Annotated in this window: 92 protein-coding genes (1 of these 92 running past the window's edge); 52 read left to right on the top strand and 40 right to left on the bottom strand. The window is 69.4% G+C overall.

Annotation, left to right across the window (positions count from 1 at the left end):
• Both N788_RS09595 and N788_RS09600 read right to left on the bottom strand, forming a co-directional pair.
• Positions 1 to 133, bottom strand: partial view of a hypothetical protein gene (locus N788_RS09595; RefSeq protein WP_152560446.1) — the 5' end (the start) only. 644 nt of this gene lie to the left of the window's left edge; only the first 133 of its 777 coding nucleotides appear in the window; the start codon lies at positions 131 to 133; its stop codon lies beyond the left edge, outside the window.
• Complete coding sequence (locus tag N788_RS09600) at positions 130 to 837, bottom strand: SDR family oxidoreductase (protein WP_244444117.1); 708 nt, start codon at positions 835 to 837, stop codon at positions 130 to 132. Before N788_RS09600 ends, N788_RS09595 begins: the two co-directional genes overlap by 4 nt.
• Before the next feature lie 107 nt (positions 838 to 944).
• Between N788_RS09600 and N788_RS09605 the strand changes: the two genes are divergently transcribed.
• From N788_RS09605 to N788_RS09620, 4 genes are all read left to right on the top strand, one after another.
• The gene (locus N788_RS09605) at positions 945 to 3,803 is read left to right on the top strand and encodes a M16 family metallopeptidase (protein WP_034224270.1); all 2,859 of its coding nucleotides are present in this window, start codon (positions 945 to 947) and stop codon (positions 3,801 to 3,803) included.
• A 94-nt stretch (positions 3,804 to 3,897) separates the two neighbouring features.
• Positions 3,898 to 4,287, top strand: a complete 390-nt coding sequence (locus tag N788_RS09610) for a DUF4156 domain-containing protein (protein WP_084695983.1) — start codon at positions 3,898 to 3,900, stop codon at positions 4,285 to 4,287.
• Positions 4,288 to 4,386: 99 nt separating this feature from the next.
• The gene (locus N788_RS09615) at positions 4,387 to 5,403 is read left to right on the top strand and encodes a 3-oxoacyl-ACP synthase III (RefSeq protein ID WP_034224273.1); all 1,017 of its coding nucleotides are present in this window, start codon (positions 4,387 to 4,389) and stop codon (positions 5,401 to 5,403) included.
• Between the two features lie 130 nt (positions 5,404 to 5,533).
• Positions 5,534 to 8,059 (top strand): TonB-dependent receptor domain-containing protein, encoded by a 2,526-nt coding sequence (locus N788_RS09620; protein ID WP_034224275.1) that lies wholly within the window; start codon positions 5,534 to 5,536, stop codon positions 8,057 to 8,059.
• Positions 8,060 to 8,126: 67 nt separating this feature from the next.
• On the opposite strand, the gene N788_RS09625 is transcribed toward N788_RS09620, so the two are convergent.
• Complete coding sequence (locus N788_RS09625) at positions 8,127 to 9,179, bottom strand: ornithine cyclodeaminase (RefSeq protein ID WP_244444118.1); 1,053 nt, start codon at positions 9,177 to 9,179, stop codon at positions 8,127 to 8,129.
• A gap of 133 nt (positions 9,180 to 9,312) precedes the next feature.
• Between N788_RS09625 and N788_RS09630 the strand changes: the two genes are divergently transcribed.
• From N788_RS09630 to N788_RS09645, 4 genes are read left to right on the top strand one after another with little or no spacing between them, the layout of a single operon-like run.
• On the top strand, positions 9,313 to 9,732 hold the full coding sequence (locus N788_RS09630; protein ID WP_034224277.1) for an Lrp/AsnC family transcriptional regulator: 420 nt from the start codon (positions 9,313 to 9,315) through the stop codon (positions 9,730 to 9,732).
• 10 nt (positions 9,733 to 9,742) lie between these two features.
• On the top strand, positions 9,743 to 10,072 hold the full coding sequence (locus N788_RS09635) for a hypothetical protein (RefSeq protein ID WP_211250704.1): 330 nt from the start codon (positions 9,743 to 9,745) through the stop codon (positions 10,070 to 10,072).
• An 11-nt stretch (positions 10,073 to 10,083) separates the two neighbouring features.
• A complete protein-coding gene (locus N788_RS09640; protein WP_034224280.1) occupies positions 10,084 to 11,076 on the top strand; it encodes an LLM class flavin-dependent oxidoreductase in 993 nt (330 codons plus the stop codon).
• Positions 11,073 to 12,197 (top strand): NADH:flavin oxidoreductase/NADH oxidase, encoded by a 1,125-nt coding sequence (locus tag N788_RS09645; RefSeq protein WP_034224282.1) that lies wholly within the window; start codon positions 11,073 to 11,075, stop codon positions 12,195 to 12,197. Before N788_RS09640 ends, N788_RS09645 begins: the two co-directional genes overlap by 4 nt.
• A gap of 39 nt (positions 12,198 to 12,236) precedes the next feature.
• On the opposite strand, the gene N788_RS09650 is transcribed toward N788_RS09645, so the two are convergent.
• Both N788_RS09650 and gntA read right to left on the bottom strand, forming a co-directional pair.
• Positions 12,237 to 12,866 carry a DUF1989 domain-containing protein gene (locus N788_RS09650; protein WP_034224285.1) on the bottom strand — a complete coding sequence of 210 codons (630 nt, stop codon included), beginning with the start codon at positions 12,864 to 12,866 and terminating at the stop codon, positions 12,237 to 12,239.
• A 10-nt stretch (positions 12,867 to 12,876) separates the two neighbouring features.
• Positions 12,877 to 13,611: a guanitoxin biosynthesis heme-dependent pre-guanitoxin N-hydroxylase GntA gene (gene gntA, locus N788_RS09655; RefSeq protein ID WP_084695995.1), complete on the bottom strand. Its 735-nt coding sequence runs from the start codon at positions 13,609 to 13,611 to the stop codon at positions 12,877 to 12,879.
• Between the two features lie 143 nt (positions 13,612 to 13,754).
• Between gntA and N788_RS09660 the strand changes: the two genes are divergently transcribed.
• The 9 genes from N788_RS09660 to N788_RS09700 all read left to right on the top strand — a co-directional run bounded on the left by N788_RS09660 (position 13,755) and on the right by N788_RS09700 (position 22,192).
• Positions 13,755 to 14,678, top strand: a complete 924-nt coding sequence (locus N788_RS09660) for an alpha/beta fold hydrolase (protein ID WP_051924539.1) — start codon at positions 13,755 to 13,757, stop codon at positions 14,676 to 14,678.
• Between the two features lies 1 nt (position 14,679).
• Positions 14,680 to 16,350, top strand: a complete 1,671-nt coding sequence (gene oleC, locus N788_RS09665) for an olefin beta-lactone synthetase (RefSeq protein WP_034224287.1) — start codon at positions 14,680 to 14,682, stop codon at positions 16,348 to 16,350.
• Positions 16,347 to 17,345 carry a 2-alkyl-3-oxoalkanoate reductase gene (gene oleD / locus N788_RS09670; protein ID WP_034224537.1) on the top strand — a complete coding sequence of 333 codons (999 nt, stop codon included), beginning with the start codon at positions 16,347 to 16,349 and terminating at the stop codon, positions 17,343 to 17,345. Before oleC ends, oleD begins: the two co-directional genes overlap by 4 nt.
• Before the next feature lie 94 nt (positions 17,346 to 17,439).
• Positions 17,440 to 17,595, top strand: coding sequence for a DUF1328 domain-containing protein (locus N788_RS14410; protein ID WP_034224290.1), 156 nt, complete (start codon positions 17,440 to 17,442; stop codon positions 17,593 to 17,595).
• Positions 17,596 to 17,644: 49 nt separating this feature from the next.
• On the top strand, positions 17,645 to 18,283 hold the full coding sequence (locus N788_RS09680) for a ubiquinone biosynthesis accessory factor UbiJ (protein WP_034224293.1): 639 nt from the start codon (positions 17,645 to 17,647) through the stop codon (positions 18,281 to 18,283).
• The gene (gene ubiB / locus N788_RS09685) at positions 18,280 to 19,950 is read left to right on the top strand and encodes a ubiquinone biosynthesis regulatory protein kinase UbiB (RefSeq protein WP_034224295.1); all 1,671 of its coding nucleotides are present in this window, start codon (positions 18,280 to 18,282) and stop codon (positions 19,948 to 19,950) included. The genes N788_RS09680 and ubiB overlap by 4 nt, the downstream gene beginning before the upstream one ends.
• 80 nt (positions 19,951 to 20,030) lie before the next feature.
• Positions 20,031 to 20,720, top strand: coding sequence for a pseudouridine synthase (locus N788_RS09690; protein ID WP_034224547.1), 690 nt, complete (start codon positions 20,031 to 20,033; stop codon positions 20,718 to 20,720).
• A 76-nt stretch (positions 20,721 to 20,796) separates the two neighbouring features.
• A complete protein-coding gene (locus N788_RS09695) occupies positions 20,797 to 21,522 on the top strand; it encodes a tetratricopeptide repeat protein (protein ID WP_034224298.1) in 726 nt (241 codons plus the stop codon).
• Positions 21,523 to 21,559: 37 nt separating this feature from the next.
• Complete coding sequence (locus N788_RS09700) at positions 21,560 to 22,192, top strand: thymidine kinase (RefSeq protein ID WP_034224300.1); 633 nt, start codon at positions 21,560 to 21,562, stop codon at positions 22,190 to 22,192.
• Here the strand turns inward: N788_RS09700 and N788_RS14000 are convergent, their stop codons facing one another.
• Genes N788_RS14000 through mutM form a run of 3 tightly spaced genes read right to left on the bottom strand, consistent with a single transcriptional unit; the run spans position 22,193 to position 26,436 of the window.
• Positions 22,193 to 24,988 (bottom strand): serine/threonine-protein kinase, encoded by a 2,796-nt coding sequence (locus N788_RS14000; protein WP_051924540.1) that lies wholly within the window; start codon positions 24,986 to 24,988, stop codon positions 22,193 to 22,195.
• 16 nt (positions 24,989 to 25,004) lie between these two features.
• On the bottom strand, positions 25,005 to 25,568 hold the full coding sequence (locus tag N788_RS09710) for an ECF-type sigma factor (protein ID WP_034224553.1): 564 nt from the start codon (positions 25,566 to 25,568) through the stop codon (positions 25,005 to 25,007).
• 55 nt (positions 25,569 to 25,623) lie between these two features.
• Positions 25,624 to 26,436, bottom strand: coding sequence for a bifunctional DNA-formamidopyrimidine glycosylase/DNA-(apurinic or apyrimidinic site) lyase (gene mutM / locus N788_RS09715; RefSeq protein ID WP_034224303.1), 813 nt, complete (start codon positions 26,434 to 26,436; stop codon positions 25,624 to 25,626).
• 74 nt (positions 26,437 to 26,510) lie between these two features.
• Between mutM and N788_RS09720 the strand changes: the two genes are divergently transcribed.
• From N788_RS09720 to N788_RS09755, 8 genes are all read left to right on the top strand, one after another.
• A complete protein-coding gene (locus N788_RS09720; protein ID WP_051924541.1) occupies positions 26,511 to 29,873 on the top strand; it encodes a mechanosensitive ion channel domain-containing protein in 3,363 nt (1,120 codons plus the stop codon).
• A gap of 135 nt (positions 29,874 to 30,008) precedes the next feature.
• On the top strand, positions 30,009 to 31,193 hold the full coding sequence (locus tag N788_RS09725; protein WP_034224306.1) for a DesA family fatty acid desaturase: 1,185 nt from the start codon (positions 30,009 to 30,011) through the stop codon (positions 31,191 to 31,193).
• A gap of 77 nt (positions 31,194 to 31,270) precedes the next feature.
• The gene (locus N788_RS09730; protein ID WP_211250705.1) at positions 31,271 to 31,591 is read left to right on the top strand and encodes a MoaD/ThiS family protein; all 321 of its coding nucleotides are present in this window, start codon (positions 31,271 to 31,273) and stop codon (positions 31,589 to 31,591) included.
• Position 31,592: 1 nt separating this feature from the next.
• On the top strand, positions 31,593 to 32,693 hold the full coding sequence (locus N788_RS09735; RefSeq protein WP_034224310.1) for a WD40/YVTN/BNR-like repeat-containing protein: 1,101 nt from the start codon (positions 31,593 to 31,595) through the stop codon (positions 32,691 to 32,693).
• Between the two features lie 84 nt (positions 32,694 to 32,777).
• Positions 32,778 to 34,322, top strand: coding sequence for an SDR family NAD(P)-dependent oxidoreductase (locus N788_RS09740; protein ID WP_034224312.1), 1,545 nt, complete (start codon positions 32,778 to 32,780; stop codon positions 34,320 to 34,322).
• Positions 34,323 to 34,486: 164 nt separating this feature from the next.
• A complete protein-coding gene (gene acs / locus N788_RS09745; RefSeq protein WP_034224315.1) occupies positions 34,487 to 36,448 on the top strand; it encodes an acetate--CoA ligase in 1,962 nt (653 codons plus the stop codon).
• Between the two features lie 8 nt (positions 36,449 to 36,456).
• Positions 36,457 to 37,323 carry a CPBP family intramembrane glutamic endopeptidase gene (locus tag N788_RS09750; RefSeq protein ID WP_034224558.1) on the top strand — a complete coding sequence of 289 codons (867 nt, stop codon included), beginning with the start codon at positions 36,457 to 36,459 and terminating at the stop codon, positions 37,321 to 37,323.
• A 69-nt stretch (positions 37,324 to 37,392) separates the two neighbouring features.
• Positions 37,393 to 37,923: a hypothetical protein gene (locus N788_RS09755; protein ID WP_034224323.1), complete on the top strand. Its 531-nt coding sequence runs from the start codon at positions 37,393 to 37,395 to the stop codon at positions 37,921 to 37,923.
• A 63-nt stretch (positions 37,924 to 37,986) separates the two neighbouring features.
• Here the strand turns inward: N788_RS09755 and N788_RS09760 are convergent, their stop codons facing one another.
• On the bottom strand, positions 37,987 to 42,315 hold the full coding sequence (locus N788_RS09760; protein WP_160171922.1) for an FG-GAP-like repeat-containing protein: 4,329 nt from the start codon (positions 42,313 to 42,315) through the stop codon (positions 37,987 to 37,989).
• 159 nt (positions 42,316 to 42,474) lie between these two features.
• Between N788_RS09760 and N788_RS09770 the strand changes: the two genes are divergently transcribed.
• The 3 genes from N788_RS09770 to N788_RS09780 all read left to right on the top strand — a co-directional run bounded on the left by N788_RS09770 (position 42,475) and on the right by N788_RS09780 (position 45,578).
• Positions 42,475 to 43,104, top strand: a complete 630-nt coding sequence (locus N788_RS09770) for a trimeric intracellular cation channel family protein (protein WP_034224332.1) — start codon at positions 42,475 to 42,477, stop codon at positions 43,102 to 43,104.
• A gap of 85 nt (positions 43,105 to 43,189) precedes the next feature.
• Complete coding sequence (locus N788_RS09775; RefSeq protein ID WP_051924543.1) at positions 43,190 to 44,635, top strand: sensor domain-containing diguanylate cyclase; 1,446 nt, start codon at positions 43,190 to 43,192, stop codon at positions 44,633 to 44,635.
• Between the two features lie 37 nt (positions 44,636 to 44,672).
• Complete coding sequence (locus tag N788_RS09780; protein ID WP_051924544.1) at positions 44,673 to 45,578, top strand: RluA family pseudouridine synthase; 906 nt, start codon at positions 44,673 to 44,675, stop codon at positions 45,576 to 45,578.
• Positions 45,579 to 45,640: 62 nt separating this feature from the next.
• Here the strand turns inward: N788_RS09780 and N788_RS09785 are convergent, their stop codons facing one another.
• A complete protein-coding gene (locus tag N788_RS09785; RefSeq protein ID WP_034224334.1) occupies positions 45,641 to 46,099 on the bottom strand; it encodes a hemerythrin domain-containing protein in 459 nt (152 codons plus the stop codon).
• Between the two features lie 161 nt (positions 46,100 to 46,260).
• Between N788_RS09785 and N788_RS09790 the strand changes: the two genes are divergently transcribed.
• From N788_RS09790 to N788_RS09805, 4 genes are all read left to right on the top strand, one after another.
• Positions 46,261 to 46,743, top strand: coding sequence for an SRPBCC family protein (locus N788_RS09790; RefSeq protein ID WP_034224337.1), 483 nt, complete (start codon positions 46,261 to 46,263; stop codon positions 46,741 to 46,743).
• Entirely contained in the window at positions 46,743 to 47,591 is an 849-nt protein-coding gene (locus N788_RS09795) for a sterol desaturase family protein (RefSeq protein WP_034224341.1), read from the top strand. Before N788_RS09790 ends, N788_RS09795 begins: the two co-directional genes overlap by 1 nt.
• Positions 47,592 to 47,745: 154 nt before the next feature.
• Complete coding sequence (locus N788_RS09800; protein ID WP_034224343.1) at positions 47,746 to 49,032, top strand: phospholipase D-like domain-containing protein; 1,287 nt, start codon at positions 47,746 to 47,748, stop codon at positions 49,030 to 49,032.
• A complete protein-coding gene (locus N788_RS09805) occupies positions 49,029 to 51,152 on the top strand; it encodes a TonB-dependent receptor family protein (RefSeq protein WP_051924545.1) in 2,124 nt (707 codons plus the stop codon). The genes N788_RS09800 and N788_RS09805 overlap by 4 nt, the downstream gene beginning before the upstream one ends.
• A 168-nt stretch (positions 51,153 to 51,320) precedes the next feature.
• Here the strand turns inward: N788_RS09805 and rpmG are convergent, their stop codons facing one another.
• The 10 genes from rpmG to N788_RS09855 all read right to left on the bottom strand — a co-directional run bounded on the left by rpmG (position 51,321) and on the right by N788_RS09855 (position 57,372).
• Positions 51,321 to 51,485 carry a 50S ribosomal protein L33 gene (rpmG, locus tag N788_RS09810; RefSeq protein WP_034224346.1) on the bottom strand — a complete coding sequence of 55 codons (165 nt, stop codon included), beginning with the start codon at positions 51,483 to 51,485 and terminating at the stop codon, positions 51,321 to 51,323.
• 13 nt (positions 51,486 to 51,498) lie between these two features.
• Positions 51,499 to 51,735 carry a 50S ribosomal protein L28 gene (rpmB, locus tag N788_RS09815; protein ID WP_034224351.1) on the bottom strand — a complete coding sequence of 79 codons (237 nt, stop codon included), beginning with the start codon at positions 51,733 to 51,735 and terminating at the stop codon, positions 51,499 to 51,501.
• Positions 51,736 to 51,954: 219 nt separating this feature from the next.
• Positions 51,955 to 52,281 (bottom strand): lipid-A-disaccharide synthase N-terminal domain-containing protein, encoded by a 327-nt coding sequence (locus tag N788_RS09820; protein WP_034224354.1) that lies wholly within the window; start codon positions 52,279 to 52,281, stop codon positions 51,955 to 51,957.
• Complete coding sequence (locus N788_RS09825) at positions 52,278 to 53,012, bottom strand: glycosyltransferase family 2 protein (protein WP_034224357.1); 735 nt, start codon at positions 53,010 to 53,012, stop codon at positions 52,278 to 52,280. Before N788_RS09825 ends, N788_RS09820 begins: the two co-directional genes overlap by 4 nt.
• A 77-nt stretch (positions 53,013 to 53,089) precedes the next feature.
• Positions 53,090 to 53,995, bottom strand: coding sequence for a ParB/RepB/Spo0J family partition protein (locus N788_RS09830; RefSeq protein ID WP_034224360.1), 906 nt, complete (start codon positions 53,993 to 53,995; stop codon positions 53,090 to 53,092).
• Complete coding sequence (locus tag N788_RS09835; RefSeq protein ID WP_034224363.1) at positions 53,992 to 54,774, bottom strand: ParA family protein; 783 nt, start codon at positions 54,772 to 54,774, stop codon at positions 53,992 to 53,994. The genes N788_RS09830 and N788_RS09835 overlap by 4 nt, the downstream gene beginning before the upstream one ends.
• Before the next feature lie 30 nt (positions 54,775 to 54,804).
• A complete protein-coding gene (rsmG, locus tag N788_RS09840) occupies positions 54,805 to 55,452 on the bottom strand; it encodes a 16S rRNA (guanine(527)-N(7))-methyltransferase RsmG (RefSeq protein ID WP_034224366.1) in 648 nt (215 codons plus the stop codon).
• Positions 55,453 to 55,526: 74 nt separating this feature from the next.
• Complete coding sequence (locus N788_RS09845; RefSeq protein WP_051924546.1) at positions 55,527 to 56,387, bottom strand: ATP-grasp domain-containing protein; 861 nt, start codon at positions 56,385 to 56,387, stop codon at positions 55,527 to 55,529.
• 30 nt (positions 56,388 to 56,417) lie between these two features.
• Positions 56,418 to 57,074 carry an RBBP9/YdeN family alpha/beta hydrolase gene (locus N788_RS14005; RefSeq protein ID WP_084695987.1) on the bottom strand — a complete coding sequence of 219 codons (657 nt, stop codon included), beginning with the start codon at positions 57,072 to 57,074 and terminating at the stop codon, positions 56,418 to 56,420.
• Complete coding sequence (locus tag N788_RS09855) at positions 57,061 to 57,372, bottom strand: cupin domain-containing protein (protein ID WP_034224370.1); 312 nt, start codon at positions 57,370 to 57,372, stop codon at positions 57,061 to 57,063. The genes N788_RS14005 and N788_RS09855 overlap by 14 nt, the downstream gene beginning before the upstream one ends.
• A gap of 101 nt (positions 57,373 to 57,473) precedes the next feature.
• Here N788_RS09855 and N788_RS09860 point away from each other — a divergent pair, with 101 nt between their 5' ends.
• Positions 57,474 to 57,908, top strand: coding sequence for an Lrp/AsnC family transcriptional regulator (locus tag N788_RS09860; RefSeq protein WP_034224372.1), 435 nt, complete (start codon positions 57,474 to 57,476; stop codon positions 57,906 to 57,908).
• A gap of 25 nt (positions 57,909 to 57,933) precedes the next feature.
• Here N788_RS09860 and N788_RS09865 read toward each other — a convergent pair whose 3' ends face one another.
• Positions 57,934 to 58,356, bottom strand: coding sequence for an SPFH domain-containing protein (locus N788_RS09865; RefSeq protein ID WP_034224375.1), 423 nt, complete (start codon positions 58,354 to 58,356; stop codon positions 57,934 to 57,936).
• Between the two features lie 123 nt (positions 58,357 to 58,479).
• Between N788_RS09865 and N788_RS09870 the strand changes: the two genes are divergently transcribed.
• Positions 58,480 to 59,472 carry an NAD-dependent epimerase/dehydratase family protein gene (locus tag N788_RS09870; protein ID WP_034224379.1) on the top strand — a complete coding sequence of 331 codons (993 nt, stop codon included), beginning with the start codon at positions 58,480 to 58,482 and terminating at the stop codon, positions 59,470 to 59,472.
• On the opposite strand, the gene N788_RS09875 is transcribed toward N788_RS09870, so the two are convergent.
• Genes N788_RS09875 through N788_RS09885 form a run of 3 tightly spaced genes read right to left on the bottom strand, consistent with a single transcriptional unit; the run spans position 59,451 to position 64,463 of the window.
• Positions 59,451 to 62,084 (bottom strand): bifunctional diguanylate cyclase/phosphodiesterase, encoded by a 2,634-nt coding sequence (locus tag N788_RS09875; RefSeq protein ID WP_051924548.1) that lies wholly within the window; start codon positions 62,082 to 62,084, stop codon positions 59,451 to 59,453. The two genes, N788_RS09870 and N788_RS09875, sit on opposite strands and share 22 nt — an antisense overlap.
• A gap of 37 nt (positions 62,085 to 62,121) precedes the next feature.
• Positions 62,122 to 63,633 carry an ATP-binding cassette domain-containing protein gene (locus N788_RS09880; RefSeq protein WP_034224579.1) on the bottom strand — a complete coding sequence of 504 codons (1,512 nt, stop codon included), beginning with the start codon at positions 63,631 to 63,633 and terminating at the stop codon, positions 62,122 to 62,124.
• Entirely contained in the window at positions 63,630 to 64,463 is an 834-nt protein-coding gene (locus N788_RS09885; protein WP_034224381.1) for an ABC transporter permease, read from the bottom strand. Before N788_RS09885 ends, N788_RS09880 begins: the two co-directional genes overlap by 4 nt.
• A gap of 65 nt (positions 64,464 to 64,528) precedes the next feature.
• Between N788_RS09885 and hemB the strand changes: the two genes are divergently transcribed.
• Positions 64,529 to 65,518: a porphobilinogen synthase gene (hemB, locus tag N788_RS09890; RefSeq protein WP_034224384.1), complete on the top strand. Its 990-nt coding sequence runs from the start codon at positions 64,529 to 64,531 to the stop codon at positions 65,516 to 65,518.
• Between the two features lies 1 nt (position 65,519).
• Complete coding sequence (gene aroE / locus N788_RS09895; RefSeq protein ID WP_034224387.1) at positions 65,520 to 66,359, top strand: shikimate dehydrogenase; 840 nt, start codon at positions 65,520 to 65,522, stop codon at positions 66,357 to 66,359.
• Between the two features lie 15 nt (positions 66,360 to 66,374).
• Here the strand turns inward: aroE and N788_RS09900 are convergent, their stop codons facing one another.
• The 3 genes from N788_RS09900 to N788_RS09910 are packed head-to-tail and all read right to left on the bottom strand — an operon-like array spanning position 66,375 to position 67,730.
• Positions 66,375 to 66,908 (bottom strand): gamma carbonic anhydrase family protein, encoded by a 534-nt coding sequence (locus tag N788_RS09900; protein ID WP_034224390.1) that lies wholly within the window; start codon positions 66,906 to 66,908, stop codon positions 66,375 to 66,377.
• A gap of 44 nt (positions 66,909 to 66,952) precedes the next feature.
• The gene (locus N788_RS09905) at positions 66,953 to 67,183 is read right to left on the bottom strand and encodes a DUF2798 domain-containing protein (RefSeq protein ID WP_034224392.1); all 231 of its coding nucleotides are present in this window, start codon (positions 67,181 to 67,183) and stop codon (positions 66,953 to 66,955) included.
• A gap of 52 nt (positions 67,184 to 67,235) precedes the next feature.
• Positions 67,236 to 67,730: a DUF2938 domain-containing protein gene (locus N788_RS09910; protein WP_034224395.1), complete on the bottom strand. Its 495-nt coding sequence runs from the start codon at positions 67,728 to 67,730 to the stop codon at positions 67,236 to 67,238.
• An 82-nt stretch (positions 67,731 to 67,812) separates the two neighbouring features.
• Here N788_RS09910 and N788_RS09915 point away from each other — a divergent pair, with 82 nt between their 5' ends.
• The 3 genes from N788_RS09915 (at position 67,813) to N788_RS09925 (ending at position 71,852) form a co-directional block, all read left to right on the top strand.
• Positions 67,813 to 68,235 carry a helix-turn-helix domain-containing protein gene (locus N788_RS09915; RefSeq protein WP_034224397.1) on the top strand — a complete coding sequence of 141 codons (423 nt, stop codon included), beginning with the start codon at positions 67,813 to 67,815 and terminating at the stop codon, positions 68,233 to 68,235.
• Between the two features lie 42 nt (positions 68,236 to 68,277).
• Positions 68,278 to 69,696, top strand: a complete 1,419-nt coding sequence (locus N788_RS09920) for a coniferyl aldehyde dehydrogenase (protein ID WP_034224400.1) — start codon at positions 68,278 to 68,280, stop codon at positions 69,694 to 69,696.
• A gap of 110 nt (positions 69,697 to 69,806) precedes the next feature.
• Positions 69,807 to 71,852, top strand: a complete 2,046-nt coding sequence (locus N788_RS09925; protein WP_034224402.1) for a M3 family metallopeptidase — start codon at positions 69,807 to 69,809, stop codon at positions 71,850 to 71,852.
• Positions 71,853 to 71,859: 7 nt separating this feature from the next.
• Here N788_RS09925 and N788_RS09930 read toward each other — a convergent pair whose 3' ends face one another.
• Positions 71,860 to 72,816, bottom strand: a complete 957-nt coding sequence (locus N788_RS09930) for a bifunctional helix-turn-helix transcriptional regulator/GNAT family N-acetyltransferase (RefSeq protein WP_034224405.1) — start codon at positions 72,814 to 72,816, stop codon at positions 71,860 to 71,862.
• A gap of 158 nt (positions 72,817 to 72,974) precedes the next feature.
• Between N788_RS09930 and N788_RS09935 the strand changes: the two genes are divergently transcribed.
• A complete protein-coding gene (locus N788_RS09935) occupies positions 72,975 to 74,405 on the top strand; it encodes an MFS transporter (protein ID WP_034224408.1) in 1,431 nt (476 codons plus the stop codon).
• Positions 74,406 to 74,502: 97 nt separating this feature from the next.
• On the opposite strand, the gene ltaE is transcribed toward N788_RS09935, so the two are convergent.
• Both ltaE and N788_RS09945 read right to left on the bottom strand, forming a co-directional pair.
• A complete protein-coding gene (gene ltaE / locus N788_RS09940; RefSeq protein ID WP_034224411.1) occupies positions 74,503 to 75,516 on the bottom strand; it encodes a low-specificity L-threonine aldolase in 1,014 nt (337 codons plus the stop codon).
• A gap of 17 nt (positions 75,517 to 75,533) precedes the next feature.
• Entirely contained in the window at positions 75,534 to 76,070 is a 537-nt protein-coding gene (locus N788_RS09945) for a cytochrome b (RefSeq protein ID WP_034224414.1), read from the bottom strand.
• Between the two features lie 110 nt (positions 76,071 to 76,180).
• On the opposite strand from N788_RS09945, the gene xth reads away from it, so the two are divergent.
• Positions 76,181 to 76,966, top strand: a complete 786-nt coding sequence (gene xth, locus N788_RS09950) for an exodeoxyribonuclease III (protein WP_034224417.1) — start codon at positions 76,181 to 76,183, stop codon at positions 76,964 to 76,966.
• Between the two features lie 67 nt (positions 76,967 to 77,033).
• On the opposite strand, the gene N788_RS09955 is transcribed toward xth, so the two are convergent.
• Genes N788_RS09955 through N788_RS09965 form a run of 3 tightly spaced genes read right to left on the bottom strand, consistent with a single transcriptional unit; the run spans position 77,034 to position 80,753 of the window.
• Positions 77,034 to 79,286 (bottom strand): S9 family peptidase, encoded by a 2,253-nt coding sequence (locus N788_RS09955; protein WP_034224421.1) that lies wholly within the window; start codon positions 79,284 to 79,286, stop codon positions 77,034 to 77,036.
• Positions 79,287 to 79,294: 8 nt separating this feature from the next.
• On the bottom strand, positions 79,295 to 79,981 hold the full coding sequence (locus tag N788_RS09960) for a glutathione binding-like protein (protein ID WP_034224423.1): 687 nt from the start codon (positions 79,979 to 79,981) through the stop codon (positions 79,295 to 79,297).
• Between the two features lie 10 nt (positions 79,982 to 79,991).
• Positions 79,992 to 80,753 carry a glucose 1-dehydrogenase gene (locus tag N788_RS09965; RefSeq protein ID WP_034224426.1) on the bottom strand — a complete coding sequence of 254 codons (762 nt, stop codon included), beginning with the start codon at positions 80,751 to 80,753 and terminating at the stop codon, positions 79,992 to 79,994.
• Between the two features lie 111 nt (positions 80,754 to 80,864).
• On the opposite strand from N788_RS09965, the gene N788_RS09970 reads away from it, so the two are divergent.
• The 7 genes from N788_RS09970 to N788_RS10000 all read left to right on the top strand — a co-directional run bounded on the left by N788_RS09970 (position 80,865) and on the right by N788_RS10000 (position 88,176).
• Positions 80,865 to 81,662: an SDR family NAD(P)-dependent oxidoreductase gene (locus tag N788_RS09970; protein ID WP_051924549.1), complete on the top strand. Its 798-nt coding sequence runs from the start codon at positions 80,865 to 80,867 to the stop codon at positions 81,660 to 81,662.
• Between the two features lies 1 nt (position 81,663).
• Positions 81,664 to 82,707 carry a saccharopine dehydrogenase family protein gene (locus tag N788_RS09975; RefSeq protein WP_051924550.1) on the top strand — a complete coding sequence of 348 codons (1,044 nt, stop codon included), beginning with the start codon at positions 81,664 to 81,666 and terminating at the stop codon, positions 82,705 to 82,707.
• 70 nt (positions 82,708 to 82,777) lie between these two features.
• Complete coding sequence (locus tag N788_RS09980) at positions 82,778 to 82,993, top strand: hypothetical protein (protein ID WP_034224435.1); 216 nt, start codon at positions 82,778 to 82,780, stop codon at positions 82,991 to 82,993.
• 13 nt (positions 82,994 to 83,006) lie between these two features.
• A complete protein-coding gene (locus N788_RS09985; RefSeq protein WP_034224438.1) occupies positions 83,007 to 83,642 on the top strand; it encodes a TIGR00645 family protein in 636 nt (211 codons plus the stop codon).
• A gap of 108 nt (positions 83,643 to 83,750) precedes the next feature.
• Positions 83,751 to 85,931: a DNA helicase II gene (uvrD, locus tag N788_RS09990; RefSeq protein ID WP_034224442.1), complete on the top strand. Its 2,181-nt coding sequence runs from the start codon at positions 83,751 to 83,753 to the stop codon at positions 85,929 to 85,931.
• A gap of 112 nt (positions 85,932 to 86,043) precedes the next feature.
• On the top strand, positions 86,044 to 87,147 hold the full coding sequence (locus N788_RS09995) for a TRAP transporter substrate-binding protein (RefSeq protein ID WP_034224445.1): 1,104 nt from the start codon (positions 86,044 to 86,046) through the stop codon (positions 87,145 to 87,147).
• Positions 87,148 to 87,267: 120 nt separating this feature from the next.
• Entirely contained in the window at positions 87,268 to 88,176 is a 909-nt protein-coding gene (locus N788_RS10000; RefSeq protein WP_034224447.1) for a c-type cytochrome, read from the top strand.
• On the opposite strand, the gene N788_RS10005 is transcribed toward N788_RS10000, so the two are convergent.
• From N788_RS10005 to N788_RS10020, 4 genes are read right to left on the bottom strand one after another with little or no spacing between them, the layout of a single operon-like run.
• Complete coding sequence (locus N788_RS10005) at positions 88,161 to 88,610, bottom strand: GNAT family N-acetyltransferase (protein WP_211250706.1); 450 nt, start codon at positions 88,608 to 88,610, stop codon at positions 88,161 to 88,163. The two genes, N788_RS10000 and N788_RS10005, sit on opposite strands and share 16 nt — an antisense overlap.
• Positions 88,607 to 89,983, bottom strand: coding sequence for a TRAP transporter large permease (locus N788_RS10010; protein WP_034224451.1), 1,377 nt, complete (start codon positions 89,981 to 89,983; stop codon positions 88,607 to 88,609). Before N788_RS10010 ends, N788_RS10005 begins: the two co-directional genes overlap by 4 nt.
• Before the next feature lie 2 nt (positions 89,984 to 89,985).
• On the bottom strand, positions 89,986 to 90,501 hold the full coding sequence (locus N788_RS10015) for a TRAP transporter small permease subunit (RefSeq protein WP_034224453.1): 516 nt from the start codon (positions 90,499 to 90,501) through the stop codon (positions 89,986 to 89,988).
• A complete protein-coding gene (locus N788_RS10020; protein WP_084695991.1) occupies positions 90,492 to 90,848 on the bottom strand; it encodes a DUF2782 domain-containing protein in 357 nt (118 codons plus the stop codon). Before N788_RS10020 ends, N788_RS10015 begins: the two co-directional genes overlap by 10 nt.
• Before the next feature lie 108 nt (positions 90,849 to 90,956).
• On the opposite strand from N788_RS10020, the gene polA reads away from it, so the two are divergent.
• Entirely contained in the window at positions 90,957 to 93,707 is a 2,751-nt protein-coding gene (polA, locus tag N788_RS10025) for a DNA polymerase I (RefSeq protein ID WP_034224455.1), read from the top strand.
• 246 nt (positions 93,708 to 93,953) lie between these two features.
• On the opposite strand, the gene hemF is transcribed toward polA, so the two are convergent.
• Entirely contained in the window at positions 93,954 to 94,892 is a 939-nt protein-coding gene (gene hemF, locus N788_RS10030) for an oxygen-dependent coproporphyrinogen oxidase (protein WP_034224458.1), read from the bottom strand.
• 68 nt (positions 94,893 to 94,960) lie between these two features.
• On the opposite strand from hemF, the gene N788_RS10035 reads away from it, so the two are divergent.
• Entirely contained in the window at positions 94,961 to 95,857 is an 897-nt protein-coding gene (locus tag N788_RS10035) for a chorismate transformation FkbO/Hyg5 family protein (RefSeq protein WP_051924552.1), read from the top strand.
• A 5-nt stretch (positions 95,858 to 95,862) separates the two neighbouring features.
• Here the strand turns inward: N788_RS10035 and N788_RS10040 are convergent, their stop codons facing one another.
• Complete coding sequence (locus N788_RS10040; RefSeq protein ID WP_034224460.1) at positions 95,863 to 98,208, bottom strand: S9 family peptidase; 2,346 nt, start codon at positions 98,206 to 98,208, stop codon at positions 95,863 to 95,865.
• Between the two features lie 120 nt (positions 98,209 to 98,328).
• Between N788_RS10040 and N788_RS10045 the strand changes: the two genes are divergently transcribed.
• Both N788_RS10045 and N788_RS10050 read left to right on the top strand, forming a co-directional pair.
• Complete coding sequence (locus N788_RS10045; protein WP_034224462.1) at positions 98,329 to 98,583, top strand: YcgL domain-containing protein; 255 nt, start codon at positions 98,329 to 98,331, stop codon at positions 98,581 to 98,583.
• Positions 98,576 to 101,869 carry an ankyrin repeat domain-containing protein gene (locus N788_RS10050; protein WP_034224464.1) on the top strand — a complete coding sequence of 1,098 codons (3,294 nt, stop codon included), beginning with the start codon at positions 98,576 to 98,578 and terminating at the stop codon, positions 101,867 to 101,869. Before N788_RS10045 ends, N788_RS10050 begins: the two co-directional genes overlap by 8 nt.
• 23 nt (positions 101,870 to 101,892) lie before the next feature.
• Here the strand turns inward: N788_RS10050 and N788_RS10055 are convergent.
• Positions 101,893 to 103,585, bottom strand: a 1,693-nt coding sequence (locus N788_RS10055) for a cation:proton antiporter domain-containing protein (RefSeq protein WP_034224466.1), incomplete at its 5' end; no start/stop codon positions are given.

Below are 103,585 nucleotides of genomic sequence, written 5' to 3' on the forward strand. Positions count from 1 at the left end.
GCAGGTGCTGTTCGGTGTAGAGCAGGTCGCCCGACTCGGGGTCGCGCGCGCTGGCCTCCTGGAAGCCCAGCCCGGCCTGCGCCGGCAGCGATGCGGCCAGCAGGGCCAGCACCAGCGCGGTACGTGCGCTCACCATGGCAGCACCTCGCCATCGCGGCCGACGAATTCACCGGCGCCCAGGTCCTCGCGCCGGTCCAGCATGTCCAGCAGGTCGCGCACCGATTCGGACGCGGTCACCGGCGCGTTGCTGCCGCCCATCTCGGTGCGCACCCAGCCGGGGCTGGCGGCCAGCACGCCGATGCCCATCGGCTTGAGCGCATGGGCCATCTGCACCGTCGCCATGTTCAATGCCGCCTTGCTGATCGCGTAGCTGGGTGTCCCGAAGGATTGCGCCAGTGCGATCGCCCCGAGCCGCGACGACAGGTTGAACACCCGCGGTTTGCGTCCTTTCGCCAGCAGCGGTGCCAGCGCCTGGGCCAGCATCAGCGGCGCGACGGTGTTCACGCGCAGGGTGTGCTCGAGCACGTCGGCGTCGAGCGCACCGAACTTCTCGCCCGCCGGCAGCACGCCGGCGTTGTTGACCAGCAGGTCCACGGCCTCGTGGCTGGCGGCGACTTCGGCCACGAAAGCCTGGCGCGAGCGCGCATCGGCGACGTCCAGCGGCGCGACGTGCAGGTGGCCGGGGTGGGCGCCGGCGAGTTCGGTCAGCGCATCGGCGTGGCCCGGTTGGCGGCAGCCCGCCACCACGCGCTCGCCACGCGCCAGCAGCTGGCGCGTGAACTCCAGGCCCAGGCCGCGATTGGCCCCGGTGACGACGATGGTTCGCGCTGATTTCACGTCCATGGCTCCGACTATGGCCTACGGCCTAGTGTATGGCCCGTCAAGGCAGGCTAGGATTCACGGTCCGCCGGGACGTCCCGACCCGCTTGAACAGGAATCCACGCATGACCCAGACCCGACACCCGCGCCTGCGCGCCCTGGTCCTGGCCCTCGGCTTCGCCGTGGCCGCCGTCTCCGCGCCGCTGCACGCCAGTGGGCAAGCCGCCGCCGAGAGCGCGGTGAAGGCCGACATTCCCTACGAGCAGTTCACCCTGCCCAACGGCCTGCGGGTGGTGGTGCACACCGACCGCAAGGCGCCGGTCGTGGCGGTGAACGTCTGGTACCACGTGGGCGCCAAGAACGAACTGCCGGGCCGCACCGGTTTCGCGCACCTGTTCGAGCACCTGATGTTCCAGTCCAGCGAGAACCACGAAGGCGAGTTCTTCACGCCGTTCGAACTGGTCGGCGCCACGAACCAGAACGGCACCACCAACTCCGACCGCACCAATTATTTCCAGAACGTGCCGACCACGGCCCTGGACATGGCGCTGTGGATGGAATCGGACCGCATGGGCCATTTCCTCGGTGCTGTCAGCCAGGACGTGCTCGACGAACAGCGCGGCGTGGTCCAGAACGAAAAGCGCCAGGGCGAGAACCAGCCCTACGGCCAGGTCTTCGAGCGCCTGCTCAAGGCCAGCTACCCGGAAGGCCATCCCTACAGCTGGACCGTCATCGGCTCGATGAGCGACCTCAATGCCGCCTCGCTCGAGGACGTGCAGCGCTTCTTCAAGACCTGGTACGGCCCGAACAACGCCGTGCTGGTGCTGGCCGGCGACATCGACCTGGCGACCGCCAAGGAAAAGGTCGCCAAGTACTTCGGCGCCATCCCGGCCGGCCCGACCATGGCCCAGCCGGCGGTCAACCCGGCGCCGCGTACCGAGTCGACCCGCGACGAATTCACCGACCGCGTGCCGCAGGCCCGCGTGTACCGCGCCTGGAACACCGCCGAATACGGCCAGGCCGACGTCGAGCGCCTGCAGCTGCTGTCGCAGGTGCTGGGCGGCTCGCGCGCCTCGCGCCTGGACAAGCGCCTGGTGCACGGCGACAAGATCGCCGACCGCGTGTCCACCGCCGCCTGGGGCAACCAGCTGGGCGGCATGTTCTTCATCCAGGCCGACGTCAAGCAGGGCGTTGACCCGGACGTGGTCGAGCAGGCCATCGAAGAGGAAGTCGCGCGCCTGCTCGCCGAGGGCCCGACCGAGCGCGAGCTCGAACAGGCCCGCACCACCTTCAAGGCCGGCTTCATCCGCGGCATCGAACGCATCGGCGGTTTCGGCGGCAAGGCCGACGCGCTGGCCGAGTGCACCGTCTACATGCAGGACCCGGGCTGCTTCCGTGAAGGCCTGGCCACCATCGAAACCGCCACCGCGGCCGAGGTGCAGGCCGCCGGCCAGCGCTGGCTGGCACAGGGCGACCACACCATCGTGGTGACCCCGGGTGACCGGGTCGCCACCGTCGAGGAAGAAAGCGCCTCGCACCCGGACATGGCGGACGTGCCGCCGGCCGACCCGAAGTACGACGTGCTTGAAACCGACGTCGACCGCAGCCAGGGCCCGCCGGTGACCACCGAGTTCCCGGACCTGGTGTTCCCGCAGCTGCAGCGCACCGAGCTGTCCAACGGCATCAGCGTGATCCTGGCCGAACGCCCGGGCCTGCCGGTGGTGCAGATGAGCCTGCAGCTGCCGGGCGGCTACGTCGCCGACGCCGGCCGCAAGCTCGGCACCGCCAGCTTCACCATGGGCATGCTCGACGAAGGCGCGGGCAAGTACGACGCGCTTGGTTTTGGCAACGAAGCCGAACGCCTGGGCGCCAACCTGGGCTCGAGCGCCGCGCTCGACGGGGCCAGCGCCTACCTCTCCGCGCTGAAGGAGAACCTGGGTGAATCGGTCGCCCTGTTCGCCACCATGCTGCGCACCCCGCGCTTCGACGCGCAGGAAATCGAGCGCGTGCGCCAGGGCTGGATCTCCACGATCAAGCAGGAAAAGGCCCGCCCGAACTCGTCCGCGCTGCGCCTGCTGCCGCCGCTGCTCTACGGCGAAGGCCATCCCTACGCGATCCCGTTCTCCGGCACCGGCGACGAGGCCTCCATTGCCTCGCTGACCCGCGACGACCTGCTGGCCTACCACCGCGATTTCGTGCGCCCCGAGGGCGCCACCCTGATCGTGGTCGGCGACACCACGCTCGACGAGATCGTGCCGGTGCTCGAGAAGCACCTGGGCAGCTGGAAGGGCCAGGGCCAGGCCCCGGCGCTGCCGGAGATCGGCCAGGTGGACCTGCCGGCGCAGCCGCGCGTGTTCCTCGTCGACCAGCCCGGCGCCATCCAGGCCAACATCTTCGTTGGCCAGCTGGCGCCCTCGACCATGGACGAGAAGGCGACCGAGTTCGAGATCGCCAATTCGGTGCTCGGCGGTGAATTCAGCTCGCGGCTGAACATGAACCTGCGCGAGGACAAGCACTGGGCCTACGGCAGCTACAGCTTCGTGCAGGCGGCCATGGGCCAGCGTCCGTGGCTGGCTTTCGCGGCGGTGCAGATCGACAAGACCGCCGAGTCGATGGCCGAGCTGCAGCGCGAGATCAGCCAGTACGCCACCGGCGAAGCCCCGGCCAAGCCGGACGAAGTGGCCAAGATCCAGGCCAGCGAGATCCGCAGCCTGCCCGGCTCGTATGAAACCGCCAACGCCGTGCTCGGCGCCATCGGCGGCATCGTGCGCTACGACCGCCCCGACGACTACGTGGTGCAGCGCCAGGCGAAGATCGAGGCGCTGACCCCCGAGGTCGTCAATGCCGCCGCCAGGACCATCCAGCCGGGTTCGCTGACCTGGGTGGTGGTGGGCGACCTGTCGCAGATCGAGGAAGGCATCCGCGCCCTCGGCCTGGGCCAGGTGCAGGTGATCGACGCCGACGGCAAGCCGGCCGGCGAATAAGCGGCCGGATACATTGCCGGTTCAGCACGGGCGGGGCGACAATCCCGCCCGTGTTGTTTTTGAAGTCCACGTTCCGCCAAGGGAGTAACGCCACATGCGCCATCTACTGATTTCCGCCGTCGTCGTCGCCGCGCTGTCCGGCTGCACCTGGGTGAAGATGGCGCCGGGCGGTGCCGCGGTGAAGGTGGCGGCGGCCGGCCAGGACCTGTCGGCCTGCGAGCGGCGCGGCGAAGTCTCGGTGTCCGTGCGAGACCGCCTGGGACCCTACGAGCGCAACGACATCAAGGTGCGCGACGAACTCGAAACCCTGGCCCGCAACGAAGCCCCCGGCCTGGGTGCCGACACCGTGCAGCCCAAGTCCGGGCCCGACGACGGCGAGCAGCGCTTCCTGGCGTTCCGTTGCCGCGGAGCGGCCGCAGCCAGCAGCCAGCCCCGGCCGGCGGCGGGTGACGCGGCGGCCGAGACTTACCCGATCGAGGACTGAGCCCCGGTCCCGCCTTCACGGCCCCGGCGCCTTAAGTTGAGCGCTCGGGGCGAAACGGGTAACTTTGACGGGTTTCCCTAACGCTGGGCATTCCCGCTTATGCTGTTCAAGCACGTCTCCATCGCCGGCCTGGCGCACATCGATGCCCCGCATCGGCTGAGCTCGGCGGACATCAATACCCAGCTCAAGCCGACCATGGATCGCCTGGGTATCAAGACCGACGTCCTGCAGGACATCGCCGGCATCTTTGCCCGTCGTCTCTGGGACGACGAGGTCCAGGCCTCCGACGCCGCGACCCTGGCCGCCGAGAAAGCGCTGGCCGACGCCGGCATCGACCGCGCCCGGGTCGGGCTGCTGGTCAATACCTCGGTCAGCCGCGACTTCCTGGAGCCGTCCACCGCCTCGATCGTCTCGGGCAACCTGGGCCTGGGCGAGAACTGCCAGAACTTCGACGTCGCCAATGCCTGCCTGGCCTTCATCAACGGCATGGACATCGCCAGCCGCATGATCGAACGCGGCGAGATCGAATACGCCCTGGTCGTCGACGGCGAAACCGCCAACCTGGCCTACAAGAAGACGCTCGAGCGCCTCAGCGGCCCCGACGTCACCGAGGAACAGTTCCGCAACGAACTGGCCACCCTCACCCTGGGCTGCGGTGCCGCCGCGATGGTGCTCTCGCGCAGCGAGCTCACCCCCGATGCCCCGAAGTACAAGGGTGGCGTCACCAAGGCCGCCACGCAGTGGAACACCCTGTGCCGGGGCAACCTCGACCGCATGGTCACCGACACCCGCATGCTGCTCATCGAAGGCCTGAAGCTGGCCACCGCCACCTTCGGCGCCGCCCGCCAGGCCCTGGGCTGGGTGGTCGAGGAACTCGACGAGTTCGTCATTCACCAGGTGTCCCAGGTCCACACCCAGGCCTTCATCAAGGCCTTTGGCATCGACCCGAAGAAGGTGCTGACCATCTTCGCCGAGCACGGCAACATCGGCCCGGCCTCGGTGCCGATCGTGCTGAGCAAGCTCAAGGAAATGGGCCGCCTGAAGAAGGGCGACCGCGTTGCGCTGCTGGGCATCGGTTCGGGCCTGAACTGCTCGATGGCCGAGGTCGAGTGGTAAGCCGCTCTTAGCAGAGTGAGCGAAACAGGCCCACTTCATGTGGGCCTTTTTCTTGGTTGGGCCCGGCGCTATTTCATTCCAGTCCGGCTGCGGCTAGCTTGGCGGGACCTCCCCTGGCCCTGGCCCGAACATGCGCAAACAGCTGCTGGCTTCTTCCATCCAACTCGCGGTTGCCTGTGGGTTGGCCAGCGGCAGTGCCCTCGCGCAGACGGACGTCGAACCGGCAACGGCAACTGCGTCCCGGCTGGCCCAGGCGGCGGATGCCCTGCCGGTGGTCGTGATCGACCGGGCGCAGATCGATGCCTCCGGCCATGTGCTGCTGGCGGACGTGCTGCGCGACCTGCCGCAGGCCTCGTTCGGCAACTTCCGGCCGCAGTCGGGTTCGAGCGCCCAGGGCATCGCCAACATCGACCTGCGTGGGCTCGGCGCCGGCCGCACGCTGGTGCTGGTGGACGGACGCAGGGTATCCCCCAGCCCGTCCTCGGCGGCCTTCGGCGCCGACCTGAACACCATTCCCTTGGCGATGGTCGAACGTATCGAGGTGTATGCCAGCGGGGCTTCGGCGATCCACGGCCCGGATGCCGTGGGTGGCGTCGTGAACCTGGTGACCCGCCGTGATTTCAATGGGGCACAAATCCGAGTGGGCCATGCCGCCAGCGAAGTCCGGGGGGGCGATCTGGACGACATGTCCGTGGTGTTCGGCTCGAGCACCGAACGCACGCGTCTGGTGGTTGGCGCCGCAAAGGCGCAGCGCGGCATGGTGTTCACCCGTGACCAGATCGGCGGCGACGTGCGCGGCGTCGGTTTCTATGGCAACAACTACTACGACTGGAATACCCAGCGGTTCGTGACGGTGCCCGGATTCGACTGCAACCAGGGCGCGTTCTACGAACTGGCGACCGGCGTCTGTTCGTTCGACTTCAACCAGGTCGCGGCACAGGAGGCGAAGATCGGCTCTACCTCGGTCTTCCTGCGCGGCGAGCACCAGATCAACGAGCGCTGGCAGGTCCACGCGACCGCCAGCGTGTCGCGCGCTGCATCCTTCGGGCGCTACGCACCGACCCCGGGCGCCGTGGTCGTGGATGACGGTACGCCCAACGACATCAACAACGGCGTTGCCTGCGGCGAAGGTGGCTGCGTGCCCGGCACCACCGACGGTCTGCCAACCTACTACTACCATCGCTTCGCCGCCGCCGGAAACCGCGATGACAACTCGGAGACCATCCGCAGCGAATTCCTGGTGGGATTCCAGGGGCCCCTGACCGACCGGCTGGACCTGGACGTTGGCCTGCGTCGCACGAACGAGAAGCTGATCAGCCTGGGGCGCAACTACATCGTTTCCGACCTGGCCAACCAGTTGGCCAACGACGGACGCTACGACCTGGCCGATCCTTTCGGTGCCCCGCCGGAGGTCCTGTCCTCGCTGAAAGCGACGACCAGTCGCGAAGCCAGCATGCAGCAGGACACGGTTTACGCGTCGGTCCATGCGTCGCTGTTCGGGATGGGTGGCGGTACGTCAGAGGCGATATTCGGCGCAGAGGGGACCAAGGTCCGCTACCGGGACAACTACGACAGCCTGTCCGAAGCCGGTCGCATTCTTGGCACCGCCGGTAACTCCGCGGGTGGCGATCGTGACGTCAACTCGGTGTTCGCTCAATGGCGCCTGCCATTCACGTCCAGGCTGGACCTGACGCTGGCGGTCCGCCATGACGATTTCGACCGGCTCGACAGCCAGACCTCGCCCCAGGCCAACCTGCGCTGGCAACCCTTGGACCTGCTTACGCTGCGGGCGCAGTGGGGGCAGGGTTACCGGACGCCGGGCCTGGACATCACGACCCAGCTACCCAGCCCGTCCAATCAGACGGTCAATGATCCGCTCACCTGCAGTGCGCTCGCGCAGCCGCCCTCCTGCCTGGTGCAGGTGCCGGTCGTGACCATCGGCAACCCCCTTCTGGCGTCGGAGAGCTCCGAACACTATGGACTTGGCGTCTTGGTTCGGCCGCTGGACATGCTGCGCATCTCGCTGGATTACAGCAATGTCCGCGTAGCGGATCGGATCACCCAATATCAGGCCCAGGACGTCGTCAACGCCGACATCAATCCCAGCATTTTTGGTCCGCTGCCCAATGGCCTTGGCGTGGTCCGCACTGCCAGTGGGAGCATCGGCGAGGTCGTCATCGGCTATGGCAACGGCGGCGCGTCGGAAGTCGACGCCTTGGACCTGGTCATTGGCGCGGATTTGAGCCTGGGGCGCTACGGCGAGTTGGGCACCGAACTGGCGGTCTCGCACCTGCTGCGCTGGGAGAGCTTCAGCCCAGGCGGCAACGGCTTCCGCCTGGAGGGTCGTTTTGGCTACCCGGACACTCGCGCGCGACTGGCGACGACCTGGACCCTGGGCGACCTGAGCTTCGCCTGGCGAGCGCATGGCATCGAGGGCCAATCCAGCGGCGGCGCCAACAGTACCGTCGGCAGCTACGTCACCCACGACCTGCAACTGGCGTGGAAGGCGCCGTGGAACGCAAGCATCGTCGCCGGCGTCACGAACATCGGTGATCGCTACCCGTCCCTGCGTGCGGCCGGCGACCGCTCCTTCAATTTCAATCTCTACGACGCCTACGGGCGCACACCCTATCTGCGCTACACGCAAGCCTTCTGACGGCTCGATCATCTGCATCACGGGTGTAGCAAGGCCCGCTCTCGAGCGGGCCTTCCGGTATCCAGCCTCAGGCCGCCTGCTTGCGCGCGGCCTGGGGTGCCGCGGCCAGCTCGCCGAACAGGTTCTTCGGGTCGGCCAGGGCGGGGATGAGGCTGGCTTCGCGGCCCAGGCCCATTTCCTTGGCGCAATCGCGCACCAGGCGCAGCGCCGAATAATCCTCCAGCGCGAAACCGACCGAGTCGAACAGGGTGACCTCGGCGATGTTGCGGCGGCCGGCGGCCTGCATGGTCAGCACGCGCCACAGTTCGGTGACCGGGGAGTTGGCGGGCATCTGCTGCACCTCGCCTTCGATGCGCGACTGCGGCTCGAACTCGACGAACACCGAGGCGTTGGCGACCACCTCCGTGGCCAGTTCGGTCTTGCCCGGGCAGTCGCCGCCGACGGCGTTGAGGTGCATGCCCGGCTCGATCATTTCCGGCGTCAGGATGTCGGCATTGGCCTTGTCCGCGGTGACGGTGGTGACGATGTCGGCGCCGCGCACGGCCTGGGCGACGCCGGTGCTGCGCACCACGCGCAGTTCCGGCGCGGCCGCGGCCAGGTTGCGCACCAGCTTGTCGGTGGCGGCCGGGTCGACGTCGTACACACGCACTTCCTGGATGCCCAGCAGGTGGTGGAAGGCCAGCGCCTGGAACTCGCTCTGGGCGCCGTTGCCGATCAGCGCCATGGTCCTGGAATCCTTGCGCGCCAGCAGCTTGGCCGCCATCACCGAGGTGGCGGCGGTGCGCAGCGCGGTGGTCAGGGTCAGTTCGCTGATCAGGGTCGGCATGCCGGTATCGACGTCGGCGAGCACGCCGAAGGCCACCACGGTGGACAGGCCCAGCTTGGTGTTGCCCGGGTGGCCGTTGACGTACTTGAAGCTGTATTCCTTGGTATCGGCGACCGGCATCAGTTCGATCACGCCGCCCGGGGAGTGGGCCGCCGAACGCGGGCTCTTGTCGAAGTCCTCCCAGCGCCGGAAGTCGGCCTCCAGGTAGTCCACCAGGCGGCCGAGCAGGGTCGGCAGGCCGTGGGTCGCGACGATCTGGGTCAGGTCCTGGGTGGTGAGCTGGGTCATGGTCATGGGCGGTCTCCTGGAAGGCGTGAAATCGATGGCGACCATTGTCCGCAGTCCGCCGGTAGCGCGAAACGGCAAAAGTGCTATGGTTTCGTCAGAAACATGGCAAATAGACAGCCACGAATGACGGAATGACACCATGGATGATCTCGACCGCCGCCTGATCGCCAAACTGCGCCACGACGCCCGCGCCCCGGTCGCCGACCTGGCCAAGGCCCTAGGCGTGGCCCGCGGCACGATCACCAACCGCATGGCGCGGCTCGAACGCGACGGCGTGATCACCGGCTACACCGTGCGGCTGCGGCCCGACTCCGCACCCGACGAGATCTGCGCCTGGACCTCGCTGGCGGTCGAAGGCAACCAGCACCGCGTCATCCGCGCGCTGCTGGGCGAGCCCGGCGTCGCCGCCCTGCACGACACCAACGGCCGCTGGGACCTGCTCGCCGAACTGCGCGTGGGCAGCCTGGCCGAGCTGTCCACGGTGCTCGAGCGCATCCGTGGCATCGAAGGCATCAGCGCCAGCGAAACCAGCGTGCACCTGCAGACGCTGCGCGGGTAAGGTGGAGCACGTGAGCGACGCCCCTTCCGACAAGCACTGGAAACTCGACCTTCGTTACGGCCGACGGGTCACCGCCTTCCGTCATTTCACGGTGATTGCCGATGGCATGGCGGGCGAGCTCGGGGATGGATTCACGTGCCGGCCGGGGCCGGCGGTGATGACGATGAAAGCCTGGGCCCCGGACGCCGACGAGTCCTGCGCGATGATCCGGGCCATCGGGCGGCAGATTGGCTTCACGGCCAGCGGCCCGGTCGAGATCTACGAAACGGAAGCCGAAAAGCCGCCCGGCGAGAATCCCTACGGCTACGACATCGGCTTCGTGCCCTACGACGCGGATTGACGGACAGCGCCATGGTTCCCCTCTCGATCCTCGACCTCGCCCCCGTCACCGTCGGCAGCACGCCGGCGCAGACCTTCGCCAACGCGCGCGACCTGGCGCGGGCCGGCGAGCGGGCCGGTTACCGTCGCTACTGGCTGGCCGAGCACCACAACATGCCCGGCATCGCCAGCGCGGCGACGGCGGTGTTGATCGGGCACGTGGCCGGCGGAACCTCGACGATCCGCGTCGGCGCCGGCGGCATCATGCTGCCCAACCATGCGCCACTCCAGGCGGCGGAAGCCTTCGGCACGCTCGGCACCTTGTTCCCGGGGCGAATCGACCTTGGGCTGGGTCGCGCCCCCGGAACCGACCAGGCGGCGGCGAAGGCCTTGCGGCGCTACTACGCCAGCGCCGACGAGTTCCCGGGCGATGTCGTCGAACTGCTGCGCTACTTCGATCCCGTGCAGCCGGGCCAGGCCGTGCAGGCGGTGCCGGGTGCGGGCGTCGACGTCGAAGCCTGGATCCTCGGCTCGAGCCTGTTCGGCGCCCGGCTCGCGGCGGCGCTCGGCCTGCCCTATGCCTTCGCGTCGCACTTCGCGCCCGACGCACTCGACCAGGCGCTGGCGGTGTACCACCGCGAGTTCAAACCGTCGGCGCGCCTGTCCAAACCCCATGTCATGCTGGCCCTGAACGTGGTCGCGGCCGACACCGACGAAGACGCCGCCCGCCTGTTCACCACCCAGCAGCAGGCCTTCGTCAACCTGCGCCGCGGCCGGCCCGGCCTGGTGCCGCCGCCGCTGGAGAGCGGCGACGCCATCGAAGGCTATTGTTCGCCGGCGGAACTGCACATGATCGACCGCACCCTCGCCTGCCGCGCCATCGGCGCGCCGGCTACCGTACGCGCCGCGATGCAGGCCTTCGTCGAACGCCACCGGCCCGACGAATTGATCCTCACGGCCAATGTCTTCGACCACGCCGCCCGCGTGCGTTCCTTCGAACTGACCATGGAAGCCTGGACCGCATGAGCACGCCAAAGTTGTTCCAGCCATTGGCGGTCGGGGGCCTGGCGCTCGCCAATCGCATCGTGATCGCGCCGATGTGCCAGTACTCGGCGGTGGACGGGCGCATGACCGACTGGCACCTGATCCACCTGGGCCAGCTGGCGCTGTCCGGCGCCGCATTGCTCACCATCGAAGCCACGGCGGTGTTGCCGGAAGGGCGGATTTCCTACGCCGATGTCGGCCTCTGGGACGACGCCACCGAAGCGGCGATGGGCGAGGTCCTCGCCGGCGTGCGCCGCTGGTCGAAGATGCCGGTCGCCATCCAGCTGGCGCATGCGGGCCGCAAGGCCTCGACCGACCTGCCCTGGCACGGGGGTGTCCAGATCGCGCCAGGCCACGCCAGGGGATGGCAGACGGTTGCGCCGTCACCGGTGCCCTTCAGGGACGGCGACATGCACCCCACCGCGCTCGATCGCGCCGGCATGGACGCCGTGCGCGAAGCCTTCGCCGACGCCTCGCGGCGCGCCGCACGCCTGGGCATCGACGCCGTGCAGATCCACGCCGCCCACGGCTACCTGCTGCACCAGTACCTGTCGCCGCTGTCCAACCAGCGCGACGACGACTATGGCGGTTCGCGCGAGAACCGCATGCGTTTTCCGCTCGAGGTCTTCGAGGCGGTGCGCGCTGCGTTTCCCGAAGGACGCCCGGTCAGCGTGCGGGTGTCGGGCACCGACTGGGTGCCCGGCGGCTGGGACGCCGACGACACCGTCGCGTTCGCGAAGGCGCTCGAAGCCCGGGGCTGTTCGGTGATCCACGTCTCCAGCGGCGGGCTGCATCCGGCGCAGGACATTCCCGTGGGACCGGGCTACCAGGTGCCGCTGGCGCGCGCGGTGAAACGCGCCGTCGGCATCCCCGTGGTCGCCGTGGGCCTGATCACCGACTTCGACCAGGCCGAAGCCATCCTCGCCAGCGGCGACGCCGACCTGGTCGCGCTCGCCCGCGGCATGCTCTACGACCCACGCTGGCCCTGGCATGCGGCCGCGCACCTGGGCGCCACCGTGCTTGCGCCCCCGCAGTACCTGCGATCGCAGCCGCGGGCGTTCAAGGACCTGCTGGTGAAGGGCGGCGGCACCGCGTCGTCCTGAGCGGACGTTCGCGGGGCGATGACGTTCCCGCAAGAAGACTCAATCGGCCGTGACGGCGCCTTCAGCGTTCGCGGGCCGCGCCCGGTCCACCCGGTAGTCGATCGGCTTGTAGCGGAAGTTGTTTGATTGCCCGGCCGAGCAGGCGGTCATGGCCACCACCAGCGGCATCAGCGCGCGCAGGCGGATGTGGTCGCCGGGTTTGCTCAGCGGCGGTTTCACCGCCACCGCGCCGGTGTCCGGGTCGAAGGCCACGTGCATGAAGACGTTGAAGGCGATCGGTATCCGGTCGACCCCGATGCCATACGGCGCGAGGGCCGCGGCCAGGTTGCCTTCGCAGCCCGGCCGGCCGTCGGTTTCCCCGTAGATGATGCGGAAGGTGTCCTTCGAACACGGCGTCAGGGTGAAATCATGGCGGCCGCAGGTGTCCTCGATGATCTCGAACATCGGCCGGCTGCGGTTCGAATACAGCGGGTCGCCGCGCGTGAGCCAGAGCCTGGCGGCGTAGTCGATCGAGCGACCGGAGGAGAGGTATTCGTCCAGGTCATCGGCGTTGAAGGCCACCAGGTCGCTGACTTGCTGGCCTTCGGGGTCGACGATCACCAGCTCGTCGCCGGTGGCCAGGACCTCGGCACGGGCCGAGCAGGGCGGAATGCGTTCGAACGGCTTCATCGCAGGGGTCTCAACGGCCTTTGCTTGCGTGGAAAGGGCAGCGCCAGTCGGCTTCGACGGCCCGGCCACTGTACTGCCTGGTTTCCGGCGCCGTGCCGAAGTCGGCCAGGTTGGGGTTGATCGACCCTTGCAGGGCCAGGTCGCGCGCGCGGGTGGCGGCCTGCATCTTGGCGTAGCGGCCGTCCTCGCGCAGCCGGTCGAACTGCCGGTGCGAATTGAACACCAGGACCGGGAACGGCGTTCGCCGGGCGCGTCGCGAGGCCCCGGCATGCAGGCCGATCACGAAAAACGGATGCCCGCCGAGGCTGAGGCTGAACTTCGGGCTGTCCGGGTCCTGCGAAACGTCCCTGGCCCAGCGCGCGCCGCGGCGCACGTCCAGCAGGTGCAGGCGCTGCAGCTGCGACCAGAGCAGGGCTTCGAACCGGTGCTCGTCGGTGTCGCGCGGGCCCTCGAAGACGGCGGCCAGCGAATGCACCGTGGTGTCGTCGGGCGCGTCCTGGTCGCGCTGCCGGGCGAAGCGCACGATGCGGTCCAGCAGTGGCCCGTCGTTGGCGCGCGCACCCAGCAGGCCGAAGACGTGCACCTCGAGTGCGTCGCGGGCCAGGGCGGCCTTGGCGCCGACGCAGGGAAAGTCGGCGGCTTCGACATGGGCACGCAAGCGCGCCGCCAGGGCGTCGTCGGTCCCGACCGTTCCGGCGGGCTGGTGTTCGTCTCGTGGCTGGGAGCGCCCGGGCTGCGTGGACATGGTGGCGGCCTCGTGATTCGTGTTGGTCAACACCCTAACGAGGCAGCCATGTCCAACGACTAAACCTGCAAAACGCGCCAGCGGGCCGGCAAAGTGCATGGGCCGGGCCCGCGGCCCCCGGCCCTCGCGTAGAATCCGCCCTCATGACCGCATCCACTCCCAGCGCCGAACAGGCGCGCCTGCTGGCCAAGGGGCCGTTCCCGGACTACCCCTTCACGCCCAAGTCCTTCGTGCATCCCAATGGCCTGACCCAGAGCTACCTGGATGAAGGCCAGGGCGAGGTCGTGCTGATGCTGCACGGCAATCCCTCGTGGTCCTACTACTGGCGCAAGCTGGTGCTGGGCCTGCGCGACCGCTACCGCTGCATCGTGCCCGACCACATGGGCATGGGGCTGTCGGACAAACCCGGCGACGCGGCCTACAGCTACACCTTGCGCAGCCGCATCCAGGACCTGGACCGGCTGCTGGAGAACGCCGGCGTCACCGGCGACGTCACCCTGGCCGTGCACGACTGGGGCGGCATGATCGGCTTCGGCTGGGCGCTCAAGCACAGCGAACGCATCAAGCGCCTGGTCATCCTCAACACCGCCTCGTTCCCGCTGCCGCCGGCCAAGCCGCTGCCCTGGCAGCTCAACCTGGGCCGCAACTGGCGCCTGGGCGAATGGCTGATCCGCGGTGCCAACGCCTTCGCCGGCGGCGCCGCCAGCCAGGGCGTCGAAAAGCCGCTGCCACCGGACGTCAAGCGCGCCCTGCTGGCGCCTTACGACAGCTGGCAGTCGCGCATTTCGACCGTGCGCTTCGTGCAGGACATCCCGCTGCGTCCCGGCGACCGCGCCTGGGACCTGGTGGAGGACGCCGGCAAGCGCCTGCCCGGTTATGCGGACCGACCGGCCTTCATTGGCTGGGGCCTGCGCGACTTCGTCTTCGACCAGCATTTCCTCAAGGGTTTCACCCAGGCCCTGCCCAAGGCCGAAGTCCATGCTTTCGAGGATGCGGGCCACTACGTGCTCGAAGACAAGGCCGACGAGCTGGTGCCCGCCATCCGCCAGTTCCTCGACCGCAGCTGAAGTGGCGGCAGCCGACGGCCCCTGCAATATCGCTGCGGCCCTTCCGCAGCTCGCGGCCCAGGCACCGGACCGGGTGGCCATGCATTGCCCGGGTTCCCGGGATGGTCGGGGCCTGGCCCGCTACGACGTCACGCTGTCCTACGGCGACCTCGACCGCCGGTCCGACGCGATCGCCGCCGGCCTGGCCCGCAACGGGATCGTGCGCGGCAGCCGCGTCGTGGTGATGGTGCGGCCGTCGCCCGAATTTTTCCTGCTGATGTTCGCCCTGTTCAAGGCCGGCGCGGTGCCCGTGCTGGTCGACCCCGGCATCGACAAGCGCGCGCTGCGCCAATGCCTGGGCGAAGCGGATCCGCAGGCCTTCATCGGCATCCCGCTTGCGGTGCTGGCGCGCCGGCTGCTGCGCTGGGCGCCGCGTGCACGCACGGTGGTGACGGTCGGCAGGCGCTGGTTCTGGGGCGGTCCGACGCTGGCCGCCATCGAATCGGCCGGGGCCGGGGCCGGCCCGCAGCTGGCCAACACCGCGCCCGACGACATGGCGGCAATCCTGTTCACCTCCGGCTCCACCGGCGTGCCCAAGGGCGTGGTCTATCGCCACCGGCATTTCGTCGCCCAGGTGGCGCTGCTGCGCGACGCCTTCGGCATCCAGGCCGGGGGTGTCGACCTGCCCACCTTCCCGCCGTTCGCGCTGTTCGACCCGGCCCTGGGCCTGGTCTCGGTGATCCCGGACATGGATCCGACCCGACCGGCCAAGGCCGATCCGCGCAAGCTGCACCATGCCATCGAAAAATTCGGCGTCGACCAGTTGTTCGGTTCCCCCGCCCTGATGCGCGTGCTGGCCGGGCACGGGCAGCCCCTGCCGACGCTGCGTCGCGTCACGTCGGCCGGTGCCCCGGTGCCGGCTGGCGTCGTGGCGAAGATGCGCGAGCTGCTGCCCGGGAACGCGAGCTTCTGGACGCCCTACGGCGCCACCGAATGCCTGCCGGTGGCTGTGATCGAAGGTCGCGAACTGGAGGCGACCCGCCTGGCGACCGAACAGGGCGCCGGCACCTGCGTCGGCCGGCCGGTCGCGCCCAACCAGGTGCGCATCATCGCCATCACCGACGACGCTCTCCCGGACTGGTCCGGCGTGCAGGAGCTCGGGCCCGAGGCCATCGGCGAGATCACCGTCGCCGGCCCCACGGCCACCGACGAATATTTCCGGCGCCCGGAGGCCACCGCCCTGGCCAAGATCCGTGAACGCCTGCCCGACGGCAGCGAGCGCATCGTGCACCGCATGGGTGACCTGGGCCGGTTCGACGCCCAAGGCCGGCTCTGGTTCTGCGGGCGAAAATCGCACCGGGTACGCACGCCGGAAGGCAACCTCTACACCGAGCAGGTCGAACCGGTTTTCAACACCCACCCCGAGGTCGCGCGCACCGCCCTGGTCGGCGTCGGTGAACCCGGCAGGCAGGAGGCGGTGCTGTGCGTGGAAATGGCCCCGCACCTGCCCCGGTCCGACCACGAACGGGTGCTGGCCGAACTTCGCCATCTCGCCAACGGCTTCGTGCACACCGCTCGCGTGCGCCATTTTCTTGTCCACGATGGTTTCCCGGTCGACATCCGGCACAACGCCAAGATTGGCCGCGAGGCGCTGGCGACCTGGGCCGCGAAGGCATTGAAGTGGCGGCGATGAAGGTGCTGGTCACCGGCGGCGCCGGCTTCCTGGGCCAGGCCCTGTGCGCGGCCCTGCAGGCCGAAGGCCACGACGTCGCCAGCTTCCAGCGCAGCCATTCGCCTGCCCTTGAAGCCATGGGCGTGCGCCAGACGCGTGGCGACCTGGCCGATCCGCAGGCCGTGCATGCGGCCCTGGCCGGCCACGACGCCGTCTTCCACAACGCGGCCAAGGCCGGCGCCTGGGGCAGCGAGGAAAGCTACTTCGCCGCCAACGTCACCGGTACCCGCAACGTGCTGGCGGCGATGCGGGCGCACGGCATCACCCGGCTGGTCTATACCTCCACGCCCAGCGTCACGCACAGCGGCCGCAGCCCGGTCGAAGGCGGCAACGAGGCCAACACGCCGTACGGCCACCACTTCAAGGCGCCGTACCCGGCGACCAAGCTGGTCGCCGAAAAAGAAGTGCTGGCCGCCAACGATGCAAACCTGGCCACCGTCGCCCTGCGCCCGCGCCTGATCTGGGGTCCGGGCGACACCCAGCTGCTGCCGCGCCTGGTCGAACGCGCCCGCGCCGGACGCCTGCGTTTCATCGGCGGCGGCCACAACCGCATGGACACCACCTACATCGACAATGCCGCCCAGGCGCACCTGGATGCCTTCAAGGCACTGTCGCCGGGCGCCGCCTGCGCCGGCAAGGCCTACTTCATCTCCAATGGCGAGCCGCGTGAAGTGCGGCGCATCGTCAACGACCTGCTGGCCGCCGCCGGCCAGCCGCCGGTGGACAAGAGCGTTCCCTATGGCGTGGCCTACGCCGCCGGCGCCGTGCTGGAGGGCGCATGGCGCGCGCTGCGCCTGCAGGGCGAACCGCCGATGACCCGGTTCCTCGCCGAACAGCTGTCGACGCCGCATTGGTACGACATTTCGGCGGCCGCCCGCGACTTCGGTTTCCTGCCCCGGGTTTCGATGGAAGAAGGCCTGCGGCGCCTGGCCCGGTGGTGGGCGACGCGGGATTAAGACGGGGGTCAGCTTGTTGGCGTGGAGTCAGGAAGGGGGGGCTAGCTTCGTCCTGCCCGATCAATCCCGGGTCCACAAGAAAAGGAGAGCACACATGCTCCATTACGCGCTGATCTTTCTCGTCGTCGCCATCATCGCCGCGGTGCTGGGCTTTGGTGGTATCGCAGGTAGTGCCGCCTGGATCGCCCAGATCCTGTTCGTGGTCTTCCTGATCCTGGCCGTCATTTCCTTCCTCAAGAAGAAGACGTGACCCGGGGGGCTGGCGCCGCGTCCGGGCGCCAGCCCGCTAGAATGGCGGCATGACGGATCCTGCCGCTTCCCCCTTTGACGCCCTCAAGCCCCTGGCCGGCCGCGCGCTGGAACAGGCCTTGAACCGGGTCGTCGCCCTGGACCCCGACACCGCCGAAGCCCTTCGTGGCCTCGGCGGTCGTCGTATCGGCCTGGCGCTGGAAGCGCCGCCCATCGCCCTGGAGTTGGCCGTCGCCGACGGCCGCCTGGTGGTGGGACCGCCCAAAGACGAGCCCGACCTCGGCGTGCGCGCCACGATCTCCGGCGTGCTTTCCCAGCTCCCTTTCCTCCGGCCTCCCGGCGCCACGCCGGTGGGCAAGGTGCGCATCAACGGCGACGCCGAACTGGCGCGCACGCTGCAGCGGCTCGCCCAGCGTTTTGATCCCGACTGGGACGAACCCTTCACCCGGGCGCTTGGCCCGGTGCTGGGCCCGCAGGCCGCGCGGGTGCTTCGCGATGCCCTGGCCGGCGGCATGAAGTTCGCACAGGGTTTCTCCCGCGACGCCGTCGACTACCTGGTCGAAGAACGTCGCGACCTGGTCGGCAAGGCCGAACTGGCCGCCTTCCACGACGACGTGGACGAACTTCGCGACCAGGTCGAACGCCTCGCCGCGCGCCTGGCCCGGCTCCAGCCCGGAGGCGGCGCATGAGTCCCTTGCGCAGCGCCCGCGGCAGTTGGCGCGCACTGGGCATCGTGCGCGTGCTGCTGCGCCATCGGCTGGATGCCCTGCTCGAAGGCACGGCGGTGGGCGGCTGGCTCTGGTTGCTCAAGCCGATCACCCGTCGCGCCAGCGCCACCGACCTGCCGCGCGGCCAGCGCCTGCGCCTGGCCCTGCAGGAACTGGGTCCGATCTTCGTCAAGTTCGGCCAGGTGCTGTCCACGCGCCGCGACCTGCTGCCGCCGGACATGGCCGAAGAGCTGTCGCTGCTGCAGGACCGCGTCGCCCCCTTCCCGGGCGAGGTCGCGCGTGCGCGCGTCGAGGCCGGACTGGGCCGGCCGATCGAAACCCTGTTCACCGATTTCGAAAACACCCCGCTGGCCTCGGCGTCCATCGCCCAGGTGCATGCGGCGCGCCTGCACGATGGCCGCGAAGTGGTGGTCAAGGTGCTGCGGCCGGGCATCCGCCAGCGCATACGCGACGACATTGCCCTGCTGCGCACCCTGGCCGCCCTGGCCGACCGCCACCATCCTTCGGCCGAGAAGATCCGCGCCCAGGAAGTGGTGAGCGAGATCGAATCCACGCTGTACGCCGAGCTCGACCTGCAGCGTGAAGGCGCCAACGGCAGCCTCATGCGGCGCACCTGGGCCGGCAGCGACGAGCTTTACGTGCCGGAAGTGTTCTGGACCCACAGCAGCGAAAGCGTGCTGACCATGGAGCGCGTGCGCGGCATCCCGTCCGACGACGTCGAGGCGCTCGACGCCGCCGGCATCGACCGCAAGGCGCTGGCGGCGCGCGGCGTGCGGGTGTTCTACACGCAGGTGTTCCGCGACAACTTCTTCCACGCCGACGCCCATGCCGGCAACATCTGGGTCGATCTCGACCCGGCGCGCAAGGACAACCCGCGCTTCATCGCCATCGACTTCGGCATCGTCGGCCAGCTCACCCGCCGCGACCAGTACTACCTGGCCGAGAACTTCATGGCGATTTTCCAGCGCGACTACCGCCGCATCGCCGAACTGCACGTCGAAGCCGGCTGGATGCCGGCGACCGTGCGCATCGACGAACTCGAGGCCGCCACCCGCGCCGTCTGCGAGCCGTATTTCACCCGGCCGCTGAGCGAGATTTCGCTGGGCGAAGTGCTGGTGAAGCTGTTCAAGACCGCCCAGCGTTACGAACTGACGCTGCAGCCGCAGCTGATCCTGCTGCAAAAGACCCTGCTCAACATCGAAGGCGTCGGCCGGCTGCTCGACCCCAAGCTCGACATCTGGGCCGAAGCCCGGCCGGTGCTGGAAAAGATCCTGCGCGAGCGCTACAGCCCGGCGACCCTGGGCAACGAGTTCCGCAAGCGCCTGCCCGAGCTGATCACGCATGCGCCGGACATGCCGCGCCTGGTGCACGAGTTCCTGTCCCAGCAGGTGCGCGGCGAACACTCGCTCCGAATGCGCAGCGAGGACCTGGCCGAACTGGCGCGCATCTCCCGCGCCGGCCAGCGCCAGACCGTCTACGCGATCCTGGGCACCGGCCTGATGATCGTCGCCGCGGTCCTTTATGCGCTGGAAGCCGGCGGCCCGCAGTTCATGGGCATCCCCGCGGCCGCCGCCATCGCCGGCCTCGGCGCCTTCGGCGCGTTCCTCGCCGCCTGGCCCCGGCGGTGAGCGCCGAAGCAACTGTGGGAGGGACTTCAGTCCCGAAGCTTTTCGGGACTGAAGTCCCTCCCACAGCGGGTGGAATCGATCTGCCGGTCCTGTACCAGGACGAACAGCTGGCCGTGGTCAACAAGCCCGCCGGCCTGATGGTGCACGACAGCAAGCTGGCGCGCGGCGAGTCGGACTTCGCGGCGGACCGGCTGCGCGATCAGTTCGGGAAACCCATCTTCCTGGTGCACCGGCTCGACCGCGCCACCAGCGGCTGCCTGCTGCTGGCCTTCGACCGCGACACCGCCTCGGCGCTGGGCCGGAGCCTGATGGCCGAACATTTCCGCAAGGACTACCTGGCCGTCTGCCGCGGTTGGCCAGCGCCGGACCAGGGCGTGATCGAACACGCGCTCGACGGGGGCCCGGGCAAACCCGTCAAGAAGCCGGCCGTCACCGGGTTCCGGACCCTGGCCACGGCCGAGGTGGACTGGCCCAGCCAGCAACACCCGAGCTCGCGATATGCCCTGCTGTGCTGCAGTCCGCACACCGGTCGGTTCCGGCAGATCCGGCGCCACCTCAAGCACCTGCACCACCACCTGGTCGGCGACACCAGCCACGGCGACGGCCGCCACAACCTGGCGTTCCGCATGCGCGGCGTGCACCGCATGCTGCTGCATGCCTGGCGACTGTCGTTCCCGCATCCTGGCCTGGGCCGCGAGCTGACCGTCGTGGCACCGCCGGACCCGGAATTCCTGCGGGCGCTTGCCCTGTTGGGGATCGACCCGCCGTGACGGCTGGCCCATGCCGGCTTCACGCGAGGCTGGCAGGCTAGGCTGGACCCTGCCCCTTTCCCGACGCGAGCCCCCGATGCATTCCAAAGCCCTGGCCTGCCTGTGTCTGATCGCCACCGCCTTCGCCCTGCCGGTGCAGGCCCAGACCGCCGACGACAGCGACGAGCGGGTCATCATGTCCTCCGCGGCCTTCCTGTCAGGTCACCCCGACCTGCGCTACCGGCTGTCGGGCCTGGACAAGTTCAGGAAGGGTGACTTCGACGGCGCCCTGACCCACTTCCGGCGCGCCGCCCGCTACGGTGACAAGCCGTCGCAGGGCATGCTCGGCGAAATCTACTGGGAAGGCACCGGCGTGGCCCAGGACAAGGCCATGGGCTACGTCTGGATGGACCTCGCCGCCGAGCGCGGCTACCCGCTGATGCTGGCCAAACGGGAGCGCTACTGGGCGGAACTGGATGCCGACGGTCGGGCCCGTGCCCTGGAACTGGGCCAGCAGGTCTACGCCGAATACGGCGACGAGGTGGCCAAGGCCCGCCTGGATCGCGAGCTGCGTTTCGCCAAGCGCAACACCACCGGCAGCCGCGTCGGCAGCGTCGGCGCCTTGACCATCATCATTCCGACGCCGTCGGGCGAAGAGGTCATCGACGGCAGCAAGTTCTACGACGAGAAGTTCTGGGACGTCGACCAGTACCTGCAGTGGCAGGACGCGGACTGGGTGAACAACGCCGAGGGCACCGTGGACGTCGGCGACGTGATGAGCCTCGACCAGCCCCTGCCCCCCGACGGGGACGATGGCGAGTAGGCGATAATGCCGGCCAGCCCCACCGCCGGACCCCACCTTGGCAAAGCTCTATTTCTACTACTCGGCGATGAACGCCGGGAAGACCACCACCCTGCTGCAAAGCGCGCACAACTACCACGAGCGCGGCATGCGCACGCTCATCCTCACGCCGAAGCTGGACAACCGCTTCGGCGAAGGCCTGGTGGCCTCGCGCATCGGCCTCAAGGCGCGGGCCACGGTGTTCGGGGCGGATGACGACCTGCTGGCGATGGCCCGCGACGACATCGCCGCCCGCGGCGACCTGCACTGCGTGCTGGTGGACGAAGCCCAGTTCCTGTCCAGGCGCCAGGTCTGGCAGCTGACCGAGATCGTCGATCGCCTGAACGTGCCGGCGCTGGCCTACGGGCTGCGCACCGACTTCCGGGGGGAACTGTTCGAAGGCAGCCAGTACCTGCTGGCCTGGGCCGACAACCTGGTCGAGATCAAGACCATCTGCCACACCGGCCGCAAGGCCATCATGGTCGTGCGCGTGGACGAGCACGGGCGCGCGATCACCGACGGCCCGCAGGTGGAAATCGGTGGCAACGAGCGCTACGTGTCGGTGAGCCGCGGCGAGTTCAAGAAGGTCATGGCGGGCGAGGGTCATATCGACCTGCAGCAGCCGCGTTTGCCGCTCGACACGCCCGACTGATCAGCGTCCGCAGCTGGGGGCGTAGCCAGCCAGGTCCTGTCGTTGCCGCAGGCGCTCGGGCGTGGCCGCGGCCTGGGCCTGCAAGGTCTCGCTGACCTGTGTGCGGCCCTGGCCCAGGCGCCCGGCCCGGCAGTCGATTTCGGCCAGCAGCAATGCCTGCGGCCAGGCCGCATGGCGGGCAATGTCCGGGTCCGCGCGACCCTGGGTGCGCAGGCTGTCGAGCTGGGCCTGGGCGTCGGCCACGCGGCCCTGCTGCAGGGCCAGCCGCGCCATGGCGACGCCGACGTGTGCCCGCGCCACGGTGTCGGACGCATCCAGGCGTTCGGCGGCGACGGCGAGCAGTTGCCGGGCCTGGTCGGAGTTGCCATTGGCCTGCTCCAGTTCGGCCAGCAGGATGCGCGCACGCGCCGCCAACGCGCGGTCGCGGCTGCGCGAAAGTTGCAGGCATTCCTCGGCCAGGCTGCGGGCATTGGCGTCCAGGCCCCGCGCCTGGCGGACCCGGGCCAGGTCGCACAGCACCGAAACATGGTGCACCAGCAGGTTGCCGCGGCGGCGCAGCTGCAGGCTGCGCTGCAAGGCCTCGTCGGCTTCGTCCTGGCGATCGAGTTGCCAGGCGACGCGGCCCAGCTGGTGCCAGGAAGCCGCCACCGCGGGGTGGTCGGGGCCGAAGCGCGAAAGCAGGCGTTCGTGCGCGGAGCGAAGCAGCTGGTTGGCCTCGGCCAGCTTGCCGAGCTCCAGCAGCAGGTTGCCCAGCGGTTGCTGCACGCCGGTCGTGAGCGGGTGGTTCAGGCCGAACCGGTCGAGGGTGATCTGCAGCGCCTGGCGGTACGACGATTCCCCTTCGACGCTGTCGCCCAGGGCGTGCTGGTAGCGGCCCAGTTCGCGCCAGACTTCGACGCCCAGGGCATTGCGGTCGCCGCCGGCCTCGCGCAGCAGGGCCAAGGCTTCGCGCAGGCCGCGCACGGCTTCCTCGTAGCGGCCCTCGTCGGCCAGCAGGCCGGCCAGGTCGGCGCGGCTCTCGGCCTGCAGCGCCTTGCTCTGGTCGCCCTGGTTGCGCAGGGCGAGTGCGCGTCCGAACAGGTCGCGGGCGACCTCGCGGCCGCCGAGTTCGCGGTGGCAGCGGCCCAGCTGGGACAGGAATTCCGCCGCGGCCCGGGGGGCCGCCGCGGCCTGTTGCTGCGCCACGGGCAGCCAGGGCACCAGGGCCCGCACGCAGACCTCGGCCTGGTCCAGGCTGCGCAGGCTGCGGCCACGCAGCGCCGCCGATTCAACGCCCAGGCGCGCCGGCGCGGCGCCCGACAGCGTGCCCAGGATGTCGGCCTGGCGGTCGAGCAGTTCCAGGGCCTGGCGGTCGTCGCCCAGGCCCTGGCGCAGGCGCGCCACCAGGCCCAGCAATTCGGCGCGGGCCTGCGGTTGGTTGCGCAGTTCGGTGTCGGCGCGGCGCACGCCCGCGTCGAGAAGGGTGCGGGCGTCCAGGCCGCCGTCGCCGGCCTGTTCGGTGTCCTCGAACAGGGCGATGACGAAATCCTGCATCGCCTGGGCGCGGGCGGCCTCCTGCAGCGCGATGCGGGTCTGCCAGGTCAGGAAGACCACCGCGCCCAGCAACACGATGCCGACCAGGCTGCCCACCACCAGCGGGACCGAGTTGCGCCTGGCGAACTTGGACGCGCGGTAGCCCAGGCTGTGCGGCCGCGCCTGCACCGGCTCACCCTCCAGGTGCCGGCGCAGGTCCTGGGCCAGGGCTTCGACCGAGACGTAGCGGTCCTCGGGTTCCTTCGCCAGCGCCCGGCACAGGATGTTGTCGAGGTCGCCGGACAGTTCGCGCGCCAGCCGCCGCGGATTCGGCTCGTCGCGTTCGCGCGCCAGGCGGTAGGCCGCCTGCGAGGGACGCACCGGGTCGGCCAGCAGGATCGCTTCCTCCCAGGCCGCGTCCGAGTCGCGCGCCGGGTCGTAGGGCTTGCGGCCGACCAGCAGCTCGTAAAGCACCACGCCCAGCGCATAGACGTCGGTCATGGTGGTGATGACGCCGTTGCGCAGCTGTTCGGGCGCGGCGTAATACAGGGTGAAGGCGCGGGTACCGGTACCGGTGATCTCCGGGCTTCCGTCCTGCGGCTCGTCGAGCAGCTTGGCGATGCCGAAATCGAGCAGGCAGACCTCGCCGGCCGGGGTCACCAGGATGTTCGAGGGCTTGAGGTCGCGGTGCACCACCAGGTTGGCGTGGGCATGACTGACCGCGGCGCAGACCTGCAGGAACAGTTCCAGCCGCTGTCGCAGCGGCAGGCCCAGCTGCTGGGCGTATTGGGTGATGGGCTGGCCCTGCACGTAGTCCAGCGCCAGGTAGGGCTGGCCGTCGCTGCTGATGCCGGCGTCGAGCAGCCGGGCGATGTGGGCGTGGCCCAGCCGCGCCAGGATTTGCCGTTCACGGGTGAAGCGCTGGCGCAGGCCGGCGTCGCCCAGGCCCGGCCGCAGCAGCTTCACCGCCACCCGGCGCTGGTAGAGGCCATCGGCCCGGGTCGCCAGCCAGACCTGGCCCATGCCGCCTTCGCCCAGCGGGCGCTCGAGCTGGTAGGGGCCGATCGATTGCCCGGGCTGCGGCGAGAACAGCGACGCATCGACGACCGATTCGGAAAGGAAATCCGGTCGGTCTTCTTCCAGGGCGATCAGCTTGCGCAGCTCGGCGGCCAGGGGCGCGTCGATGGCCTCGACTTCATCCAGGCGGCGGGCGCGCGCAGGCGGTTCGAGCTCGATCAGCTCGTCGAGCAGCACCGACAGCGTCGACCAGCGTTCGGTGTCCACCGCGGCGGGATCCGTATCAGCCCTGCAGGGCCGCCAGCAGGAACATGCGGGCCTTCTGCCAGTCGCGGCGTACGCTGCGCTCGGAGCGCTTGAGCAGGCCGGCGATTTCGGTCTCCGACAGGCCGGCGAAATAGCGCATCTCGACCACCTGGGCCAGGCGCGGGTCGAGGTCGTTGAGTTTGTTGAGCGCCACGTCCAGGCCGAGCATTTCCTCGTCCAGGCGCATGCCGCCGCCGGCGTCCTCGGGCAGGTCGGTGACGCGGTGCAGGTCGCCGCCGCGTTTGACCGCCATGCGCTGGCGGGCGTAGTCCACCACCACCGAGCGCATGGCGCTGGCGGCGTAGGCGAAGAAGTGGGCGCGGTCCTCGAACTCGGCCTCGGCGCGGCCGGCCAGCTTCAGGTAGGCCTCGTGCACCAGGGCCGTGGTGTCGAGCGTGTGGCCGTGCTGCTGGCCGCCGAGCTGGCGCCGGGCCATGCCATGCAACTCGCGGTACAGGGTCGCGAGCACGCGATCGAGCGCCGATTTGTCCCCGGCACGGGCAGCGCTCAACCACTGGGTGATTTCGGCGGTGTCGTTCATCATTCCCCGGAAACCCGTCTGCGCGGGCTGGGACCACTATAAAGGAACCAGCGGCCTATCGCTGGCAGCCCGGACACCAGGCGGTGGCCCGGTTGGACATGCGGCCGTCGCGCAGGATCCGCCCGCAGCGGCGGCAGGGCTGGCCCTCCCGGCCATAAACGAACAGCTCCTGCTCGAAATACCCCGGGGCGCCGTCGGCATTGAGGAAATCGCGCAGGGTGGTGCCGCCGCGGGTGATCGCGTGGGCCAGGATGGTCTTCACCGCGCCGGCCAGCCGGCGATAGCGTTCCCGGCTTATCGCGCCGGCGGCCCGGCCCGGGGCGATGCCCGCCCGGAACAGGCTTTCGGCGGCATAGATGTTGCCAACGCCGACCACGACCGCCTGGTCCATCAGGAAGGCCTTCACCGGCGCCTTGCGGCCACGGCTGAGCGCGAACAGGTAGTCGCCGTCGAAGGCGTCCGACAGGGGTTCGGGACCGAGGTGGGCCAACAGCGCATGGGTCTGGCCGGCGGGCTGCCACAGCAGGCAGCCGAAGCGGCGCGGGTCGGTGAAACGCAGCACCCGTCCCGAGTCCAGGGCCAGGTCGACGTGGTCATGCGAAGCCACCGGGGTGCGCGCGGGCAGCACCCGCAGCATGCCCGACATGCCCAGGTGCAGCAGGGCGCTGCCCGGCGCGGTGTCCACCAGCAGGTATTTGGCGCGCCGGCGCACCCCCAGGACCCGCTGGCCGGGCAGTTCGCGCGCCACCTCGGGCGGGATCGGCCAGCGCAGGTCCGGCCGGCGCAGCACCACGGCGGTGATGCGCCGACCTTCCAGGTGGGGGGCCAGGCCGCGCCGGGTGGTTTCGACTTCGGGGAGTTCGGGCATGGGCGAAGTTTGGCAGAGCCGCCGACTGAACAGGCCGATTGCGGCGCCGGGGCGCGGCGGCATAGCCTTGCCCGATGCGCGCCTCCTCCTGCCTGCTCTACACCTGCCTGGTCCTCGCGGCCTGGGGCGCGTCCCTGCCGGCCCAGGCAACCCATGCCGGGGGTCCGGTCGAAACCCTGCGTGCGACCCTGGCCGGCCTGGCCGATCCCCAGCGCCAGGCCGCCAGCGACAACCTCGACGCCGCTGCCGCCGCCAAGGACGAAGCCGCCCGCCTGCGCAAGGAGCTGGCCACGCTGGAAGCCGAGATCGCCGCGGCGCCCGAGCGCGCCCGTCGATTCGAAAAGGACCTGCAGGCCTCGCCGCGCCAGGCGCTGGCGGCCTGGCGCGACCGGGTCCCGGCCTCGGCCGATGTCGAGGTGCTCGAGCAGATGCTGGAAAAGGAGCGCCGCGAAGCCCAGGCGCTCGGTGACCGCATCGCCCGGCTCACGGCCGACCTGGGTGCGTCGTTGGCGGCCGATCCTGCCTCCGATGCCAGCCTCGACGAACTGCGGCGGCGACGCGAGGAGCTGCTGCTGCCGCTCGTGCCGGTCGAGGGCGAGCCCGCGGCGCTGACCGAATCACGACGCCTGCGCCAGGAAGCCGAACGCCAGCGGGTGGAAGCACAGCTGGCGCTCCGCGAAGCCCGGGACGTTTCGGCGGCCTCGCGCCAGCGCGCCCAGGAGCTGGAGCTGCGGGTCCTGCGCCTTCGCCTGGCCCAGCACGAACCGCGCCAGATCTGGCTGCAGCAACGCATCCGCGACCAGTCACGTGCCAGCCTGCAGGCCCTGGTCGCCGAGGTGGACGCGCGCGCCGCGACGATCGCGCCCGGCGACCCGGTCCTGGCCGAAGCGGCCGCCACCAACCTGGCGCTGGCCGGCGACCTGCTGGCGGCCAACGAAAAGCTGGCCGACTACCGCAGTCGCCAGGCCGAGGCCGAACAATCCCTGGCCGCCGTTCGCGCCGCGCTTCGCGACAGCCGCGTGCGCCTGGAACTGGGCGGCAACAGCGAACAGGTGGGTACCTGGCTCTGGGCCGTCATGCGCAAGCTGGAGTTTCCCGACGTCCTCGAGGAACGCCTGGCCGATACCCGCGAGTCGCTGGCCAGCGCCCGCTTGGCCCTGATCGCGCTCGACGAACGCCAGCGCGAGCTGTCCGACGTCGCCGCCCGGGCCCGTGAACTGCGCGACGCCGCCGCCCACCAGTCCGATGAAGGCGACGACCAGGCCTCCCCGGACGGCGAGGACGCCCTGCAGGCCTGGCTGGAGGCCCGCCAGGACCTGCTTGCCCGGCTAGAACCCATGCTTTGGCGGCAAGTCGCGACGCTGGAACAGAACGAACGGGCCCTGCAGGCGCGCCTGCAGGTCGCCGGCGAATTGCGCCAGCTGCTCGACCGCCACCTGCTATGGATCCGCAGCCACGCGCCGGTCGACGCCGACTGGATCAGGCGCTGGCCGGCGGCCGCGATGGACCTGGTGAAACCATCGCGTTTCGCCACCACGGCCAAGTTGCTGGTGCAGTCCGCGGCCGAGCGACCGCTGCCGCTGTCCCTGGCCGTGCTGGTGCTGCTGGGCCTGGGCGTGCTGCGTCGTCGTTCCCGGGTGAGCATCGTCGCCCTGGGCCAGGGCCTGCGCGACGTCCGCCAGGACCGGTTCGTCCGCACGCTGGCCTGCCTGGCCTGGACCCTGGTGGCGGCGCTGCCGCTGGCGGCCACGCTGTGGCTGGGCGGCGAACTGCTGCAGGACGTGGGTACGCGCGGCAAATACAGCGATTCGTTCGGCCAGGCCCTGCAGGCGCTGGCGCTGCCGGCGCTCACCCTGTCGTTCCTGCGCTGGCTGGTCCGCGACCGCGGCCTGGCGCACGCGCATTTCCGCTGGACCCGCCAGCGCCGCGAGGCGCTGCAGGCCTGGCTGCCTTCGCTGCAGGCGGTGCTGCTGCCGATGTATTTCGTGGTGGCGCTGGGCTTCATCCGCGACCAGGACCTGGCCATCGATGTGTCCGCACGCATCGGCGTGGTGATCGCCGGGGTGTTTGCCGCCGTGGCCCTGGCCTGGCTGCTGGGGCCGGACCGCCTGCGCCACGTGCGCGGTGCCAACCTGGAGCCGTCGAAGCTGCGCCGCGCGCTGCGCGTGCTGCTGCCGGCGGGACTGCTGGCCATCGCGGTGCTGGCGCTGCAGGGCTACGTGTACTCGGCGGCGATCGTGCTGGACGCGCAGTTCGCCAGCGTCGGCGTATTCATCGCGGTCGGCGTCCTGCACGGCCTGCTGGCGCGCTGGTTCGCACTGGGTGAACGCCGGCTGGCCCTGCGCCGACTTGAGCAAAAGCGCGAGGCCGAACTCCAGGCCCGCGCCGAGGGCAACGTCCCGGACGAGGGTGGCGGTGAAGCCATCCCGGTCGACCTGGACGAGGACCTGGCGCTGGACAAGGTCAACGAGCAGACCCGCCGCCTGATGCGCGCGGTGAAGCTGGTGCTGTTGGCCGCCGGCCTGGCCTGGGTGTGGGCGGAGGTGCTGCCGGCCTTCGCCCGGCTCGACGAAGTGGTGCTCTGGTCGGTATCGCAGTCGGCCGCGGACGGCGTCGCGACGGTCGAGTCGATCACCCTGATGGCGGTGCTGCTGGGCCTGCTGACGTTGTCGCTGACCTTCGTGGCGGCGCGCAACCTGCCGGGCCTGCTGGAGATCGGCCTGCTTTCCAAGGTCAACATGGACTCGGCCTCGCGCTACGCCGTGACCAGCGTCTCGCGCTACGCCATCGTCATGGTCGGCGTCATCGTCGGCCTGGGCCTGCTGGGGCTGCGCTGGAGCCAGCTGCAGTGGCTGGCCGCGGCGCTGACGGTCGGCCTGGGCTTTGGCCTGCAGGAGATCTTCGCCAACTTCGTTTCCGGCCTGATCCTGCTGTTCGAGCGGCCGTTCCGCGTTGGCGACGTGATCACGGTGAACAACCTCGACGGCACCGTCACCCGCATCCGCACCCGCGCCACCACCATCCTTGATTTCGACAACAAGGAAATCGTGGTTCCCAACAAGAGCTTCATCACCGGCCAGCTGGTGAACTGGACGCTCAGCGACGAAACCACCCGCATCGTGGTCAAGGTAGGAGTCGATTACGGCACCGACCCGGCGCTGGTGCATCGCCTGTTGCTGCAGGCGGCGTCGGAAAGCACACGCGTGCTCGAGACGCCGCCGCCGCGCAGCTGGCTGCTCGAATTCGGGGCGAACTCGCTGGACTTCGAACTGCGCGTCTTCGTCGGCAGCATGCTCGACCGGCTGGCGACCCGCAACGAAATCAACGTGCGCCTTTGCGAACTTTTCGCCGAGAACGGCGTCGGTTTCGCCTTCCCGCAGCTGGACGTACACGTGCGCGACCTGCCCGAACCGAAGGCTCCGAAAACGCCGACCTGAACACGGGTTCATGCGCGAAGCCCTTGTGGCGCGCCCGCCCCACCTCCATACAGGGAGGAAGGGTGACGCCGCCGCTGCCGGCAGGCATCATCGACCCCGATACCGGGCCCAAGGCCCACCCCCCTGGAGTTACCGATGTTCCCCGAGTTCCTGGACTGGCTGGCCCGTGGCATCACGCAGGCCAGCGTTTGGCAGATGGTCGCGTATTTCCTGGTGGTGACCCAGCTCACCATCATGACCACCACGCTGTACCTGCATCGCAGCGCGGCGCACCGCGGCGTGGACTTCCACCCGGTGCTGACGCATTTCTTCCGCTTCTGGGCCTGGCTCACCACGGCCATGGTCACCAAGGAGTGGACCGCGGTGCACCGCAAGCACCACGCCAAGTGCGAAACCGCCGAGGACCCGCACAGCCCCCGTTTCCAGGGCATCCACCAGGTGCTCTGGCGCGGCGTCGAGCTCTACCAGGAAGCGCGCCTGGACAAGGACATGCTGGAGAAGTACGGCAAGGGTTCGCCGGACGACTGGATCGAACGCAAGCTCTACACCCGCATGCCGTCGCTGGGCCCGAGCCTGATGCTGTTCATCAACCTGGCGCTGTTCGGCCTCCCGGGCATCGCCATCTGGGCGCTGCAGATGGCCTGGATCCCGTTCTGGGCGGCCGGCGTCATCAACGGCCTGGGCCACTGGTGGGGCTACCGCAACTTCGACACCGCCGACACGGCCACCAACCTGACGCCGTGGGCGTTCTGGGTGGGCGGCGAAGAGCTGCACAACAACCACCACGCCTTCCCCAGCTCCGCCAAGTTCGCGCTGCGCAAGTACGAGTTCGATATTGGCTGGGCCGTCATCCGCGGCCTGCAGGCCGTCGGCCTGGCCAAAGTGCTGCGCGTCGCGCCGGAGCTGGACGTGCGTCCGAACATCCAGGTGCCCGACACCGAAACCATGCGCGCGATGATGGCGCACCGCTGGCAGGTCGCCACCGACTACTACAAGCTGGTGCTCAAGCCGCACCTGCAGTCCGAAGCCGCCGACCTGCCGGGCCGCCTGCGCCGCGCCTTCCGCAGCGAGGGCAAGTGGCTCAGCGAAGACAAGCGCATGCGTTTCAACGCCTGGATTGCCGAGCGCCCGAACACCGCCCGCCTGATGCAGTTCCGGGCCAGCCTGCTGGCCATCTACGAGATCAAGAGCGCCGCCGCCGAAGCCAAGATGGAGGCCCTGCGCGCCTGGTGTGCCGAGGCCGAAGCTTCCGGCGTCCGCCAGCTCGAGGAGTTCTCGCAGCGCCTGAAGGGCTACTCGATGGTGCCGGCGCGCGCCTGATCCCATCGTTTACCCGCATCACCGGCAGGGCCCGCTTCGGCGGGCCCTGCTTTTTTGCGGACGGGGATTGGCTTATCGTGCCTGCACGCAGCCGCGTGAGGATGCAAACCATGGCCCGGGTGGTGGTCGCCCCCGCACTGTCGCGCCGCCTGCCCGGGCAAGGGGACGACCGGGAGCTGGCGCTGGACCTGCCCGGCGATACCGTCGCCGACGTGCTCGGGGCGCTGTTCGCCCGGCACCCGCCGCTTCGTGGTTATGTGCTGGACGAGCAGGGCGCACCCCGCCGGCACATCGCCCTGTTCATCGATGGCGACGCGCTGCAACCCAAGAACGAACTATCGCGCCCGGTTTCCCCGGGCGCGGAAATCTACGTGATGCAGGCCCTGTCGGGAGGCTGAGATGTCGGACACGCTGCTGGTTTCGACCCGCAAGGGTTTGTTCGTGCTCGAACGTGGCGACGGCGGTTGGGCGATCGACCACGTCGCCTTCCTGGGCGACAAGGTCGCGCTGGCGCTGGCCGATGCCCGCGACGGCACCTGGTACGCCGCGCTCGACCTGGGCCACTTCGGCGCCAAGCTGCAGCGTTCGACCGACCGTGGCCGAAGCTGGACGGAAGTGGCGGTGCCAGCCTACGGGCCCGGTGACACCGTGGCCACCGGCGATGGCAAACCACCAAAACCGGCGACGCTGGAGCTGATCTGGTCACTGGAAACCGGCGGCGCCGACCAGCCGGGCCGGCTCTGGGCCGGCACGCTGCCGGGTGGCCTGTTCCGCTCCGACGATCGCGGCGAAAGCTGGCAGCTGGTGCGCGCGCTCTGGGATCGTCCCGAGCGCGACGGCTGGTTCGGCGGTGGCTACGACGTGCCCGGTATCCACTCGGTTTGCGTCGATCCGCGCGATTCACGCTGCCTGAGGGTGGCGGTGTCCTGCGGCGGCGTCTGGCGCAGCGACGACGACGGCGACAGCTGGCGCGTCACCTGCGAGGGCATGTTCGCCGACTACATGCCGCCGGACCGGCGCTTCGACCCGGCCATCCAGGACCCGCACCGCATGGTGCAGTGCGCCGGCGCGCCGGACACGCTGTGGGTTCAGCACCACAACGGCGTCTTCCGCAGCGATGACGGCGGCGGGTCCTGGCGTGACGTGCCGCAGGTGCGCCCGTCGGTGTTCGGCTTCGCCGTCGGCGTGCATCCGCGCGAGCCCGGCACGGCCTGGTTCGTGCCGGCCATCAAGGACGAGCGGCGGGTGCCGGTGGACGGGCGCCTGGTGGTGGCCCGGACCCGGGATGGCGGCAACAGCTTCGAGGTCCTGGACCAGGGGCTTCCCGCCCATCCGGCCTACGACCTGGTCTATCGCCACGGGCTGGCGGTGGACGGCAGCGGCGAACGCCTGGCCATCGGCTCGACCACCGGCGGGCTGTGGACCAGTGACGACCAGGGCGACCACTGGCGGGCACTGCCGGCGCGGATGCCGCCGGTGCACGCCGTTACTTTCGCCTGAACGCGGCCGGGAGGCAGGCGGCGGCCAGTCCTGCGACAATGCCGCCCCTCCGGCGGTTTGCCGTGCTTTTTCCTGCCTTTTGCCATGACTGATTCGCCCACCCCACCGCCCTCCAGCGGCGACGCCCTGGTCGCGCGGCTGCGCGCCGCCGCCGAACTGCTCGATGCCGTCGCGGCTGACCGCGCGCAATTCGAGGCGCTGCCGATTGAAGAGCAAAAGCGCCTGAAAGCGGCGGTGAACCGCTTCCACAATCCCGACCCGATCGACCATCGCAAGCGCCGCCGCGAGGCCAGGCGCGCGGTCGTCAAGGAGCGCAACGCGCACGACGACGCCGTGCTCAACGCCACCGGCATCCGCGAACTGCGCAGCAAGCCGGTGTTCCAGACGCCCAACTACTTCCCGCCGTCCAAGCAGCCGGTGGACAACATCACCGACGACCCCGCGCGCGAAACGATCGAGCCGCAGCACTGCTACGTGTGCAAGGAAAAGTACACGCGCATCCATCACTTCTACGACCAGATGTGCCCGGCCTGCGCCGAGTTCAACTTCCACAAGCGCACCGAAACCGCGGACCTCAGCGGCCGCGTCGCGCTGCTCACCGGCGGCCGGGTCAAGATCGGCTACCAGGCCGGCCTGAAGCTGCTGCGCGCCGGCGCCTCGCTCATCGTCACCACGCGTTTCCCGCGTGACTCGGCCGCGCGTTATGCCGCCGAGCCGGATTTCGGTGACTGGGGCCACCGGCTCGAGGTGTTCGGCCTGGACCTGCGCCACACGCCCAGCGTCGAGGCCTTCTGCCAGACCTTGCTGGCCACCCGCGAGCGCCTGGACTTCATCATCAACAACGCCTGCCAGACCGTGCGCCGCCCGCCGGCCTTCTACGCACACATGATCGCCGGCGAAACCGCCGCCAGCGCCGACATGCCCGAACACGTGCGCGGCCTGCTGGGCAGCTACGAAGGCCTGCGCGGCTACGACCTGGTGCCCGACGCCAAGGTGCTGGCGCACGGCGTGCATGCCCCGGGCATCACCCGCGCCGCCGAGCTGTCCCAGGTGCCGCTGTTGGCCGAGGAGCTGCTGGGCCAGCAGCATCTGTTCCCGGAAGGCCGCCTGGACCAGGACCTGCAGCAGGTGGACCTGCGTGGCCGCAATTCCTGGCGCCTGCAGCTGCACGAAGTGCCGTCGGTGGAGCTGCTGGAAGTGCAGCTGGTGAACGCCATCGCGCCCTTCCTGATCAACGCGCGCCTGAAGCCGCTGATGCTGCGCACGCCCGAACGCGACAAGCACGTGGTGAACGTCTCGGCGATGGAGGGGCAGTTCTACCGCAACTTCAAGACCACCCGGCACCCGCACACCAACATGGCCAAGGCCGCGCTGAACATGATGACGCGCACCTCCGCCGCCGATTACCACGGCGACGGCATCCACATGAATGCGGTGGATACCGGCTGGATCACCGACGAAGACCCGGTCGAGATCGCGGCGCGCAAGACCAGGGAAGAGCGCTTCCACCCGCCGCTGGACATCGTCGATGGCGCCGCCCGCATCGTCGACCCGATCATCGACGGCTTCAACACCGGTACCCACGTCTGGGGCCAGTTCCTGAAGGACTACCGCCCTACCGACTGGTGACACGCTTCCCTGTAGGAGCGCCTTCAGGCGCGAATCTTTGCTTGGCCTTCGGCCAAGAGCAACTTCGCGCCTGAAGGCGCTCCTACAGAGGGGGGTTGGCTGCCCTTGTGCGCAGGCGGGTAATCTTGGCGGTGTCCCCGCGCCGCGAACCCGCAGGAGCCTTCATGTCCGACCGTCTCGTTCCCGCCCCGCCGGCTTTCGAAGCCGCCGCCAACCTGCGTCGCGAAGACTACGAGCGTGGTTACGCCGAGTCCGTTCACGACCCCGAGACCTACTGGCGCCGCCACGGCCAGCGCCTGGCCTGGATGAAACCCTTCACCCGGGCCAAGGACACCAGCTACGAGCTCGGGGACTTCCACATCCGCTGGTTCGCCGACGGCGAACTCAACGTCGCCGCCAACTGCCTGGACCGGCACCTGGCCGAGCGGGGCGACAAGACCGCCATCATCTGGGAGCCCGACGACCCCAAGGCGGCGCCGCGCCGCATCAGCTACCGCGAGCTGCACGCCAGCGTCTGCCAGCTGGCCAATGCCCTGCAAGCCCTGGGCGTGGTCAAGGGCGACCGCATCACCCTCTACCTGCCGATGATTCCGGAAGCCGCCGTGGCCATGCTGGCCTGCGCCCGCATCGGTGCGATCCATTCGGTGGTCTTCGGTGGCTTCTCGCCCGACTCGATCGCCAACCGCATCGCGGATTGTTCCAGCAAGCTGGTGATCACCGCCGATGAAGGCCTGCGCGGCGGCAAGGCCATCCCGCTCAAGGCCAACGTCGACGAGGCCCTGGGCAAACCCGGCACCAACAGCGTCGAAACCGTCCTGGTCGTGCGCCACACCGGCGGCGGCGTGCCGATGCAGATGCCGCGCGACCGCTGGTACGACGCGGTCGTGGACGCCCAGCCGGCCACCCACGACGCCCAGCCGATGAACGCCGAAGACCCGCTGTTCATCCTCTACACCTCGGGCAGCACCGGCAAACCCAAGGGCGTGCTGCACACCAGCGGCGGCTACCTGGTCTGGGCCAGCTACACCCATGAATGCGTGTTCGACCTCAAGCAGGACGACGTCTTCTGGTGCACCGCCGACGTTGGCTGGGTCACCGGCCACAGCTACGTGGTTTATGGCCCGCTGGCCAACGGCGCCACCACGGTGATGTTCGAAGGCGTGCCGACCTATCCCGACCCGGGCCGGTTCTGGGAGGTCTGCGACCGCCACCAGGTGACGATCTTCTACACCGCGCCCACCGCCATCCGCGCGCTGATGCGCGAGGGCGACGGTCCGGTGAAAAAACACGCGCGCCGGTCCCTGCGCCTGCTCGGCACGGTCGGTGAGCCGATCAATCCCGAAGCCTGGGAGTGGTACCACCGCGTCGTCGGCGACGGACGCTGCCCCATCGTCGACACCTGGTGGCAAACCGAGACCGGCGGCATCCTGATTTCCCCGCTGCCCGGCGCCATCCCGGCCAAGCCCGGCTCCGCGACCCTGCCGTTCTTCGGCGTGCAGCCGGTCCTGGTCGACGCCGAAGGCAAACGTCTCGAAGGCGCCGCCGAAGGCAACCTGGTGCTGGCTGATTCCTGGCCCGGCCAGATGCGCACCGTCTACGGCGACCACCCGCGATTCATCGACACCTATTTCAAGACCTATCCGGGCTACTACTTCACCGGCGACGGCTGCCGCCGCGATGACGACGGTTATTACTGGATCACCGGCCGCGTCGACGACGTGATCAACGTATCCGGTCATCGCATGGGCACCGCGGAAGTCGAGAGCGCGCTGGTCGGCCACCCGGCGGTGGCGGAGGCGGCGGTGGTCGGCGCGCCGCACGACATCAAGGGCCAGGGCATCTATGCCTATGTCACGCTCAAGGCTGGCATCGAGCCCAGCGAGGAACTGCGCAAGGAACTGGTGGCGCACGTGCGAAAGGACATCGGCCCGATCGCCGCGCCCGACTGGCTGCAGTGGGCGCCCGGGCTGCCCAAGACCCGCAGCGGCAAGATCATGCGCCGCATCCTGCGCAAGATCGCCGAGGCCGGGCCCGACGGCGTCGACCGCGGTGCGCTGGGCGATACCTCGACACTGGCCGACCCGGCCGTGGTCGAGTCGCTGGTGAACGAGCGCCAGGTCCGCTGATGCCGGCCATGGCCCAGTTTCGTCGGCTCTTGAAGGTCCTGGGCCAGCTGCTGCTGGCGATGGCGGCGATCATCGGCACGGCGCTCGTGTTCCGGGCGCTGCTGTTTCCCGCCCTGCTCTGGACCTTCGATCCGGACCCGGTGCTGGCGACGCAGCTCAAGCGGTTGGGCACGCTTGCCAGCGCGGTGCTGGGCTATTGGATCTACGTCCGCTACTTCCGGAAGCGCCCGGTCACCGAACTGCGCCCGGCGCTGGCCGGGGTCGCGTTGGGCGGCCTGGCCGGGGCGGCGCTGATCGGGCTCGCACTGGTGCCGCTGTTCGCTTTCGGCATTTATGTCGTCACCGCGCACCAGGGATGGCAGTGGGGCCTGCTGGAAGTCGCCGGCTTCCTGCTGGTGGCCGCGATGCTCGAAGAACTGGTCTATCGGGGCGTCCTGTTCCAGACCCTGGAAACCGCCTGGGGAACGGTCCCGGCGCTCTGGCTGCAGGCCGTGGTCTTCGGCCTGGTCCACCTGGAGAACGTCTTCGCGGTCAATGGCAGCGCCTGGGACATGGTGGCCACGGTTTTTTCGGTCACCTTGCTGGGCGCGCTGTGGGCCCTGGTGTTCGTGCACTTTCGCAATCTGTGGATATGCGGCCTGAACCATTTCGCCTGGAACTTCACCATCCTGTGCAGCGGCGTGCCGCTGTCGGGTATCGATGAATGGCGGGCGTCCGCACCGGTGCTGACCGAGTACCGCGGCGCCGACTGGCTGACCGGCGGTGTGTTCGGACCGGAGAATTCGCTGGTGACGCTGGTGGTGGTGGCCGTCGCCGTGGGTCTGCTCATGCATTTCGCAGTAAAGCGGGGCAAATTGCGCCGTCCGGGACCGTAGTCAGGGCAGGGTCACCCCCGTCCTTGGGCGGGCTGGCAGGATGATCGCGAGCCTTACGGAGTTCCCGCCATGTCCGATCTTCCCCTCACTGGCGAGGTGTCCAACAGCAAACTCGCCGCGGCCTTCGAAAGTGAAGCCACCGCCCGCGCCGCCGTCATCGTGCTGGTCGACCAGACCAGCCTGGAAACCACGCAGCTCAAGGTCGTCAAACCCGGGGAACGACATCCGGGCATCGCCCTCGAGCCGGAAGGTGGCGGCATCTTCCGCACCCTCCTTGTCGCCCATCTTTGGCTGGGACTTGCCGGCCTTGCCGTGGGCGGCATCGCGTTCGCCGTGATGCTGTCGCTGGGCGTGCAACTCGTGGTCGCTTCGCCCTGGCCTTCGGCTTTCGTGCTGGTGTTCTTCGGCGGCATGCTCGGCCTCATGCTCGGCGGCCTGGTTGCGCTCAGGCCCGACCACGACCCTTACGTCCTGGCCACCCGCGATGCGATGACCAAGGGCCAGACCACGCTGGTGGTGCACGCGCTGTCGTCCGAACAGGCCGACCAGGCCGCGGCGCTGCTTGCCGAAATGGGCGGCGAGGTCACGCGCACGCTTTGAACGCCCACCCGGCCAGGGCCCGAACCCACAGGATCCGAAAACCGCCCGGATCCGCGCGTGGCCTCAGGGTGCGCATCCCTGCATGGTCCCGGAACCGCCGAGCGGGCGCGCCGTGTCCAAGGCGCTCCACCACCCCGGAACCCTCGGCGCATACAGCCCGTCGATGCCCACCTGCATGGTCCCGCTGCCAAACGCCCGTGAATACGTACCGACCGGGCGTCGCGCGGGAGGGCCGTTCCGCGTGCATAGCGGGCAGAAACCCTGGAGCTGTTCGAGCACCAGGGAGCGAGTGGCGCCACCGAACCCCGGACCTTCCGCGATCAGGAAACGCGGGACGCCCTGCGCGTCATAGATGAAGGCCAGGTGCATCTCGTAATCCGGCCACAGCTGCACGCTGTAACCCGTGCCTGCACGGTTGGCATCGAACCAGTGCGAACTGGCGTCCAGTGGTGCGCCGCCCAGGTTAGGACAGCCCCGGCCCAGGGAACGCAGCGGCTCCGAGCCCGTTTCACCATCGAGCGTCCAGGTATACGTGAACGCATCCGGCCCGGTGGGTGTGATCGTGGCTTGACCCACCTGGGCAAGCTGTTGCGCATTGCCATTCCAGGCAGTGCGGTAGATCGGCGCCGTCCACAGGCCGTCTGGACCCGGCGCCGGCGCCTGCAGATAGAGCCAGGTTGGGCTGCCGTCCTGGAAGTAGGTGTACCAGAGCCCGACCTGCTGATCGGCGGCGGGGTACAGCACCAGTCCGTGGCCACCACGGTCAGGATTGAAATAGCTGCCCGAGCGCACGACCGGCGCCGCCGCCGTCATGGTGGCGGTAATGTCAACGGAAGCCGCGGCGTTGCCCTTGTTTTGGACCACCGCATACCAGCGCCCCGGCGCGGGAGCGTAGACCACGACGTCCTCGTCGCCCCCCACCCGACGCGAAGAGGCTACGGCTGCGGTGAGCGGCGGCGCATCCTCGATCCGCGGAGACGAGCCGATGCCGGCGGGAACCAGGTACAGGTCGACCTCCGCCATGCTGCGTGTCTGGACGGCCAGGCTCGACGCGCCCTGCGGCACATCCACCAGAATCCGACGATGGGTGGCGCCGGGCGGCAATCGGAACGACGTGGGTCGTGTGTTGGACAGTGCGAGGGGCGTATCGGGCCCGGGTGACGGCGAGCGCGTCAGTCGCACCGGGACCAACTCACCAGGATCCTCGCTGTCGCGCCGCACACGCAGGTATCCGACACGACGTTCACCGGGAAGGAACCCGGCCGCGTTCCAGGCCATGCGGAGCGCGAAGTGTTCGCCTTCGCGCAGTTGACCGGGGCCAGTCGCGACCAAACTGCCGTCGCTCGGCGTGTCCACGCGCACCGCGGAAACCTCGGCGCGCGCTGGTAGCGGTGCGGCGCCCCGGTTGTGCAGCATCACCCAATACGACAGCGCGGCATCGCCAGGCTGGGTGATGTCGAGTTCGCAGCTTTCACCCGAAGGGACCATGGCGGCAGTGCACACCAACTCGCTTTCGTCGGCGACACCATCCCGGTCGCTGTCCAGGCCCATGTACAGGTCCACGTCGCCGGCCCCCTGAGTCGTCGCGTCCACCAACACGCGCCAACGGCGCGGCTGGTTGTCCTGCGGCCTTGCCAAGGTAAACACCGACGAGCCGGTGCCCGCCGGATCGTCCCAGGGCGAGAGCGGGTTCGCGTCTCCCGCCAGCACCACCTCGTAGGGAACCGGCCGCTGGATCGACGTCGCTTCGAAGCGTGCGCCGGGCATGGCCTGCAGGCCATCGAGCAGGATGTCCTGGTGGCCGGCGGCGCTTGCCACATCCAGGGTGACGGACTCCTCGGGCAAGGGACGGATGACGAACTCGATCTCGGCTTCCGCACAACGCCGGCTGTACATCGCCTGCTCGCACAGGCCATAAAGATGGCGATAGATGCCCACCCGGCCAGGAACAGGCCGGAACGCCAGTTGATCGTCCGCGATGGTGCCGAAAACGTTGGGGATGAAGTGCAGGTCGCCGACATCTGGCTCGGTGAACGGCATCTGCGGCGAGAGGGTTCGCTCATCCACGTATACGTCGTTCGTCAGCACACTGAACGTAACCGGTCGATTCTGCGCAATCACGATGCGATCCGGACGGGCATGAAGTGCCGGATGGGTCCGGTCGTCGTCCCAGATCACCGTCATGGCGTAATTGCCACCATTGGGCGCGATGATCGCCGGGCCGGAGACGACGTAGAACAGGATCATCATAAATTCGTCGGGCTCCTCCAGCGTATCCCCATTGACTGGAATGTGGATCGTCCCGCCCGTGGCGCCCGCCGGAAGGGTGAAGTTGGGGATCGTGATCGCGTCGTAGTCGGCCGGGGGGATCGCCACGAAAGACATGTAGTCCGGCGGGTCGTTGGTATGGACTCCGACCACCACCGGTGCGCTGAGAGGCTTGTCGAACTCGAACCGTACCGGCACCAGCTGTTGCCCACTGTTGCCTTCCACCACCTGGCCGACGAGGCCATAGAGGACGGGATAGCGTTCCGGTTCTTCTTCGCTCTGGATGTGCACCCACGCCAGGTGGCTGTTGCCCCAGCCTCCGGTGACGTTGTCCACGCGCAGAATAAAGGTGCGTGTTGGTCCCGGCTCCCGGTTGCCGATGATGGTCACCGGGACCGACGTCTCGGTCTGGCCTTCCGGGATCAGCACACCCTGCAGCGATACCGGCTCGTAATGGACGCCGGGAACCGCCTCGCTTGCCGACGTGGAAATCGATTCCACATCGAACCGCACGCCACCGGGTCCGGCGGGCCAGCTCAGGCGAACGGGAATGTGGTGGACGACCGGACCTTCGTCACCCTCGGGCAGGAAGTTGTATTCGTTGATGCGCAGGTCCCGGTAAGGCACAGCCGTCACCGGCACCGGTGCCGAAAGCGCACCTGCGCCCGCAGTATTGAAGGCTTGGACCTGTACCTGGTACGTGATGCCCTGGGGCAACCCTTCCAGATGGATTTCGAACGGCGCATTGCCGGCAGGTGCGGTCACCGGCGGCACGAAGTAGCCGGCCGGCGTGGTGATGACGCGGTAGCCCAGGATCGGTAACCCGCCGTCGGCGCTTGGCCGCGATACCGTCAGCGTTGCCCAGGACGAGCCCTCTTCGGTTTCGACGCCGGTGATCACGGGGGCCAGGGGAGGCGTGCCGTTGCCGGTCGGCTGTTGCGGGCGGGCGAGGTGCAGTTGAACGCCTGCGATGGTGGCTTCCGCCACATCGTCGAAGCCGTCGCCATCGAAGTCACCAACCGTCAGCGTGCGGCTGTCTGGCGAAGTAGGTGGATAGCTGTTTTGCGACGCGGCCATCTGCTCGGGAATCTGGAGCCGGCCGTCGCGCTGCTGGTAGGACAGCAGCCAGACCCGGCCGCTGACCACGGACACGTTGTCCGCGATCGTGACCAGGTCATCCTGGCCGTCGCCGTCTGCGTCAAGTCGCTGCAGCGAGCGCACCGAGCCGGCCATGGGCAGCGACCGGGGCTGGTCCATTACGCCACCTGGCAGCTGCAGGTACTGTTTCAGGCGGACCTGGGCCAGATTCGGTGGCCCACCGGTGACCAGATCGGTACGGCCGTCGCCATTGAAGTCACCGGCAGCGATGCCAACGGATTGGTCGCGTACCCGCACGGGCGCCGAGAACGCGCTGCCCCCGTAGCCGTAGCGCAGGACCAGGTACATCGGATCGCCCTGGTAGGGGCCGCTCTCAAGCGTGGCGATGTCGACAAAGGGGTCTGCATTGAAATGGCCCGCCACGATGCCGTTGAAGTTTGCCCGGCCGGCATCGATCACGCCCCGCTGTACCAGCCTTCCCTCGCCATCGCCGAAGTAGAGGTGCAGGGCCGAACCGATCAGATGACTGGAGCCCGGATATCCGGCCAGTTGTTGGGCCTGGATCAGGTCCAGGTGGCCGTCCCGGTCGATGTCGACAACCAGCGGCGCCGACACACCCACATGCGGGTTGGCTGCCGGCTGGCGCACCATCCAATGACCGTTGGGCTGCGAAAGCAGCATCCGCCAGCCGCCCTCGCCGGCGAACACCAGGTCATCGCGACCGTCCTCGTTGAAGTCGCCCGCCGCCATGAGCGGAAGCGGCCCCAACGGCCACGGCTGGAATCCCGGGACGACCAGCGGCGTCGCGGTGAAGGTGCCCACGGTGGATTGCAGTTGCAGAACCACTCGCTGGTCGTGGTCCAGCATGGCAAGATCCCGGCGGCCATCGCCATCGAAGTCGCCCGCTACGATGACGTCCGTTCCTTCGTGGGCGAGATGTGCCCCCGGAATAAACCGTACCTGGGCAGTTGCCAGGGGAGATATCGCCAGGGCGGCGAGGAGGCAGAGGAGAGGGGGTCGGCTCATTGCGCGCGATTGTGCCATCGCGACCGGGACTTCACGTTCAGATTGCGGCAGATGAGACTTTTTCTTTTCGATGGACCCAAGGCCGCCTTGGGTAGACTGCCGGCCTGGCCGACTGCCTGAACAGCCCAGGCGACCCGGCGGGGCAATCACCGAGGCTCAATGACACCTCTCCTGCTATCGACGCTCGACCTCGTAGGCACCTTCGCGTTCGCGATCAGCGGCGCGACCCTGGGCGTGCGCAAGCGCCTGGACCTGTTCGGCGTGCTCACGCTGGCCTTCGCCGCCGCCACGGCCGGCGGCATCTTCCGCGATCTGGTCATCGGTGCGCACCCGCCAGCGGCTTTCGGCGACTGGCGTTACCTGGCCACGGCCATGGCGGCCGGCGTCGTCACCTTTTTCGGCTATGAGCAGGTCGAACGGGTCCGCAACCCCGTGCAGATGTTCGACGCGGTCGGCCTGGCGCTGTTCGCCGTGGCCGGCACCAGCAAAGCCCTGGCCTTTGGCATCCACCCCGTGGGCGCGGTGCTGCTGGGCATGATCTCGGGTATCGGCGGCGGCATGGCGCGTGACCTGCTGGTGACTGAAATTCCCGCCGTGCTGCAAAGGCGCGAGCTCTACGCCGTGGCCGCCCTGCTGGGCGCCGTACTGCTTGCAATCGGCAGCTGGTTGGAGCTGCCGCCGGCGCCGACCGCCCTGGTCGCCGCCTTCGCCTGTTTCGTGCTGCGCTACCTCGCGATCCGGCGAGGCTGGATGCTGCCGGTCGCCAACTGGCGCGACCCCAGTCTCTGACTCCAGCGGGATTTCGCACGGCGCCGCCGGCGATTCATGCACACCTGCAGCGGCCAGTTCGCTAGGATTCAGGCGAGGAGTCTTGATGACAACATCGCAACAACTGACGCCGCCTGGCCAGACGGGGCGGTTCTGGCTGCTGCAGCCGCTGCTGGTGGTGCTCTGGCTGGGCAGCTTCCTGCTGGCCGCGGCGCTCGAGCACGCACCGCATGCCAGCCTGTGGTTTCCACCGGCGGCGGTCACCTTCGCCAGCCTCTTTTGCCTGGGCTGGCGCGCCGCGCCCGCCATCTTCGTCGCCTGCGCCGTGGCCACCTACCTCACTGAAACCGCGGGCGCGAACGGCGGCGCGGTGCGGCTGGACGTCGTGGCCTCGTCGAGCCTGGTCTTCGCCCTGATCCACACCGGCGCCTACGCCCTGCCGGCGATGACCCTGCGGCGCCTGGCCCGATTCGAACAGGCTGAATTCACGCTTCGCGCCGTCACCGAATTCCTGCTGCTTGGCGCGGTGGGCGCCGCGCTGGCCGCCAGCTTCGGCGTGCTGGGACTGCAGCAAACCGAACTGCTCGATGCCCCGGACCTGTTCGAGGTGGCCGCCGCCTGGTGGATCGGCGACTACGCGGCGCTGGTGACCCTGGCGCCTGCGCTTGCCCTCATGCTGCGTTGGGCCGTCGGCAGCAGCGAGGTGCGGCGCTTCCCGCCTTTCGAGTGGGGCCCCTGGCGATTCCGGCGGTCGGCGGTAGGGAAGCTCGCGGTGCTGCTGGCCGTCACCCTGGCGGTCCTGGCTGGCTACCATGAACTGTCCAACAGCCGCGCCTTGCTGGTGATGCTGGTGCTCCCCGTCGTGCTGCAGCTTTGGATCGTGCACACCGAAAACCTGGCGACCACGCAGCTGGGCGTGCTGGGCTTCAGCCTGCTCACGGTGGGCGCGGCGGCCGCGGTGCAGGTGGGCGACGACGCGCTGATCCTGCAGTTCGCCGCGGTCAGCCTGGCGGCCAATACCTACCTGAGCCTCGCGGCGCCCGCGCTGTACGCGGCCAATGAACGACTGCGCGACCAGGTCAGCCACGATGGCCTGACCGGCGCGCTGAGCCGGACCTGTTTCGAAGACCGTGCCGCCATCGGGCTGGCGAAAGGCCAGCGCCGCAACCAGCCCTGCTCGATCATCATGCTGGACATGGACCGGCTCAAGGAGCTCAACGACACCCACGGGCACGCTGCGGGCGATATCGCGCTGCGCGATCTGGTCAAGCACTGCAAGGCCCGCCTGCGGGCCAGCGACTGCATGGGACGCCTGAGCGGCGACGAGTTCGCGATCTTTCTTCCCGGCACCGACGAGGACCAGACGCGCGCCATCGTGCACGACCTGCGCGAGCAGCTTGCCGCGACGCCGCTGGAACCGCTGGGGCTGACGATCTCGGCAAGCTTCGGCATGGCGACCACGCCGGACTCGTCGTCGAGCTTGTCGCAGCTGCTGCACGCGGCGGACCAGGCCATGTACGTCGAGAAGCGGGCCCACCGTCGCAGCGTCTGATTGGCGCAGGCTGGCGCGTCGCTGTCACACTGCCGCCGTGCAGAAGCGACCTCCCAACATCGATGGCCTGGCCGCCAGTACCCTGCAGTTGCCGCCGGGCGCCTGGAACTCGGTGCTCGACTGCCTCTGTGACCGATTTCCATCCGTTTCCCGTGCCCAGTGGCTGGCGCGGATGGCCCGCGGGCGCGTCGTCGACGGCGGCGGCGAAGCATTGACGCCGGACTCGCCGTTCCGGGTCGGGTTGGAGGTGCACTACTACCGCGAGGTCGCGGACGAGGTGGCGATTCCTTTCGAAGAAAACATCCTGCACCTTGACGATGACCTGCTGGTGGCCGACAAGCCCCACTTCCTGCCGGTCACGCCGGCCGGGGGGCACGTCCATGAAACCCTGCTGGGACGCCTGGTCCGCCGAACCGGCAACACCGAGCTGGCGCCGCTGCACCGGATAGACCGGGACACGGCCGGCGTGGTGCTGTTTTCAACCCACCCGCGAAGCCGCGGGCGATACCAGGCGCTTTTTCGCCAACGCGGCATGCACAAAACCTACGAGGCGATCGCGCCGGCCCTGCCGGGCCTGGCGTTCCCGCGGGTGAGGTCGAGCCGCCTGGTCGCCGGCGAACCATTCTTCCGCATGCGCGAGACCGATGGGGCGGCGAACAGCGAAACCCGGATCCAGGTTATGGAAAGGGCCGGGGACTTGTGGCGCTATCGCCTGGAGCCGATCACCGGCCGCAAACACCAGCTGCGCGTGCATATGGCTGCGCTGGGGGCGCCGATCGTCAACGACGACCTGTATCCCGTCGTTTGTCGCCGCGAGCCAGGCGATTACCGCGCGCCAATGCAGCTGCTGGCGCGACAGCTGGCGTTCGTCGACCCGCTCAGCGGCGCCGGGAGGGTGTTCACCAGCGCGCTCGAACTGCGCACCCGCGCCACCGGCGATTAGTCCCGGAAAACCCACGGCACGACCTTGCGTGCCGCACGCCGGCCCCTGCCGGCGGGTGCAGGTCAGGCCACTGCCAGCTTCTTGCGCATGCGCTTGATGTCGCGACGGTACTGGCCGGCCAGCTTGGTCTTCTGGGCGTCGGTGAGCAGCTTGCCCGAGACCTGGAAGAACTTCTTTTCCTCTTCGCGCAGGTGGTGGTGCACCTGGTGGGAGAGGGCGCGGGCGGTGTTCATCCAGCCGCGGTCGGACGGTTTGCCTTCCTGCAGCTTTTCGACCAGTTCGTCGATCTCGTGGTGTTCATGCAGGGCGTGGCGGGAGGCGTCCAGGCCGCCGTCGTGCATCAGCATCGGGACGTAGAGGTAGCGTTCCTCGGCGGCGGCGTGGGCGGCCAGTTCGATGCGCAGTTCGGTGAAGAGCCGCTGCCGGTCGTCGCCGCGGGCACTGGTGCGCAGCAGGCGGCGGCACAGCGACCGCTGGGTTTCGTGGCTTTCACGCAGGGCGTCGTAGATGGTCTCGGACATCGCCAGGCTCCCGGGGGACTGGAGGGCAGTCTAGCGCTGGTCGCCCTGTCGGGACTGAAGTCCCTCCCACAGAGGCAGGCTGCTGTGGGAGGGACTTCAGTCCCGACGCTTCTCCCCGCTCGGGTCGTGGACACTCCGGCCGCGCCGGGTAAAATCAGCGCATGCGCCTGACCGTTTCCGCCGAACGCAGCCTGCCCTGCACCCCCGACGTCGCCTTCGAACTGGCGACCAATCCGGACAAGTTCCCGGTGTTTTTCACTGGCTTTGGCCCGGTGCGCGGCATCAGCGGCATCCGCCTGCATTCCGACCTGGACGTGGGCAGCCAGCGCCGCGTGCACCTGGTGGACGGAACCGTGCTCACTGAACGGGTCATCGCCTACGATCCGCCGGTGAGCCACGGCTACACGCTCACCGGCTTCCGCCCGCCCATGGCCTGGCTGGTCCGGCAGGGCGAGGCGATGTGGTATTTCAGCGGCCATGAATTCGGCTCGCGGGTGCGCTGGGACTACGAGTTCACCCTCGCCAAGCGCTGGCTGGCGCCGGTGGCGGTCATCGTCCTGCACCTGTTCATGCGCCGGGCCATGCACCGCTGCCTGAAGAACATGGCCCGCGCCCTCGAAGCCCCGGTGGCGGCCGCGCCCTGATGGGCGAATGGCTGCTCCTGGCGCTGGCGCCGGTCTTCCTGGGGTTCGTCATCTGGGAGGCCTGGTACTGGCGGCAGCGGCAGCCGGCCATGTACAGCTGGCGCGATACATTCTCCAACGCGGCGCTGGCCCTGATGCACCAGGGCGCCGATGCGCTGGCCTGGCTGGCACTGATCGGGGTGTTCTGGTGGCTGCACCAGTTCCGGCTATTCGAGATCCCGACGACGTGGTGGACGATCGCGCTGCTCTTTGTCGCACAGGACTTTTGCTACTACTGGTTCCATCGCGCCGCGCACCGCATCCGCTGGTGTTGGGCGTCGCACGTCACCCACCATTCGTCCGAACGACTGAACCTGTCCACGGCCTTCCGGCAATCGATCACCTACCCGATCTCCGGCATGTGGCTGTTCTGGCTGCCGCTGGCCTGGCTGGGCTTTTCGCCGACGCACATCGTGCTGGTGGTGGCGATCAACCTGGCCTTCCAGTTTTTCGTGCACACCCAGGCGGTGGGCCGGCTGGGCTGGCTAGAGCATGTTTTCAACACGCCGTCGCATCACCGCGTGCACCACGCCAGCAACGGTCGCTACATCGACCGCAACTACGCCGGCGTGCTGATCGTCTGGGACAAGCTCTTCGGCACTTTCGAGGCAGAAGACGCCTCCGAGCCCTGTCGCTACGGCCTGGTCAAGCCGGTGCGCAGCCACAACCCGCTGGTGCTCACTTTCCACGAATGGGGCGACATGCTGCGCGACACCTGGCGTGCGCGCGGACCGAAGGCCCGCCTGGGCCAGCTGTTCGGTCCACCGGAACGGGCGCTTTCGCAGGCCGACCACCCTCGCCAGCCGTGAACCGGCCCTCGCGGCGCAGCCACGTCCAGAGGCCGCGTCCACGCCCAGGCCGGTCTGCCACCCGACGGAACTGAACCGCGGCGGCCAGGGGCGGTCGCGTGGCGGCGGCTCGGGCTGGCACACTGGGGTCCTACTCCGGAGCAGGGGCGCCCGAATGGATGCCAGGAAACGTCGGCGACTCAAATGGGTGCTGCTGACCGTCGCCGCCACGATCGCGACGCTCGCGGTGGTCGCCAATTTCGACGTGCCGGACAAGCAGCTCGAACGCAAGATCGAACACCTCCATGGCGTTGGCAGCAGCCAGTTCCGTCGCGAGGTGGGTTCGCTGCTGGGGCCCTCGGTGGTCGGCGGCAACCACGTGGTCGCCTACAACAACGGCGTGGAGATCTTCCCGGCGATGCTCGACGCCATCCGTTCCGCCGAGCACTCGATCAACTTCGAAACCTATATCTACTGGTCGGGCGATGTCGGCGGCGAGTTCGCCGAGGCCTTCGCCGAACGGGCGCGGGCGGGCGTCAAGGTCAACGTCATCATCGATTGGGTCGGCGGCCTGAAGATGGACGAGCAACTGCTGGCGACGATGCAGGAGGCCGGCGTCCGGGTCGAGCTGTACCGGCCGCTGGAGTGGTACACGCTGAGCCGCATCAACAACCGCACCCATCGCAAGCTGCTGGTCGTGGACGGCGAGCACGGTTTCACCGGCGGGGTCGGCATCGCCGACATCTGGGCGGGCGACGCCCAGGATCCCGAGCACTGGCGCGACATGCATTTCGGGGTGCGCGGTCCGGTGGTGTCGCAGATGCAGGCGGCCTTCAACGACAACTGGATCAAGACCACCGGCGAGGTGCTGCACGGCGAGCTCTACTTCCCGCCGCAACCGGAAGCCGGCGGGATGGATGCGCAGCTCTTCGTCAGTTCGCCCGTGGGCGGCGGCGCGACCATGCACCTGATGTACCTGATGGCGATCGCCGCGGCCGAACAATCCATCGACATCCACGCGTCCTATTTCGTGCCGGACGAACTGGCGGTCCAGGCCATGCAGGCCGCGATCGAGCGCGGCGTGAAGGTGCGCGTGCTGGTGCCTGGCGAACACATCGATTCGGAAGTCGTGCGCATCGCGTCCAAGAAGCTCTGGGGTCCCTTGCTCGAGGCCGGCGCCGAGGTCTACGAATACAACTCGACGATGATGCACGTGAAGATGATCATCGTGGACAACTTCATGGTGTCGGTGGGTTCGACCAACTTCGACGAGCGCAGCTTCCAGCTCAACGACGAAGCCAGCCTGAATGTTTATGACCGCGAATTCGCGCTGGCGATGACCGAGGTGTTCGAGCGCGACATGCGCCAGACCGAAACCTACGACTATCAAAAGTGGGAGCAGCGTCCCTGGACCGAAAAGTTCATGGAGACGGTGGTGATTCCCCTGCGTTCGCAGCTGTGATCGCGCGGCCGGGCCTGCTGCTGCCAGCGCTGGTGGCGCTGGCGGGTGCCGGCCCGGCCGCCGGCCAGGAGCCGGCGCCTGCATCGCAGTCCCCGGCCGTGCAGCTCGAGCCCCTGGTGGTCACCGCGACCCGCCAGCTCCTGCCGAGGCTGCAGGTGCCCGCCGCGATCAGCGTGCTCGACGCGGACGACTTGCGCGGTGGCCGTCCCGCGCTTTCCCTCGCCGAATCGCTGCCGCGCATTCCCGGCCTGGTCGTGCGGGAGCGGCAGAACCAGGCCCAGGACCTGCAGCTCTCGATCCGCGGTTTCGGGGCGCGGGCCAGCTTCGGTGTGCGTGGTGTCCGGCTCTACGCCGACGGCATCCCGGCGACGATGCCCGACGGCCAGGGCCAGGTCTCGCACTTCCTGCTGCCGGCGGCCGAACGCATCGAGGTGCTGCGCGGCCCGTTTTCGGTGCTGTACGGCAATTCCAGCGGCGGCGTCGTCTCCGTCTTCAGCCGACCGCCGCCGGCCAGCCCCGAAGCCGGCGCCGAGGGCCTGCTTGGCTCCGACGGCCTGTGGCGCGCCTCGGCGTCCTGGCGCGGACCGGTGGCGACGCACACCGGGATGCGCCTGGACCTGCAGCGTGCGTCCGCCGACGGGTACCGAGAGCATTCGGCCTGGCGCCGCGACGGCGCCCAGCTGCAACTGCAGGGCGAAACCGCACTCGGTGGCGACTGGACGCTGCTCGCCAACCACCTGGAGCTGGCCGCCGACGATCCCCAGGGCCTGACCGCGGCGCAGCTGGCGGGCAATCGACGCGCCGCCAGCCAGGGCGCCCGGCTCTTCGACACCCGCAAGACCGTCTCGCAACAGCAGCTTGGCGCGCGCCTCGCGCAGGCCGTGGGGGATGCCCACGGGCTGGCCCTGGTCGCCTACACGGGTCGCCGGCAGACCTTCCAGGTGCTGTCTATCCCGGTATTCGTGCAGGCCAGCCCGGGCTCCGGTGGCGGCGTGATCGACCTCGACCGCGACTACGCCGGGCTCGACGCGCGCTGGCGTTGGCAGGCCTCGGCCACGCTGTCGCTGGTGGCTGGCGCCAGCCACGAGCGCGCGCAGGAGCTTCGACGGGGCTACGAGAACTTCCTCGGCGACCAGCTTGGCGTGGTCGGCGCCCTGCGCCGCGACGAAGACAACGGCGTGCGAGGCAACGATCTCTACCTGCAGGTCGACTGGCAGCCCACCGAACGGTGGCGGGTGAATGGCGGCCTGCGCCACAGCGACGTGCGCTTTGAATCACGCGACCGCTACGTGCGGGCCGGCAATCCCGACGACAGCGGCGCGCGCAGCTACTCCCGCGTCTCGCCGGTGCTGGGCGTGCTGTACCGGCTCGGCGAGGGCGCCAGCCTGTACGCGAACGCCGGCCGCGGCTTCGAAACGCCGACGTTCTCCGAGCTGGCCTATCGCAGCGACGGCGCCAGCGGCTTGAACACCCTGCAGCCCGCGCTGAGCCGGCACGTGGAGCTGGGGCTGCGCTGGCAGGGCCCGCGCTGGCGGGGAGACGTGGCGCTGTTCCAGGCCAGCACCCGCGACGAGCTGGTGGTCGCCGCCAGCCAGGGCGGGCGCACCGTGTTCGACAATGCCGGGCTGACCCGTCGCCGCGGCCTGGAGGTCTCGACCGCGGTGACGCTGGCGCCGGCGTGGTCGCTGGCCGCCAGCGCCACCTGGCTCGATGCCCGCTACCGCCGCGACGTACCCAGCTGCGCGGCGCCGCCCTGTGCAGATGGCCCGCGCATCGAAGCCGGGAAACGGCTACCCGGCATCGCGGCCCGTTTCGCCTGGGCCGAACTGCGCTGGCAGGCCAACGGGCGCACCGACCTGTGGCTCGAGGCCCGCGCCACCAGCCGCTTCTACGCCGACGACGCCAACACCGCCGCCGCGCCCGGTCACGCCCTGCTCGGACTGGGCGCCGAACACCGGCTGGATGCCGCCGGCCGCTGGACCGCCTGGGCCCGCCTCGACAACCTGCTTGATCGCCAGGTGATCGGCTCGGTCATCGTCAACGACGGCAACGGCCGCTACTTCGAGCCGGCCCCCGGCCGGATCTTCATGCTAGGCCTGCGCCTGGACACCCCCCTGTAGGAGCGCCTTCAGGCGCGAATCTTTTGCCTTTGCCTTTGCCTTCGGCAAAGAAGAAATTCGCGCCTGAAGGCGCTCCTACAGGTAACCAGGCAAAAGAAAACCCGCCGGTGGGCGGGTTCTCTTTGGAAAGCTTCGCGGCTCAAGCCGCTCCTACCGGTAAGCCGTGGCTTACTTGATCTTGCCTTCCTTATACATCACGTGCTTGCGAACGACGGGATCGTACTTCTTGATCTCCATCTTGTTCGGGGTGGTCTTCTTGTTCTTGTCGGTCGTGTAGAAATGACCGGTGCCAGCAGAAGACGTCAGACGGATCTTGTCGCGCTTGGATGCCATGGTTCAGTCCTCCTCAGATCTTTTCGCCGCGGGCGCGCATTTCGGCCAGGACGGAATCGATGCCGTTCTTGTCGATGGTGCGCAGGGCGTGCATGGAAACACGCAGCTTCACCCAACGGTTCTCCGAGGCGACCCAGAAGCGGCGCTCGTGCAGGTTGGGAAGGAAACGGCGGCGGGTACGGTTGTTGGCGTGCGAGACGTTGTTGCCGCTCTGCACACCCTTGCCGGTAACTTGGCAAACTCGGCTCATTGTGTGACTCCTGGGTCGGACTGGCCGCCCATAGCCCGGGCGGCGGCGGCCCCGCGCGGCGGGCCGGAGGGCCTGCAGGCGCATGCGATGCGGGATACAGCGAACGCTCCGCCAGGGGCCGGGATCGCACTACCGGGGCCAGGGCCTGAGGGCAATTGCGGAGCGAGCCGCGCATTATGCCCGTCCGGCAGGCCCGGGGCAATAGTTATCCACAGGGGCTCACGGGCCGGCCCGGTCCCGGTGCCAGCCCCGGTGCCGGATGTCGAGGTACAGGCTGTAGGCGGCGGTGAAGGTGGGGAAGAGGTTCTGCAGCACCCCCACGGAGTCCTGCTTGGCCGAGAACAGGAAGTAGCTCAGGGTCATCAGGGCCCCGACCAGGCTCATGTACCAGAAGACGCGCGGGATCACCGGCTTGCCGGCACGCCGGGAGGCGAAGAACTGCACCACCCAGCGGCCGCCGAACATCAGTGCGCCGGTGTAGCCGACCAGCTTCCAGGGCGTCACGTGCAGGCCGGTCCAGTCCAGCCACATGATTTCCAGGTTCATCGGGGTCCCTCTTCTTCCCGGACGGCGGTGCGCCGGTTGCGGGCGATCAGCCAGGCCACGCCCATCAGGTCGCGGATGCCGACCAGGGCGCGGCCCAGGTTGGTGTACTTCGAGGTCCCGGCCCCGCGCGGCCGGTGGTTGACAGGCACGCTCACCGTGCGCCAGCCGGCGCGCTGCATCAGGGCCGGCAGGTAGCGGTGCATGTGGTCGAAATACGGCAGGTCCAGGAAGGCCGCCCGCTCGAACAGCTTGGTGCCGCAGCCGGTGTCGGGCGTGGCGTCGCGCAACAGGCGCGAACGGATGCCGTTGGCCCACTTCGAAGCCCACTTCTTGCTGCCGCTGTCCTGGCGATTGACCCGCCAGCCGGCGTAGAGCTTGACCTCGGGCGGGCCGGCGTCGCGCGCGGCCAGCAGCCTGGGCAGGTCGGCCGGGTCGTTCTGGCCGTCGCCGTCGAGGGTGGCGACCCAGGGTGCGCGCGCCGCCTTGACCCCGTTGCGGATGGCAGTGCTCTGGCCGGCCTGGCGTTCGTGGGCCAGCACGCGAAGTTCGGGCGTCGTGGCCATCGCACCCCGGAGCCGGGCCAGGGTGCCGTCGCGGCTGCCGTCATCGACGAAGACCACCTCGAAGGCAAGCCGGCCGCGCAGGGCCGCGACCGTTTCGGCCAGCAGGTCCAGCACGTTGCCTTCCTCGTTGAAGGCGGGGATGACGACGGAAAGCAGCGGCGGACTCACGGGCACGGGAACCTTGACGGCAAGGGATGGCGAATGTTCGCAACCACGCCGTTAAGAAATTCTCGGTCCGCCCGGGCTCAGCTGCGCAGGCGCTCCAGGATGCCTTCCAGGCTGTCCAGGCCGTGGTAGCTGATGACCAGCTTGCCGCGGCCGCCGCGGCCATGCTGGACGGCGACCTTGGCGCCCAGCTTTTCCGACAGCTCCCTTTCCAGGGCGGCGATGTCGGCGTCGGACTTCTTTTCCGGGCCCTTGGCGGCCTTCTTGCCGGGAATCTGGCCCTTGGCCATGGCCTGGGCGCGGCGTTCGACTTCGCGCACGCTCCAGCCCTCGGCGACCGCTTCCCGGGCCAGGGCCAGGGCGGCCTGCGGGGCAAGGGTGAGCAGGGCACGGGCGTGGCCCATCTCCAGCTGGCGTTCCTCGAGCAGCTTGCGGATGCCCTCGGGCAGTTCCAGCAGGCGCAGCAGGTTCGACACCGAGGCGCGCGAGCGGCCCACGGCTTCGGCGGCCTGCTGGTGGGTCAGGGAGAATTCGTCGATCAGGCGGCTAAGCGCCAGGGCTTCCTCGAGCGGGTTGAGGTCTTCGCGCTGGATGTTCTCGATCAGCGCCATGGCGATCGAGGCGCGGTCGTCGACTTCGCGCAGCACCACCGGCACGTCGCTCAGGCCGGCCTGGTTGGCGGCGCGCCAGCGGCGCTCGCCGGCGATGATTTCGTACCGGACCTTGCCGTCCTTGTCGCTGCCGATGGCGCGTACGACGATGGGCTGGATCAGGCCCTGGGCCTTGATCGACTCGGCCAGTTCGGTGAGCTTGTCCGGGTCCATGCCACTGCGTGGCTGGTACTTGCCCGGCTGCAGCTGGTCGATCGGAAGGCTGTGCAGCCCCTCGCCGCCGGACGCGTCCTCGCCCGCGGGCGCCGCGCCCTTGTTGCCGGTGCCCAGCAGGGCGTCGAGGCCGCGGCCGAGGCCGCGCTTCTTGCTGCTCATGCCATCTCCTTGTGGATCTTCTTCTCGCGCCGCACGATCTCGCCCGCCAGGCCCAGGTAGGCGATGCCGCCGCGCGAGGACCGGTCGTAGCCGACGATGGACTGGCCGTGGCTGGGCGCCTCGGCCAGGCGCACGTTGCGCGGGATGATCGAGCGGAAGACCTTGTCGCCGAAGTGCCGGGTGAGTTCACCGGACACGGCGTTGGCCAGGTTGTTGCGCACGTCGAACATGGTGCGCACGATGCCCTCGATCTCGAGCTGCGGGTTGAGCTTGCCCTTGAGGGCGTTGATGGTGTCCATCAGCGAGCTCAGGCCCTCGAGCGCGAAGTACTCGCACTGCATCGGCACGATCACGCCGTCGGCCGCGGCCAGGGCGTTGAGCGTGAGCAGGGACAGCGAGGGCGGGCAATCGATGATCAGGTAGTCGTACTGGTCGCGCAGCGGCGCCAGCGCGGTCTTGAGGCGCTGCTCGCGGGCGGGTTCGTCCATCAGCCGGATTTCGGCGGCCGTGAGGTCGATGTTGCCCGGCAGCAGGTCGAAACCTTCCGGCGCCTTCACCACCGCCGAAGCGGCCGGGCATTCACCCAGCAGCATTTCGCAGACGGAGTTCTCCAGCTCGCGCTTGTCCACGCCCGAGGCCATGGTGGCGTTGCCCTGCGGGTCCATGTCGACCAGCAGCACGCGGCGCGGCACCTGCGCCAGCGCGGCGGCCAGGTTCACGGCAGTGGTGGTCTTGCCGACCCCGCCCTTCTGGTTGGCGATGGCGATGATGCGACCCATGCGGTCTCCTTGCGCGGCCTGAACGGGGGATTATGCCGGCTTGGCCGGGTCACGGGTGATCGTGACCAGGTGCCGGTCGCCGTCCAGGCCCGGAACGGCCAGCGTTTCAAGCGCCTGGACCCGCCAGCCGGGCGGCATGGCGGCGATTTCGGCGTCCGGGCGCTGGCCCTTCATGGCCAGCAGCCGGCCTTCCGGGGCCAGCAGGTGGCCACCGACCGCGAGGATGCCGGCCAGGGTGTCCATGGCCCGGGCGGTGACCTGGTCGAAGGCGCCCGGCTCGTCCACGGCCTCGGCGCGTGATTCCAGCACCCGCACGTTGTCCAGGCCCAGCTTGCGCACGGCCTCGCGCAGGAAGCGGGTCTTCTTGGCGATGCTTTCGACCAGGGTGACCTGCAGGCCCGGCACCGCCAGGGCCAGGGGAATGCCCGGCAGGCCCGGGCCGGTGCCCAGGTCGGCCAGGGTGCCCGGGCGCACCTGGCGCCACATCGACAGCGAATCGAGCAGGTGCTTGGCCACCATTTCGCGCGGGTCGCGCACGGCGGTGAGGTTGTAGGTGCGGTTCCAGCGGTCGAGCAGGACCAGGTAGTCCAGCAACTGGCCGGCCAATGGCCGGGGCGGCAGGCCGAGGGCGACCAGCCCGGCTTCGAGTTCGGGCAGCAGGTGGGAAAGCGGGTTCATGCGGCCATTATCGGGCCAAACCCGGGGTCGGCCAAAAACCACGGGAAATTCGCGCCTGCTCCGGGTTTCTGGGCTTACCAGGCGCAGATGGCGTCGCAGAAGCGGGACACGGCGCCGGCGTCGGCAGAAAGGAACAGCACCGGGTCGATCACTTCGAGTTCCATCAGCACCAGTTCGCCGTCCACGGCCACGGCGTCGATCCGGGCATAGACGGTGTCGTCGGCGAAGCCTTCCAGCAGCCGGGCCGCCTGGTCGATCAGGGCCTTGTCGGGCAGGCAGGCGACGTGGGTGCCGCCGTGGTCGGTCTGGACGCGGAAGTCGCCGGGCCGGGGCGTCTTGCGCACGGCATGCGAATACAGGCCGCCGAGGAAAACCATGGAGACTTCGCCCTGCGCTTCGATCTGCGGGAGGTAGCGCTGGACGAGCAGGTCCTGGCACTGCAGCTGCCCGGCGAACCGTGCCCGCGCCTCGGACCGTGCCAGGGGCGCCACGCGCCAGGTGCCGTGCGCCGACAGCGAGACCGCCGGCTTGACCACCAGGTCCGCCGAACCCAGCTGCCCGGCCAGGTCGTCCAGGTCCACCGTGCTTCCCCGTGCCGCCAGCCGGGTGGCGGGAATACGCGCGAGGCCGGCGGCTTCAAGCGCCAGCAGGTAACGCTTGTGCAGGGTCCCCCGCAGCCGGGCCTGGCCATTGGCGATGCGCGCACCGCGCCCGGCCAGCTGGTCGAGCCAGTCCAGGAACGCGTCCGCATGCAGGTGGTAGTCCCAGCAGGACCGGACCACCACGAGGTCGCCGGGCCGCACGCGGGCATTGTCCTCGTCGCTGCGCCAGCGCAGTACTTGCCAGGGCACGCCCCGGCGGGACAGCTGCGCGGACACCAGGCGGTCGTCGGCCGTCAGGTCCGGGAAGTCGAACGAAGTCGCGAAATGGATCACGCCGGCCTGCCTCTCTCCCTGGGTCCGGGCTCACGCCGGGCAACGCCCGGTCCGGCGATCTGATGCCGGCGGAGGCAGGAGGGTTGCATCCTCGCGTTCCTGGGCGGCGGCCATCTCCCGGAAGAAGGGCAGTATCCCGGGAAGCGGCGTCAAGCCCGAGGCCGGCGAGAAGTGGCCGCCGCCGGGAAGCAGCAGGCGCCGGGCGCCGGCGCTTGCGAAGGCGGTGGCAACGTCGGCGGGCGTCGGGAGCAGGTACGGGTCGGCATCGGAGACCACGACCAGCGACCGCCTGGCACGGGACAGCGCCGCGGGCAGTGCCTGCGCTTCGACCCTGAACCGGCGAATTGCTTCCAGCCGGCTGGGCCCGATCGGGGGTGCGACCAGCACGGCTCCGGCGATGGGGTTCGGCGCGGCGAGCAGCCAGCGCAGCACGGCCAAGGCCCCCAGGCTGTGGCCGACCAGCACCAGTGGGCCCTTGCCGCCGCCGATGGCGTCCTGCAGCGCGCCCTGCCAGGCGCGGGGGTCCGGGTCGTGGCTGTCGGGTAATGCCGGCACGGCAACCGCGAAACCGAGGATGTCGCGCAAATGCTGCGCGAGCGCGGGGTACCAGCCATCTGCCGGCGACCCCTGCCAGCAATGCGCGATCACCACGCGCAGCCGTCCGCCGCCGCGTTCAATCGCTGTCATGTCGCTCCACCACCAGCACGCGCGCCTCGCCCACGGGCTCGGCCCGGTGGCGATCGCCGCTCCTCAGGACCACGGCATCGCCCGCGTGCAGCCGTTCCACGCGTTCGTCGCCCTCGGGGCCGGAATGCATGTCCACCTGCCCATCGAGCACGACGAAGACCTCGTCGCCGTGGTTCACGTGCCAGCGGTAGGGCTGGTCGGTCCAGTGCAGGCGCACCTGGTGTTCACCCATGGCCATCAATGTTTCGCTGCCCCAGGCCCGCTCCGCCCGGAACACACCGCGTCGGTGGATCTTCATTCGCCAACTCCTGGCCAAGCCGTGGCCGCGGCGGCACTTTTGCGCATTGCTGCGCCGGTTCCAACCCGGCAAACTGCCGGAAACCGCTGGCAGAACTGCGTATGAAGGCGCTGGACGAGATCGACCGCAAGCTCATCGCGCTGTTGCAGGACGATGCGCGCATGCCGGTTTCCACGCTCGCCAAGCGTGTCGAACTTTCCCGTTCCGCGGTTCAGGAGCGACTGGCGCGGCTGGAAGCAGGCGGCGTGATCAGCCAGTACACCGTGCGGCTCGGCAAGACCGATTCCAGCGTCCAGGCCTGGCTGATGATCAACCACGCCGAAGGCTTCACCTGCGATGACGTGATCGACCTGCTGCGCTCGCTGCCGGCGATACGCCTGTGCCATAGCCTGGCGGGCGACGTCGATTTGCTGGCCCTGGTCGAATCCCCGTCGCCAGCCGGGCTGGCCGATGTCAGGGAACGCATCCTTTTGCACCGGTCGGTGGCCAGCGTGACCACCGCGGTTGTGCTGCGCACCCTGTTCGACCGAAGCTGACGCCCGCCGGGCGCCAAGCGCCTGCTCAGGCCATCCGGCAGCGGATGACCCGCACGCCCTTCGGGCCCAGCGCCTGGTTCAGCGCCGTCTTGAGCGGTTCGGCGCCCTGCGGTGCGTCGAGCAGGGGCAGGGCCTCGTGGATCACCAGGGCATCGACGTCATCGAGGGCCTCGCCGGCCAGCGCCGGGTCGAGGATCTGGTAGTAGAGCTCGGCCTCGTCGCCGCGTGCTCCCACGACCAGCAAGTGGTGTCCGATCAGGCAGACCGGCTGGCCCAGGTGGTCCAGTCCCGGCAGGGTCCAGCGCCAGCCCGGCCCCAGGGCCCGGACGAAGCGACCGAAACGATGCACCGTGACCACGCTGTTGTCGGGGACCCGGCGAAACCCGGTCAGCCAGGCCAGGGGCGCGAGGGGCAGTGGCAGGGGCAGCAAGGGCGACATGAAAGTCATGGGTGCCAGTAGCTTAGCTTGGTTTGTTGAACAATAGTCTTACTAACGCCGGGGGCAGCGCAAGCCGGCCATCCGGGCGCCGGGGCGCTGGCGGGTCCCGGCGCCCTGGGGTAGAACCACGCCATGACCACCGTCCTCGTCACCGGCGCCACGGGTTTCCTGGGCCAGCATCTGCTGCGCGAACTCCAGGCCACCGGCACCGCGGTGCGCGGGCTGTCCCGTGCGCCGGCCGGCGATGCGGCGGTATCGGCCGCGGGCGCGGTGCCGGTGCGCGGCCATCTGGGCGACGCCGCGTCCCTGCGCGCGGCGGTGGAAGGCGTCGAGGCGGTTTTCCATGCCGCCTCGGACACCAACAACTGGGGACCGGGCGACGCGGCCCAGACCGACACCAACGTCGGGGGTACGCGGCGCCTGCTCGAGGCGGCGCGCGATGCCGGGGTGCGCACCTTCGTCTACACCTCCAGCGTGTCCGCGTATTCGCATCGGGCGCCGGGACCGCTGCGCGAGCAGACACCGCAACGCGGCGGGGATTCGTGGATCAACTACGAGCGCAACAAACACGCCGCCGAACGCCTGGTGCGTGAATCGGGCCTTCCCTTCCTGATCCTGCAGCCTTCGCACATCCTGGGTCCGGGCGATCGCAACAACTGGTCGAACCTGATCCGGATGGCCGACGCCGGCCAGTTGCCGGGCGCGCCGCCGGGTTCCGGCGCGTTCGCCGATGTCCGCGAAGTGGCCAGGGCGCACGTCCGCGCCTGGCAGCGCGAGGCACGCGACGAAACCTGGCTGCTCGGGGGTGAATACGCCAGTTTCCTGGCCCTGGTCGCGGAAATCGGCCGCCAGCTTGGCAAGCCGGTGCCGACGCGTGCGATGCCGGCGCCCTTGCTCCGGGCCTATGCGCGACTCCTGGATTTACTCTCGCGCATCACCCGCAAGCCGCCGAAGCTGACGCCGGCGGCGGTCTGCTTCACCTGCCACCACCTGGCCGTGGACAGCAGCAAGGCCGAGCGTGAACTGGATTATCGGAGCACGCCGCTGCCCCTGCTGCTGGCCGACACCATCGCCTGGCTGCGCGCCGAAGGCCTGCTGGCGCCTCAGGCCGTCGCCAGCCCGTAGCGCTCGAGGATCTGGTCGATCGAGGCGGGCCTCGAGAACAGGTAACCCTGGCCCAGGCTCAGGCCCAGCAGGCGCAGCTGGTATCGCTGCTCTTCGGTTTCGATGCCCTCGGCGATGACCTCCAGCCCGAGTGAATCGGCCAGCAGTCGGATGGCGCGGACGATGGCGGTGCTGCCGCCGCTTTCGCCGCTGCGCAGTTCGTGCACGAAGCTGCGGTCGATCTTCAGGCCGTGCAGCGGGAAGCGGTGCAGGTAGCTCAGCGACGAATAGCCGGTGCCGAAATCGTCGAGCAGCGTCATCACGCCGACCTCGCGCAGGCGACCCAGGCAGGCCTGCACCTGTTCGGGTTGCTCCATCAGCGCGCCCTCGGTGACCTCCAGGCGCAGGTTGGCGGGGCGTACGTCATGGCGGGACATCAACTCCAGCAGGCGCTGGTCGAAATCGGACGCCCGCAGGTGGCGCGGCGAAACATTGAGCGTGACGTAGGCGCGGCCCACCGACAGCCGGCGGATGTCCTGACAGACGTGTTCGTAGATCTGCCAGTCCATGTGCTCGAGGCTGCCGGTTTCCTCGGCCGTGCCCAGGAACTCGCCGGGCATGCACAGCCCGCGCTCGGGATGGTGCCAGCGCATCAGCGCCTCGAATCCGACCAGCTGGCCATCGGCCAGGCTGAGGATGGGCTGGTAGTGCGGCACGAACTCATGGCGCTGCAGCGCGCGCCGCAGGTCGCCTTCGAGCTCGAGCAGCTTCAGCGCCGCCTCGTGCAGCTGCTCGTCGAAGATCGCGTAGCGCTGCCGGCCGGTGGCCTTGGCGCGGTACATCGCCACGTCGGCGTCGCGTAGCAGTTCTTCCGGGCTGCGATAGCGCGGGTCGACCATGGCGATGCCGATGCTGGCCGAGGTGTAGAGCTCCTTGCCGGCGATGCGCATGGGTTCGGCCAGGGACCGGATGACGCGGTCGGCCACGGCGACGGCGTCGTCGGCCGAGCTGATGTAGTCGAGCACGATGGCGAACTCGTCGCCACCCAGGCGCGCCACCATGTCCGGGTCGCGCACGCAGCGGCCGATGCGTCGCGCGGCTTCCTTCAACAGCTCGTCGCCGACCAGGTGGCCGACCGAGTCGTTGACCACCTTGAATCGGTCGAGGTCCAGGAAGAGCACCGCGAAAAGCTGGTCCGGGTCGTGCCGGTAGCGCGACAGCGCCATGCCCATGCGCCCCAGCAGGTGGCTGCGGTTGGGCAAGCCGGTCAGGGTGTCGTGCATGGCCTCGTGCTTGAGCTTGTGCTCCATGCGCTCGCGCACCGAGATCTGGTCGAGCAGCTCGCGGTTGGTGTCGGCCAGTTCGCTGGTGCGCGAGGCGACGCGCTGTTCGAGCTCGGCGTAGGCCTCGCGCAGGGATTCGTGGGCCTGGCGGCGCTCGAGCGCCTGGGCGATGTGGAAGGACACGAAGCTGAGCAGTTCCTGGTCACGCTTGGTGTACAGGTAATCGGGGGTGTAGCTCTGGACCGCGATGACGCCGGCCACGGCGCCTTCGATCTGCAGCGGCACGCCCAGCCAGCAGACCGACGGCGTGCCGAAGGATTGAACCTTGCCCTGGGCGACCAGGCTGTGGATGCCGTCGCGGTCGGTGAGCAGTGGTTCGCCGCTGGCCAGGACGTACTCGGTGAGGCCGCGGGCGAGCTTGCGGCGCGGACGTGCCTGGTCGCGTTCGTCCACCGAATAGGGGAAGTCCAGCTCCTGGCCGTCTGGCGTGAGCAGGGCGATGAAAAAATTCCGTGCGTCCAGCAGCGCGCTGACGATGCCGTGCACTTCGGCGTAGAAGACTTCGATGCTTTCGCTGCGGCCGGCCTGTTCGGCGATGCGGAACAGCGCCGCCTGCAGGCGCTCGCTGCGCTCCCGCTCGGCGACTTGCTCACGCAATTCGCTGGTGCGTTCGTCCACGCGGCGTTCCAGTTCTTCCTGGGCGTCGCGGCGGGCCAGGGCGGTCAGGATGTGCTGGGCGACGTAGCCCAGCAGGGCGCGATCGTCTTCGCTGTAGCGCGAATCGGGGTCGTAGCTCTGCACCACCACCGCGCCACGCACCACGCCTTCGTCGACCATCGGCACGCCCAGCCAGTCCTCGCTGTCCGGGCCCAGGGTCTCGTCGCGGCCGACGCCCAGCTGCGTGCGCACGTCGGCGGAGGGGCCCAGCACCGGCTTGCCGTGGCGGATCAGGGCCAGCGTGAGGCTGTTTCCCATTTCTTCCGCCGGGATTTCCTCGTCCGGGTCCGGCTGGATCGGATCGTGGCTGTCGGCGAAGTAGATGAAGCGCATCGTGTCCGTTTCGGGCGCGTAGCGGACGATGTAGAAGTTCTCCGCGTACATCAGCCGGCCGACGATTTCGTGCAGGCCGCGCATCACCGTGGCGGTGTCCTCGCCCGAGCTGGCGATGTCGGAGATCGCGAACAGGGCACGCTGCAGCCGCTCGGCCCGGCCGAGCCGCTCGACGTCCACCCGCAGTCGCTGGACCTCCGCGGCCAGCTCGGCAGGGTCGTCTGCGCGCAGCCGCAGGGCCTCGGCGCGCGGTGGCGTGGTGGTCGCGGCGCTGGACGAATGCGGACTGCGTGGCTTCAAACGGACAACCCTTTCCCGGTGGGTCCGACCGACTATATCAGTCCGCTGCGAGACTGCCGCCCAGCACTTGCACGGTTGCGCCGACCGCTTCCAGGCGTCCGTCGGCAAGCATCGCGCAGCGATCGGCAAGCGATCGCGCCGCCGGCCAGTCATGGGTGATGAACAGCACGGCCAGGCCGCGCTCGCGCTTTAGTCGTGACAGCAACGCCAGCACCCCGGCGCGGTGCTGGGCGTCGAGTGCGGACACCGCTTCGTCGCAGACCAGCAGTTCGGGGTCGGTGGCCAGGGCGCGTGCGATAGCCACGCGCTGGCGCTGCCCGCCCGAAAGCTGGTGGGGATAACGGTCGGCCAGTGCGGCATCCAGGCCGACGTCCTGCAGCAACGACGCCACCTTCGCGGGCCGGCCCCCGGCTGGGTCCAGGCCGTGGATGCGCAGCGGTTCGGCCACCAGGTCGCGCACCCGCATGCGCGGGTCCAGCGAGGCATACGGATCCTGGAAGACCACGCCGATGCGCCGGCGAAGTGCCCGCAGCCGCACCCGGCCCGCGGCCAGCAGGTCCTCGCCGTCGAAGTGGATGCGGCCGCCGACGCCGTTGCGCAGCAATCGCAGCAAGGCGCGGCCGAGGCTGGACTTGCCGCTGCCGCTTTCCCCGACCAGGGCCAGGCATTCGCCGCGGTGCAGGTCCAGGCTGATGCCGGCCACCGCCGGGGCCGGCTGGCCGGGATAGCGCACCTGCACGGCGTCGAAGCGGACCAGGCGTGGGCCCGGTGCTTGCGGAACCAGCGCCGGCAAACGGTCGGCGGCCAGCAGCTGGCGGGTGTAGTCATGGCCGGGTGCGCTGAAGATGTCGGCGCTGGTGCCCTGCTCCACCACGTCGCCCCGGCGCAGGATCGCCAGCAGGCCGGCATGGCGCGCCACCAGGGGCAGGTCGTGGCTGACCAGCAGCACCGACACGCCCAGTTGTTCGCGCAGGGTGTCGAACAGGGCGAGGGCCTCGGCGGCGAGCCGTGGGTCCAGTGCCGACGTGGGTTCATCGGCCAACAGCACGCGCGGATTGCCGGCCAGGGCCAGGGCCAGCAAGACGCGCTGGCGCTGGCCGCCGGACAAGCGGTGCGGATGGCGGTCGAGCAGGCGGGGTGGGTCGGGCAGCTGCAGGCGGTCGAACAGGGACAGGGCTTCGCGTCGGGCGCCGACGCGGTCCAGGCCACGGAGCTGGCGCAGGGATTCTTCCAGCTGGGCGCCGACGGTGCGCAGCGGATGCAGGGCCGACTGGGGATCCTGCGGCACCCAGGCCAGCACCCGGCCGCGCAGGGCATGGTGCGAGGGGCTGCCCAGTGCGATGCGGCGGCCGTCCAGCGCCAGCTCGCCCCGGGCCCGCAATCCCGGCGGAAGCAGGCCCAGCAGCGCCGCGATGGTCAGGCTCTTGCCGCTGCCGCTTTCGCCGACCAGGCCCAGGCACTCGCCGGCCGGCAGCGCCAGGTCCACCGGGCCCAGCAGCCGGCGGTCGCCGGCGTGCACCTGCAGGCCATGCAGGGCCAGCGCGCTCAAGCTCCCTCCCCGCGCACGTCGAGCCAGTCGCGCAGGCCGTCGCCGAGGAACTGGAAGGCCGCCAGCGTGGCGACCAGGAAACCGGCCGGGAACAGCAGCGACCAGGGCGCGACGTCCAATTCCTGGGTGCCTTCGCCCAGCAGGCCGCCCCAGCTCGCGGCGGGTTCGTCCACGCCCAGGCCCAGGAAGCCCAGGAAACTCTCCACCAGGATCGCCTGCGGCAGGATCAGGCCCAGGTAGACCAGCCCCAGGGGCAGCAGGTTGGGCAGCAGGTGCCAGCGCAGCACCTGGTCGAAGCGGGCGCCGGCCGCACGCGCCGCCAGCACGAACGGCATCTCCCGCAGGCGCGCGGCCTCGGCGCGGGCGACGCGGGCGAGGTCGATCCACACGTAGCCGCCGATCGCCAGCAACAGCAGCCACAGCGACCGCCCGAACAGGGCCAGCAGCAGGATGACGATCAGCAGGAACGGCAGCGCCGACAGGACGTCGAGGCCGCGCACCATGCCCCGCTCGACGCGGCCGCCGGCATAACCGGCCACGGCACCGTAGGCCAGGCCGATGATCAGCGCGACCGCCGTGGCCAGCGCGCCGATGGTCAGCGAGAGCCGGCCGCCCGCCAGCGTGCGCGCCAGGATGTCGCGGCCGATCGCGTCGGTCCCGAACCAGTGGCCACTGGCGAACGACGGTGGCGACGACAGGGCGTTCCAGTCCGGGCGATGCGGGTCGGGCAGGCCCAGCAGCCACGGACCCGCCCAGCACGCCAGCACCAGGGCGGCCAACGCCCACAGGCAAATGCGGGCGGAGCGTGGCAGGGGACGGGCGCCGGTCATGGGGGAATCTTAGCGGCCGCGCAGCCGGCGTATCATGGGCCGGTCAAATTCCACGGATGCACTGCATGGCTTTTCCCTACACCCGACCGCGCCGGCTGCGCCGCGACGAGTTCTCGCGCCGGCTGGTGCGCGAAAACCGCTTGGGCGTCGACGACCTGATCCTGCCGGTGTTCGTGCACGAAGCCAGTGGCCGCGCCCCCGTGGCTTCGATGCCGGGCGTCGAACGTCTGTCCGTGGACGAGCTGCTGCGCACGGCTGCCGACGCCGTGGCGCTGGGGATCCCGGCCCTGGTGCTGTTCCCGGTGACGGCGCCGGAAGCCAAGTCGCTCGACGCCGCCGCAGCCTGGGCCGAAGACGGCCTCGCCCAGCGCGCCATCCGGGCGCTCAAGCGTGAGTTCCCGCAGCTGGGCGTGATCACCGACGTCGCGCTCGACCCCTACACCACGCACGGCCAGGACGGCCTGGTGGACGCCGACGGCTACGTCAGCAACGACGATACCGTCGAAGCCCTGGTGAACCAGGCCCTGTCGCACGCCGACGCCGGCGCCGACGTGGTGGCGCCCAGCGACATGATGGACGGGCGCATCGGCGCGATCCGCGAAGCCCTGGAAGAGTCCGGCCACGTCAACACCCGCATCCTGGCCTATTCGGCCAAGTACGCCTCGGCGTTCTACGGACCGTTCCGCGATGCCGTCGGCAGTGCCGGCGCACTGGGCAAGGGCAACAAGTCCACGTACCAGATGGACCCGGGCAACTCCGACGAAGCCCTGCGCGAAGTCGGCCTGGACCTGGACGAAGGCGCCGACATGGTGATGGTCAAGCCGGGACTGCCTTACCTGGACATCGTGCGCCGGGTGAAGGACCACTTCGGCGTGCCGACCTTCGCCTACCAGGTGAGCGGTGAGTACGCGATGCTCAAGGCCGCGGCCATGAACGGCTGGCTGGACGAACGCGCCTGTGCGCTCGAGGCGCTGCTGGGCTTCAAGCGGGCCGGTGCCGACGGCGTGCTGACCTATTTCGCGCTCGATGCGGCGCGCTGGCTCAAGGAGGACTGACATGACTGCCCGCTACGCCGTATTCGGACATCCGGTGGTGCATTCGCTGTCGCCGCGCATCCACGCCGCCTTCGGCACCCAGCTCGGCATCGCCATGCAGTACGCGGCGATCGATGCCGCGCCGGGGGATTTCGCCAATGCGTTGGGTGCCTTCGCCGCCAGCGGCGGCCTGGGTGCCAACGTCACGCTGCCGCACAAGGAGCGCGCGCTGGCCCTGTGCACCGAAGCCAGCGACCGGGCACGCCGCGCCGGCGCCGCCAACACCCTGAGCCGGCTCAATGGCCAATGGCACGGCGACAACACCGATGGCGCCGGGCTCGTGCACGACCTCACCGAACGTCGCCGTCTCGACCTGCGCGGCCGCCGCGTACTGATGCTGGGCGCCGGGGGCGCGGCCCGCGGCGTTTCGCCGGCCCTGCTCGATGCCGGCATCGGCGAGCTGTGGGTGGTCAACCGCACCGCCGAACGCGCCGATGCCCTGGCCGATGCCCTGGGCGAGCCGGGCCGCGTGCATACGCGCTACTGGGCCGACTTGGGCAACCTGGGCGCCTTCGACATGATCGTCAACGCGACATCGGCGGGCCGCAGCGGCGGCATCGAGCTGCCGTTTTCGCTGGCGGGCAACCGCTCGCTGGCCGTCGACCTGAGCTATGGCGAAGCCGCCGTGTCCTTCATGGCCTGGGCGAGTGCAGCCGGCTGCGAACACCGCTTCGACGGCATCGGCATGCTGGTCGAACAGGCCGCCGAGAGCTTCGCCCTCTGGCACGGCAAGCGCCCGGACACCGACCCGGTGTTCGCCTCGCTCAGCGCGCGGGCCGATTCGCTGCAGACCGCGGACTGAGCCGCGCGCCGGGGCTCAGGGCGCCAGGTAGGCGTCCTTGAGTTTCACGTAGTGTTTGGCGCTGTAGTAGAGCTGCTCGATTTCCTTGTCCGACAGCTTCCGGACCGGCTTGGCCGGATTGCCCAGCCACAGCTCGCCGCTGCGCACGGTCTTGCCCGGCGGCACCACGGCGCCGGCACCGACGAAGCCATGGTCTTCGACCACCGCGCCGTCGAGCACCGTCGCGCCCATGCCGATCAGCACCGCGTTGCCGATGGTGCAGGCATGCACGATGGCGCCGTGGCCGATGGTGACGTCGTCGCCGATGAGCGTCGGGAACCCCCCGGGCCGCGTGAACGGGCCTTCGTGGGTGACATGGATGATGGTGCCGTCCTGCACGTTGGTGCGTGCGCCGATGCGGATGTGGTTGACGTCGCCGCGCACCACGCAGCCGGGCCAGACCGAACTGTCTTCGCCAAGGTGAACGTCGCCGATGACGGTGGCCGCCGGGTCCACGTAGGCCCGGGCGCCGAGGGTGGGCGTGATGCCCTTGAAAGGTCGCAGGTTCATGCCGCGATTCTAACCCCTGGCTCCCGTGGCCAGGGCCGGGGGCATCACGCCTGGCCGGTCAACCTGGCGACGACCCGCCGCACCCGCGGTGCCAGCAGGGTCACCGCCACAAAGGCGACCGGCCAGGTGGTGGCGCAGCTCCTGGCCCATTGCGTCGCGAAGCCGGGGTGGATGCCCTGGTTGGTCGCCAGCACGAAGGCGGACACGATGGCGACCATGGCGGCCGAAAGCAGGCCGCCGAATAGGATGGGGGCAAAACGAGGGGGTATGTGCATGACGTTCTCCAGGATTGTTTGTGTCGGTTGGGGGTGAACAGGACTTCGTTGCTTATGCGCCGTCGCACAGCGGCCGGATGGCCCACGCCGTCGCGTAGAGCCCCAGGCCGAAAACCGCGTGCGAGACCAGGCTTTGCAGCCGGCTCGCCCAGGGGCGGGGGGAACGGCTGCCGGCGAAACCGGCGCCCATGGCGGGCTGCATCAGGAACAGGGGCGCGGCAACGGTTGCGATGCCGACCAGCAGGGCGGGAGCCAGCGAGGGGCGGCAGAACCAGCCCGGGCCCAGGAGCACGGGGAGCAGGATCGCGAATGCGATGCCGATCAGGTAATGGGCCACCCACCCGAGCACGCTTTCGCCGCGCATGGGCGCCGACCTGGCGATGGCTGCGTGGCGGAAACGCCCGCCGGCCATGTGGGCCAGCCACCGCCCCACCAGCCGGTAGTCAGGAAGCGGGACGGCGAAAACCCGCCGGCGAACGACGGTCCACGCATCGAGCGCAAGCGTCGCTCCGAGTCCGACCAGGATCGTGCTGGTCCAGGGTTCCATTGTCGTCTCCAGGCACTTGCCCTTGCAGGCGATGGACAGCACAGTGCCACTTCAAGTCGACTTGAGGTCAAGGGGTTTTCGCATGGATATCGCCGAGGTAGCGAAACGCTCTGGCCTGCCAGCGTCAACGCTGCGCTATTACGATGAGAAAGGCCTGATCCGCTCGGTCGGCCGCAGTGGGCTGCGTCGTGTCTTCGATGCCGGGGTCATGGAGCGCCTGGCCCTGATCGCGCTGGCACGCGCCTCCGGTTTCACGCTCGACGAGATCACCCGGATGTTCGGGCCCGACGGGCGACCCAGGATCGACCGCGACATGCTGGCCGCCAAGGCCGGCCAGCTCGACGCCACCATCCGCAAGCTCAGCGCCATGCGCGACGGGCTTCGCCATGCGGCGGTCTGCCCGGCACCCAGCCACCTGGAGTGCCCGACCTTCCGGCGCCTCCTGGCGCAGGCCGGCGGGGCCCAGGGCGCGAAAAAAGTGAAAAAGCCCGTCCGCAAGCGGTAGAGGGCGCCCCTGCCCGGCGAGGACAGGCCTTACACTGGGGCCATGGACACGCCAGAGCAGCCCGCCCAGGATCTGCGCCCCCTGCTGGCCCACCTGCGGGCCGCGCAGCAGCGCAATCCTCCGACCTATCGCCAGCGCATGGACGATCTCAAGCGCCTGGGCGAAGCCGTGCGCCGGTACCGCGACGACATCGCCCGGACCGTATCGGCCGACTTCGGGCGGCGCTCCCGCCACGAAACCCTGGCCGCCGACGTGATGGTCACGCTGGATGAAATCAGCCACCTGCGCCACAACCTGCGGCGCTGGATGCGTCCCGAGCGGCGTGGCGTCAACCTGGCCTTCCTGCCGGCGCGGGCCGAGATCCGCCGCCAGCCGCTGGGCGTGGTCGGCATCGTTTCGCCCTGGAACTACCCGGTGCAGCTGGCCCTGATTCCGCTGGCCGACGCCATCGCCGCCGGCAACCACGTCATGCTCAAGCCGTCCGAGCACACCCCGCGTACCTCGCAGCTGCTGGCCAGGCTGCTGGCCGAAGTGTTCCCGTCCGAACGCGTCACCGTGGTGCAGGGCGACGCCAAGGTGGGCGCGGCCTTCAGCGAACTGGCGTTCGACCACCTGCTGTTCACCGGATCGACCACGGTCGGGCGCGCGGTGATGTCGGCGGCGGCGCCGAACCTGGTGCCGGTGACGCTGGAACTGGGCGGCAAGTCGCCGGCCCTGGTGGCGCCCGGCTATCCCATCGAACAGGCCGCCGACCGCATCGCCGCCGGCAAGTGCTTCAACGCCGGCCAGACCTGCGTGGCGCCCGACTACGTGCTGGTGCCGCGCGAACAGCGCGACGCGTTCGTGCGGGCCTACATGGCCTCGGTGCGCCGTCGTTACCCGCAGCTGGTGGCCAACCCCGACTACACCGCCATTGTGAATCCGCGTCAGGCCGACCGCCTGCGGAGCTGGCTCGACGATGCCCGCGAACGCGGCGTCAGCGTGGTGCAGCACCGGCCCGATGGCGACCCGCCCCCGCCGGGCGTGGAAGTCATCCCGCCGACGGTGCTGCTCGACCCGCCGGACGAGTCCCGGGTGATGCAGGAGGAGATCTTCGGCCCGCTGCTGCCGGTCAAGTCCTACGACAGCCACGACAAGGCGATCGACTACATCCTGGGCCGGGACCGGCCGCTGGCTTTTTATCCCTTCGACAACCAGCGCGCCCGCCTTCGCCATACGCTCGACCGCGTGGTCGCGGGCAGCGTCTGCGTCAACGACACCCTGGTGCAGTTCGGCCAGCACTCGCTGCCGATCGGTGGCGTCGGGCCCAGCGGCATGGGCCAGTACCACGGCGAGGCCGGCTTCATGACCTTCACCAAGCCAATGCCCGTGATGTACCAGTCGCGGCTCAACGGCATGAAGATCTTCGACCCGCCCTTCGGCAAGCTGGCCGACGTCGTCGTCAAGTTCCTGACCCGCTAGTTCGTCTGCCCCTGTGGGAGGGACTTCAGTCCCGAAGCCTTCGGGACTGAAGTCCCTCCCACAGGGGCAAAGGCCTTGAATTCAAGACTCGCAGCCGCCATAGGTGTGCCATGACCCCAGACCACAACCCCCTGCTCGCCGACGCCGAACTGCCGGCGTTCTCCGCCATCGCGCCCGAACACGTGATTCCCGCCGTCGACCAGGTGCTGGCCGGTTTCCGCGCCGAGGTCGAGCGCCTCGCCGCCGATGCGCAGGCCCGCGATTTCGAAAGCCTGATGGCGCCGCTCGAGCGCTGGGAAGAAACCCTGGGCCGCACCTTCTCCCCGGCCTCCCACCTGCACGGGGTGAAGGACTCGCCGGCGCTGCGCGAGGCCTACTCGGCCGCGCTGGAGAAGCTGACCGAACATTCCACCGAACTCGGCCAGCATCGTGGGCTATACGCCGCGGTCAAGGCGCTGCGTGAAGCGCCGGGCTTCGACCAGCTCGACCGCGCCCGCAAGACCCTGGTCGAGGACAGCCTGCGTGGCTTCAAGCTCAGCGGCGTGGCCCTGGAAGAGCCGGCGCGTTCGCGCTTCAAGGCGATCCAGAACGAACTGAGCAAGCTCGAAACCGCGTTCGAGGAAGCGGTGCTCGACGCCACCGACGCCTGGACCCGGCCCGTGACCGAAGCCGAGCTGGCTGGCCTGCCCGCCTCGGCGCGCGACCTGCTGCGCGCGATGGCGAAAGAGAAGGACGCCGACGGCTGGCTGGCCACGCTCAAGGGCCCGGTGGTGCAGGCCATCCTGACCTTCGCCGACAGCCGTGCGCTGCGCGAGGAGATCTACACCGCCACCAGCACCCGGGCGTCCGACCAGGGCCCGCACGCGGGCCAATACGACAACAGCGAACGCATCGGCCAGATCCTGGCCCTGCGCCACGAGGCCGCGCAGTTGCTTGGCTTCGACTCGGCCGCGCACGAATCCCTGGACGACAAGATGGCCGGCACGCCCGACCGGGTGCTGGGCTTCCTGCGCGAGCTGGCCGCCAAGGCGCGCCCGGTGGCGCAGCGCGAGCTTGAGGAACTGCGTGTCTTCGCCGCCGATGCCCTGGGCATCGCCGACCTGCAGCCCTGGGACGTGGCCTATGCCTCGGAGAAGCTGCGCGAGTCGCGCTTCGCCTTCAGCGAGGAAGACCTCAAGCCCTACTTCCCGCTGCCGGCGGTGATGCGCGGCCTGTTCACCGTCGCCGAACGCGTGTTCGGCGTGCGCCTGGTCGAACGCGAGGGCGTGGACACCTGGCACAAGGACGTCCACTTCTTCGACGTGGTCGATGGTGACGGCACCGTGCGTGCCGGCGTGTACCTCGACCACTACGCCCGTGCCGGCAAGCGCGGCGGCGCCTGGATGGACGTATGCCGCGCCCGCTTGAACGACGGGAAGTCCGCGCACAAGCCGGTGGCCTACCTCACCTGCAACTTTTCCCCGCCCAACGACGACACCCCGGCCCTGCTGACCCACGACGACGTAGTCACCTTGTTCCATGAATTCGGCCATGGCCTGCACCACCTGCTGACCGAAGTGGACTGGCCCAGCGTTGGTGGCATCAGCGGCGTCGAGTGGGATGCGGTGGAACTGCCCAGCCAGTTCATGGAGAACTTCGCCTGGCAGCGCGAGGCCCTGGACCTGTTCGCCAAGCATTACCAGACCGGCGAGCGCCTGCCCGACGCGCTGTACCAGAAGATGCTGCAGGCGCGGCATTTCCACGCCGGCCTGTTCCTGGTGCGGCAGCTCGAGTTCGCGCTGTACGACTTCCGCATGCACCTCGAATACGTCCCCGCCCGAGGCCCGCGCACGCTGGAACTGCTCGAAGAAGTGCGCGAGGAGGTCGCGGTGATTCGCCCGCCGGCGTTCAACCGGTTCCCGCACGCCTTCACCCACATCTTCGCGGGCGGCTATTCGGCCGGCTACTACAGCTACCTGTGGGCGGAGGTGCTCAGCGCCGACGCCTTCTCGGCCTTCGAACAGGCCGGCGTGTTCGACGCCGACACCGGCGCCCGCTACCGCCGCGAAATCCTCGCCGTCGGCGGTTCGCGCCCGGCGCTGGAGAGTTTCGTTGCCTTCCGCGGTCGCGAACCCGATCCCGACGCCCTGCTGCGCAGCTACGGGCTCGCCGCCTAGGCGGGCCTCAGGCCCCGCCGCGCCAGATCATGTAGACGTCGGCGCGCTGGTAGTGGCTGCCGGGTTTGGTGCCTGGCTGGTGTTCGAAGCCCACTGATTCGTAAAGCCGCAACGCCGGCTGCAGCCGGCGCTGGGACTCGAGGAACAGTTCGCTGCCGCCCAGGCGCTGGAACTCGGCGATGGCCGCTTCCATCAGCTTGCGGCCGATGCCCAGGCCCTGGTGGCCACCGGTGACGGCCATCTTGGTCAGCTCGTACACGCCCGGCGCGTCGACCATCAACGCACAGGTACCCACGACCTCGTCGCCGACCCGGGCGAACAGGATGCTGCCGCCGGGCTCGATGATGTGTTTCTCGGGCTCGGACATCACGGCGTGGTCGATCGGTTCGATCTGGAAATAGCGCGCCAGCCACTCGGCGTTGAGCCGGTAGAAGTGTTCGCGCAGTTCCGCGGTGAACGGCACGATGCGCACCGAATCGGCTTTGCGCAGCTGCACCCGGCGCGCCACGTCGGCCGGCAGCGGCTGTTCGTCCAGGCTGGCCTCGTACTGCGTCAGCGCGCCCAGCAGGTCGACGCCGGTGTCCATGATCCGTCGCTCGACGCTGGCGCGCATGGCCTGCCAGAGCGGCCGGGCCGCCTTGAGTTCGTCCTGGCAGCGCGGGCTCAGGGCCAGCACCCGCTGGCGGCGGTCGCCGGCGCTGGGTTCGCGCTGCAGCCAGCCGCCCTTGATCAGCTTGGTCGCCATCTGGCTGATGGCCGAGTGGGTCAGGCCGATCTCGCGGGCGATTTCGCCGACGCTCAGCGGCCCGCGCTGCTCCAGCAGTCGCAGCACCGGGAACCAGCGCGCCTGCAGGCCGATGCCGTGCTCGCGGTAGACCTGGTCGACCAGGTCGTAGCTGCGCTCGCTGAGCACCTTCAGGCGGCTGGCCAGGGCAAGCGTGCCCTGCACGGACAGGAAGCTCATGGCGATTCCGGCAGTATTTACGTAAGGGCTAACCTAATTCCGGCCGAGCCTGTCCGCAAGTGCCGGGAGCGCCTGTTTCGCGTCCCCGGCTTGCGGCACGCCGCCGGCATGGGCGAGGCTCGGGACATGCCCCCGTCCTGCCCCCGGTCGGCCTGCCCGTGAACGCCGGCCGCCGCCTGTCCCTGATCGTCGCGACCACCCTGTTCATCGAGACCATGGACTCGACGGCGATCGCCACCTCCTTGCCGGTCATCGCCGACGACCTGGGCACCGAGCCCATCGCATTGAAGCTGGCGCTGACCGCCTACCTGCTGGCCCTGGCGGTGTTCATCCCGGTCAGCGGATGGGTGGCCGACCGCTTCGGCGCCAAACGCACCTTCATGCTGGCGATCGGCGTTTTCCTGGTCGGCTCCCTGGCCTGCGCGGCCAGCGCCAGCCTGGAACAACTCGTAGCCGCGCGATTCCTGCAAGGCATGGGCGGCGCGCTGATGGTGCCGGTGGGGCGGCTGGTGCTGCTGCGCTCGATACCCAAGCACGAACTGGTGCAGGCCCTGAGCTGGCTGACGATCCCGGCCCTGGTCGCGCCGATCCTGGGGCCGCCGATCGGCGGCTTCATCGCCACCTACAGCGACTGGCGCTGGATCTTCCTGATCAACATCCCGATGGGCCTGGTCGGCATGGTGCTGGCCTGGCGTTACGTGCCGGACCTGCGCGAACCGGTGAAGCCGCTGGACTGGACCGGCTTCGCGCTGTCGGGGCTGGGCCTGGCGCTGGCCCTGTTCGGGTTTTCGACGCTGGGCCGGCATCTGGTATCGACGCCGGTGGCGATTGGCACGCTCGTCATCGGCCTGGGCGCGATGGCGGCCTACGTCTGGCACGCGCGTCGGCATCCGCATCCCCTGATCGACCTGGGCCTGCTGGCGCTGCCGACGTTCCGCGCGGGCGTGGTCGGCGGCATGTTGTTCCGCATCGGCATCGGCGCCACGCCCTTCCTCCTGCCGCTGATGCTGCAGCTGGGATTCGGACTGACGCCCCTGGCGTCGGGCCTGATCACGTTCGTGTCTGCCGTCGGCGCGATCTTCATGAAGACCATGGCGGCCGCGGTGCTGCGGCGCTTCGGCTTCCGGCGCGTGCTGTGGATCAACGCGCTGCTGGCCTCGGCGATGCTGGCCGGCTTCGGCCTGTTCCGCGCCGACACCGCGCACTGGGTGATCATGGCGGTGCTGCTGGTCTCGGGCTGCTTCCGTTCGCTGCAGTTCACCAGCCTCAACGCGATCAGCTACGCCGAGGTGGATCCCGCACGCATGGGCCAGGCCAGCAGCCTGTCCGGCATGATGCAGCAGTTCTCGCTGGCGCTGGGCGTGGCCATCGGCGGGTATGCGCTGTTGGTGGCGTCCAGCCTGACCGGCCTCGACCAGGCCGACCCGGTGAACTTTGGCTGGGCGTTCCTCACCGTGGGCGTCATCTCGGCGCTGTCGGCCTGGATGATGTTCCGCCTGCCGCACGACGCCGGTGCCGAAATGGCCGGCCGTGCCAAGGTCGGCAAGGAAGTCGCGGAACAGAAGGCCGAGCAGCGCTCGGCGACCTGAGCCGTTGTTGTAGGAGCGCCTTCAGGCGCGAATTTTCTGACTTTGCCTTTGGCAAAGAAATGATTCGCGCCTGAAGGCGCTCCTACAGGGGCAGGGCTCAGGCAAAGAATTCACGAAAGCCTTCGATGACACGCTCCAGGCCGGCATCGTCCACGTCCAGGTGCGTCACCAGACGGATACGGGCGCCGCGCCCGGCGGAAATCCGTATGCCGCGTGCTTCCAGCGCCTTCGCCAACCCGGCCTGGCGACCGTCGGGCACGGTGACGAACAAGATGTTGGTGAACGCGCCGTCCACCGCCAAGCCAAGCGATCGCAGCGCGTCGGCCAGCGTCGCCGCGCGGCGGTGGTCCTCGGCCAGGCGCGCCACGTGGTGGTCGAGCGCGTGGTGCGCCATCGCCGCCATCATGCCGGCCTGCCGCCAGCCACCGCCCAGCACCTTGCGCCAGCGCCGGGCCTTGTCGACCAGGCCACGCGAACCCGCCAGCACCGAGCCGACCGGCGCGCCCAGTCCCTTGGACAGGCACACCGACACCGAATCGAAATGCCCGGCGATCTGTGACGCCGGCACCCCGCAGGCTACCGCGGCGTTGTACAGACGGGCGCCATCGAGGTGGAAGGCCAGCCCACGTTCGCGGGCGAAGGCGCCGGCCTGCGCCAGGTAATCCAGCGGAAGCGGCCTGCCGTGCCAGGTGTTCTCCAGCGCCAGCAGCCGCGTGCGCGCGAAATGCGGATCGCCCAGCGGCTTGACCGCGGCCTCGAGCAAATCCAGCGGCAAGCTGCCGTCTTCGGCCTGCACGATCGGCTGCGGCTGGATCGAACCCAGCACGGCGGCGCCACCGCCTTCGTATTTGTAGGTGTGCGCGTCCATGCCGACCAGGTATTCGTCGCCGCGCTCGCAGTGCGCCATCAGCGCCAGCAGGTTCGACTGGGTGCCACTGGGTACGTACAGCGCCGCCTGGAAGCCCAGCTCCCCGGCGACGCGATCCTGCAGGGCATTGACGCTGGGGTCGTCGCCCATGACGTCGTCGCCCACCGCCGCGGACAGTCCCGCCTGGCGCATCGCCGGGGTGGGCTGGGTCACGGTGTCGCTGCGCAGGTCCACCCACTTCATGTCGAGGAATCTCCGGCTCAGGTCATGCGCCGCAAGGTGTCGTCGCGGCGGAAGAAGTGATGGTACAGCGCGGCGGCGACATGAAGACCAACCACCCAGTAGAAGGCCGTGCCCACCAGCTCATGCACGTCTTCGAAGTCGTGGGCGAGCGACGCGTCCGGCGCCAGCAAGGCCGGCAGGGCGATCTGGGTGAAGGGCAGGAGGATGTCCTTGCCATCGGTCCAGGCCGTCAGCAGGCCGAGCACTGGCTGCGCCACCAGCATGGCGTAAAGGAGCAGGTGCATCGCCTTGGCCGGAAACGCCTGCCAGGCCGGCAGCGGCGGCGAGACCGCCGGCGCCGGTCGCGAGAAAGCCAGCAGCAGCCGCGGCAGCATCAAGGCAAGGATCGACAAGCCGACCCAGAAGTGCGCCTGCACCATGGCCAGGCGCGCGGCACTGCCGCGTTCGAAGTTCTCGCGTCCCTCTATGAACACGTAGGCGAGCACCATCAGTACGAAGATGCTCCAGTGCAGGGCGCGTCGGGACGGGGCATAACGTGGACGGTGGCTGGGCATGACCGGACTCCGGGGTGTCGGGTCCCCCAAGACTGCACCGATCGTCGGCGCAGGCCTTGACCCGGGTCAAGCCTTCGCCGCGAGGCGCGCGAACGGTTAGCATTCGCGCCATGGACAAGACCACGCTCGCCAGCTGGAACGTCAACTCGCTCAACGTGCGCCTGCCGCACCTGGAAGAGTGGCTCAAGCTTCGCCAGCCCGACATCGTCGGCCTGCAGGAAACCAAGCTCGAGGATCCACGCTTCCCGGATTCGGTGCTGGCCGGGCTGGGCTATCGCAGCGTCTTCAGCGGCCAGAAGACCTACAACGGCGTCGCGATCCTGTCGCGCCAGCCGATCGATGAAGCCAGCTGCGTGATGGGCATCCCGGGTTTCGCGGACGAACAGAAGCGGGTGATCGCCGCGACGGTGGGCGACCTGCGCATCGTCAACCTGTACGTGGTGAACGGCCAGGACGTCGGAACCGAAAAGTACGACTACAAGCTGCGCTGGCTCGACGCGGTGCACGCCTGGCTGGCCGAAGAGATCAAGGCGCACCCGAAGCTGGTGGTGATGGGCGACTTCAACATCGCGCCCGACGAACGCGACGTGCACGACCCGGCGGTCTGGAACGACGACCACATCCTCACGTCCAGCGCCGAACGCGCGGCGCTGAAGCGATTGACCGACCTGGGCCTGCACGACAGCTTCCGGCTGCACAACGACGAAGCCGGTGTCTTCAGCTGGTGGGATTACCGCGCCGCCGGCTTCCGTCGGAACCTGGGCCTGCGCATCGACCTGTGCCTGGTTTCCGACGCGCTGCGCGAAGCCTGCACCGGCGCCGAAATCGACCGCGAACCGCGCACCTGGGAGCGCCCCAGCGACCACGCCCCGGCCATGGTCACCCTGGGCCGCTAGGCGCGCCTTCTGTGGGAGGGACTTCAGTCCCGAAAGGCTTCGGGACTGAAGTCCCTCCCACAGGGATCTACTTCAGGCAGCGGTCCAGGAATGCTTCGGCCACGCGATAGCGATGCAAGGCGTCCGCGCCCTGCAGGCCGTGTTTCGCGCCCGGGTAGGTCATCAGTTCGAAGGGCGTGCCGCGCTTTTGCAGTTCCGACATCAGCTTGGTCGAGTTGCTGAAAAGCACGTTGTCGTCGGCCATGCCGTGCACCAGCAGCAACTTCGAGCGCAGCCCGTCGAGGTGGGTGAACACCGAGGCCTCGCGATAGCCGTCCGGGTTGGCTTCCGGGTGGTCCATGTAGCGCTCGGTGTAGTGGGTGTCGTACAGCCCCCAGTCGGTGACCGGTGCGCCGGCGACGCCGCAGGCGTAGTGGTCGGAAGCCTTGGCCAGCAGCATCAGCGTCATGTAGCCGCCGTTGGACCAGCCATGCACGCCGATACGTGCCGGATCCACCCAGGCCTGTTCGCGCAGAAAGGCGACGCCGGCCAGCTGGTCTTCGACTTCCACTGTGCCCTGCCGGCCGTAAAGCGCGCCGCCGAAGCGAGCGCCGCGCCGCGGGGTGCCGCGGTTGTCCAGCGAGAACACCACGTAGCCGTTCTGCGCGAGGTACTGGTTGAAGAAGTGGTCCGCGCGGCCGGGCCAGGCGCGGGTGACGGTTTGAATCGCAGGGCCGCCGTAGACGTAGACCACCACCGGGTATTTTTTCGCCGGGTCGAAACCGTCCGGCTTGATCAGGCTGTAGTGCAGGGGCGTGCCGTCCGCGGCCGCCAGGGTGCCGAACTCCACCGGCCGGTGGGCGGCGCGGTAGGGGGCATAAGGATGTGCGGGGTCGGAAAGATCGTTGTCCACCAGGGTCGCCAGTTTTTCGCCGTCCGCCCGGTAAAGCTCGGTTTGGGGCGGCGTGGTGGTGTTGGACCAGGTATCGACGAACACGGCCGCGTTGGCGCTGAACGTGGCCTCGTGCATGCCCGGCGCCTGGCTCAGCTTGCGCCAGTCGCCGCCGTCGAGCGGCACGGCATACACGTGCTTCTCCAGCGCTGACTCCAGGGTGCCGGCGACGTAGGCCAGGCCGGCATCGGCATCGACGCCAAGCAGGGCGTCCACGGTCCACTCACCCTTGGTCAGCGGGCGGAGCAGCTCGCCATCGGCGGCGTGCAGCTGCAGATGTTCGAAGCCCTTGCGCTCGGAGATCCACAGGAAGGTGTCGTCGGGCAGGAAGCGAAGACCGTGGTGCAGCGGCACCCAGGTGTCGCTGGTCTCGGTGACCAACACGCGCTGCCTGCCGGTGGCGAGCGTGGCTTCGATCAGCTCGAGCTTGCGCTGGTCGCGTGACTGCCGCTGAAAGGTGAGCACGCCCGGCGAGCGCCATTGCACCCGCGGCAGGTAGATGTCGGTTTCCGGTCCCAGGTCGATCCCGCTGACGCGCAGCGCTGACGGCCGATCGACGCCGGGCTTGCCCGGGCGCAGCGAGGCCAGGTCGGCCACGTGCAGGCTGATCAGCACGTTCGGATCGCCGGCGGCCGGATAGAACTGTTCCACGACCTCGGTGCGGTCGGCGTACATCTCGTGGCGCTTTTGCACCGGCACCCGCGACTCGTCGATGCGGGTGAAGGCCACCGCCGAATCGTCCGGCGCGAACCAATAGCCGGTGTGCCGGTCCATTTCCTCGTCGGCGACGAATTCGGCGACGCCATTGCCGATGGTGTCGCTGCCGTCGTCGGTGAGCTGCAGCTCCCGGCCGCTGGCCAGGTCCACCAGCCACAGGTTGCGGTCGCGCACGAAGCCGACATAGCGACCGCCCGGCGAAACCTTCGGGTCGGTGGCGAAGCCGGTGCCCGAGGTGAGCTTGCGCACGGGGTCGGCAACGTCGTCGCCGAGATCATAAAGGTAGAGCTCGCCGCCCAGCGGGAACAGCAGCGATGCCGAGTCGGGTGCCCACTGGTAGTCGACGATGCCGCTGAAGGCGGCGATGCGCTGGCGTTCGCGCCGGGCCTTTTCTTCGTCCGAAAGAATCTCGTCGCCCGGTAGCACGACCTTCGAATCGACCAGCAGGCGGGTCTCGCCGCTGCCGACGTCGTATTCCCAGAGGTCGAGCTGGAAGCGGTCCTCGTCCTTGCCGCGCAGGAAGGTGACGCGCTGGCCATCGGGCGAGATCGCCGGCTTCATCAGGCTCGGCCCGGACAGCGGCTTGTCGCCGGTGATGGCCTCGAGTGAGAGCTTGTCGGCGTTGGCGGCGGGGGCGAGGGTCATGGCGGCGAGAAGCAGCAGGGTTTTCATGGCGGAGGTCAGGGCGTGGGGCCGAACAGGTGCTTGCGCGCCTGTTCGGACATTTCGGTGGGTCGTTGGTAGTTTTCTTCGATGGCATAGGCGCGTACGAAGGCGGGGCGGGCGGCGAGTGTTTCGTGCCAGCGCCTTACCTCGGGGAAGTCGGCCAGGTCGACGTGGTGCCAGGCGTGGGCATGGGCCCAGGGGTGGCAGGCCAGGTCGGCGATCGACAGCGCATCGCCGGCGATGAACGCCTGGCCGGCCAGGTGGCGGTCGAGCACGCCGTAGAGCCGGTTCGTTTCGCGCTGGTAGCGATCGATCGCGTACGGGATCTTCTCCGTCGCATAGCGGCTGAAATGATGGTTCTGGCCGAGCATCGGCCCGAAGCCACCCATTTGCCAGTTCAGCCACTCAAGCACCGTCTTGCGTTCGCGCGCCGCGGAGGGCAGCAGTTGGCCGGTTTTTTCCGCAAGGTAAACCAGGATCGCGCCCGACTCGAACACGCTCAATGGCTCGCCGCCGTCGGCCGGCGCACGGTCGACGATAGCCGGCATGCGGTTGTTGGGCGAAATGGCGAGGAAGTCCGGCTTGAACTGGTCGCCGGCGCCGATGTTCACCGGCACGATCCGGTAGTCCAGCCCGGTTTCCTCGAGCAACAGGGTGATCTTGTGGCCGTTGGGCGTCGGCCAGTAGTGCAGGTCGATCATTCAGGCCTCCTCAGGCGAGGTAGCCGCCATCCACCGGCAGGGCGACGCCGGTCAGGTAGGAAGCAGCGGGGGACGCGAGGAACAGCACCGCCGGGGCGATTTCCCCCGGCTGGGCGACGCGCGCCAGCGGGATCAGCCGCAGCATGGCGTCCATGATCCTGGGGTTGGAGGTCAGCGCGGAGGCGAACTTCGTGTCGGTAAGTCCCGGCAGCACCGCGTTCACGCGCACGCCCGAGGGCGCCAGTTCCTTGGCGAAGCCCTCGGTCATGTTGACGATGCCGGCCTTGGTCATCGAATACACCAGCTGGCCCGGCGCCGCGCGTTTGGCGTTGACCGACGCGACGTTGACGATGGCGCCGCCGTGGTCCTTCATGCGGCGCGCGGCCTGGACCGTGGTCCAGAAGTAGCCGCGCAGGTTCACCTCGACGGTTTTTTCATAGGCATCGAGCGTCATGTCCACCGCCGGGCCGAAGTAGGGATTGGCGGCCGCGTTGTTGACCAGGATGTCCACGCGCTTGCCGGCGCCGTCGAGGGTTTCGAACAGCGCCTCGATCGCCGCCGTGTCGCCGACGTGCACCGCATGCGCCTCGGCCGAGCCGCCGGCCTCCCGGATGGCGCCGGCCACGGCTTCACAGCCGTCGAGCTTGCGGCTGGTGCAGATCACGTGGGCGCCGTGCGCCGCCAACAGGTGCGCGATGGCCTCGCCGATGCCACGCGAGGCGCCACTTACCAGGGCAGTGCGCCCGCTCAGGTCGAACAGGGGGTCGGTCAAGTAGGCTCCGGGACGAGAGGTTAACGGCGGGATTGATATGCTCGGGAATCTAGCACAGCCCCCCTCCGGGGCCGGGCACACGGGAGCCACACGATGCGGCAGCGGCGGGTCTTGATAACAGGTGCGGGCAGCGGGCTCGGGCAGGCACTTGCCCATCGCTACGCCCGCGCGGGCGACAGGGTCGCCTGCGTCGACATCGACGCCGCCCGCGCCGAGCTCACGCGTGCCTCGCTGGCTGGCGAAGGCCACCTGGCGATGTCCGCCAACGTCGGCAGCGATGACGCGATGGAACAGGTGCACGAGCGCATCGCCAGCGAATGGGGCGGCCTGGACGTGCTGGTCAACAACGCCGGCATCGCCACCGGCGGCGCCATGGTCGACACCACCATGGCCGAATGGCAGAACGTGCTGGACGTGAACGTGCTCAGCGTGGTGCGCGGTTGCCGCCTGTTCCTGCCCGGCATGATCGCCGCCGGCAGCGGCCAGGTCATCAACACCGCCAGCTTCGCCGGCCTGGCCGGCGCGCCCAGCATCATGAGCTACGGGGTCTCGAAGGCCGCCGTGGTGGCGCTCAGCGAACAGCTGCGCGCCGAACTCCAGGACAAGGGCATCCGGGTCAGCGTGCTGTGCCCGGCTTTCTTCCGCACCAACCTGCTCGAAAGCTGGCAGGGCGACCCCCGGCTGAAATCCTTCGCCAGCAAGATGATGGACATCTCGCCCGACACCCTCGATGGCGTTGCCGATCGCAGTTTCGCGGCGGTCGAGCGCGGTGAGTTCCTGGTACTGCCGACGGCGCGCGAGCCGATGCGCTGGCGCCTCAAGCGCTGGCTCCCCGAAACCTATTTCAAGCAGCTCCTGAAGCTGGCCAAGGCCAAGGCCCGCGCCAATGCAATGGACAATGGGACCTGACATGGACTGGATGATCTACGGCGCCAACGGCTATACCGGCAAGATGGTGGTGGAAGAAGCCGTGCGGCGCGGCCTGCGCCCGGTGCTGGCCGGCCGCAACGCGGCGGCACTGGAGCCGCTGGCGCAGCAGCACGGGCTGCCCGTGCGCGCCTTCACCCTGGACAACCCGACGGCGCTGCGCACCGGACTCAATGGCATCGGCCTGGTGCTGCACTGCGCCGGCCCGTTTTCGGCCACCAGCGCGCCGATGCTCGATGCGTGCCTGGACGTGGGTGCTCACTACCTGGACATCACCGGCGAAATCGACGTCTTCGCCCATTGCCACTCGCGCGATGCGCAGGCCCGGCAGAAAGGCATCGTGGTCATGCCGGGCGCTGGTTTCGACGTCGTGCCCACCGACTGCCTGGCGGCCATGCTCAAGCGCGACCTGCCCTCGGCCACCTCGTTGGTGCTGGCCTTCGAAGCCGGCGGTGGTCCCAGCCCGGGCACCGCCAAGACCAGCGTCGAAGGCCTGGGCAAAGGCGGGCGCGCCCGCATCGGCGGCGAACTCAGGCGCGTCCCCCTGGCCTGGAAAACCCGGACCTTCGAACGCGACGGCGAAAAACGCTTCGCGATGACCATTCCCTGGGGTGATGTCTACACCGCCTACCTCTCGACCGGCATCCCGGACGTCGAGGTCTACATGGGCGTGCCACCTTCGACCGCCATCAAGCTGCGCCGCCTGCGCCTGCTCGGGCCGCTGCTGGGCCTGGGGCCGGTGCAGTCGCTGCTCAAGCGGCAGGTGGAAAAGAAGGTCCGGGGACCTTCCGACGCCACCCGCGGCAAGACCGACTGCGTCGTCTGGGGCGAAGTCCGCGACGGCCAGGGCGCCGAGCTGGCGCGCCAGCTGCGCACGCCCAACGGCTACGAGCTCACCGTCACCGCGTCCCTGGGCATCGTCCAGCGGCTGTTGGTGGAGCCGGCACCGGCGCCGGGCTTCCATACGCCGTCCCAGCTGATGGGGGCCGACTACGTCCTGTCGCTGCCCGGCGTCAGCCTGGCCTGAAGGCGCTTGGCGGCCGGCGGCACAGGGGCTAACCTTGCCCGGCCCGTCCCGGGCCCCTTGGAGAATCCTCATGCGCACGCCACTTCTCGTACTCGGCGCCATCCTTCTTGTCGTCGGTGGCCTGATCACCGCAGGCGTGTTCCGGTACGACAGCAAGGAAACGGCTGAGCTTGGTCCGATCGAACTGAGCGTCACCAAGGAAAAATCCCCGCCGATCAACCTGGGCTGGATCCTGCTCGGTGCCGGCGCGGTAGCCGTCGTGATCGGCGTCGCCAGCAAGAAATAACCGAAGGAAACCCATGTCCAACGTCGTTCCCACCGGCGCGCCGAAGCTCGGCCCGCTGTCCACGCTGATCTTTGCTTCACGCTGGCTGCAGCTGCCGCTGTACCTGGGCCTGATCCTGGCGCAGTGCGTCTACGTGTTCCTGTTCATGAAGGAACTCTCGCACCTGATCCTGGACGCCAACATCCTCACCGAGATGGGGATCATGCTGTTGGTGCTGGGCCTGATCGACGTGGTCATGATCTCCAACCTGCTGGTGATGGTGATCGTCGGCGGCTACGAGACCTTTGTTTCCCGCCTGAACCTGCAGGGCCACCCGGACCAGCCCGAGTGGCTGAGCCACGTCAATGCCTCGGTGCTGAAGGTGAAACTGGCGATGGCCATCATCGGCATCAGCTCGATCCACCTGCTCAAGACCTTCATCGAGGCCGGCGCGCTGGGCGGCGTGCCGCTGTGCAGCAGCCAGGAAGGCATCGAGGCGGTCCGCCTCATGGCCGAGATCGGTTCCAAGGACAAGGGCTGCACCTCGGTGACGGCCGTGGGCGTGATGTGGCAGACGATCATCCACATGGCCTTCATCATCTCGGCCATCGGCATCGCCTGGACCGACAAGCTGATGTCGCAGTCCACCGCGGCGAGCAAGAAGCACTGACCGGGGCACCCCTGTGGGAGGGACTTCAGTCCCGATGGTTCTTGCCCAGGAGCATCGGGACTGAAGTCCCTCCCACAGGGGATCGATTGGCGCCGGTACAATGGCGCCATGGATGTTTCCCACCTGCTTGACGACCTCAATCCCGCCCAGCGCGAGGCGGTTTCGGCCCCGCCCGGCCACCTGCTGGTGCTCGCCGGCGCCGGTTCCGGCAAGACCCGGGTACTGACCCACCGCATCGGTTGGCTGAACGAAGTCGTTGGCGTGCCGGCGCACGGCGTGTTGGCGGTCACCTTCACCAACAAGGCCGCCGCCGAAATGCGCGGTCGCGTCGAAGCCCTGCTGCGCCACGGCAGCCGCGGCATGTGGATCGGCACCTTCCACGGCCTGGCCCATCGCCTGCTGCGCCTGCACTGGCAGGAAGCGAGCCTGCCCGAATCCTTCCAGGTGCTCGACCAGGACGACCAGGTACGCCTGCTCAAGCGCATCGGCGCCGACCTCGACCTCGACGACGGCCGCTTTCCGCCGCGTCAGATGGCCTGGTGGATCAACGCACAGAAGGACGAAGGCCGGCGCCCGAAACACATCCAGCCGGCTGGCGGCGACTTCTACGGCCAGACCATGCAGCGCGTGTACGAGGCCTACGAAGAGCGCTGCCAGCGCGCCGGCCTGGTCGACTTCGCCGAACTGCTGCTGCGCGCGCACGAACTGTGGCTGCAGCACCCGCCGCTGCTGCACCACTACCAGCAGCGCTTCCGGCACCTGCTGGTGGACGAGTTCCAGGACACCAACTCGATCCAGTACGCCTTCGTGCGCGTGCTGGCCGGCGACACCGGCGAAGTATTCGTGGTCGGCGACGACGACCAGGCCATCTACGGCTGGCGCGGCGCCAAGGTCGAGAACGTGCAGCGTTTCCTGCGCGACTACCCCGGGGCGCGCACGATCAAGCTCGAGCAGAACTACCGCTCGACCGGCAACATCCTGGCCGCCGCCAATGCCGTGATCGCCCACAATCCCGAGCGCGTCGGCAAGCAACTCTGGACCGCCGACAGCGAAGGCGACGCGATCGACCTGTTCGCCGCCTACAACGAAGTGGACGAGGCGCGTTTCGTCGTCGAACGCATCCAGGCCTGGATCCGCGACGGCGGCAGCGCCGGCGACAACGCCGTGCTCTACCGGTCCAACGCCCAGTCCCGGGCGATGGAAGAACAGCTCGTGCAGGCCGGCCTGCCCTATCGCGTCTACGGCGGCCAACGCTTCTTCGAGCGCATGGAAATCAAGGACGCACTGGCCTACCTGCGCCTGGTCGCCAACCGCGCCGACGACGCCGCCTTCGAGCGCGCGGTCAACACGCCGCCGCGCGGCATCGGTGGCAAAACCCTGGACGAAGTGCGCCGGCATGCGCGTGAAAACGCACTGCCGCTGTTCGCCGCCGCACAGGCCCTGTCGGCGGACGGCAGTGGCCTGGCCGGGCGCGCCCGCAATGCGCTGCGTGGTTTCGCGGACCTCATGGATGGCCTGGAAGCGGACATCCACGATGCCCCGCTGCACGAGCAGTTCGACCACGTCATCACCACCTCGGGCCTGCGGGTGCACTACGAAGGCGAGTCGCGCGGCCAGCTCGATTCGCGCGTGGACAACCTCGACGAGCTGGTTTCCGTGGCCAGCCGCTTCGAGCGCCCGGACGACGAGGAACTGGCCGGCATGTCCGATCTCGTCGCCTTCCTCGGCTACGCCGCGCTCGAAGCCGGCGAAGGCCAGGCCGAGGCCGGCGAGGACGGCGTGCAGCTGATGACGCTGCACAGCGCCAAGGGCCTGGAGTTCCCGCAGGTGTTCCTGGTGGGCATGGAAGAGGGCCTGTTCCCCAGCGGCCGTTCGCTGGAGGAAACCGGGCGCCTGGAAGAAGAGCGTCGCCTGGCCTACGTCGGGCTCACGCGCGCCCGCCAGAAGCTGTCGCTCTGTTATGCCGAATCGCGCCGCCTGCACGGCATGGAGATGCTGGGCACGCCCTCGCGTTTCCTGCGCGAGATTCCCCAGGCCTTGCTGCGTGAAGTCCGGCCGAAGGTGCAGGTCAGTCGTCCGACCGGCTTCGGCCCGCCGCGCGCCGAGGCACTGCAGACGTCGGCCGGCCCGGCCCTGCGCCTGGGCCAGCGCGTCGTGCACCCCAGCTTCGGCGTCGGCGTGGTCATGGACGCCGAAGGCAGCGGATCCCACGCCCGCGTCCAGGTGAACTTCGAAACCGGCGGCGCCAAGTGGCTGGTCCTGGGCTACGCCAACCTCCAGCCCGCCTGACGCCAACCTCCTGTGGGAGGGACTTCAGTCCCGAAAAGCTTCGGGACTGAAGTCCCTCCCACAAAAACGGCATACTTCGCGACGACGCAAACGCAGCCACCCGGGGATCGGAATGAAAAGACGTGAACTCCTGCGCGGTGCCGGCCTGGCCGCCGTCGCCACCGGCCTGGCCGCCTGTGGCGCGAAGCCGGAAGGCGCCGCCGATGCGGGTGCCACCGCCTCCACCGAGCGCCTGCAGTGGAAGATGGTCACGTCCTGGCCCACCAATTTCCCCGGCCTGGGCACCGGCGCGGCCAAGCTCGCCGCGATGATCACCGCCGCCAGCGGCGGTCGCCTCACGATCAAGGTGTATGGCGCCGGTGAGCTGGTGCCGGCCTTCGAAGTCTTCGACGCCGTTGGCCGCGGGACCGCCGAGATGGGGCATTCGGCCAGCTACTACTGGAAGGGCAAGGCCGCGGCCGCGCCGTTCTTCTGCGCGGTGCCGTTCGGGCTCAACGCCCAGGAAATGAACGGCTGGCTTTACGAAGGCGGCGGCCTGGAAATCTGGCGCGAGCTGTACGCACACTTCGGCCTGGTGCCGTTCCCGGCCGGCAATACCGGCGTGCAGATGGCCGGTTGGTTCCGCAAACCGATCGATTCGCTGGCCGACCTGCAGGGCCTGAAGATGCGTATCCCGGGCCTGGGCGGCGAAGTGATGGCCCGTGTCGGCGCGACGCCGGTGAACCTGCCCGGTGCCGAGATCTTCAGCTCGCTGCAAACCGGCGCGATCGACGCCGCGGAGTGGGTCGGCCCCTACAACGATCTCGCCTTCGGCCTGCACCGCGCCGCCAAGTACTGCTATTACCCGGGTTGGCAGGAGCCCGGCCCGACGCTCGAGTGCATGATCAACAAGGCTGCCTGGGAAACCCTGCCGCAGGACCTCAGGGACATCGTCGACGTCTGCTGCCGCGCCGTGAACGACGCGATGCTGGCCGAATACACCGCCCGCAACCAGCAGGCCCTGGACCGCCTGGTGCGAGAGCACGAGGTGCAGCTGCGCCAGCTGCCCGACGACGTGCTGCTGGCCCTGCGCCGCGCTTCGGACAAGGTGCTCGAGGAAGCCGCCGCCGCCGACCCGCTGGCCCGGCGCGCGCTCGACTCCATGCGCGCCTTCCAGGCCCAGGCCAAGGCCTGGCACGCCGTCTCGGAAGAGGCCTACTACGCCACCCGCGGCTGACCGGGCGCCCGGGCGGTGTCCGGGCAAACGGCGGCTGAACGGACATGACCTGTGGGACGGCCGCCGGCCGCCCCGTCTTGCGTAATTTCACCCCACCAGAAAGATCAAGGTGGATGTGTCATGCGTAAGTGGTTGCGTGCGGCGGCCTGGCTGGTCGTTTCGCTGTTGGTGCTGGTCGCCGGCGTTTTTGCGGTGGCCTGGGCAAAGACCGAGGCCGACCTGGCCCGTACCTATGCGGTCGACGACCCCCCCCTGCGCCTGCGCGGGGATGCGGCCGAGCGGGCGCGCGGCGAGCACCTGTACACCGTTGCCGGCTGCGTCGAATGCCATGGCCAGGGCGGACGCGGCATGGTCTTCATCGACGGCGGCCCGGTGGCCTACGTGGTGGCACCCAACCTGACCCCGGCGGCACTGGCCGGCCGCTACGATGCCGACGCCATCGCCGCCGCCATCCGCCACGGCGTCGGCCCCGACGGTCGCGCACTGCGCGTGATGCCCTCGACCGATTTCATGAACCTCTCCGACGAGGACACCGCTGCGCTGGTCGCCTACCTGCAGGCGCTGCCGCCGCTGCAGAACAACCCGGGCACGACCGAAATCCGGCCCCTGGGGCGCCTGCTGACCCTGATGGGCAAGTTCCACCTGACGCCGGCGGCCGACATCGACCATTCGCCGCGCACGCGCAGCGCGCCGCCCGAGGGGCCGACGGCCGAATACGGCGCCTACCTGGCCCAGGTCTGCACCGGCTGCCACGGCATGGCCTGGACCGGCCAGCGCGTGCCCGGCACGCCCCCGGAATTGCCGCCGGCGCCCAACCTCACGGCCCACGCGACCGGCCTGCAGGACTGGTCGGAGGCCGATTTCGTCCGCGTGCTGCGCGAGGGCAAGCGCCCCGACGGCGGCGACGTGCATCCGTTCATGCCCTGGCGCAGCTACGGCCGCATGAGCGACGTGGAAGTACAGGCCCTGTGGCGGCACCTGCAGGGGCTGCCGGCGACCGCCGGCCAGGTCCGTCAGCCGCCGGCCTGAGCCCGGCGGTAGATGTCCGGCTGGTAGCGTTCCATCAGGCTCTCGGGCCGGGCGGGCGCGGTGAAGCCAAAACCCGCGTACAGCGAGTGCGCGTCGCGGGTGGCCAGCATGATCCGCCGCAGGCCGGTGGTTTCGGGATGGGCCATCGCCGCCGCCACCAGCGCCTTGGAAATGCCGCGGCCCCGATATGCCTGCAGCACGAACACGTCGGCCAGGTAGCCGAAGGTCGCGCGGTCGCCGGCGATGCGGGCGAAGCCGACCTGGCGACCGTCCACCCAGGCGCTGAAACACAGGGAATGGCCTACCGCCCGGGCGACCACGTCGCGCGGGATGCCCAGGCACCAGTAGGCCTGGGTGCTGAGGAAGTCGTGCACGACGTCCAGGTCGACGTCGGCGGGATCGTCACTGATGCGGACTGCGTCCATGGGGCTCACTTGTAGAGGAAATCGGGCAGGCCGGTGGCCAGCCAGGGGAAGGCCGCGACCGCCGCCAGCATCAGCAGCTGCAGGCCGATGAAGGGCACTGCGCCCCGGTAGATGTCGCTGGTGCGCAGTTCCGGGGGCGCGACGCCGCGCAGGTAGAACAAGGCGAATCCGAACGGCGGCGTCAGGAAGCTGGTTTGCAGGTTGATGGCCATCATCACGCCCAGCCACACCGGGTCGACGCCCAACGCCAGCAGCACCGGGCCGACGATCGGCACCACCACGAAAACGATTTCGATGAAATCAAGCACGAAGCCCAGCAGGAACATCAGCAGCATCACCGCCACGATGGCACCCCAGGTGCCGCCCGGCAGCGTGGTGAGCGCCGAATGCACCAGGTCGTCGCCGCCGTAACCGCGAAACACCAGTGAAAACAGCGCCGCGCCGACCAGGATGGCGAACACCATCGCCGTCACCTTCACCGTTTGCGTCGCCACCTCGGCCAGGCGCTTGCGATCGAGCTGGCCGTACAGCGCCGCGAACACGGTGGCGCCGACGGCGCCGACCGCGGCGGCCTCGGTCGGTGTCGCGAAGCCGCCGAGGATGGCACCCAACACCAGGCCGATCAGCGCCAGCGGTGGCACGATGGCCTTGAGCAGCTGCCCCAGGGACCGCGCCTTGACGTCGCGCAGCGCCGGCGCCCGTTCCGGCTGGCGCCAGGCCACCCACAGCGCGTAGCCCAGGTACAGCGCGACCAGCAGCAGCCCCGGCACCAGGGCGCCGGCGAACAGGTCGCCCACCGACACCGTGTCCGGCGCGAACACGCCCTGCTGCAGCTGCGCCTGCTGGTAGGCGTTGCCCAGCTGGTCGCCCAGCAGCACCAGCACGATCGACGGCGGGATGACCTGGCCGAGCGTGCCCGAGGCGCAGATCGCGCCGCTGGCCAGTCGCGGGCAATAGCCATTGCGCAGCATGGTCGGCAGCGAAATCAGCCCCATCGCCACCACCGTCGCGCCAACGATGCCGGTGGAGGCCGCCAGCACCGCGCCCACCAGCAGCACCGCCACCACCAGGCCGCCGCGTTTGCGGCCGAACAGGCCGGCCACCGCCTCGAGCAGGGATTCGGCAATGCGCGATCGTTCCAGCATCACGCCCATGAACACGAACAGCGGCACGGCGACCAGGGTTTCGTTGGTCATCACGCCGAACACGCGATTGGGGAAGGCTTCCAGGAAACTGGCGTCGAACAGTCCCAGCGCCATGCCGGCGCCGGCCGAAAGCAGGGCGACGCCGCCCAGCACGAAGGCGACCGGATAGCCGGTGGCAAGACCGGCGAACAGGCCCAGCAGCAACAGCAGCAACATCCATGCCTGCGGTTCGAACATGCCTAGCCTTCCCCGGGCGTGCGTGCACGGGCCAGCGCCCGCAGGATCCCGGCCACGCCCTGCAGCATCAGCAGCAGGGCTGACACGGGCAACAGCGCCTTCACCAGGTACCAGCCGGGCAGGCCGCCCGGGTCGCGCGAACCTTCCCGCGCCGACCAGCTGGCGGCGACGTAGTCCCAGCTCATCGCCAGCATGAACAGGCAAAACGGCAACAGCAGCAGCAGGCCGGCAACCACTTCGACCCAGGCCTGCGCCCGTGGCGACCAGCGCTGCGAAAAAACGTCGACGCGCACGTGTGCGCCGTGGCGCAGGGCATAGGCCAGGCCGAGCAGGAAAATCGCCGCATGCAGCCACAGCACGGCTTCCTGTGCCGCCACCGAGCCCAGGCCCAGGCCGTAGCGGGCGACGACCAGGCCGAACACCAGGCCCACCAGCGCAATCGCCATCAGCGCCGCGAGCCGGCCGGCGAGTTCACTGATCGCGTCGGCCCAGCGCAGGGCCGGGGCGGTCAATCCCACTCGTAGATCGTCCAGTACACCGGCGCGACGGTTTCCGGGCCGTCGTTGCGGTTGAACCGACCATTGCCGTCGGTGTCCATCAGGTAATAGGGCACGCCGCGTTCGGGTGTCACCTTCACCATGTAAAGCACGCCGTTCTGGCGGTATTCCTCGACCCGGTCGCCGTTGGCTTCGGTGCGGATGGTGACCGCCGGCGGCACGTCGCCTTCGGGCGAGGCGTGCACCTTGTCGGGAATGGGGGCTTCTTCGCGCGCGGCCGGTTCGCTCGCCGCGGGCGCCGCGGATTCGGCGGGCGGGGTGGCGTCCTGGGCGGCCAGGGCAAGCAGCAGGGGGATCAGGACATTCATGGCGGGCTCCTGCACGCGGGACGATCAGCATGGCAAAAGCACCCGGGCCGCTCAAGCGCGACCGCCGGGACGCGTAGAATCGACCGCCTGCCGAACCGGACCCCCGCCATGTCCCGCCTCGTCCTCATCGACGGCTCGTCCTACCTCTACCGGGCCTTCCATGCCCTGCCGCCGCTGACCGCGCCCGATGGCACGCCGACCGGCGCGCTGTTCGGCATCGTCAACATGCTGCGCGCCACGCTGAAGGAGAACCCCGACTTCGCCGCCTTCGTGGTCGACGCCTCCGGCCCCACCTTCCGCGACGAGATGTACCCCGACTACAAGGCCAACCGGCCGCCGATGCCGGACGACCTGCGTGCGCAGGTCGAGCCGATGATGCAAATCGTCGAAGCCCTGGGTTTCCCCATCCTCCGGGTGCCGGGGGTCGAGGCCGACGACGTCATCGGCACCCTGGCCGTGCAGGCGCACGCCGAGGGCATCCCGGTCACCATTTCCACCAGCGACAAGGACTTCGCCCAGCTGGTGCGGCCCGGCGTCACGCTCACCAACACCATGACCGGCTCGGTCACCGACGAGGCGCGGGTGCAGGAGAAGTTCGGGGTGCGGCCGGACCAGATCATCGACCTGCTGGCGCTGATGGGCGACACCGTCGACAACGTGCCCGGCATTGAAAAATGCGGCCCCAAGACCGCCGCCAAGTGGCTGGGCCTGTACGACAGCCTGGACGGCGTCATCGCCCACGCCGCCGACATCGGCGGCAAGATCGGCGACAACCTGCGCGCGGCGCTTGGCCGCCTGCCGCTCAACCGCGATCTGGTGACCATCAAGACCGACGTCGCGCTCGACCTGGGGCCGCGCGAACTCAAGCTGCGCGGCCGCGATATCGATGCCCTGCGCGAGCTCTACACCCGCTACGGCTTCGGGGCCGCCCTGCGCGAACTCGAGGGCGGCAAGGCCGACCCGGCGACGCGTCCGGCCCAGGCCACGCTGGCCGCCGCGTCGCGCGCCAGCGCCGACGGCGAGGCCGCGCCCGACCCGGCCCTGGCCGAAAAGGGCGAATACGAATGCATCACCGACGCCAGGGCGCTCGAGGCCTGGGTCGCGCGCCTGGCCAAGGCCGACCTGGTCGCCTTCGACACCGAAACCGACTCGCTCGACCCCATGCGCGCCAACCTGGTCGGCCTGAGCTTCGCGGTCGAGTCCGGCAAAGCCTGCTACATCCCCGTCGGCCACGACTACCCCGGGGTGCCGGCCCAGCTTCCGCGCGAACAGGTGCTCGACGCGCTGCGGCCGGTGCTGGAAGACGCCGGCATCGCCAAGCTGGGCCAGCACGGCAAGTACGACCTGCACGTGCTGCGCCGCCACGGCGTCGACGTGCACGGCTACGCGCAGGACACGATGCTCGAAAGCTTCGTCTGCAACGCCGGCGGCCTGCGCCACGACATGGACACGCTGGCGCGCAAGTACCTGGGCTACGAAACCATCAAGTACGAACAGGTCGCCGGCAAGGGCGCCAAGCAGATCCTGTTCTCCGCGGTCGCGCTGGACGATGCCACCGGTTACGCCGCCGAAGACGCCGACGTCACCCTGCGCCTGCACGGCGTGCTGTCGGAGCAGCTGGCCGCCGAGCCCGGCCTGCAGCGGGTCTACCGCGACATCGAAATGCCCCTGGTGCCCGTGCTCACCCGCATGGAAGCTACCGGCGTGCTGGTGGACGCAGAGGAATTGCGCCGGCAGAGCGCCGACCTGTCCCAGCGCATGATGGCCGCGCAAAAACGCGCCCACGAAATCGCCGGCCGCGCCTTCAACCTCGACTCGCCCAAGCAGCTCGGTGCGCTGCTGTTCGACGAACTCAAGCTGCCGGTGGTGGTGAAGACCCCGGGCGGCGCGCCGTCCACCAACGAAGAAGCGCTCGAAGCCATCGCCGACCAGCACGAGCTGCCCCGGCTGGTGCTCGAGTACCGCGGCCTGGCCAAGCTGCGCAATACCTACACCGACAAGCTGCCGGCGATGATCAATCCCGACACCGGCCGGGTGCATACCAGCTACCACCAGGCCGGTGCCGCCACCGGCCGGCTCAGTTCCAACGACCCGAACCTGCAGAACATCCCCATCCGCACGGCCGACGGACGCCGCATCCGCACGGCGTTCATCGCCCCCAGGGGCCGCAGGATCGTCGCCTGCGACTACTCGCAGATCGAACTGCGCATCATGGCCCACCTCTCCGGCGACCAGGGCTTGCTGCGCGCCTTCGAATCCGGCCAGGACGTGCACAAGGCCACCGCCGCGGAAGTGTTCGAGGTCGCGCTCGAGGAGGTCAGCGGCGACCAGCGCCGCGCCGCCAAGGCGATCAACTTCGGCCTGATGTACGGCATGAGTGCCTGGGGCCTGGCGCGCCAGCTGGGCATCGGCCGCGGCGAGGCCCAGGACTACATCGCGCTGTACTTCAGTCGTTATCCGGGCGTGCGCGACTACATGGAGCGCGTACGCCAGCAGGCGCGCGACCAGGGCTACGTCGAAACCGTGTTCGGTCGGCGCCTGCAGCTCAATGAAATCCACTCACGCAACCAGGCCCAACGGGCCGGCGCCGAGCGGGCGGCGATCAACGCGCCGATGCAGGGCACCGCCGCCGACATCATCAAGCGGGCGATGGTGACCGTGGACCAGTGGCTGGACGGCCACCGCGACCAGGCCGCGATGCTGATGCAGGTGCACGACGAACTGGTGTTCGAGGTCGAGGCCGGCTTCGTCGACACCCTGGTGGCCGAGGTGCGCAAACGCATGGCGGCGGCGGCCGACCTGAAGGTGGCCCTGGTGGTGGACGTCGGGGTGGGCGAAAACTGGGACGAAGCGCACTGATTCTTACGCAAAAATACGTTGGAATATCAACCGCTTGGAGGCAAGTGAACGCGTCCTGAACCGAACTTGGTTTTAACGCTTCTGTTCACGAACTTCTCATGCACAGGGGGGTCTACTAGGCGCGTCGGATGCAAGGTCCGGCGCAGGATCACTCCCTCCCCTGAGTGGATCCAACAGGAACAAGGGTTCTCCCCAACCCGCGTTCCAACCCCTGACCCCGCGGGCTTCCCCTGGCCCGCGGGGTTTTTATTTGCCCAGGCCCTGCAGCCAGTCGCGGGGCCGCAGGTAGTCGGCCAGGCCCGCCTCCGGGCTGCCCGGCTCCGGGGTGTAGGCGTATTCGAAGCGCACCCGCGGCGGCAGGCTCATCAGGATCGATTCGGTGCGACCGCCGCTTTGCAGGCCGAACAGGGTGCCCCGGTCCCAGACCAGGTTGAACTCGACGTAGCGCCCGCGCCGGTACAGCTGGAACTCCCGCTCGCGCTCGCCGTAGGGCGTGTCCTTCCGGCGCTGCACGATCGGCAGGTAGGCGTCCAGGAAACCGTCGCCCACCGCGCGGGTGTAGGCAAAACACGTCTCGAAGCCATCCGCATGCAGGTCGTCGTAGAACAGCCCGCCCACCCCGCGGGTCTCGTCGCGATGCCTGAGGAAGAAATAGCGATCGCACCAGGCCTTGTGTTCGGCGTAGCGCTGGTCCCCGTAGGGCGCGCACAGGTTGCTGGCCACCTGGTGCCAATGCCGCACGTCCTCGTCGATCGGGTAGAAGGGCGTGAGGTCGAAGCCGCCGCCGAACCACCAGATCGGGTCGCGGCCTTCGGGGCGCGCCTCGAAAAAGCGCACGTTCGCGTGCGAGGTCGGCACGTAGGGGTTGTTCGGGTGGATCACCAGCGAAACGCCGGCCGCCCGCCAGGGCGCGCCCGCCAGCTCCGGCCGGTGCGCGCTGGCCGAGGCCGGCAGCGAAGGGCCCGACACGTCGGAGAAGTTCACCCCGGCCTGCTCGAACACCGTCCCCTGCTTGAGCACCCGGGTGCGGCCGCCGCCCGCCATGGAGGGGCCCTGGCTGCCTTCGGCACGCTCGCGGGTCCATTCGTCCTGCTCGAAGCGCTGGCCATCCACCCCGGCCAGGCCGTCGCAGATGCGGTCCTGGAGCGCGCGGAGGTAGGCGTGCACGGCATTGAAGTCGGTCATGGCGGCGGCGTGTTCGGGAGTGCGGCCATGATAGCCGGCCGCGCCGACCGCTATAATCGTCGCCAGCAATGAATTCCCCCACGCCCCCGCGCCTGCGCGTCACGGCCGACACCGGACCCGACGCCCTGGTCGCCTTCATCTTTGGCAATGCCGCCGTGCCCAGCGCGGTGCACTGCGGCCTGCTCGCCGGCCCGCCGGTCGAAGCCTGGTGCGGCAATGGCCACTACCAGGTGCGCATCACCGAGCAGGTCGAATCCGGCGGCGACATCGAAGCGGCCACGGCCGAGGCCTACCGGCAACTGCTGGCCGAGGTCCGCCCGTCCACGCATCCCTACCTGATCCGCATCTGGAACTACTTCGCCGCCATCAACGAAGGCGAGGGCGACCAGGAGCGTTACCGGCGCTTCTGCGTCGGCCGCGCCGGCGCGGTGGACGAGATGTTCAACCAGACGCCCCCGGCGGCCACGGCCATCGGCAGCGACGGCGCGCCGGGTCGGCTGCAGGTGGTGGCGCTGTGTTCGAAGTCGCCCGGCATCGCGCTGGAAAACCCGCGCCAGACCCCGGCCTGGCGCTATCCGCGCGAACACGGGCCGGTCTCGCCGGGCTTCTCGCGCGGCGCCGTGCTCGACGGCGACACCGTGACCCCGCGGCTGCTGGCCTCGGGCACGGCCAGCATCGTCGGCCACGTGTCGCAGCACGTCGGCGACTTTGCCGCCCAGCTGCGCGAAAGCCTGGACAACCTCGCCACCCTGCTCGACCAGGGCCACCAGGCCACCGGCCGCCAGTTCCCGCTGTCGCGCTGCGAGGCGCTGCGTGTCTACCTGCGGCACCCGGCCGACCTGGCTGCCGCCCAGGCCATCCTCGCCACGGCGGGGCTGCCCGGCGAGTGCATCACCTACCTGCGCGGCGACATCTGCCGCCGCGACCTGGACGTCGAACTCGAAGGCGTCTTCGTCGCCGCCTGAGCCTCTTACTTCAGGTTTTCGTCGAACAGCTCGTAGATGCGGCGGTACTGGTCGTACCAGCTTTCCGGGTGCTGGTAGGAGTGCCGTTCAAGCGGGTAGCTGGCCATTTCCCAGTTGTGCTTCTTGAGCTCGATCAGGCGCTGCGCCAGCCGCACCGAGTCCTGGTAGAACACGTTGTCGTCGATCATGCCGTGGCTGATCAGCAGGTGGCCGCGGAAATTCTCCACGTACTCGATCGGCGAACTGCGCTTGAAGGCTTCCGGGTCCAGCTCGGGCGTGTTGAGGATGTTCGAGGTGTATTCGTGGTTGTAGCTGGTCCAGTCGGTGACCGGCCGCAGCGCGGCGCCGGCCTTGAACACCTCGGGGGCGCGGAACAGGCCCATGAAGGCCATGAAGCCGCCGTAGCTGCCGCCGTAGATGCCGACGTTCTCCGGGTCGCCCTGGTACTCGGCGACCATGTACTTGACGCCGTCCAGGTAGTCCTCGAGCTCCGGGTGGCCCATGCGGCGGTAGATCGCCGTGCGCCAGTCGCGGCCGTAGCCTTCCGAGGCGCGGTAATCCATGTCCAGCACGATGAAGCCGTCCTCGACCAGCAGCTGGTGGAACATCTGCTCGCGGAAATACACCGGCCAGCGCTCATGCACGTTCTGCAGGTAGCCGGCGCCGTGCACGAACATCACCACCGGATACTTGCGGCCCGGTTCCAGCGTTTCGGGCCGGTAGAGCTTGGCCCAGACGGTGCCGGCGCCGTGGCTGGACGGCACCTGCACAAATTCCGGAGCCAGCCAGTCGCGCGCGGCGAAGTCGGCGCTGCGGGTGTCGGTGAGCTTGCGCGCTTCGCCGCCGGACACCGGCTGCACGGCCAGCTGCGGCGGCACGTGGCTGTCCGACCAGCGCAGCAGCAGCTGCGAGCCATCCGGCGACAGCGTGAAGTCCTCGACGCCGTCGAGCGAGGTCACCTCGCGCACGTCGCCGCCGGTGCTGGGCACCGCGCAGACCTCGTAGTCACCCGGCCATTCGCGGTTGCAGACGAAATAGGCGGTGACGCCGTCGGGCGACCACTGCGGCGACGACACCTCCCAGCGGCCACTGGTCAGGCGGCTGGCAGTTTGGCCAGGCACGACCGTGTACAGGTGTGAAAAGCCGGATTCTTCGCTCAGGTACCACAACGTGCGGCCGCCGGGCAGCCAGCCGAAGTCGTTGAAGCCCCAGTTGATCCAGGCCGGATCGGTCAGGCGGTGCGCGGGCCGCAGTTTGGCGTTGGCCAGGTCGACGGTGGCGATCCAGCGGTCCTTGTTGTCCACCGCGCGCGCCATCACGGCCACGTTGGCACCGTCGTCGCTCCAGAGCAGGCCGTCGATGCGGACCGGGCGATCGCCCTTGAGCGGATCGACGCCGGCGGTCTTGCGCAGCTCGGCCAGGGGATCGCGGCCGATCCCGGGCAGGGCGGACAGCGCCAGTTCGCGGTGGCTGCCCTCGTCCAGATCCACCAGCACCAGCTGCTGGCCCTGCGGCGGGTTGCGGCCGACGCGCACGCGCACGTCCTCGGCTTCCTCGTAGCCCGACTCGGTGACGTACTTGGGCATCTTGCCGGCGCGGCCGCCGTCGTGGTCCTTGGCCTGGGTGACCACCAGCAGCCAGCGGCCGTCGGGCGACATCGCGCTGTTGACGATTTCGATCTTCCCGCCCAGGTAGACCGGCGCCGCGGCGCGGCTGGGATCGGCTTCACGCAGCGCTTCGGCGTTCTCGCGCTGGGCCTCGCGGAAGGCCTTTTCGCGCGCCAGCTGGGCGCTCAGGCGCAGCTGGTGCTCACGCAGCGCGTCCTTCTCCGGCGTGGCGTCGGGGTCCTTCTCGGCGCGCGGAAGCGCGGCCGGCTGCACCAACCGGGTGTCGGACGCCCAGCGGAACCAGTCGTTGCCCACGCGCCAGATAACGCTGCGGCCGTCGGCGCCGAAACGCGGGTCGGCCTCGCTGTCGGTCGTGCGGGTCAGCTGCAGCAGCGGCCCGCCCAGCACGCGCAGGAACACGTCGCCGTTGCGCACGAACACGGCCTGCCGGCGGCTGACGTCATACACGGGACGGGGCGCGTCGAGCTCGGCCAGCGCGTCACCCGCGACCTTGGCGGGCTCGCCGCCGGCCACCGGAACGGTCCAGGTGTCGCGCACCGGACTGCCGTCGCGCTTGAGCGTGTAAAGCGCGCGCTGGCCGTCCAGGGACCACCAGGCCGATTCCACGGGCGGGCCGATCCAGTCCGGGTGGGCCATCGCCTGGTCGAGCGTCAGCGGCTCCTGCGCCAGGGCCGGGAAAGCGCCTGCGACAAGCAGGGCAAGGGCGGGAAGACGAAGTCGCATGGAGGCTCCGGGAGTCGAAACTGGCCGGCAAGCCTAGCAAAGCCGGCGCGGCCGCCGCGTGTGCGGCTTTTCCCACCCGGCGTTTGCGGCGACAATCGAGCAACCCCGCGCGGCGATGCCATGCAAGCCTACGTCTACAAATCCCTGCGCAAGCCGGACACCTATCTCTACCTGGGCAAACGGGACGATTTCGACGCCCTGCCGCCCGCGGTGCGCGCGCCCCTGGGCGAGCTGGTCTTCGTGCTGGAGCTGGCGCTCACCGAGAACCGCCGCCTGGCCCGGGCCGACCCGGCGGTGGTGCGCGCCAACCTGCAGGCGCACGGTTTCCACCTGCAGTTCCCACCCACGGTCCTGGACCCCATGGTCGATGGCTGACGCGACCCGAGCCTGGCCGGCCTGGGCCTGGCTGGCGCTGGGCGCCGGTCTGTCGACCGCCCTGCTGGCCGGCCAGTCCTGGGCCGCTGCCCTGGCCCTGCTGGCGCAGCCGGCGTTTGCCCTGGGCCTGTCGCGCCTGCGCGGGCTGCGCCCGGCGATGCCGGCGCCGGTGCTTCGCCGCGATGCCGGGGCGCTGCTCGTGATGTGGGGCCTGGGCCTGGCGGGCCTGTGGCTGGCCGTGGCCTGGCCGCTGCAGGCGCTGCTGGAAACCGGCACCCTGGCGGCCGCGCTCGGGCTGGGCACGCTGGGAGGGCTGGCCTTGCTGGCGCTCTGGCGGGCCTGGCCGGCTTTCGGCCTGGCCGGGCGCAGCGGTGCGCCGCTCCCGACCCTGGCCACCCAGGTCGGGACCGGCGGACTCAATGACGCCGGCCGCGGCTTCGTGGTGGCCTTGTCGGTACTGGCGGTACTGGCGGCGATCCTGGCCCTGGCCTGGCCCAATCTCCTGCCGGCGGCCGCGCGGCTCCCGGCGGTGGCAGGCTTCGTGGTGCTTTCGCTGGCCGCGCATGCCCTGGTGCAAAGCCTCGGCAAACCACCGGAGGCGTCGGCTGCCCGCCTGCCGGCCGGTATCCCGATCGTCGGCGATGACGATGACCCCAGCCCGGCACCGGTGGAAGACGTCCAGGACCCCGACCAGCGCCTGCTGGCGGCCACCCGTGCCGGCCGTATCGAAACCGCGCTCGCTGCGCTCGCCGACGGCGCCGACCCCGAAACCCTGCCCGGGCCCGGCGATCGCGACCAGCGCAGCCTGCCGATGCTGGCCGCGCTGCTGGGCGACCTGCGCCTGCTGCGCGAGCTGATCGCCCGCGGCGCCGACCTCAATGCCGAACACGCCGGCCTGACGCCGCTGCTGGCGGCCACCCGCGACAGCTGGCATGGCCGCCCGGAAGCGGTGATGACGCTGCTGGCCAACGGCGCCGACCCGCGTCACGCCGACGCCGAGGGCAACACGGCGCTGCACCATGCCGCCCGCAGCACCGATCCGGCCGTGGCGGCGTTGCTGCTCGATGCCGGCGCCACGCTCGAAGCGCTCAATGCCGAGGGCTTCAGTCCACTGGGCGTCGCCTGCGCGAGCGGCAACTGGCGCCTGGCGAAGTTCCTGATCGAGCGCGGCGCCAAGCCGGAGCCCCAGGACGGCCAGCCGGCCTTGCTGGCCGCCGCCGGTGGCGACGACGACCCGGCCGGCGTGCAGCTGCTGCTTCGCCACAAGGCCCGCGTGGATGCGCGCGGCCACGGCCAGCGCAGCGCCCTGCACGTGGCCTGCGCCGCCGGCAATGCCGAGGTCGCCGGCTGCCTGCTCGACGCCGGCGCCGACCGCAATGCCCGCGACGAGACCGGTGCGACGCCCTTGCTCGAGGCCGCCCGGCAGGGACAGGCCACCGTGCTGGCCCGGTTGGCCTCGGCCCGCCCGGACGTGTCGGCCGTCGATGGCCACGGTCGCAACGCCCTGGTGCTGGCGGCCGAGTCGGAAGCCGGCCCGGAGTTCCTTCGCCACCTGATCGCCATGGGCGTCGACCCCGAGCAACGCGACCAGGACGGCCGCCGTGCCGTGGAGCACGCGCTCGGTGCCGGCCGCTGGCCGCTGGTGGCGGTGCTCGACCCGGGCTACCCGCTGCCGGCCAGCGTCATCGAAGGCCTGGCCGAGGGAAGTTTCGAGAAGAGCCCGCGCGAGCTGCTGCGCGAGGCCCTGGTGTCGGGCCGCCAGGAGTCGGCCGAAGCGATGATCCGCCTTGGCGCCGGCCCCGACGCCACCGGCCTGGGCTCGCTGTTGCTCGAGTTCGCCGGCGAGGCCGACCTGGCAACCTTCGACTGGCTGCTGCGCCACGGCGCCGATGCCGACACCTGCGTGGACGGCCAGGACAGCGTCTTCATGCACCTGCTCGACCGTGGCGGACTGGCCGGTGTGGCCCTGCAACGGCTGCTCGACCGGGGCCAATCCGTGGGCGGCTGTGGCGGCCTGTCGCGCTGGCTGCAGGCCTGCCTGGCCGGCGAGTACGTCAGCCGCGGCCACGAAAACCTGGCGCTGTCCTTGCTCGAGCGCGGCGCCGACGCGTTCGGCGGTGCCCCGGGCGACCCGCCCCTGGGCCTGGCCATCCGCCTGGGCTGGCTGCGACTGGCGCAGGCCTTGCTGGCCATCGGCGCCGACCCGAATGCGCGCGACGGCCACGGCCACACGCCCCTGCACGCCGCCGCCGCGCTTGGCCGCGAAGCCGCCCTGCAGCTGCTGGTCCGGCATGGCGCCTCGCCGGCGCTGTGCGCCCCCGACGGCCAGACGCCGCTGGGCCTGGCCCTGGCCGCCGACCGGCGCGAACTTTCGCATTGGCTGGAATGGCGCCAGTGGCAATTGCCGGGGCGCACCCTGCAGCCCGCCGACCTGCCGGCTGCGGCCATGGCGGGCGATGCCGAAGCCGTGTCGCGGCTGCTCGAGCTGGGCCTGGCGGTGGACGCCGTCGACGCCCAGGGCTGCACGGCGCTGTTGCGCGCGGCCGGCGGCGGCCACGAGGCGGTGGTCGAACACCTGCTCGCCCACGGCGCCGACGCACGCATCGCTGCGCGCACCGGCGCCACGCCGCTGTCCGCGGCGATCAGCATGCGCCACATCGGCGTCGTTGACCGCCTGCTGCGCGCCGGTGCCGAGCCCGACCTGCCACTGCCTGGTGAAGTGACCCCGCTGATGCTGGCCGCGGCGCTTGGCCAGCCTGAACTGATTTCGCGCCTGCTTGCCCACGGCGCCGACCCCGAGGCGCGCGATGCGCAGGGCCTGTCGCCCCTGCACTGCGCCACCTTGCATGCGTTTTCATCGCGCGACCGGCAGCGGGTGCTGGCACTGATCGACGTGCTGTTGCTGGCCGACGTCGAGCCCGACGCCGCCAATGCCGCCGGCCAGACGCCACTGCTGCTGCTGCTCGGCGCGCGCGCCGAGCCGGGCACCGCCTGCGACGAGGACGTCCTGCTGGCTGGGCTCGATCGCCTGCTTGCCGAAGGCGTGGCGCTCGACACCGCCGACCAGCGCGGGCTGACGCCGCTGCACCTGGCGGCCGTGCACGGCCTGGCCCGCGTCGTGCAGCGCCTGCTGCGCGAAGGCGCCGACCGCCAGGCCCGCGATTCCCTCGGTCGCACGCCGCATGATCTGGCGGTGCTGCGTGGTTTCGTCGACGTCGCGGCCGAATTCGAACCTGGCCGCGCCGGCCCGCCGTCGCTGGCACGCTTCCTGCGCGACCCCGATTAAACCCTCACCGCGCGGCGCGCTGGCTAGCGGCCGGCGTCGCCGTCGTCACGCTCGTCCTCGGCGGCCTCGTCCGGACTGAGGTCGGCCTCGAACAGCGTTTCCAGGTCGGCCAGGGCTTCCTGCGAAGACGCCACGAGCGCGGCTTCGTCGTCGTAGACCAGGTGCTGGCGGCGCAGCAGCTGTTCGTCGTGCTGGCGGAAGCGTTCGGTGTTGCGCTCGGCCTCGTCGGCGGGCACGCCCAGGGCCAGCATCACCTTGCGCCCCATCACCAGGCTGGAGTGGAAGGTTTCACGGGTCACTTCGGCGTCCAGGTCCATCAGCCGGAAGGCGTGCTGTCGGTTGCGTGCGCGGGCGAAGACCTTCAGGTGCGGGTACATGCGCTTGACCAGGCGCGCCGTGCGCACGTTGGCGTCGGGATCGTCGGTGGTGAGCACGAACACCTCGGCGCGCTCGGCGTGGGCGGCGCGCAGCAGGTCGGGGCGGGCCGGATCGCCGTAGTAGATCTTGGTGCCGAAGCGGCGCGACACGTCGACCTGCTCGGCGCTGTTCTCCAGCGCGGTGAACGGGATCTTCTGCGCCCTGAGCATGCGGCCGACGATCTGCCCGACCCGGCCGAAGCCGGCGATGATCACCCGCGGGTGTTCATGGTCGATGTCGTCGGGCTCGCGTTCCTTTTCTGCCGACGGGTGTTCGCGCAGCCAGCGCGACACCGCCAGCAGGATCAGCGGCGTCGCCGCCATCGACAGGCCAATCACCACGAACAGCTGGTCGCGCAGCACCGGCTCGATCAGCCCGGCCTTGAGCCCCTCGGCGAACACCACGAAGCCGAATTCACCGCCCATCGCCAGCACGGCACCCAACTGCATCGACTGGCGCAGGTCCAGTCCGCCGGTGAAGCGGCCCACGGCCAGCAGGACCGCGAGCTTCAGCGCCAGCAGCCCCAGCACGCCGGCCGCGATCAGCGCAGGCTGCTCGCCGATCACGTCCAGGTCGATGGACATGCCGATGGCGATGAAGAACAGGCCCAGGAACAGGCCCTTGAAGGGTTCGATGTGTGATTCAAGCTCGTGCCGGAACTCCGACTCGGCCAGCAACACGCCGGCCAGGAAGGCGCCCAGGCCCATCGACAGCCCGGCCTGGTCCATGATCCAGGCGTTGCCGACCACCACCAGCAGCGCGCTGGCGGTGAATACCTCAACGGAGTTCGCCCGCGCCACGACCCGCAGCAGGTGGCGAAGCAGGAAGCGTCCGCCCACCACGACGGCGAGGATGGCACCGACCGCGATCACCACGCTGTCCAGCGGCGGCGCCGAGCGCTCCAGCGCCTTGGCGGCGCCCAGCAGCGGGATCGCCGCCAGCAGCGGGATGGCGATCAGGTCCTGGAAGAGCAGGATGGCGAAGGCGACGCGCCCATGTTCGGTCGTCAGTTCCTTGCGTTCGGCCAGCAGCTGCAGGCCGACCGCCGTGGACGACAGCGCCAGGCCCATGCCGATGACCAGTGGCGCCTTCCAGCCGTCGACGCCCAGCGCGGCGATCGCGGCGATGGCGGCGGCCGAAACGAAGACCTGCAGGCCGCCGGTGCCGAACACCTTGCGCCGCATCACCCACAGCCGCGCCGGGCTCAGCTCCAGGCCGATGACGAAGAGCAGCATCACCACGCCGATCTCGGAAGCCGCCAGGACGTCGTCCGGGTCGGGGACCAGCGACAGCCCGTCC

The sequence above is a fragment of the Arenimonas donghaensis DSM 18148 = HO3-R19 genome (genome assembly GCF_000743535.1).
GTDB classification, from domain to species: domain Bacteria; phylum Pseudomonadota; class Gammaproteobacteria; order Xanthomonadales; family Xanthomonadaceae; genus Arenimonas; species Arenimonas donghaensis.

Coding starts and splice junctions, on each gene's coding strand:
- N788_RS09605 (WP_034224270.1), top strand. CDS start 945: ATGACCCAGACCCGACACCCGCGCCTGCGCGCCCTGGTCCTGGCCCTC.
- N788_RS09610 (WP_084695983.1), top strand. CDS start 3,898: ATGCGCCATCTACTGATTTCCGCCGTCGTCGTCGCCGCGCTGTCCGGC.
- N788_RS09615 (WP_034224273.1), top strand. CDS start 4,387: ATGCTGTTCAAGCACGTCTCCATCGCCGGCCTGGCGCACATCGATGCC.
- N788_RS09620 (WP_034224275.1), top strand. CDS start 5,534: ATGCGCAAACAGCTGCTGGCTTCTTCCATCCAACTCGCGGTTGCCTGT.
- N788_RS09625 (WP_244444118.1), bottom strand. CDS start 9,179: ATGACCATGACCCAGCTCACCACCCAGGACCTGACCCAGATCGTCGCG.
- N788_RS09630 (WP_034224277.1), top strand. CDS start 9,313: ATGGATGATCTCGACCGCCGCCTGATCGCCAAACTGCGCCACGACGCC.
- N788_RS09640 (WP_034224280.1), top strand. CDS start 10,084: ATGGTTCCCCTCTCGATCCTCGACCTCGCCCCCGTCACCGTCGGCAGC.
- N788_RS09645 (WP_034224282.1), top strand. CDS start 11,073: ATGAGCACGCCAAAGTTGTTCCAGCCATTGGCGGTCGGGGGCCTGGCG.
- N788_RS09650 (WP_034224285.1), bottom strand. CDS start 12,866: ATGAAGCCGTTCGAACGCATTCCGCCCTGCTCGGCCCGTGCCGAGGTC.
- gntA (WP_084695995.1), bottom strand. CDS start 13,611: ATGTCCACGCAGCCCGGGCGCTCCCAGCCACGAGACGAACACCAGCCC.
- N788_RS09660 (WP_051924539.1), top strand. CDS start 13,755: ATGACCGCATCCACTCCCAGCGCCGAACAGGCGCGCCTGCTGGCCAAG.
- oleD (WP_034224537.1), top strand. CDS start 16,347: ATGAAGGTGCTGGTCACCGGCGGCGCCGGCTTCCTGGGCCAGGCCCTG.
- N788_RS14410 (WP_034224290.1), top strand. CDS start 17,440: ATGCTCCATTACGCGCTGATCTTTCTCGTCGTCGCCATCATCGCCGCG.
- N788_RS09680 (WP_034224293.1), top strand. CDS start 17,645: ATGACGGATCCTGCCGCTTCCCCCTTTGACGCCCTCAAGCCCCTGGCC.
- ubiB (WP_034224295.1), top strand. CDS start 18,280: ATGAGTCCCTTGCGCAGCGCCCGCGGCAGTTGGCGCGCACTGGGCATC.
- N788_RS09695 (WP_034224298.1), top strand. CDS start 20,797: ATGCATTCCAAAGCCCTGGCCTGCCTGTGTCTGATCGCCACCGCCTTC.
- N788_RS09710 (WP_034224553.1), bottom strand. CDS start 25,568: ATGAACGACACCGCCGAAATCACCCAGTGGTTGAGCGCTGCCCGTGCC.
- mutM (WP_034224303.1), bottom strand. CDS start 26,436: ATGCCCGAACTCCCCGAAGTCGAAACCACCCGGCGCGGCCTGGCCCCC.
- N788_RS09720 (WP_051924541.1), top strand. CDS start 26,511: ATGCGCGCCTCCTCCTGCCTGCTCTACACCTGCCTGGTCCTCGCGGCC.
- N788_RS09725 (WP_034224306.1), top strand. CDS start 30,009: ATGTTCCCCGAGTTCCTGGACTGGCTGGCCCGTGGCATCACGCAGGCC.
- N788_RS09735 (WP_034224310.1), top strand. CDS start 31,593: ATGTCGGACACGCTGCTGGTTTCGACCCGCAAGGGTTTGTTCGTGCTC.
- N788_RS09740 (WP_034224312.1), top strand. CDS start 32,778: ATGACTGATTCGCCCACCCCACCGCCCTCCAGCGGCGACGCCCTGGTC.
- acs (WP_034224315.1), top strand. CDS start 34,487: ATGTCCGACCGTCTCGTTCCCGCCCCGCCGGCTTTCGAAGCCGCCGCC.
- N788_RS09750 (WP_034224558.1), top strand. CDS start 36,457: ATGGCCCAGTTTCGTCGGCTCTTGAAGGTCCTGGGCCAGCTGCTGCTG.
- N788_RS09755 (WP_034224323.1), top strand. CDS start 37,393: ATGTCCGATCTTCCCCTCACTGGCGAGGTGTCCAACAGCAAACTCGCC.
- N788_RS09760 (WP_160171922.1), bottom strand. CDS start 42,315: ATGAGCCGACCCCCTCTCCTCTGCCTCCTCGCCGCCCTGGCGATATCT.
- N788_RS09770 (WP_034224332.1), top strand. CDS start 42,475: ATGACACCTCTCCTGCTATCGACGCTCGACCTCGTAGGCACCTTCGCG.
- N788_RS09775 (WP_051924543.1), top strand. CDS start 43,190: ATGACAACATCGCAACAACTGACGCCGCCTGGCCAGACGGGGCGGTTC.
- N788_RS09785 (WP_034224334.1), bottom strand. CDS start 46,099: ATGTCCGAGACCATCTACGACGCCCTGCGTGAAAGCCACGAAACCCAG.
- N788_RS09790 (WP_034224337.1), top strand. CDS start 46,261: ATGCGCCTGACCGTTTCCGCCGAACGCAGCCTGCCCTGCACCCCCGAC.
- N788_RS09795 (WP_034224341.1), top strand. CDS start 46,743: ATGGGCGAATGGCTGCTCCTGGCGCTGGCGCCGGTCTTCCTGGGGTTC.
- N788_RS09800 (WP_034224343.1), top strand. CDS start 47,746: ATGGATGCCAGGAAACGTCGGCGACTCAAATGGGTGCTGCTGACCGTC.
- rpmG (WP_034224346.1), bottom strand. CDS start 51,485: ATGGCATCCAAGCGCGACAAGATCCGTCTGACGTCTTCTGCTGGCACC.
- rpmB (WP_034224351.1), bottom strand. CDS start 51,735: ATGAGCCGAGTTTGCCAAGTTACCGGCAAGGGTGTGCAGAGCGGCAAC.
- N788_RS09820 (WP_034224354.1), bottom strand. CDS start 52,281: ATGAACCTGGAAATCATGTGGCTGGACTGGACCGGCCTGCACGTGACG.
- N788_RS09830 (WP_034224360.1), bottom strand. CDS start 53,995: ATGAGCAGCAAGAAGCGCGGCCTCGGCCGCGGCCTCGACGCCCTGCTG.
- N788_RS09835 (WP_034224363.1), bottom strand. CDS start 54,774: ATGGGTCGCATCATCGCCATCGCCAACCAGAAGGGCGGGGTCGGCAAG.
- rsmG (WP_034224366.1), bottom strand. CDS start 55,452: ATGAACCCGCTTTCCCACCTGCTGCCCGAACTCGAAGCCGGGCTGGTC.
- N788_RS14005 (WP_084695987.1), bottom strand. CDS start 57,074: ATGACAGCGATTGAACGCGGCGGCGGACGGCTGCGCGTGGTGATCGCG.
- N788_RS09855 (WP_034224370.1), bottom strand. CDS start 57,372: ATGAAGATCCACCGACGCGGTGTGTTCCGGGCGGAGCGGGCCTGGGGC.
- N788_RS09860 (WP_034224372.1), top strand. CDS start 57,474: ATGAAGGCGCTGGACGAGATCGACCGCAAGCTCATCGCGCTGTTGCAG.
- N788_RS09865 (WP_034224375.1), bottom strand. CDS start 58,356: ATGACTTTCATGTCGCCCTTGCTGCCCCTGCCACTGCCCCTCGCGCCC.
- N788_RS09870 (WP_034224379.1), top strand. CDS start 58,480: ATGACCACCGTCCTCGTCACCGGCGCCACGGGTTTCCTGGGCCAGCAT.
- N788_RS09885 (WP_034224381.1), bottom strand. CDS start 64,463: ATGACCGGCGCCCGTCCCCTGCCACGCTCCGCCCGCATTTGCCTGTGG.
- hemB (WP_034224384.1), top strand. CDS start 64,529: ATGGCTTTTCCCTACACCCGACCGCGCCGGCTGCGCCGCGACGAGTTC.
- aroE (WP_034224387.1), top strand. CDS start 65,520: ATGACTGCCCGCTACGCCGTATTCGGACATCCGGTGGTGCATTCGCTG.
- N788_RS09900 (WP_034224390.1), bottom strand. CDS start 66,908: ATGAACCTGCGACCTTTCAAGGGCATCACGCCCACCCTCGGCGCCCGG.
- N788_RS09905 (WP_034224392.1), bottom strand. CDS start 67,183: ATGCACATACCCCCTCGTTTTGCCCCCATCCTATTCGGCGGCCTGCTT.
- N788_RS09910 (WP_034224395.1), bottom strand. CDS start 67,730: ATGGAACCCTGGACCAGCACGATCCTGGTCGGACTCGGAGCGACGCTT.
- N788_RS09915 (WP_034224397.1), top strand. CDS start 67,813: ATGGATATCGCCGAGGTAGCGAAACGCTCTGGCCTGCCAGCGTCAACG.
- N788_RS09920 (WP_034224400.1), top strand. CDS start 68,278: ATGGACACGCCAGAGCAGCCCGCCCAGGATCTGCGCCCCCTGCTGGCC.
- N788_RS09925 (WP_034224402.1), top strand. CDS start 69,807: ATGACCCCAGACCACAACCCCCTGCTCGCCGACGCCGAACTGCCGGCG.
- N788_RS09930 (WP_034224405.1), bottom strand. CDS start 72,816: ATGAGCTTCCTGTCCGTGCAGGGCACGCTTGCCCTGGCCAGCCGCCTG.
- ltaE (WP_034224411.1), bottom strand. CDS start 75,516: ATGAAGTGGGTGGACCTGCGCAGCGACACCGTGACCCAGCCCACCCCG.
- N788_RS09945 (WP_034224414.1), bottom strand. CDS start 76,070: ATGCCCAGCCACCGTCCACGTTATGCCCCGTCCCGACGCGCCCTGCAC.
- xth (WP_034224417.1), top strand. CDS start 76,181: ATGGACAAGACCACGCTCGCCAGCTGGAACGTCAACTCGCTCAACGTG.
- N788_RS09955 (WP_034224421.1), bottom strand. CDS start 79,286: ATGAAAACCCTGCTGCTTCTCGCCGCCATGACCCTCGCCCCCGCCGCC.
- N788_RS09960 (WP_034224423.1), bottom strand. CDS start 79,981: ATGATCGACCTGCACTACTGGCCGACGCCCAACGGCCACAAGATCACC.
- N788_RS09975 (WP_051924550.1), top strand. CDS start 81,664: ATGGACTGGATGATCTACGGCGCCAACGGCTATACCGGCAAGATGGTG.
- N788_RS09980 (WP_034224435.1), top strand. CDS start 82,778: ATGCGCACGCCACTTCTCGTACTCGGCGCCATCCTTCTTGTCGTCGGT.
- N788_RS09985 (WP_034224438.1), top strand. CDS start 83,007: ATGTCCAACGTCGTTCCCACCGGCGCGCCGAAGCTCGGCCCGCTGTCC.
- uvrD (WP_034224442.1), top strand. CDS start 83,751: ATGGATGTTTCCCACCTGCTTGACGACCTCAATCCCGCCCAGCGCGAG.
- N788_RS09995 (WP_034224445.1), top strand. CDS start 86,044: ATGAAAAGACGTGAACTCCTGCGCGGTGCCGGCCTGGCCGCCGTCGCC.
- N788_RS10000 (WP_034224447.1), top strand. CDS start 87,268: ATGCGTAAGTGGTTGCGTGCGGCGGCCTGGCTGGTCGTTTCGCTGTTG.
- N788_RS10010 (WP_034224451.1), bottom strand. CDS start 89,983: ATGTTCGAACCGCAGGCATGGATGTTGCTGCTGTTGCTGCTGGGCCTG.
- N788_RS10020 (WP_084695991.1), bottom strand. CDS start 90,848: ATGAATGTCCTGATCCCCCTGCTGCTTGCCCTGGCCGCCCAGGACGCC.
- polA (WP_034224455.1), top strand. CDS start 90,957: ATGTCCCGCCTCGTCCTCATCGACGGCTCGTCCTACCTCTACCGGGCC.
- hemF (WP_034224458.1), bottom strand. CDS start 94,892: ATGACCGACTTCAATGCCGTGCACGCCTACCTCCGCGCGCTCCAGGAC.
- N788_RS10035 (WP_051924552.1), top strand. CDS start 94,961: ATGAATTCCCCCACGCCCCCGCGCCTGCGCGTCACGGCCGACACCGGA.
- N788_RS10040 (WP_034224460.1), bottom strand. CDS start 98,208: ATGCGACTTCGTCTTCCCGCCCTTGCCCTGCTTGTCGCAGGCGCTTTC.
- N788_RS10045 (WP_034224462.1), top strand. CDS start 98,329: ATGCAAGCCTACGTCTACAAATCCCTGCGCAAGCCGGACACCTATCTC.
- N788_RS10050 (WP_034224464.1), top strand. CDS start 98,576: ATGGCTGACGCGACCCGAGCCTGGCCGGCCTGGGCCTGGCTGGCGCTG.